Source organism: Streptomyces sp. NPDC015171, from assembly GCF_043079545.1.
Classification (GTDB): Bacteria; Actinomycetota; Actinomycetes; order Streptomycetales; family Streptomycetaceae; genus Streptomyces.
The window spans coordinates 57672-173014 of sequence record NZ_JBIBUO010000013.1 but is presented as its reverse complement, the minus strand read 5'-3'; the positions used below and the strand labels follow the sequence as shown (position 1 = coordinate 173014).

The following is a 115343-nucleotide window of genomic DNA, read 5'->3' as shown; positions in this document are numbered from 1 at the left end:
GCGTCGGCCTTGCGCAGCAGCACGTCGGTGGCCCAGCCCAGAAAAACGGTCAGGACCACGCAACCGCCGACCACGATCACGGGGCGCAGTACGGTCTCCATGCCTGGGAACGTAACCGGCTTCGGCAGGGCCTGAACCTGTGTTTCACCACACGCGGGAGTACGCGTGCGTGTCCCGGGCACGGGTACGGGCGCGGAGGAGGCGGCGGTACCGCTCGGGCGGGGCCCGGCTGGCACCATGGCCTCATGAACATCATGCTCTTTCACTCGACCTACGGGCTCAGGCCCGCGGTGCGCGCGGCCGCGGAACGGCTGCGTGCGGCCGGCCACGAGGTGTGGACGCCGGACCTCTTCGAGGGGAACACCTTCGACACCGTCGAGGAGGGCATGGAGTTCAACGAAGGGATCGGCAAGGAGGAGCTGCTCAAGCGGGCCGTGCTGGCGGCGGCGCCGTACTCCGACCGGGGGCTGGTGTACGCCGGGTTCTCCCTCGGCGCCTCCGTCGCCCAGACCCTCGCCCTCGGCGACGACAAGGCGCGCGGACTGCTGCTCCTGCACGGCACCTCGGACATCGCGCCGAACGCCCAGGCGGACGACCTGCCGGTGCAGCTGCACGTGGCCGAGCCGGACGCGTTCGAGCCGGACGACTGGCTGAGCTCCTGGTACCTCCAGATGGGCCGGGCGGGAGCCGATGTGGAGATCTACCGGTACGCCGGTGCCGGGCACCTCTACACCGACCCCGAGCTGCCGGACTACGACGAGGAGGCTGCCGAGGCCACCTGGCGGGTGGCGCTCGGCTTCCTCGACAGCTTGGACGCGTAGCCGGCCGTTACACCGGGTCGTACGTCCGCTCGATCTTCTGCGTGCCGCTGCGGGTGCGGTAGGAGCGGGACCAGCTGGAGGTCGCGCTCGGGTTCGTGCGGTCGGACACGACGTAGAAGTCCATCTGCGCGCGATCGGCGGTGATGTCCAGGACGCCATAGCCGTGGCGGTCGGTGTCCACCCAGTGGACGTGCCGGTTCGCGGCCTTGATGGCCGGGGAGGCGACCGCGGAGACCGTGCCCTCGGGCACCTTCACGATGTCGTCCAGGTTGTCGGAGGTCACCGAGGTCACCACGAACTCGGTGGCCGCCGATGCCGACAGCGGATAGGTGCCCGCGTCGACCGGCACGTCGTTGGCCCACGCCATGTGGATGTCACCGGTCAGGAAGACGGTGTTGCCGATGGCGTTGGAGCGCAGGTGGTCCAGCAGCTCCCGGCGGTCGTCGGTGTAGCCGTCCCACTGGTCGGTGTTGAGGCCGATGCCGTCCTGCGGCAGCCCCAGCAGCTTCGCGAGCGGCTTGAACAGGTCGGCGGCGAGGGAGCCGATGACGAACGGCGAGATCATCACCGAGTTGCCGACCAGCCGCCACTTGGTGTCGGAGGCCTTCAGCCCGCTCTTCAGCCAGTCGAGCTGGGCGCGGCCGGTGAGCGTGCGGTCCGGGTCGTCCACCGAACCGCTGGCCGTTGAGGCCTGCTGGGAGCGGAAGGAGCGCAGGTCCAGCAGGGACAGGTCGACGAGCTTGCCGAAGCGCAGCCGCCGGTAGGTGGTGCCGGCGATCGCGGGGCGGACCGGCATCCACTCGAAGTAGGCCTGCTTGGCGGCGGCCTGACGGGCCGACCAGGCGCCCTCGGCGCCCTCGGTGTGGTTGACCGCGCCGCCCGACCAGGCGTTGTCGGCGAACTCGTGGTCGTCCCAGATCGCGATGACCGGTGCCTTCAGGTGCAGCGCCTGGAGGTCGGGGTCGGTCTTGTACTTGGCGTGCCGGATCCGGTAGTCGGCGAGGGTGATGATCTCGTTGGCCGGTGCGTGCGGGCGCACGACCTTGCCCCGGGTGCCGTACTCGCCGGACTTGTACTCGTAGATGTAGTCGCCGAGGTGCAGCCAGGCGTCCAGGTCGGACCGGGCGGCCAGGTGGCGGTAGGAGGAGAAGTAGCCGGCCTCCCAGTTGGCGCAGGAGACCACGCCGAAGCGCAGGCCGGACACGTTCGCGTTCGCCGCCGGCGCGGTGCGGGTGCGTGCCACCGGGGAGTCGGCGCCCTGGGCCGAGAAGCGGAACCAGTAGTCCGTGGCCGGTTCCAGGCCGCGGATGTCCGCCTTCACGGTGTGGTCGGAGGCCGCGCTCGCGGTGGTGGAGCCCTTGGCGACGACGTTCGTCAGCGCCTTGTCCTTGGCGACGACCCAGCTGACCTCGGTGTCCGGGCCGACCCCGGAGCCGGGTATCGCCTCCGGGACGGGGGTCACACGGGTCCACAACAGGACGCCGTCGGGCAGCGGGTCGCCGGAGGCGACACCGTGCAGGAAGGCGGGGGTGTCCGTGGCGGCGCGGGCCGGCAGGGCGGCGGCCAGCGGGCCGGCCAGGACAGCGGTCGCCGCCGCGGCCTTGACGACCGTACGGCGGCGCGGGGAAAGGGATGCGAAGCCGCTCGGGGCCTCGGATGATCCGTATCGACTGGTCACGGACGATCAGGTTACTGATCGGTACGCGTCAAGGCGGGCGAACCCGCAAAAGTTCGCCCGCCGTTCGACGGATCGTCGGTTCAGCCCTTGAGGGCCGCCTCCAGCGCCTTGTCGAACTCGGCGACGGACATCGGGGCGTTCTTGCCGTCGGCGCCCGTCAGCGGCTTGCCGTCCATCATCAGGGTCGGGGTGCCCTGCACGCCGTCCTTGTCGAAGATCTTGGACTCCTCCAGTGCCCACCGGTCGTAGGTTCCGGCCTTCACGGCCTTCTGGAAGGCCGCGTTGCCCTTCAGGGCGGGGACCGTGTCGGCGATCTTGATCAGGTAGGCGTCGTCCTTGAACGTGTCGGTCGTCTCGACGGGGTGCCACTTCTTCTGGTACATCGCGGTCTTGTACTCGAGGAAGGCCTCGGGGCTGACGTTGAGCGCGGCACCCAGGGCGCTGAGCGCGTTCTTGGAGCCCTCACCGGTCAGGTTCTTGTCGAGGAAGGTGGCGCCGACGTACTTGATCTTGAACTTGCCGGCGTCGAGGTCCTTCTTGACCGTCGGGCCGACCGCCTGCTCGAACGTCGCGCAGACCGGGCAGCGCGGGTCCTCGTACATGACGAGGGTCTTCTTGGCGCTGCTCTTGCCGAGGATGACCGTCGTGCCGTCCTTGCCCGAGGTGTTGGCCGGCTTGACGAGCTTGTCGTCCTTCGCGGCCTCCCAGTAGGCGGGCTTGTTGTTCTGCACGACGGCGTAGCCGATACCGCCCGCCGCGGCCAGTACGGCCACGACCGACGCGGCCACGACGACCTGCCGCCTGGCCTTGTCCCGCTTGGCCTGCCGCTCGCGCTCCTCGCGCAGCCGCTCCCGGGCCGCCGTCTTCGACGACTGGCTGTTCCGCTTGCTCATAGTGGTGATCTCCATGTGGGGCGCGCACATGCCGTACGCGTCATACGTAGGGGGACTGGGTCGTGCTCAGGCGAAGGCCGGTGAGCACGGCGGTCCACGCCGTCCCAGGGAGTGCACGAGGAGCCGGTCGCGGGCGGTGGCGCGGTCCGGCGCCGGCCGGGGGGTCCGGCGGGCCGGGAGCGGCCGTACGGCGACCACGGCCACCGCCAGCAGCAGCGGCCGGAAGGTGGTGGCGCCGACCGCGCGCAGCAGCTGGGTCAGCGCCCGCTCGCCCCGGCGCAGCCAGGCCGCGGCGAGCAGGCCCACGCCGATGTGCACGGCGAGCAGCAGCCAGGCGGCGACCGGGCTGGTGTGGGCGAGCAGGGCCCCGGCGGGCTCGGGGCCGCCGGCCATCCGGGCCAGCGGGGTGCCCACCGGGCCGTCGCACAGCACATCGAGGCCGACCGTGCGCAGCGGACCCGCGACCGGGCCGCCCGTCCGGCCGTAGCAGGCGTGCTGGCCGGTGGTGAACACCGTGTCGGCGGCCAGCTCCAGCGGGATCAGCAGGGCCGCGATGCGGCCGAAGCCGCGCTCGCGGCCCGCCAGCGCGTACGCCGTGGCGAACACCCCGGCGGCGACCGCGCCCACGGTCGCCAGCGGCAGCGGGGTACGGGACAGCAGTACGTGCGACGCGGTGCTGAGCGTCACGACGAAGGCCGTGAACAGCGCCGCGCGCACGGCCCTGAGCTGGATCCCGGATATGTCCATAGCGAGAGAAGAGTCTGTCACGTACGCGAGTAAGGGACCCCTAAAGGGTGCCTGTGAATCCGCGAAGGTTACAGCCCCGGAATCCGGCCGTTGCGGAACAGGTCGACGAAGATCTGGTGGTCGGCACGCGCGCGTGCGCCGTAGCGGTGCGCGAAGTCCACCAGCAGGGGCGCGAAGCCCTCCTCGTCGGCCGCGAGTGCCGCGTCGATGGCCCGCTCGGTGGAGAACGGCACCAGGGACTCGCCCGAGGTGTCGTCCGCCGCCGCGTGCATCGTGGCGGTGGCCCGGGCCAGGTCGGCGACGACGGCCGCGATCTCCTCCGGGTCGTCGATGTCGCCCCAGGCCAGGTCCACGGCGTACGGCGAGACCTCGGCGACCAGCTGGCCCGAGCCGTCCAGCTCGGTCCAGCCGAGCCACGGGTCGGCGTGCGCCTGCAGGGCACGCTGGGAGATCACCGTGCGGTGGCCCTCGTGCTGGAAGTACCCGGCGATGGCCGGATCCGTGATGTGCCGGGAGACGGCCGGGGTCTGGGCCTGCTTGATGTAGATCACGACATCGTTCTCCAGGGCGTCGCTGTGGCCCTCCAGGAGGATGTTGTACGACGGCAGGCCCGCCGAGCCGATGCCGATGCCGCGACGGCCCACGACGTCCTTGACCCGGTACGAGTCCGGGCGGGCGAGCGAGGAGTCCGGAAGGGTCTCCAGATAGCCGTCGAAGGCCGCCAGGACCTTGTAGCGGGTGGCCGCGTCCAGCTCGATGGAGCCGCCGCCCGGGGCGAAGCGGCGCTCGAAGTCGCGGATCTCGGTCATCGAGTCCAGCAGCTCGAAGCGGGTCAGCGAGCGGGCGTCGCGCAGCGCGTCCAGCAGCGGCCCCTGCGCGGTGTCCAGCGTGAACGGCGGCACCTCGTCCCGCTTGGCGCCCGTGGCCAGGGCGCGGATGCGCTCGCGGTAGGCGACGGCGTAGATCGTCACCAGCTCGGTGATCTGCTCGTCGCTGAGCGCCTTCGCGTACCCGATGAGCGCGACGGAGGCGGCGAAGCGCTTGAGGTCCCAGGTGAAGGGGCCGACGTACGCCTCGTCGAAGTCGTTGACGTTGAAGACCAGGCGGCCGTTGGAGTCCATGTACGTGCCGAAGTTCTCGGCGTGCAGATCGCCGTGGATCCACACCCGCGAGGTGCGGTCGTCCAGGTACGGGCCGCCCCGCTTCTCCGCGTCGAGGTCGTGGTAGAAGAGGGCCGCGGTGCCCCGGTAGAACGCGAAGGCCGAGGCCGCCATCTTGCGGAATTTCACCCGGAACGCGGCCGGGTCGGCGGCCAGGAGCCGGCCGAAGGCGGTGTCGAATACGGCGAGGATCTCCTCGCCGCGCTGCTCCTCGTCGAGCTGGGGGACCGACATCGCGGGGTGCCTCCTGGTGCATTGCCTGTACGACAGCGTTTCTGCCGTCTCCAACGCACGAAGGTACGCGTGAGTGCCCGCCGCGTGTCAGTCCCGAGGCATAGACTTCGACGCTGACCCCAGAACTGTCCGTCCGCCCGTCGCCGAGTGTTTCCTCCGGAGGCCGCCCCGTGTCCAAGCCGCCCTTCACGCACCTGCACGTCCACACCCAGTACTCGCTGCTGGACGGTGCCGCGCGGCTGAAGGACATGTTCAACGCGTGCAATGAGATGGGCATGACACACATCGCCATGTCCGACCACGGCAACCTCCACGGCGCCTACGACTTCTTCCACTCCGCGAAGAAGGCCGGAATCACCCCGATCATCGGGATCGAGGCGTATGTGGCCCCCGAGTCCCGGCGCAACAAGCGCAAGATCCTCTGGGGCCAGCCGCACCAGAAGCGCGACGACATCTCCGGTTCCGGCGGTTACACCCACAAGACGATGTGGGCCGTGAACAAGACCGGCCTGCACAACATCTTCCGGCTCTCCTCCGACGCCTACGCCGAGGGCTGGCTGCAGAAGTGGCCCCGGATGGACAAGGAGACCATCTCCCAGTGGTCCGAGGGCGTCGTCGCCTCCACCGGCTGCCCCTCCGGCGAGGTGCAGACCCGGCTGCGCCTCGGCCACTTCGACGAGGCCCTGAAGGCCGCCGCCGAGTACCAGGACATCTTCGGCAAGGACAAGTACTTCCTGGAGCTGATGGACCACGGCATCGAGATCGAGCGCCGGGTCCGCGACGGCCTGCTGGACATCGGCAAGAAGCTCGGCATCCCCCCGCTGGTCACGAACGACTCGCACTACACGTACGCGCACGAGGCGGGTGCCCACGACGCCCTGCTGTGCATCCAGACCGGCAAGAACCTCTCCGATCCCGACCGCTTCAAGTTCGACGGCACCGGCTACTACCTGAAGTCCACGGACGAGATGTACGCCATCGACTCCTCGGACGCCTGGCAGGAGGGCTGCGCCAACACGCTCCTCGTCGCCGAGATGGTGGACACCACCGGCATGTTCGAGGCCAAGAACCTCATGCCGAAGTTCGACATCCCCGACGGCTACACCGAGGTGACCTGGTTCAAGGAGGAGGTCCGCCGCGGCATGGAGCGCCGCTTCCCCGGCGGCATCCCCGAGGACCGCCAGAAGCAGGCCGAGTACGAGATGGACGTCATCATCCAGATGGGGTTCCCGGGCTACTTCCTCGTGGTCGCCGACTTCATCATGTGGGCCAAGAACAACGGCATCGCGGTCGGCCCCGGCCGAGGCTCGGCGGCCGGTTCGATCGTCGCCTACGCCATGGGCATCACCGACCTCGACCCGATCCCGCACGGCCTGATCTTCGAGCGCTTCCTCAACCCCGAGCGCGTCTCCATGCCCGATGTCGACATCGACTTCGACGAGCGCCGGCGCGTCGAGGTCATCCGGTACGTGACGGACAAGTACGGCGCCGACAAGGTCGCCATGATCGGCACGTACGGCAAGATCAAGGCCAAGAACGCGATCAAGGACTCCGCGCGCGTGCTGGGCTATCCGTACGCCATGGGCGACCGGCTCACCAAGGCGATGCCGGCCGACGTCCTCGGCAAGGGCATCGACCTGAACGGCATCACCGACCCCTCGCACCCGCGCTACAGCGAGGCGGGCGAGATTCGCGGGATGTACGAGAACGAGCCGGACGTGAAGAAGGTCATCGACACCGCCAAGGGCGTCGAGGGCCTGGTCCGGCAGATGGGCGTGCACGCGGCCGGCGTGATCATGTCCAGCGAGACCATCACCGAGCACGTCCCGGTGTGGGTGCGGCACACCGACGGCGTGACCATCACGCAGTGGGACTATCCGAGCTGCGAGTCGCTCGGCCTGCTGAAGATGGACTTCCTGGGCCTGCGCAACCTCACGATCATGGACGACGCCGTCAAGATGGTGAAGTCCAACAAGGGCGTCGACATCGATCTGCTGAGCCTCCCGCTCGACGATCCGACGACCTTCGAACTGCTCCAGCGCGGCGACACCCTCGGCGTCTTCCAGTTCGACGGCGGCCCCATGCGCTCCCTGCTCCGGCTGATGAAGCCGGACAACTTCGAAGACATCTCCGCCGTGTCGGCGCTGTACCGCCCGGGCCCCATGGGCATGGACTCGCACACCAACTACGCGCTGCGCAAGAACAAGCTCCAGGAGATCACCCCGATCCACAAGGAGCTGGAGGAGCCCCTCGAAGAGGTGCTGGCCGTCACCTACGGCCTCATCGTCTACCAGGAGCAGGTGCAGAAGGCCGCCCAGATCATCGCGGGCTACTCGCTCGGCGAGGCCGACATCCTGCGCCGCGTCATGGGCAAGAAGAAGCCCGAGGAACTGGCGAAGAACTTCGTCCTCTTCCAGGAGGGCGCCCGCAAGAAGAACTTCAGCGACGAGGCCATCCAGGCCCTGTGGGACGTGCTGGTCCCGTTCGCCGGCTACGCCTTCAACAAGGCCCACTCGGCCGCGTACGGCCTGGTCTCGTACTGGACCGCCTACCTCAAGGCGAACTACCCCGCCGAGTACATGGCCGCGCTCCTGACCTCCGTCAAGGACGACAAGGACAAGTCGGCGATCTACCTCAACGAGTGCCGCCGCATGGGCATCAAGGTGCTCCCGCCGAACGTGAACGAGTCGGTGCACAACTTCGCCGCCCAGGGCGACGACGTGATCCTCTTCGGCCTCGAAGCCGTGCGCAACGTCGGCACCAACGTGGTCGAGTCGATCATCAAGAGCCGCAAGGCCAAGGGCAAGTACGCCTCCTTCCCCGACTACCTCGACAAGGTCGAGGCGGTCGCCTGCAACAAGCGCACCACGGAGTCGCTGATCAAGGCGGGGGCCTTCGACACCCTGGGGCACACCCGCAAGGGGCTCACCGCGCAGTACGAGCCGATGATCGACAACGTCGTCGCGGTCAAGCGCAAGGAGGCCGAGGGGCAGTTCGACCTCTTCGGCGGCATGGGCGAGGAGGAGAGCAGCGAGCCCGGCTTCGGACTCGACGTGCAGTTCACCGAGGACGAGTGGGAGAAGACCTATCTGCTCGCCCAGGAGCGGGAGATGCTCGGTCTGTACGTCTCCGACCACCCGCTCTTCGGCCTGGAACACGTCCTGTCCGACAAGGCCGACGCGGGCATCTCCCAGCTCACCGGCGGCGAGCACGCCGACGGCGCGGTGGTCACCATCGGCGGCATCATCTCGGGCCTGCAGCGCAAGATGACCAAGCAGGGCAACGCCTGGGCGATCGCCACGGTCGAGGACCTCGCCGGTTCCATCGAGTGCATGTTCTTCCCGGCCACCTACCAGCTGGTGTCGACCCAACTCGTCGAGGACGCCGTGGTGTTCGTCAAGGGACGCCTCGACAAGCGCGAGGACGTGCCCCGGCTCGTCGCCATGGAGCTGATGGTCCCCGACCTGTCCAACGCGGGCACCAACGCGCCGGTGGTCCTCACCATCCCCGCCACCCGGGTCACTCCGCCCATGGTCAGCCGCCTCGGCGAGATCCTCAGCCACCACAAGGGCGACAGCGAGGTCCGGATCAAGCTCCAGGGCCCGCGCAAGACCACCGTCCTGCGTCTGGACCGGCACCGGGTCAAGCCCGACCCGGCGCTCTTCGGCGACCTGAAGGTGCTGCTCGGCCCGTCCTGCCTGGCCGGCTGAGACCCGCGGCGGGAAACGGCGGAAGGGGCGCACCCGGCTCGGGTGCGCCCCTTCCTGTGCCTGGGCTTCAACTGCCCTTTAGTTGTGACCGAAGCGCTGCTGCTTCTTGCGCGCGACATCCGACGGGCTGCCCTGTATGTGCGACACCGGGGAATCATGGGACTCCGACGCCGACCGCTGCACGTGCTCCTGCGCCTGCTCGGGCCGCGCGGTGCGGTTCTGCGAGCCACCCTTGCGGTTCTTGTTCTTGGCCATGGCGATCTGCCTCCTGCGGGGGATCTGGGGGGCCAGGGTCGGGATCAGATTCACATACGCTGACATCGGGCGCATGTCGGATAATTACCGTGTGTGACAGGGCGGGTGGGCGGACGAGATCCGCAAACGCCACGCCGAAGATCGAGTTCGGGCCGTTAACCCCCGCGCGGTCGGGCAGACTCGAAGGAAGTCCGAAGCAAAGCCTCCCGGGAAGAGGGTGAGTCGCGTGGACCGCTGCATCGTCCTGGTGGACGCCGGGTATCTGCTGGGCGCCGCCGCCAGCCTCCTCGCGGGTGAGCCCTCACGGTCCCGGATCACCGTCGATCACGCCGCACTGATCCAGGCCCTGCGGGATCGTGCGGAATCCGACACCGAGCGTCCCCTGCTGCGCATCTACTGGTTCGACGGCGCCCCCGACCGGGTCCCCCAGCCGGAGCACCGGCGCTTGCGCGTGATGCCCCGGGTCACCGTCCGGCTCGGCGCCCTCACCCGCAGCGACGGACGCTGGGCCCAGAAGGGCGTGGACGCCGCCATGCACGCCGAGCTGACCGAGCTGGCCCGCAACCGCGCCTGCTCCGACGTGGTCCTGGTCACCGGCGACGGCGATCTGCTGCCCGGCATGATGGCCGCCAAGGAGCACGGCGTCGCCGTCCACCTGTGGGCCGTCCAGGCCGCCGACGGCGACTACAACCAGTCCGAGGATCTGGTCGCCGAGGCGGACGAGCGGCGTGTCCTGGACCGCGCCTGGATCACCCAGGCCGTCCGCGCCAAGGAACTGACCGGCGTCTGCGCCCCGCCGCCCGCCCCCCGCCCCGAGATCGCCGCGATCCTCTCCGCGCCGCTGCCCGAGTCCGCGCCGACCGGAACCGAGCGCCCCGCCGAACAGCCCGCGCGCCCGCAGGTCGCCGCGGCGGAGAACGGCGCCGCCGAGCGGGCCCCGGTCTCCAAGGGCGTCCCCACCCCGAAGGACCTGGCCGCCCTGCGCGCACCCGGCGCCCAGCCCGCGCAGCACCCGGCGACCGCGACCCTGCGCTGGTCCTCCGACAAGGGCTGGGTGGACCGTCCCGGCGTGGCCGCCGAGCCCCCCGAGGCGGCCTCCATGCCGACGCTCGCCCAGCTCACCACCGCCGAGCAGCGGTGGGCCGACCGGGAGGAGGACATCACCACCGTGGGCGGCGACCCGTACGAGGTGGGGCAGGTCTTCGCCCGCCGCTGGATGTCCCGGCTCGGCGACCAGAGCCATCTGCAGCGGCTGTCGCAGATGTATCCGCGCATCCCGCACCGGATCGACGGGGAGCTGCTGCGGTACGCGGCACGGTTCGGGCTGCTCGCGCACAAGGACGACCAGATCGACGAGCACGACCGTTACGCCATTCGGGCGGGGTTCTGGCGGGAGTTCGACATTCCGGCGGCGGCGGAACAGCAGGCGCCCGCCGTGGACTGAACGCCCGGGGCCGCCCCCGAAGACGAGCAAAGGTCCCCGACCCCGTAGTCTCGTTCCTTGTGATTACGCGCGCGGGACAGGCACTTCGGTACGACGAGGTCGTACGCGTGCGCGGACTCAGCAAGACCTACCCGGCCGTGAAGGGCCGGCGGGGCGCACCGGGCACCCCCGAGGTGCGGGCCACCGACGGGGTGGAGCTGGAGGTGCGGCGCGGCGAGGTCTTCGGGCTGCTCGGCCCGAACGGCGCCGGCAAGTCCACGCTGGTGCGCCAGCTCACCGGGCTGCTGCGGCCGGACACGGGCAGTGTCGAGATCCTCGGCCACGACATCGTGCGCCATCCCGAGCGGGCCGCCCGCATCCTCGCCTACCTGGGCCAGGAGTCCACGGCCCTGGACGAGCTGACCGTCTCCCTCGCCGCCGAGACCACCGGACGTCTGCGCGGTCTGGAGGTACGGCAGGCGCGGGCCGAGCGCGACGCCGTCCTGGACGAGCTGGGGCTGACCCCGATCGCCGGGCGGCCTCTGAAGAAGCTGTCCGGCGGGCAGCGGCGGCTCGCCTGCGTCGCCGCCGCCCTCGTCGGGGAACGCGGGCTGCTCGTGCTGGACGAGCCGACCACCGGCATGGACCCGGTGGCCCGGCGCGCGGTCTGGGCGGCCGTGGACCGGCGGCGGGCCGAGCGCGGTGCGACCGTCGTGCTGGTCACCCACAACGTCCTGGAGGCCGAGACGGTCCTGGACCGGGTCGCCGTGCTCGACCAGGGCCGGGTCATCGCCTGTGACACCCCCGCCGGACTGAAGGAACAGGTCTCCGGCGAGGTGCGGGTGGAGCTGGTGTGGCGGGAGCGGGCTCCGCTGGAGGTGCCCGAGGTGGCCGTCCTGCGGGAGCGCGCCGTGGAGTCCGGCCGGCGCTGGACGCTCCGGCTCGTGCCCGAGGAGGCCCGCGCCGTCGTCGCCACGGTGACCGGCGGGGCCGCCTTCGCCGCGCTCGACGACTTCACGCTCGCCACGCCCAGCCTGGAGGACGTCTACCTGGCGCTGGGCGGCGCGGCCCGGCAGGGGCTGGTGAAGGCGTGAGCGCACCGGCCGCGGAATGCGTATGGGTCTGCACGACTGCCGTAGGGAAGAGGAGCAGCTCGTCGTGAGTGTCGTACCCGCCGAGGTTCTGCCGGGCGGCGCCCGGGCCGCCCAGGAGACGACGGCGCCCGGCGCGGCCGAGCTCGGGCCGCCCGCGCGGCTGTGGCCGTCGCTGGTGGCCGTCTACCGGGCACAGCTGTCCCGGGCGCGGGTGGCGCGGATCCCGCTGCTGTTCGTGGCGACCTTCCAGTCCGTCGGCATCACCGTGATGATGCGCGGTGTCGTCGACAGCGGCCCCGAGGCCCAGTCCGTGGTGGCCGGCTCGTCCGTGCTGGTCGTCGCGTACGTGGCGCTGAACCTGCTGTCGCAGTACTTCGGGCAGCTGCGGGCCAGCGGCGGACTCGATCACTACGCCACGCTGCCGGTGCCGCCGGCGGCCGTGGTGCTGGGCGCGGCGGCGGCGTACGCCTCCTTCACCGTGCCGGGGACCCTGGTGACGGCCGTCTTCGGCTGTGCGCTGTTCGGGCTGCCGCTGACCAACCTGTGGATCCTGGTGGCCGTCATCCCGCTCGCCGGGGCCGCGCTGGCCGGGCTCGGCGCCGCCTGCGGGCTGCTCGCGCCCCGGCCGGAGCTGGCCACGCTGCTCGGGCAGCTGGGCATGTCGGCGGCGCTGCTGCTGGGCGTGCTGCCGGCCGACCGGATGCCGCAGATCATCCGGCTGGCCCGTGATCTGCTGCCCTCGACCTACGGCGTGGAGGCGTACGCGCGGACCTTCGGGGCCGACCCGGACTGGGCCGTCGTCCTCGTTGACCTGGGGGTCTGCGCGGGCGTCGGAGTGGCCTCGCTCGCGGTGGCCACCTGGGCGTACCGCCGGGCCGCCGTCCGGTGACGCGGCACACAGCACGACCTGGCACGATGTCAGGGTGACCGCACCGCTGACACCGCCACCGCCGCCGCACGACGACTCCTCGCACCAGGTCCGGCAGGCTCCGCCGCCGGCCGGGGCGTCCGAGGGGGGTGGCTATGAACAGGACGGTCCCGGTATGAGGGCGGAGATACGGTCGGCCGCCGTGATCACGGTGGCGCTGGCGCTGGGCGGGGTGCTGCTGGGGCTGCTGTGGTGGTGGCTGGCGCCGCATGTGCCGCTCGTGGGCGACGAGATCGCCAAGAGCTGGGTCGTGTACTTCAAGGACACCGAGGGCGAGCAGGCGGTCGGGGTGGACGGCACGTTCACTCTGCTGGGCCTGGCCTTCGGTCTGGTCAGCGCGGTCGTGGTGTTCCTGCTCCGGCGCCAGGGCGGGGTGCCGGTCGTGGTGGCGCTGGGCCTCGGCGGCCTGCTGGGGTCGTTGCTGGCCTGGCGGCTCGGGATGTGGCTGGGCCCCGAGTCCGACGTGCTCGCGCACGCGCGGGCCGTGGGCAAGGGGGTGACCTTCTCGGCGCCGCTGCGGCTCTCGGCGAAGGGCGCGCTGCTGGCGTGGCCGCTGGCCGGCCTGCTGGCGCACCTCGGCCTGACCGCGCTGTTCGGCCCCCGGGACCCGGAGCCGGAGTACCCGCCGTATCCGCAGGTGCAGTAGCGCTTGCTCGCCCGCCGACGCGCGCCCTGGCGCACGGCCGGCCCGCATGCACGCTTACCCGCGCGCCCCGGGGTTCCGCAGGCGTCCACCGCCTGCCGGTCACCCGCCGGCGCGCCCCGGGGTTCCGGGCGCCTCAGCACGTGCCTGCCGCCTGCCCGCGTCCGTGATTCCAGGTGCCGGTCGCGGCTGCCTGCCGCCTGCCGCGTCTGCCGGCCGAGCAGTCGCCGACTCGTTCGGCCGCCTCCGCCCGGACCGTCCTCCCGCGTCCGCAGGTGCCTTGGCACTGGCTGGCCGCCTGCTCGCGTCCGTAATTCGCAGGTGCCGGTTGCGGCTGCCGGCCGCCCGTCGCCTCGCCGGTCGACAAGTGGCCGAATGGTTCGGTCGCAGCCGCCCGGTCTTCTTCCCGCGTCTGCCGTACCCGCAGGTGCCGTAACGCTCGCCTGCCGCCTGCCGCCTGCCGCCTGCCGCCTGCCCGCGTCCGCGATTCCGCAGGTGTCGTAGCGGCTGGCCGGCCACCCGCCCGCGCCCATCGGCCGAGCAGTCGCCGACTCGTTCGGCCGCCTCCGCCCGGACCGTCCTCCCGCGTCCTTCGCATCCACAGATGCCGTAACGCGTCAGATGCCGTAACTCGTCCTGCCGCCTGCCCCGCCTGCCGGGTCCGTCGGGCGGGTGGTCGCCGGGGTGCAGCCGCGTGCGCCCAGTCGTCTGCGCGTGTCTGTCTGCCGGCCGGGCGGTCGTCGGCTCGGACGGCCGCGGCCGGCCGGGGGAGCAGGGCGGTCAGCCCCGGCCGATCGGGGCCAGTACCGCTGCCGTCAGGCGGGTCAGGTCCTGTGGGGCCAGTTCCACCTCCAGGCCCCGCCGCCCGGCCGAGACGCAGATCGTCGCGTGGGCGCCGGCCGAGTCGTCGAGGACCGTCGTGAGCTTCTTGCGCTGGCCGAGCGGGGAGATGCCGCCGCGGACGTAGCCCGTGGTGCGCTCGGCGAGGGCCGGGTCGGCCATGGCCGCCCGTTTGCCGCCCACCGCCGCCGCCAGCGCCTTCAGGTCGAGGGAACCGGCCACCGGCACCACACCCACCACCAGGGCGCCGTCCACGTCGGCCACCAGGGTCTTGAAGACGCGCTCGGGGGAGACGCCCATCGCCTGGGCGGCCTCCTCGCCGTAGGACGGGTGGGACGGATCATGGTCGTAGGAGTGGACCGTGAAGTCCACGCCCGCCGCCGTCAGGGCCACCGTGGCGGGCGTACCCCCGGCCTGCTGCTGCTTCTTCGGCTTCTTCGCCATCGGAGTGTCTCGGCCTCGGTCTTCCCGGTCTTCCTCAGTTCAGGCTCGTCGGCGCACGCGTCAGCTCGAACGCGGGCAACGACGGCAGATTACGGATGATGGCGGTCTCGGCGCGAAGGAGTTTCAGCTCGTCACGCAGGCGGGACGCGGTGTCCGGGGCCTGGAGCAGCCGCTGCTTGGTCGGCGTGTCGTGCACCATCGCAGCCGCCACCAGGTACGACACCACGCTCGGCTCGTCCGGCAGCTCGGTGCCGGCGGCCAGCGAGCGTTCGCGGGCTCCCGCGAGGCGCTTCTGGTACTGGCGGAAGGAGCGCAGGACGCCCTCGGCCAGCGCGCCGGCCTCGTCCCCGGGCTCCTCCTCCAGCTCCTCCAGCTCCGCGGTCAGGAACGGCCCCGACGCGTCCACGGACAGCAGCCGCGCCCGGGTCGTGCCGGTCGCCAGCACCTCGAACGTGCCGTCGGACCGCTCCCGGATGGTCGCCGCGTCCGCGATACAGCCCACCGCGTGGAGGGCCTTGACCGGGTCGGCGCCGAAGCCCGCGGCGGGGCCCCGGTCGGGCTGCGCCGTGGGATCCGGCATGCCGGGGGCGCTCGGCGCCACCTCGTAGCCGTCGCGGATGGCGACGACCACGAACCGGCGCGGCTCGTCCTCGGAGGTCTTGAGCAGGTCGCGCATCATGGCGCGATAGCGCTCCTCGAAGACGTTCAGCGGCAGCACGAGCCCCGGGAACAGAACCGAGTTCAGCGGAAAGAGCGGCAGACGGACGGTGGTCACGGCGCCCCAGCCTAGTGGTCCGCGGCGCGAACGTGTCCGCCGTGGCCCCCGAGCAGCTCCGGCGGCGCCTGCAGCAGCCCCGCCGGAGCGGGTCGAGCGCCCGCCGTCTCCAGGTGTTCGCGCAGCCGCAGGAAGAGGCCGAGCGGGTCGTCCGTGAACCGGTCCCAGGGGAAGGACGTGGCGTACGGGCCGATCAGCCGCAGCTGCGTGCGGGCGTCCTCCCAGCGGTCCAGGCGGATCAGGACGTACAGCAGTTTGTTGCGGGCCTGGGCGGGTCCCGGGTCGGCCGCCGGGAGGCGCGTGGACAGGGCGATCGCGCGGTCGGCCGCCGCGTCGAGCCGGGCGCGCGGCACGGCGGGGCCGCACCCGTCGGTCAGATAGCCGAAGGCCGCCCGGGCGGGCAGGGCCTGGACGAGCGAGTCGGCCGGGGCGTCCTGCGCGGCCCGGTCGGCGAAGTCGAAGCACTCGTGGTGGGAGCCGTGCCAGGAGGCGGCCAGATAGCGCAGGGCGGCCACATGGCAGCCGTAGTGGTGCGGGGCACGCCGGACGGCCGCCTCCCACAGCTCGCCGAAGTAGCGATGGCCCGCCCGTGAGCCGCGCGCGTGGTCGAGCGCGATCCGCCAGGGCACCGGGTCCCTGTCGTCGGCGCGGGCGGCGGCGGTGATCAGCGGGCTCACCTCGCGCAGCAACTCGGCGCGGGCCGGCGAGGACCAGACCCGGTCCACCGCCAGCTGGGCGGCGACCAGCAGCACCCCGGGGTCGTCGGGGGCGGCGGCGTGCCACGCCTCGTACCACTCGGGGCGCGAGCGGGCGAAGGCGGACAGGTGCCGTGCGTAGCGGTCCCGGTGCTCCCACTCGGCCGCCGCGCGGGTGGCGGCGAGCAGCCCGGCCGCGGCGGCGTACTCGCCCCGGCCGGCCGCGACCAGCGCGGGCGAGAGGCGCTCGTCGGGCGCGTCGAGCACCGCCTCGTCCGCGGCCGGTGGCCGGCCGGCCGGGCGCGCGAAGCGTTTGGTCATCCGGAGGGGGCGGATGAACGAGGGCAGCGGAGCCATGGTGTCGACCATTGAAAGTCCGCAGGTCGGGGCGGCGCCAGAGGGTGATGACAAGTCGCGGAAGGTTGTACGGCATACAGTAAAGGGACAGTAAAGTCTGAATGGTCGGGATATGTGGCGGGGGCGGGTGGCGTCAGCCCCGCCGCAGCAGGCGGGAGGCGCCCGCCGCCACCGTCGTCGCCAGGATCCAGCCGAGCAGGATCATCGCCGCCGCCAGCCACTGCCAGCCGCCGCTCAGCTGCCACTGGCCGGCCTGGCCCAGGTCGATCACCGGCAGCAGCAGGTCCAGCGTGAACAGCGCCGGGCTCCAGGCCGGATGGCCGCCGGAGTTCACCGGCGGATGGTCCGCGTGCGCGAACGCCAGCGTGCCCGCCGCCCACAGCACCGTCATCCACACCGCGGCCCGGCCCGGCCGGTAGCCGTAGGCCACCGTCAGGTCCTGCACGAACCCCCAGACCTTCGCGGCGGGCGGCAGCGTCTCGCGCCGCCGGCGCTGCTTGGCCAGCAGCACCTCGCGCGCGTCCTCGTCCTCCCCGGCGGCCCGCAGCACCGCGGCGAGGCGCTCGTACGGCTCCGGGGCGTACTCGGCGGTGGCCGCCGCGACCCAGTCCAGGCGCCGGGTCAGCGGGAAGGGGCCCTGCGGCACCAGGTTCTCGTAGGCGAACCCGCCCATGTGCAGGCTGCCCGCCTCCGGCCAGCTGCTCGCCCGGTCCACCAAGTTCACGATCCGGGCGCCGGACAGCACCACCTTGCCGCGCTGCGGCCGGTCCCCGAGGAAGCGCAGCTCCGGTGTCTGCACCCGGCGCAGCGACAGCTCCTGGTCGTCGGTGAAGGCGAACCGGGCCCGCTCCAGGTCGACGGCGTCCCCGAACCGCCCGTCGTCGAGGCGCACCCCGCCCCGGCTCTCGAACCGCTGGATGCGCGTCCCGCGCGCGGGCGTGGTGCCGCTCAGCAGCGGGCTGCCCACGCCGGCCGGGGTCAGGTACAGGGTGCGTTCGACGGTCAGCTGCGGGGCGTTCAGCGCGTAGCGCGAGTAGGGGTTGGCGAGCCGCGCGCCGCGCAGGCTGAGCGAGACGCCGACCTTGGCGCCGCGCAGGCTCAGCTCGCCGTGCGACTCCAGCATCTCCGCCTGCAGGTCCTGGCCGACGGTCATGCCGTCCGCCGCGATCGAGCGTCCGCCGCGGTCGCGGTACGCGATCGCCTGGTTGAGCAGCAGATCGGTGCCGATGTGCGCGTCCGTCAGCCGGATCCCGTTCTGGAACCGGCAGCGCGGCAGATGCAGATCGCCCTCGGTGTGCACCCGGGCCGCCTCCAGGCGCGGCACCGAGCAGTCCACCAGGCGGAGGGTCGTGAACTGGGCCTCGGGCAGCCGGACCTCCTCGTCGAAGCGGCAGCCGCTCAGCTCGACGTACGGCGTGACCTGGCCGCCCGCCAGGTCCACCCCGTCGGTGATCCGCACGCCGACCAGCTTCAGCGAGGACACCCGGCCGGCGAGCGCCGGCGGACCGTCCAGCAGCAGCCAGCAGACGATGCGGGCGCGTACGGACCGCTCGGGGCCCCAGGGATGTCCGCCGTGCGGATCGTCCACCGCGACGTCCCCGCTGCGCAGGTCGTACACGCTGCCGTTGCGGAAGGCCTGCCACATGCCCGCCTCGGTGGCGGTCAGGTCGTCCGGCAGGTCCCCGGTGCGGATGCCTGCCCCCTCGGTCACGGTTATCTCTCCCGGTTCAGTGTTTTTCAGTGGTTTTCGTACAGCCGTTCATGCCCGCTGCGTGACCCCTGGAACACCAAACGTGAAGGTGATCTTCCGGGTTCCGGCCACCCTATGTACCAGCCATTGGCCCACGTTCTGTATCAGCCATTGATACGCGCGGACGGTGCCCGACGGCGGTCTGAGAGAATTGGGACTGTGATTTCCCGAATCGATCTGCGCGGCGACGCCCTTCCCGAGGGCCCCGCCCTGCGCGACCTGCTGCCCCGAGCCGACTTCGACGTTCAGGCCGCCCTGGAGAAGGTGCGTCCGATCTGCGAGGCCGTGCATCATCGTGGCGACGCGGCGCTGATCGACTTCGCCGAGAAATTCGACGGAGTACGGCTGGAAAACGTCCGTGTCCCGGCCCAGGCGCTCACCGACGCGCTCGCCGGCCTGGACCCGGCGGTCCGCGCCGCCCTGGAGGAGTCCATCCGCCGCGCCCGGCTGGTCCACCGCGCGCAGCGCCGTACGACGCACACCACCCAGGTCGTGCCCGGCGGCTCGGTGACGGAGAAGTGGGTGCCGGTCGACCGCGTCGGTCTCTACGCGCCCGGCGGACGCTCGGTCTACCCGTCCTCCGTGATCATGAACGTGGTGCCCGCGCAGGAGGCCGGCGTCGAGTCCGTCGCGCTCGCCTCCCCGGCCCAGGCGGAGTTCGGCGGCCTGCCGCACCCGACGATCCTGGCCGCCTGCGCCCTGCTCGGCGTGGACGAGGTGTACGCGGCCGGCGGCGCCACCGCCGTCGCGATGTTCGCGTACGGCACCGAGTCCTGCCCGCCCGCGAACATGGTCACCGGCCCCGGCAACATCTGGGTCGCCGCCGCCAAGCGCTACTTCACCGGCCGGATCGGCATCGACGCCGAGGCGGGGCCGACGGAGATCGCGGTCCTCGCGGACGCCACCGCCGACCCGGTGCACGTCGCGTCGGACCTGATCAGCCAGGCCGAGCACGACCCGCTCGCCGCCGCCGTCCTGGTCACCGACTCCGTCGAGCTGGCCGACGCGGTGGAGAAGGAGCTGGCGCCGCAGGTGGCGGCCACCAAGCACATCGACGACCGGATCGTGCCCGCGCTCGGGGGCAAGCAGTCCGCGATCGTCCTCGTGGACGGCGTCGAGGAGGGCCTGAGGGTGGTCGACGCCTACGGCGCCGAGCACCTGGAGATCCAGACCGCCGACGCCGCCGCGGTGGCCGACCGGGTCAGGAACGCGGGCGCGATCTTCATCGGCCCCTGGGCCCCCGTCTCGCTCGGCGACTACGCGGCCGGGTCCAATCACGTCCTGCCCACCGGCGGCTGCGCCTGCCACTCCTCGGGCCTGTCCGTCCAGTCCTTCCTGCGCGGTATCCACATCGTGGACTACACCGAGGACGCGCTCGCCGAGGTCGCCCCTCACGTGGTGACGCTGGCGGAGGCGGAGGACCTGCCCGCGCACGGCGCGGCGATCAAGGCAAGGTTCGGCTGGAAGGTACCGACGAGCAAGTGACCGGCAACCCCGTGTCCCGCTGGGACGCGCTTCCCCTCCGCGACGAACTGCGCGGCATGTCCCCGTACGGGGCCCCGCAGCTGGACGTCCCCGTGCGGCTGAACACCAACGAGAACCCCTACCCGCTGCCCGAGCCGCTGGTCGAGCGGATCGCCGAGCGGGTGCGCGAGGCCGCCCGGAACCTGAACCGCTACCCGGACCGGGACGCGGTCCAGCTGCGCACCGAGCTGGCCGGGTACCTGACGCGGACCGGCGGCCACCCGCTCGGCATCGAGAACGTGTGGGCGGCCAACGGCTCCAATGAGGTCATCCAGCAGCTGCTGCAGACCTTCGGCGGTCCGGGCCGTACGGCACTCGGCTTCGAGCCGTCGTACTCGATGCACGCGCTCATCGCGCGCGGCACCGGCACCGGCTGGATCTCCGGGCCGCGCACCGAGGACTTCGCGATCGACCCCGCCGCCGCCGAGCGGGCCGTCGCCGAGCACCGGCCGGACGTCGTCTTCATCACCACCCCCAACAACCCCACCGGCAACGCGGTCCCGCCGGAGACGGTCGTCGCGCTGTACGAGGCGGCCCAGGCGGCCAAGCCGTCGATGGTGGTCGTGGACGAGGCGTACGTCGAGTTCAGCCACGGCGACTCGCTGCTGCCGCTGCTGGCGGGCCGCCCGCACCTGGTCGTCTCCCGGACGATGTCCAAGGCGTTCGGCGCGGCCGGCCTGCGCCTCGGCTATCTCGCCGCCGACCCGGCGGTCGTGGACGCCGTCCAGCTCGTCCGGCTGCCCTACCACCTGTCGGCGATCACCCAGGCGACCGCGCTCGCGGCCCTCGAGCACACCGACACGCTGCTGGGGTACGTCGAGCAGCTGAAGGCCGAGCGGGACCGGCTGGTCACCGAGCTGCGGGCGATCGGCTGCCAGGTCACCGAGTCCGACGCCAACTTCGTGCAGTTCGGCCGGTTCGACGACGCCCACGCGGCCTGGCAGCGGATCCTCGACCGGGGCGTCCTGGTCCGGGACAACGGCGTACCGGGGTGGCTGCGGGTGTCCGCGGGAACCCCGGAGGAGAACGACGCGTTCCTCGACGCGGTCCGGGAACTGAAGAAGGAGCTTGAGGCATGAACCGCGTAGGGCGCGTGGAGCGCACCACCAAGGAGACCTCGGTACTGGTCGAGATAGACCTCGACGGCACCGGCAGGACCGACATCGCCACCGGCGTCGGCTTCTACGACCACATGCTCGACCAGCTCGGCCGGCACGGTCTGTTCGACCTGACCGTGAAGACCGACGGCGACCTGCACATCGACTCCCACCACACCATCGAGGACACCGCCCTCGCGCTGGGCGCCGCCTTCAAGCAGGCCCTCGGCGACAAGGTGGGCATCTACCGCTTCGGCAACTGCACGGTCCCGCTGGACGAGTCCCTCGCCCAGGTCACGGTCGACCTCTCCGGCCGCCCGTACCTCGTGCACACCGAGCCCGAGAACATGGCGCCGATGATCGGCGCGTACGACACGACGATGACCCGGCACATCCTGGAGTCCTTCGTCGCCCAGGCCCAGGTCGCGCTGCACGTGCACGTGCCGTACGGGCGCAACGCGCACCACATCGTGGAGTGCCAGTTCAAGGCGCTGGCCCGGGCCCTGCGCTATGCCTGCGAGCGCGACCCGCGCGCGGCCGGCATCCTCCCGTCGACGAAGGGCGCGCTGTAACCATGACCGGTCTGTCGACCCTCCTGATCGTCGTCGGTCTCTTCCTGGTCGGCGGCATCATCTCCTTCGCCAAGCAGAAGATGCCGGCGAGCCTGATCGTGCTGCTCTCCATCGGCGCGGCCCTGTGCCTGGTGGCGGGTGTCGTACGGCTGGAGGTCTGGAATTGAGCACCGGCGGCAAGAAGGTCGTCGTCTTCGACTACGGCTTCGGCAACGTCCGCTCCGCCGAGCGCGCCCTCGCGCGCGTGGGCGCCGACGTCGAGATAACGCGCGACTTCGACAAGGCGATGAACGCCGACGGCCTGCTGGTGCCGGGTGTCGGTGCCTTCGCCGCCTGTATGCAGGGCCTGCGCGCCGCCCGCGGTGACTGGGTGGTGGACCGCAGGCTGTCCGGCGGGCGCCCGGTGATGGGCATCTGCGTCGGCATGCAGATCCTCTTCGCCCGCGGCATCGAGCACGGCGTGGAGGCCGAGGGGCTTGACGAGTGGCCCGGCACGGTCGGGCCGCTCCAGGCCGACGTCGTGCCCCACATGGGCTGGAACACCGTGGCCGCCCCGGCCGACTCGCGGCTCTTCGCCGGCCTGGACGCCGACGCCCGCTTCTACTTCGTGCACTCCTACGCGGTCCACGAGTGGACCCTGGAGACCCTCAACCCGGTGATCGAGGCCCCCAAGGTCACCTGGGCGACGCACGGCGAGCCGTTCGTGGCCGCGGTGGAGAACGGTGCCCTGTGGGCCACCCAGTTCCACCCCGAGAAGTCCGGCGACGCCGGCGCCCAGCTCCTCACCAACTGGATCGGAACCCTGTAGACCATGGCCAAGCTCGAACTCCTCCCCGCCGTCGACGTCCGCGACGGCCAGGCCGTCCGCCTCGTGCACGGCGAGTCCGGGACCGAGACCTCCTACGGCTCCCCGCTGGAGGCCGCCCTCGCCTGGCAGCGCTCCGGCGCCGAGTGGCTGCACCTGGTCGACCTGGACGCCGCCTTCGGCACCGGCGACAACCGCGCGCTGATCGCCGAGGTCGCGAAGGCCATGGACATCAAGGTGGAGCTGTCCGGCGGCATCCGCGACGACGCGTCCCTCGCCGCCGCCCTGGCGACCGGCTGCAAGCGCGTGAACCTCGGCACCGCCGCCCTGGAGACCCCGGAGTGGGTCGCCAAGGTCATCGCCGAGCACGGCGACAAGATCGCCGTCGGTCTCGACGTGCGCGGCACCACCCTGCGCGGCCGCGGCTGGACCCGCGACGGCGGCGACCTCTACGAGACGCTGGAGCGCCTCGACAAGGAGGGCTGCGCGCGCTACGTCGTCACCGACATCGCCAAGGACGGCACCTTGCAGGGCCCGAACCTGGAGCTGCTGAGGAACGTCTGCGCGGCGACGGACCGCCCGGTCGTGGCCTCCGGCGGCGTGTCGTCCCTGGACGACCTGCGCGCCATCGCGGACCTGGTACCCCTCGGTGTCGAGGGCGCCATCGTCGGGAAGGCGCTGTACGCGAAGGCGTTCACCCTGGAAGAAGCCTTGGAGGCGGTGGCCGAGTGAGTGACGTACGACGTGTGTCGACCGGCGCTCCCTGGGAGGAGCAGTTCGGCTACTCCCGCGCGGTGGAGCTGCCGAACGGCCTGGTGCTGATCTCGGGCTGCACGTCCATCGTGGACGGGCAGATCTCCGGGGGCGGCCCGTACGAGCAGGCGGTCAACTCCTTCAACGTGGCGCTGGCCGCGCTGGAGCAGCTGGGGCTCGGCCGCGACGATGTCGTGCGCACGCGCATGTACCTCACGCATGCCCGCGACGTCGAGGAGGTCGGCCGCGCCCACAAGGCGCTGTTCGACACCGTCCGGCCCGCCTCATCGATGATCATCGTCTCCGGTTTCGTGGACCCCAGCCTGGTCGTCGAGGTCGAGGTGGAGGCGTTCCGAGGGGTGTCCGCATGACACTGGCCGTACGGGTCATCCCCTGCCTTGACGTGGACAACGGCCGCGTCGTCAAGGGCGTCAACTTCCAGAACCTGCGCGACGCGGGCGACCCCGTCGAGATGGCCAAGGTGTACGACACCGAGGGCGCCGACGAGCTGACGTTCCTGGACATCACCGCGTCCTCGGGCAACCGGGAGACGACCTACGACGTGGTGCGCCGCACCGCCGAGCAGGTGTTCATCCCGCTGACGGTGGGCGGCGGCGTCCGCACGGCCGACGACGTGGACAGACTGCTGCGGGCCGGCGCCGACAAGGTGGGCGTCAACACGGCGGCGATCGCCCGCCCCGAGCTCATCCGCGAGATCGCCGAGCGCTTCGGGCGCCAGGTGCTGGTGCTGTCGGTGGACGCCCGGCGCACTCCCGGCGGCACCTTCGAGGTGACCACCCACGGCGGCCGGCGCGGCACCGGCATCGACGCGGTGGAGTGGGCGCACCGGGCGGCCGACCTCGGCGCCGGCGAGATCCTGCTGAACTCGATGGACGCGGACGGCACGAAGGACGGCTACGACCTGGAGATGATCGCGGCGGTCCGCAAGCACGTGACCGTCCCGGTGATCGCCTCCGGTGGCGCCGGCAAGCTGGCCGACTTCGCGCCGGCCGTCGCGGCGGGCGCGGACGCGGTGCTGGCCGCGTCGGTGTTCCACTTCGGCGACCTGCGCATCGGCGAGGTCAAGGAGACGCTGCGGGGCGCGGGGCACCCGGTGCGGTGACGCCGCGCCTGCCTCCGGCAGATGCGAAAGAGAAGTTGCGCAAAATGTGTTGTGCAACTTTTCTTTTGTACCTAGTGTTGTGCCCATGACGGATGAAGGAAGCCGCTCCATCACGGACGTGGGCACGCTCAAGGCGCTCGCCCATCCGCTGCGGATGAAGCTGTACCGGGCCCTGTGCGTGGCGGACAAGGCGACGGCCTCGCACCTGGCCGACCAGGTGGACGAGGCCGTCTCCCTGGTCAGCTACCACCTGCGCAAGCTCGCCGGGCACGGGCTGATCGAGGAGGCCGACCCGCAGAGCGCGGACGGGCGCGAGCGCTGGTGGCAGCCCTCGTCCCAGGGCGTGAGCATCCGGGACAAGGACTTCCGGGACGCCCCCGACAAGGCGGCGGCCCATCTGGCGGCGACCCGCCTCTTCCACGAGCAGCGCGCCGACCTGTACCGCCGCTACCTCGACGAGCGCTCCACCTGGAGCCCCGAGTGGAACGCCGCCGCACCCGACACCGAGTCCCTGCTCCGCCTCACCGCGGGGGAGCTGGACGCCCTCAGGCAGGAGCTGCTCGCCCTGGTCAGGAAGTACGACGAGCTGGGCCGGGCCGCCGCCGACGGCGACACCGAAGGGCGCGAGCACGTCGCGCTGCACGTGTACGGCTTCCCGTTCCGCGCCTGAGAGGACCCGCTTCCGTGACCGCCACGCTCATACCGCCGGCGACCGCCCGCGCCCACCGCGACTCCAACGTCCTGCGCTGGCTCGCCGCGTACACCTCTTCGATGCTCGGCGACGGCGTCTACTACCTCGCCCTGTCCTGGGCCGCCGTCCAGGCCGGGACCCCGGCCCAGGCCGGTGTCGTGATGTCCGTCAGCGCGCTGCCGCGCGCCGTGCTGATGCTCGGCGGGGGAGTGATCGCCGACCGGCTGGGGCCCAGGAGAGTCGTCATCGGCAGCGACGCCGTGCGGTGCGCGGCCGTCCTCGCCGTGGCCGCCCTGCTCTTCCTCACCAGCCCCGGCCTGTGGCCGCTGGCCCTGCTGGCGTTCGTCTTCGGCACGGTCGACGCGGTCTTCCTGCCGGCCGTCGGCGCCCTCCCGGCCCGGCTCACCGACAAGAGCCAGCTCGCCCGGGTCCAGGGCATGCGCGGGCTCGCCATCCGCTTCTCGAGCGTGGTCGGCGCACCGCTCGGCGGGCTCGGCGTGGCCGTCGGCGGCGCGTCCGCGGCCTTCGCCCTCGCCGGGCTGCTCATCGCCGTCTCCCTGCCGCTGCTGATCTCCGTGCGGATGCGCGACCTGCCCGAGGACGGGGCGCCGACGCCCGGCGCCCCGCGGACCACCGCCCTGAACGACCTCAGGGCCGGCCTGCGCTACATCCGCCGCCACCGCGTCCTCGCCCCCCTGATGCTCGCCATCGCCCTCGGCGACCTGGGCTTCGTCGGCCCCCTGAACGTGGGTCTCGCCCTGCTCGCCGACCACCGCGGCTGGGGTGCCTCCGGCATGGGCTGGGTGCTCGCCGGGTTCGGCACCGGCGCCGGAGCCGCCTCGCTGCTGCTGGCCGTCCGGGGCCGGCTGCCCCGCGCCGGCCTGGTCATCGGCTGCGCGTGCGCCACCGGTGCCGTGGCCGTCGGCGCCCTCGGCTTCGTCGCGACCCTTCCGGCCGCCGTCGGCACCGCCGTGCTCGTCGGCCTGCTCACCGGGCTCAGCGGCGCGTTGTGCGGCGCACTGCTGCAGACCCAGGCCGACCCCGCCTACCTCGGCCGGGTCACCTCAGTCTCCGGGCTGGTCAGCCTCGGCCTCACCCCGCTGAGCATGCCGTTCGCCGCCGCCGCGATCGGCGCCTGGGGCCTCGGCCCGGTCTACGCCGTCAGCGCGACCGTCTGCGGCCTCGGCGGGCTCGTCGCCCTGCTGGTGCCGGGCCTGCGCCGCGCGGAGCTGCCCGGCTGACGCCGTCTCACCCGCCCGGCTGCACCAGCTGCACCAGATTGCCCACCGTGTCGTCGAACACCGCCGCCAGCACCGGGCCCTGCCGCTGCGGAGGGTGCGTGAACCGGACCCCCAGCCCGTCCAGCCGTTCGTACTCGGCCCGGATGTCGTCCACGGAGAAGACGATGCACGGCAGCCCCGCCTCGTACAGCGCCCGGCGGTAGGGCTCTGAGATCGGGCCCCGGCCCGGCTCCAGCAGCAACTGGAGGTCCGGCTGGCCCCCCTCGGGCGCCCCGACCGTCACGAAGGACGTGCCGTCGCCGAGGTCCCGGTGGATCCGGGTCTCGAAGCCGAGGACGTGCGTGTAGAAGGCGTGCGCCGTCGCCACGTCGTCCACGTACACGCCGGTCATCGCGACCTTGATCACGGGCGGCCTCTCCGGGGCGCCGGGCGGTCTCAGATGCCCAGCTGCTTGGACTCGTTGAGTTTCGCGATCGCGTCCGCGTCCCCGTCGACGGCCACCTTGGCCGCGTTCTGCCGGCCGAACGCGAACATCAGCAGCTCCGACGGCTCACCGGTCACCGTGACCACCGGGGCGCCCCGGTGCGCCACCGCCGTCTGGCCGTCCGGGCGGCGCAGCACCAGACCCGTCGGCACGCCCCGGCCCATCAGCCGCGCGGTGCGTTCGAGGCGGGACCAGAGCGCGTCCTGGAAGACCGGGTCCAGCTCGCGCGGGCTCCAGTCCGGCTGGGCACGGCGCACGTCCTCCGTGTGGACGTAGAACTCGACGGTGTTGGCCGCCTCGTCGATCTGCTTGAGCTGGAAGGGTGAGAAGCGCGGCGGGCCGGTACGGATGAGCTGGATCAGCTCCTCGTACGGCTTCGCCGTGTACTCGGCCATCACCCGTTCGAGACGGGGGGCGAGCTGCTTGATCAGCGCGCCGCCCGCCGCGTCCGGACGGCGCTCGCGCACGATCACGTGCGCGGCCATGTCCCGGGTCCGCCAGCCCTCGCAGAGGGTCTCGGCCTCCGGGCCGACGGTTTCCAAGAGGTCAGCGAGCAGAAGCCGTTCACGCTTGGCGAAGGTCGACATGCTGTCAGCCTACGACCACGTAAACGGTCCGCCCACCCGTCCCCCCGCCACCACCCCCCGGCCGGCCGCTTCCCGAGGCACCGGCCACTGTCCGGACGCCGTCCCGCCCTGCTGGTGCCACGCGGCACAATGGCTGCCATGACCAGTACGCCCCCAAGCCCCCGGCCCAGCGGCCTCGACCCGCAGATCGCAGCGCGCCTCAAGCGCAGCGCCGACGGGCTCGTCCCCGCCATCGCCCAGCAGTACGACACCGGCGAGGTGCTCATGCTCGGCTGGATGGACGACGAGGCGCTGCACCGGACGCTCACCACCGGCCGCTGCACCTACTGGTCGCGCAGCCGCAGCGAGTACTGGGTCAAGGGCGACACCTCCGGCCACTTCCAGTGGGTGAAGTCGGTGGCGCTGGACTGCGACGCCGACACGCTGCTGGTCAAGGTCGACCAGGTGGGCGCGGCCTGCCACACCGGCGCACGCACCTGTTTCGACGAGGACGTCCTGATCGAGGACGCGGATTCCGCCGCCGCGGCGTCCGATCAGTAAGGTCAGCGGCCATGGACCTAGAGACCTTCCGCAAGCTCGCCACCGACCGCCGGGTCATCCCCGTCACGCGCAAGCTCCTCGCCGACGGCGACACCCCGGTCGCGCTCTACCGCAAGCTGGCCGCCGAGCGCCCCGGCACCTTCCTGCTGGAGTCCGCGGAGAACGGCCGGTCCTGGTCCCGGTACTCCTTCGTCGGGGTGCGCAGCGCCGCCACGCTCACCGCGCGGGACGGCCGGGCCCACTGGCTCGGCACCCCGCCCGTCGGCGTCCCCACCGACGGCGACCCCCTCGCGGCCCTGCGCGCCACCCTCCAGGCCCTGCACACCCCGCACCAGGAGGGCATGCCGCCCTTCACCGGCGGCATGGTCGGCTACCTGGGCTACGACATCGTCCGCCGCCTGGAGAAGATCGGCCCCGGCGAGCACGACGACCTGAAGCTGCCCGAGCTGACCATGCTCCTCACCAGCGATCTCGCGGTGATGGACCATTGGGAGGGCTCGGTCCTGCTGATCGCCAACGCGATCAACCACAACGACCTGGACACGGGCGTCGACGAGGCCTACACGGACGCCGTGGCCCGCCTCGACGCCATGGAGGCGGACCTCTCCCGCCCGGTCGCCCAGCCCCCGGCCCACCTGCCGCCCTCCGAACTGCCCGCGTACACCGCGCTGTGGGGCGGCCCCGACTTCCAGCGGGCCGTCGAGGACGTCAAGGAGCGCATCCGCGCGGGCGAGGCCTTCCAGGTCGTGCCCTCCCAGCGCTTCGAGACCCCGTGCACGGCCAGCGCCCTGGACGTCTACCGGGTGCTGCGGGCCACCAACCCCTCGCCGTACATGTACCTGTTCCGCTTCGACGGCTTCGACGTCGTCGGCTCCTCACCGGAAGCACTGGTGAAGGTCGAGGACGGGCGCGCGATGGTCCACCCCATCGCCGGCACCCGGCACCGCGGCGCCACCCCGCAGGAGGACCAGGCCCTCGCCGAGGAGCTGCTCGCCGACCCCAAGGAGCGCGCCGAGCACCTGATGCTGGTCGACCTCGGCCGCAACGACCTCGGCCGGGTCTGCCGGCCCGGCTCGGTCGAGGTGGTCGACTTCATGTCCGTCGAGCGCTACTCGCACGTGATGCACATCGTCTCCACCGTCACCGGCACGGTGGCCCCGGGCCGCACCGCCTTCGACGTGCTGACCGCCTGCTTCCCGGCCGGCACCCTGTCCGGCGCCCCCAAGCCGCGCGCGATGCAGATCATCGACGAACTGGAGCCCTCCCGGCGCGGTCTGTACGGCGGCTGCGTCGGCTACCTGGACTTCGCCGGCGACTCCGACACCGCGATCGCCATCCGCACGGCCCTGCTCCGCGACGGCACGGCCTACGTCCAGGCGGGCGCCGGCATCGTCGCCGACTCCGACCCGGTCGCCGAGGACCAGGAGTGCCGCAACAAGGCGGCGGCGGTGCTGCGGGCGGTGCACACGGCGAACCGCCTGGCGCAATAGGGCGCTTCTCACGCCCCTCCGGGGAACCCCGGGTGCCGGTTCGCCCGGGGTTCAGGCGATAGTGGAGTACGTGACAGCTGTACCTCACCCCCGTTCCGAAGCCGCCGCACCCGCCCGGTCCGGCCGGCGGAGCCTCGCCGTGGCCCTCCTGTTCGGTGCGCTCGGCGCGGCCGTGGCGCTGCTCGCGACCCGCCAGCGCTGGGCGGAGGGCACCGCGACGGTGGCCGGCGGCGCGTTCCCGCTGACCGCCAAGGGCAGCGACGTCACGGGCGTGCCCGCGGCCCTCGCCATAGTGGGCCTCGCCGCGCTCGTCGCCGTCTTCGCCGTCCGCAGGGCCGGCCGCTTCGCCGTCTCCGGGCTGCTCGCGCTCTCCGGCGCCGGCATCGCCGTCGCGGCCCTCACGGCCGCCTCCGACAGCTCGGTCCTGGACGACCAGGCCGCGAAGGCGAGCGGCGACACCTCCGCCACGGTCGACGCGCTGAGCCACACCGGCTGGCCCTACGTGGCGGCCGCCGGCGGCCTGCTGATCCTGCTCGCGGGGCTGCTCGCCCTGCGCTACGGCAGCCTGTGGCCCGCGATGTCCGGGCGCTACGAGCGCGGCACCGCCCGCCCGCGGCGCACGGCCCGGCCGGCCGACCCCGAGCGCCCCGAGGAGATCTGGAAGGCCCTGGACCGGGGCGAGGATCCCACCGGCGCCTGATGTGGTGAATCAGACGCCACCCCCGCGTCCGGCACGCGTGCGCGTACGGGACAATGGAGGGCGAGCATCCGGCTCGGACAGCGACGGCCCGGCCCGGAACCGTACGGACACGTACGACGCCTACTACGAGACGTACCCAGCAACGAGGAGCAAGTCATGGCGGGCAGCAGCCACGGTCACACCCCGGCCGCGTGGACCGGTGTCATCATCGCCTTCATCGGTTTCTGCGTCTCGGGCGCCTTCATGGTGATGGCCCAGCCGGTCGGCTTCTGGGCCGGCATGGTGATCGTGGTCCTCGGCGGCGTGGTCGGCATGATCATGCGCGCCATGGGCCTCGGCCAGCCGAAGCAGGCGCGCACCCCGCAGCACGTCGTGCCCGCCGCGACCCGCGAGCCGGTCGGCGCCGAGGGCTGAGCGACCAGGCTTCCCGCGAGGGGCGGTCCGGCACCCGGTGAGGGTGGCGGGCCGCCCCTCGCCCGTCCGGGGCCGCGTCCCGACTCCCCGTCCGGCCCCGCCGCCCGCGCGCGGGCCGCACCGCCGGGGCAGAATGCCCGCGTGAACGCCGACAGCCGTACGGTCCCGCCCCCGGCCCCGTGGAGCGCCCCGGGCCAGGTCCCGCCGCCCGCGTCCGTCCCGCGGCGCCTGGCCGCCCCCGCGGGCGTGCTCACCGCCGCCGCCGGTGCCTTCGCGTACGTCGCGGCCGTCGACCCGAACGAACCCGGCCACTACCCCGTCTGCCCCCTGTACCGGTTCACGGGCCTGTACTGCCCGGGCTGCGGCGGACTGCGCGGCGTGCACGCCCTCGTCCACGGCGACCTCCTCGCCGCCCTGCGCGACAACGCGCCGGGCGTGGCGGCCTGCCTGGGCTTCGCCGTGCTGTGGACCGTCTGGGTGGTGCGCGCGGCGCGCGGACGGCCGCTGCGGATCGCTCCCGGGCCGGCGCCGCTGTGGACGGCCGGGGTTCTGCTGCTGGTGTTCACCATCGTCCGGAACCTGCCGTTCGGTGGCTGGCTCCACCCTTGATCGAACAGCGAATGCCCAGGTAGGGAGAGCGGGCGTCCACAGGATGCGAAGCCTCGGCCCTCCTGCGGATACCATCGCATTGACCACGGGTTTTCAGAACCTGAAGGAACGACCGTCTGGAAGGGGGCCGCTCGGGTGAGTGTGCTCGACGAGATCATCGACGGAGTCCGTGCCGACCTGGCGGAACGGCAGGCACGCGTCAGCCTCGACGAGCTCAAGGAGCGCGCGGCCAAGGCACCCGCCGCCAAGGACGGGGTGGCCGCGCTCAAGGGCGACGGCGTCAAGGTGATCTGCGAGGTCAAGCGCTCCAGCCCCTCCAAGGGCGCGCTGGCGGCGATCGCCGACCCGGCCGGGCTGGCCGCGGACTACGAGGCGGGCGGCGCGGCCGTCATCTCCGTCCTCACCGAACAGCGCCGCTTCGGCGGCTCCCTCGCCGACCTGGAGGCCGTCCGCGCGCGCGTGGACATCCCGGTGCTGCGCAAGGACTTCATCGTCACCTCGTACCAGCTGTGGGAGGCCCGTGCGTACGGCGCCGACCTCGCGCTGCTGATCGTGGCCGCCCTGGACCAGCCGGCCCTGGAGTCGCTGATCGAGCGGGCGGTGTCCATCGGACTCACCCCGCTCGTCGAGGTGCACGACGAGGACGAGGTCGACCGGGCGGTGGACGCGGGCGCCAAGATCATCGGCGTCAACGCGCGCAACCTGAAGACGCTGGAGGTCGACCGCAACACCTTCGAGCGGGTCGCCCCGGAGATCCCGGACCACCTCGTCAAGGTCGCCGAGTCCGGCGTGCGCGGGCCGCACGACCTGATCGCCTACGCCAACGCCGGCGCCGACGCGGTGCTGGTCGGCGAGTCCCTGGTGACCGGCCGCGACCCGAAGGCGGCGGTGGCCGACCTGGTGGCGGCGGGCGAGCACCCGGCACTGCGCCACGGCCGGGGCTGAACCAGCGGCTAGGCTTGACACCGATGACTCTCACCATGACGACCGTGGACCGGTACGCCGGCCTGGCGCGCGGCTGCCGCCCGAGGGGCTGCCGCGCCCCCGCGAGGCGTGTCCACGGCCGCCGGGTGCGGTACGTCATCGGCGACGAACCCGGGCAAGTGAACGGCATGCGATGGCAGCGCGCCCCTCAGGGGGCGCGGGGCTCCGTCTGATGCGCGGCCACCACCGCGCGGGCGACCGGCCGCGGACGGCCTGAGAGCCGCGGACAAGCCCTGCCCCCACGGCGACTGTTCCAGCACAGCACACTCACCGTGAGGTTCCCGCATGCCCAGCGAATTCTTCTTCCCTGACCCCCAGGGTCAAGTCCCCACCCCCGAAGGCTACTTCGGTGCCTTCGGCGGCAAGTTCATTCCCGAGGCCCTCGTCGCCGCCGTGGACGAGGTCGCCGTCGAGTACGACAAGGCCAAGCACGACCCCGAGTTCGCCCGCGAGCTCGACGACCTGCTGGTCAACTACACCGGCCGGCCCAGCGCCCTGACCGAGGTGCCCCGGTTCGCCGAACACGCCGGCGGCGCCCGGGTGTTCCTCAAGCGCGAGGACCTCAACCACACCGGCTCGCACAAGATCAACAACGTGCTCGGCCAGGCCCTGCTCACCAAGCGGATGGGCAAGACCCGGGTCATCGCCGAGACCGGCGCCGGCCAGCACGGCGTCGCGACGGCCACCGCGTGCGCGCTGTTCGGCCTCGACTGCACCATCTACATGGGCGAGATCGACACCGAGCGCCAGGCCCTGAACGTGGCCCGGATGCGCATGCTCGGCGCCGAGGTCGTCGCCGTGAAGTCCGGCAGCCGCACCCTCAAGGACGCCATCAACGAGGCGTTCCGGGACTGGGTCGCCAACGTCGACCGCACCCACTACCTGTTCGGCACGGTCGCGGGACCGCACCCCTTCCCGGCGATGGTCCGCGACTTCCACCGGGTGATCGGTGTCGAGGCCCGCCGCCAGCTGCTGGAGCGCGCCGGCCGCCTCCCCGACGCGGCCGTCGCCTGCGTCGGCGGCGGCTCCAACGCCATCGGCCTCTTCCACGCCTTCATCCCCGACGAGGGCGTCCGCCTGATCGGCTGCGAGCCCGCCGGGCACGGCATCGAGACCGGCGAGCACGCGGCCACCCTCACCGCGGGCGAGCCCGGCATCCTGCACGGCTCCCGGTCCTACGTCCTCCAGGACGAGGAGGGCCAGATCACCGAGCCGTACTCGATCTCGGCCGGCCTCGACTACCCCGGCATCGGCCCGGAGCACTCCTACCTGAAGGACTCCGGCCGCGGCGAGTACCGCGCGGTCACCGACGACGCCGCCATGCAGGCCCTGCGCCTGCTGTCCCGCACCGAGGGCATCATCCCGGCCATCGAGAGCGCCCACGCGCTGGCCGGCGCCCTGGAGGTCGGCAAGGAGCTGGGCAGGGACGGCCTGATCGTCGTCAACCTGTCCGGCCGCGGCGACAAGGACATGGACACCGCCGCCCGTTACTTCGGCCTCTACGACACCGACGCCGCGGTGGCCGCCAACGAAGCCGACACCGCCGAGATCGAGGGGGACGCCAAGTGAGCGGGAACGTCCAGCTGCTGACCGACACCCTCGCGGGCGCCAAGGCGGAGGGCCGCGCCGCGCTCATCGCCTACCTCCCGGCCGGCTTCCCGACCGTGGACGGCGGCATCGAGGCGATCGAGGCCGTCTTCGACGGCGGCGCCGATGTCGTCGAGGTCGGCCTGCCGCACAGCGACCCGGTGCTCGACGGCCCGGTCATCCAGACCGCCGACGACATCGCCCTGCGCGGCGGTGTGAAGATCGCGGACGTCATGCGCACGGTCCGCGAGGCATACCGGGCCACCGGCAAGCCGGTGCTCGTCATGACGTACTGGAACCCCATCGACCGCTACGGCGTGGAGCGCTTCACCGCCGAGCTGGCCGAGGCGGGCGGCGCCGGCTGCATCCTGCCCGACCTGCCGGTGCAGGAGTCGGCGCTGTGGCGGGAGCACGCCGAGAAGCACGGACTCGGCACGATCTTCGTCGTGGCGCCGAGCAGCAAGGACGAGCGGCTCGCCGAGATCACCGCGGCGGGCAGCGGCTTCGTCTACGCGGCCTCCCTGATGGGCGTCACCGGCACCCGTGAGTCCGTCGGCGCGCAGGCCCAGGACCTGGTCCAGCGCACCCGCGGCACCGGCACCGGCCTGCCCGTCTGCGTCGGCCTCGGCGTCTCCAACGCGACCCAGGCCGCCGAGGTGGCCGGCTTCGCGGACGGCGTCATCGTCGGCTCGGCCTTCGTCAAGCGGATGCTGGACGCGCCGGACCACGCCTCCGGCATCGCGGCGGTCCGCGAGCTGGCCGGCCTGCTGGCGAAGGGCGTCCGCGGAGCGCGGTAACCGTCTGCGATGTCCTGTATCGGGTGATTCGGTCACTCGAACGGGTGGACCTGGGACCGGGGAGGCGCGCTGCGCCTCCCCGGTTCGTTCTGGGGGTGTGAGCGACAAGAACCGTGACGGAAAGCGCACCGCCCGGGAGCGGCTGGCGGTCGAGCGTGAGAAGCAGAAGGCCGCTGACAAGCGACGGCGCACGCTGATCGTGGGCGCGAGCGTCGTCTGCGTCCTGGGCCTCGCGGCGGTGATCGGCGTGGTCGCCGCGAACGCCGGCAAGGACAAGGGCAGCAGCGCAGGCCCCGCCGTGGCGCCCTCGGGCGCGCAGGGCAAGGACAGCCTCGCGATCCCGGTCGGCAAGGACGGCGCCAAGTCCACGCTCACCGTCTGGGAGGACTTCCGCTGCCCGGCCTGCAAGGCCTTCGAGACGGCGTACCGGCCGACGCTGCACGAACTGGCCGACGCGGGCAAGCTCAGAGTCGAGTACCACCTGGTCCGGCTGATCGACGGCAACCTCGGCGGCACCGGCTCGCTGCACTCCGCGAACGCGGCGGCCTGCGCCCAGGACGCCGGCAAGTTCCGCGACTACCACGACGTGCTGTTCGCGAACCAGCCCGAGGAGTCCGACGACGCCTTCGCCGACAACGCCAAGCTGATCCAGCTGGCCGGCAAGGTGAAGGGCCTGGACACCCCCGCGTTCCGCAAGTGCGTCGAGGACGGCACCCACAACACCTGGGTGGACAAGTCCAACCAGGCCTTCCGGGCCGGCGGCTTCAGCGGTACGCCCACGGTGCTGCTCGGCGGCAAGAACATCTACCAGGACCAGTCGATGACCCCGGCCAAGCTCAAGCAGATGGTGGAGGCGGCCGCCCGCGGGTGAGCGATTCCCACGCCCCCGTTATGGACCCGTAGCCGGGCTGCTTGCCGTCCCCGCGGCCCGGCACGGTAGCGTCGGACCTGCCATGAACCTTGCCTACATCCCCAGCCCGTCGCACGGGGTGCTGTATCTCGGCCCCATCCCGCTGCGCGGCTACGCCTTCTGCATCATCATCGGAGTCTTCGTCGCCGTCTGGTACGGCAACAAGCGCTGGATCGCCCGTGGCGGGCAGTCCGGCACGGTCGCCGACATCGCCGTCTGGGCCGTGCCCTTCGGCCTGGTCGGCGGCCGGCTCTATCACGTGATCACGGACTACGAGCTGTACTTCAGCGAGGGCCGTGACTGGGTGGACGCCTTCAAGGTGTGGGAGGGCGGCCTGGGCATCTGGGGCGCGATCGCGCTCGGCGCGCTCGGCGCGTGGATCGGCGCCCGCCGCCGGGGCGTCCCGATGCCGGCGTACGCCGACGCCGTCGCCCCCGGCATCGCGTTCGCGCAGGCCATCGGCCGCTGGGGCAACTGGTTCAACCAGGAGCTGTACGGCCGCGAGACCCATGTCCCCTGGGCGCTGCACATCACCTCCTCCGAGGGCGGCCGGGTGCCGGGCTACTACCACCCGACCTTCCTCTACGAGTCCCTGTGGTGCGTGGGCGTGGGCTTCCTGGTGATCTGGGCGGACCGCCGCTTCAAGCTGGGCCACGGCCGGGCGTTCGCCCTGTACGTCGCCGCGTACTGCGTGGGCCGGGGCTGGATCGAGTACATGCGGGTGGACGACGCCCACCACATCCTGGGCCTGCGCCTCAACGACTGGACGGCGCTGCTCGTCTTCCTGCTCGCGGTGGTGTACATCGTGGTGTCGTCGAAGAAGCGGCCGGGCCGGGAGGCCGTGGTCGAACCCGCGGCGGTCGCCTCCGGCGCGGACGCCGTCGCCGAGGGCGTAACCGAGGCCCAGGGCAAGACGGAGGACGCAGCGGACAAGGACAAGGCCGAGGACAAGGCCGAGGGCAGGACCGAGGTCTCCATGGAGAAGACCGACGTCGCCGAGGAGAAGGCCGAGGGCTCCGAAGGGGCCGCGAAGGACGAGGCGGAGTCGGCGAAGAAGAGCTGACCGCCGGTCGTACGACACCGAGGGCGCCCGGATCTTCCGGGCGCCCTCGGTCTGTCCGGGCGGGCGGCCGGCGGGGTCAGGGCCCGGGTGTCAGGGAGAGGGTGCGCCGGGCCATCGCCACCACGGCCGCGTCGATGAAGCGGCCGTCGGGGAGGGCCTGGGCGCCCTGCTCGGCGGCCGCCGCCTCGGTGATCGCCTCGGCGTGTTCGATCTCCGCCGGGGTGGGCAGATAGGCCCGCTCGATCACCGGGAGCTGCCGGGGGTGGATCGCGGCGCGGCCCAGGAAGCCGAGGGCGCGGCCGTGGGCGCAGGACGCGGCGAGGCCGTCCAGATCGCGGATGTCGGGGTGGACCGACTGCGGCGGTGGGGCGAGGCCCGCCGCGCGGGCGGCGACGATCACCCGGGAGCGCGGCCAGTCGAGGCCCGAGTCGGCCCGTACCCCCAGGTCGGCCCGGAGGTCAGCCTCGCCGATGGCGATGCCGCGCAGAGCGGGGTGGGCGGTGGCGATGAGGTAGGCGTGCTCGATGCCGAGGGCCGACTCCAGCAGCGCGTACAGGGGCACCGGTGTGGCCACGGCGACCTGCCGTACCTGCTCCGGAGCCGTCACCTTCGGCAGCCGCAGCCCGGCCAGGCCCGGCAGGCCGGCCAGCGCGGCGAGGTCGGCGGCGACCCAGGGACTGTCCGGGGCGTTGACGCGGACATGGACCGGGACCGCGACCGGCTGGTGCGGCTGCGGCTGCGGCTGCGGTTGCCGTTGCGGTTGCGGTTGCGGCTCGGCGAGGAGTTCCGCGGTGGCCGCGCGGGCGTACTCCTTGCGGTCGGGGGCGACCGCGTCCTCCAGGTCGACCACCACCACGTCGGCGCCCGCCGCCAGCGCCTTGGCCACGACGTGCGGGCGGTCGCCGGGGACGTAGAGCCAGGTGAGCGGAGGGCGGATCACAGGGCGCCCTCCGCGCGCAGGGCCGCGATGTCGGCCGGGGCGAGACCCAGTTCGGCGAGGACGGCGTCCGTGTCGGCTCCGTGCGGGCGGCCGGCCCAGCGGATCGCGCCGGGCGTGGCGGAGAGGCGGAACAGGACGTTCTGCATGCGCAGCGGGCCCAGCTCCGGGTCGGCCACGGTGGTGACCGTGTCCAGGGCCTGGTACTGCGGGTCCGCCAGGACGTCCCGGACGTCCTGGACGGGGGCCGCGGCGGCCTGCGCCTTCTCGAAGGCCGCGAGCACCTCGGTGCGGGTGCGGGCGGCGATCCAGGAACCGACGGCCTCGTCCAGCACATCGGCGTGGGCGGCCCGGTCCGCGCCCGTGGCGAACCACGGTTCCTCGATCAGCTCGGGGCGGCCCACCAGCCGCAGCACCCGTTCGGCGACCGACTGCGCGGAGGTGGAGACGGCGACCCAGGAGCCGTCGGCGGTGCGGTAGGTGTTGCGCGGTGCGTTGTTCGCCGAGCGGTTCCCGGTGCGTTCCTGGACATGGCCGAGCTGGTCGTACCAGGTGGGGTGCGGGCCGAGGACGGACAGGATCGGTTCGATGATCGCCATGTCGACGACCTGGCCCGTGCCGGTGCGCTCGCGCCCGGCCAGCGCCGTCAGCACGGCGTACGCGGTCGCCAGGCCCGCGACCGAGTCGGCGAGGCCGAAGGGCGGCAGGGTCGGGGGTGCGCCCGGTTCACCGGTGACCGCGGCGAAGCCGCTCATCGCCTCGGCGAGGGTGCCGAAGCCGGGGCGGTGCGCGTACGGCCCGAACTGGCCGAAGGCGGTGACCCGGGTGAGGATCAGCCGGGGGTTGGCCGCCGACAGCTCGGGCCAGCCCAGGTCCCACTTCTCCAGGGTGCCGGGCCGGAAGTTCTCGATCACCACGTCGGCGGTGGCGGCGAGCCGCAGCAGGACGGCACGGCCGCCGCGGGTGGACAGATCGAGGGTGAGGGTCCGTTTGTTGCGGCCGAGCACCTTCCACCACAGGCCGACGCCGTGCTTGGCCGGGCCGTGGCCGCGGGCGGGGTCGGGCCGCCGGGGATGCTCGACCTTGACGACCTCCGCGCCGAAGTCGCCGAGCAGCGTGGCGGCCATCGGTCCGGCGAACAGGGTGGCCAGGTCAAGCACCCGCAGGCCGTCCAGGGCCGGGGGCGTCCGCGTCGTCGTACTCATGCGGTGAACTGGGCGTCGATCTCCGGGCGGTACGGCATCGACGCCGACGCCCCGGCCCGCTGGACGGAGATCGCCGCCGCGGCGGCGGCCCAGGACAGGGCCTCCCGCACCGGCTTCTCCTCGGCGAGCGCCACGGCGAGCGTGCCGGCGAAGGTGTCGCCCGCTCCCGTGGAGTCCACGGCCGTCACCCGGGGGGCGGGGACCACGAGCGGTTCGGCGTTCCGGGTGAGGTACAGGCAGCCTGTCGCGCCCAGGGTGACGACGACCTCCGGCACCAGGTCCAGCAGGGCCGTCGCGGCCTCGCGGGGGTCGGTGCGGCCGGTCAGGGTGACCGCCTCGTACTCGTTCGGCACCAGCAGGTCGGTGACGGCGAGGAGTTCGGGCGGCAGCGGCTGGGCCGGGGCCGGGGTGAGGACGGTCCGGACGCCGTGCCGGCGGGCCGCCTCGGCGCCCGCGACGACCGCCGCCAGCGGGATCTCCAGTTGCAGCAGCAGGGCGTCCGCGGTCGCGATCACCCCCTCGTCGCCGGGGGAGAGGTGGTCGACGGTGCCGTTGGCGCCGGGGATCACGACGATCGCGTTGCCGCCCTCGTCGTCCACCACGATGTGCGCGGTGCCGGAGGGGCCCTCGACCGTGCGCAGGAAGTCGGTGTCGACGCCGGAGTGTTCGAGGGTGTCGCGCAGCCGCAGGCCGAAGGCGTCGTTGCCGACCGCGCCGATCATCGAGACGGTGGCGCCGGCGCGGGCCGCGGCGATGGCCTGGTTGGAGCCCTTGCCGCCGGGGATGGTGTGGAACTCCCGGCCCGTCACGGTCTCCCCGCGCTGCGGGGCCTTGGCGACATAGGCGACGAGGTCCATGTTGGTGCTGCCGAGGACGGCGATATGGGTCATGAGCGGGTCGCCTCCAGGTGGGTGAGGTGGGCCAGGGTGTCGAAGCCGGTGCCGTCGAAGTCGGCGACGGTGGTGGCGAGCCGGTTCTTCAGCGGGGCCCGCCAGCGGTCGGGGAGCGCCGCGGGGGTGCCGGCGAGCAGGCCGGCGATGCTGCCCGCGGTCGCGCCGTTGGAGTCGGTGTCCCAGCCGCCCGACACCGCGCGGCGGATGGAGCCGGTGAAGTCGCCGTCGGCGTGGGTGAGGGCCGCGGCGATCAGGGCGGTGTTGGGGAGGGCGTGGACCCAGTGGTGGGCGGGGCCGTGGACGGCGTGCAGTTCGTCCACGACGTCGTCGAAGTCCGGGGTGACGGTGGCCAGGTGGATGGCGTGGTCGATCGCCTTCGCGAGCCGGGAGCGGGCCGGGACCACCGCGCGGCCGGTGCGCAGACAGGCGTGGACGTCGCACCCTCCGGCGGCGGCGGCGATGGCGGCGGCGGTGAACATCGCCGCGTAGACGCCGTTGCCGGTGTGCGTGAGGACCGCGTCGCGGTGTGCCTGGCCGGCTGCGGCGGCCGGGTCGCCGGGGTTGGTCCAGCCGTGCGCGTCGGCGCGGATCAGGGCGCCGATCCACTCGCGGAACGGGTTGCGGTGCCGGGCCGTGTGCGGGGGTTCGATGCCGGCCAGGAGGTTGCGGTAGGCCAGGCGCTCGGCGGTGAAGGTTCGGCCGGGCGGCAGCTCGTCGAGCCAGAGCCGGGCCACGTCGTCGGTGGTGAAGTCCCGGCCGTGGCGCCGGAGCAGCAGGAGGTTGAGGAGCGGGTAGTTCAGGTCGTCGTCCTCGGGCATGCCGTCGATGTTCTCGGCGAGGGAGGTGGCAGCCGAGCGGCGGTTCCAGGGGTGTGCGTCGAGCAGCTCCCGCGGGACGCCCTTCGCGGTGAAGTAGCCGGCCAGGGGCCAGTTGCCGGCGGCCCGTGCCAACGCGCGGATGCCGTCGAGCGGGAGTTTCTCCACGGGCTTGCCGAGGAGGCAGCCGATGGCCCGGCCGAGCCAGGCGGCCTCCAGGGCGGCTTCCCCTGCCGCTCCCGGGGCGGCCTTCCCGGCGGCTCCCGGGGCGAGGGGGGCGGCGGTCCGCGCTTTGGGCCAGCCGGGGCAGGCCGCCTTGATCGCGGCCAGGTCCGTGGGTTCGTCGTCCGCCAGTCTGCTGGGCAGATCGGCGAGTTCGTCCAGCAGGTCCTCGGCGAGCAGCCGCAGATAACGGGAGACCCGGTGCCCGGACGCGCCCGCGCGCTCCGGGGCGTCCGGGCCGCCCGCCGCCCGCCAGCGCGCCTCGACCGCCGACGGCTCGCGCCCGTCCAGACGGGCCTGGCGCAGCTCGTGGCCCAGCAGATCCTCCGGCTGGACCCAGGTCAGTCGGAGCACGGCCGGCCTCCGAGCGCGGAGAAGGCCTGCTCATGGGCCCGCCGGCGGCGGACGTCCCGCTCGAAGACCTCACAGGTGACCTCGGTGAGGGTACGGGCCGGCGCCCACAGGTCCAGGCGGCTGGCGTCCGCCACCGTCTTCGCCCACTCATCGGGCACGGGCGAGCCGAGCGCGCCCGCGAGGGCACCGGCCATCGTGGCGATCGAGTCGCAGTCCCGGCCGTAGTTGACCGAGCCGAGCACGGCGTGCCGGTAGTCGCCGCCGGAGACGACCAGCATGCCCAGGGCGACGGGGAGTTCCTCGATGGAGTGCAGCCGGGAGGGGCGGCGGGCGGCGAGCGAGGGGGCGCGGTAGTCCGGTCCGACGGTGTCGTACGGGGCCACCGCCGTGCGCAGCGGACCGAGCGCCGACTCGAAGTCCCGGTGCCGGGCGGCGACTTCGCAGACCTGCTCGATCGCCGTGCGGGTGCCGTCCTTCGCCAGGTCCAGGCAGGCGGCCACCACCGTGTCCGGGGTCGCGTCGGGTGCGGTGGCGGCGGCGACCGCGGCGGCGAAGACCCCGGCGGCCTCCCGGCCGTACGACGACTGGTGCGCGCCGGCGATGTCCAGCGCCTCGGCGTAGGCGGCGGCCGGGTGGGCCGCGTTGACCAGGCCGACCGGGGCCATGTACATCGCGGCCCCGCAGTTGACGATGTTGCCCACGCCCGCTTCCCGGGGATCGGCATGACCGTAGGCCAGCCGGGCCACCAGCCACTTCTCGGCGAGGAAGAGGCGGTGCAGCGGCAGCGCCTCGGCCTCCAGCTCCGGGATCCAGCGCGGGGTGGTCATCAGGTCCGGGACCAGGTGGTCGGTGATCGCGTACGCGTCCAGGTGGTCGCGGACCCGGTCGTAGACCCGGATCAGCGCGTGGGTCATCAGGGTGTCGTCGGTGACGTGTCCGTCGCCCTTGTGGTACGGGGCGATGGGGCGTGCCGTCCGCCAGGCGTCGCCGTGCCAGGGGCCGACGATGCCGTGGACGCGACCGCCGTGGCGCTCGGCGATCTGGTCGGGGGAGTAGCCCTCGACCGGGCCGCCGAGGGCGTCGCCGACGGCCGCTCCGACCAGGGCGCTGGTGATGCGGTCGGCGAGGCCGCGCGGACCTGGCGCGCGGCTTTCTTCTCCTTTGGGCGTCATGCCCCGAATCATCCTCCTGGCCGGGCCGGTTGTGCGGCTTCCAGGAGTCCGGCGAGTTCCACCAGGTCGGTACCGGTGAGGCGGGGCAGGGTGCAGCCGGGCAGGATGCGGCAGGCGTCCCGCCAGGTCCGCGGGACGGCGGCGCCGCCGCCGAGGGCGCCGGTGAGCGCGCCCGCCAGCGCCGGGGCGGAGTCGGCGACCCGGGACAGGCAGGCGGCGGCGGGTACGGCCTCGGCGATCCGGCCCCGGGCGGCGGTGGCCAGGGCGAGGGCGACGGGGACGGTCTCGGCGGCGGCGATGCCGTAGCTGTAGACGTGGTCGACGATCTGGTGTTCCAGCAGGGGGACCAGGGCGAAGGCGGACTCGCTGTCCTCGGCCAGGGCGAGCGCGTGGCGGGTGTTGCGGCCGATCTCCGTGTCGGCGGGGAGTTCGGCCAGCGCGGCGGTGACACAGGTGTCCGTGTCCGCGTCGGCGAGGGCGAGCGAGAGGGCCGCCGCCATCGCCCGCGCGCCGTGCACGCCGTCGCCGTCCTGGGTGTAGCGGGCGTCGAACTCGGCGAGCGAGGCGGCCTGCAGCGGGTCGCCGGGGTGGGCCACGGCGAGGACGCAGGCGCGCACGCAGGCCGCGTCGTCGAAGTAGTGCGGGTTGTCGTGGCCGGTGGCCGGCGGGCGCAGCCCTGCGGCGAGGTTGCCGAGGCCGGCGCGGACGGAGATCCGGGCGCGCAGCGGCAGTACGGCGGACTCGATCTCCGGGGCGCGGTCGGCGGCGGCGGCGACCTCGGAGGCCACGGCGGTCCAGGTGAGGTCGATGGCGGCGCGCATCCGGCGGGCCCGGCTGAGGTCGCCGAGGACGTCGTCGTCGCCGGCCCGCAGCACCGCCTCGGCGGCGAACACCGCCCACTCGGCGTCGTCGGAGGGGCCGAGGCGGAGGGGTTCGGGGGGCTGGTTGAGGGCGATCGGCACCGGCAGGGTGGTGGTGGCGTTCTGCTCGGCGAAGGTGTCCAGCTCCCGGGTCAGCCGGCGGGTCCACTCGGGCATCCGCACGGCCCGGTGCCGGGCGGCGGGCCAGCCGGCGGCGTCCCCGGCGGCGAGGCCGAGCAGCAGCCCCTCGATACGGCGGGCCGTCATGACCGGCCCGCGCGGTCCGCGTCCGCGGTCCTGCCGTGCCCCTCGTCGTCGCCGTCCGGCGTCATGCGGTGCGCCTCGCCGTACGCGTCCCCTGTCATGGCCTCCCCGCCCTCCCTGTCCGCGTGCCCTGTCATGGCCTGCCCTCACCGTCCGCTTGCCCGGCATTCCCGGCCCCCACCAAGGGGCTGCGCCCCTCGCCCCCGGGACCCTCCGCCGGCTGGATGGTGGCCGGCTGGGGCGGGAGAGGGTCGGCCGGCTGTGGGAGGGGCGGCTGCGGTGGGAGGGGTTCGGTCGGCTGCGCGAGGGCCGGTTGGGGTGGGAGGGGTTCGGTCGGTTGTGTGAGGGCCGGCAGGGGCGGGAGGGGTTCGGTCGGTTGTGGGAGGGGCGGTGGGGGTGTTTCGGCCGGCCCGGGGAGGGCGGGCGGGGCTGTTCCGGTCGGCCGCGCGAGGACGGCCCGGGGCGGGGGCGCCCCGTCCACCAGCAGGTCCGCCACCTCCAGCACGTGGTGGCCGGCCATCGACGGCAGACAGCGGCCGCGCGCCGGGCCGATGGCCTCCGCCCAGGCCGGGGGGATCGCCGCGAGGCCCTGGGTGGCGCCCGACAGGGCGCCCGCCACCGCCGCCGTGGTGTCCGCGTCGCGGCCCATGTTGACGGCCGTCAGGACCGCCTCCCGGAAGTCGCCGTCCGCCGCCGCGTACGCCCCGAACGCGAGGGCCACCGCCTCGGGGGCCAGGTCGGTCCAGGGATAGCCGCCGATGACGACCGCGGAGCGGACCGCGCGCTCCCCCCGATGGGCCACCGCCACCGCCCGCCGCAGGGAACGCGCCGTCCAGGAGTCGTCCGGGACGACCGCGAGGGCCGCGGCGATCACCACCGGAACCGTGGCCCCGGTCATCGCCGCCGCCACACCCGCCGCGACCGCCTGGCCGCCGTAGATCCCCTCGCCCTCGTGGCTCACCGAGCCGTCGATCGCCACCAGCCGGGCCGCTTCGGCGGGGCGCCCGGCGGCGAAGACGCCGAAGGGGGCCGCCCGCATCGCCAGACCGTCGCTCCAGGCGTGGCGGTGCTGGGCGGAGATGGGCGCGGCGAGGCCGCGGCGCAGGTTCTCCAGCGTTCCGCGCTCGCTGAAGCCCGCGCCGCGGAAGGGGCCCTCGGCCCGGTCGGCGATCCACTCGTGCCAGGCCGCCTCCACGTCCGCCGGAGTGAGCGCCGAGCCGTGCCGGGCCAGCAGCAGACCGGAGAAGATCGCGTACTCGGTGTCGTCCGTGCCGCAGGGCCGCTCGGCCACGTACCCGGTGATCCGCCCCCAGCGGGCACGGATCTCGGAGGGCTTGAGGTTCTCCGCCGGGGCCCCGAGCGCGTCGCCGACCGCCAGGCCGAGCAGCGCCCCACGGGCCCGCTCACGGAGTCCGGCGGCGTCCCCGGGTACCGGGACCGGGGGAGTGCAGGCGATCGATGCCATGGACGGCCTCCTTCGGCGGGGTCGCACGGGACCCTTTGCGGATGTGTCCCACGGGAGGGGGCCGGGCGAGCCTGGGGCGGGCCTCTGTCACCCGCTCGGCATCTGAGCCATCTATCGCACATCTGAGCGCTTGGCGGGGAAATCGCAGGTTAGCCCAGCCTTTCCTTGCTGGCGCACGGGAAGTAGGGGGCATAGGTTTGGCGTTGTAAAAAAGTAGAACTTGTCCAAAGTTAGCTTTGGCTTAGCTTACTGGGGGTCCGCATGGCCATCATCGAAACCGAGGCCGCGCTGCACGTGGCGCACCGCGACAACCACACGCACCGCGATGTCAACGGCGGCTGGCTGCGCCCCGCCGTCTTCGGCGCGATGGACGGCCTGGTCTCCAACCTCGCCCTGATGACGGGCGTGGCCGGCGGAGCCGTGAGCCAGCAGACCATCATCATCACCGGTCTCGCGGGGCTCGCCGCCGGCGCCTTCTCCATGGCGGCCGGCGAGTACACCTCCGTCGCCTCCCAGCGCGAACTCGTCGAGGCCGAACTCGATGTCGAGCGCCGCGAGCTGCGCAAGCACCCGCAGGACGAGGAGGACGAGCTGGCCGCGCTGTACGTGGCGCGCGGGGTCGAGCCGGAGCTGGCCCGGCAGGTCGCCCGGCAGCTGTCGAAGGACCCCGAGCAGGCCCTGGAGATACACGCCAGGGAAGAGCTGGGCATCGACCCCGGCGATCTGCCGTCGCCGCTGGTCGCGGCCGTGTCGTCGTTCGGCTCGTTCGCTCTCGGCGCCCTGCTGCCCCTGCTGCCGTACCTGCTCGGTGCCACCGTGCTCTGGCCCGCCGTCCTGCTCGCTCTCGTCGGGCTCTTCGCGTGCGGGGCCGTCGTGGCCAAGGTGACGGCGCGCAGCTGGTGGTTCAGCGGTCTGCGGCAGCTCGCGCTCGGCGGTGCGGCGGCCGGTGTGACGTACGCCCTGGGCAGCCTGTTCGGAACGGCCGTAGGATAGTGGTATCGGTATCTATACGATGGGCCGCATAAATACCCGTTACTCGCTGGTTTCGAGTCCTTAATCAACGGGCATGAGCCGTAAGCGCTGTGGGCAATGACGCCTGCCGCACACCCCCGGGGTGGGCGATGACGCTCCCCTCAAGCACATTTTCGGGCCACCGGGCGCGATCCGACCGATCTCGTCCGACACGGTCCCCCCATAACGCGTTGGCCGCCACTGCGTGGCACCCCGCCGTACCCCGGCGCCGCCGCCGTCACCCCACGGCGACCGCCGCGGATCCACGGCACTCGTCGCGTTCGCGCGGCACCTCCGCCGCGACCGCGGCGTCCGCATGCTGGAATGGTGTATCCACTTCCCGAGAACCACTCCATCATGTAACCTGCACGAAATTTTGATCTCACGCAGAGGGCCAACGTCGTCCCTCGGCACCTGCCACATGCCACATGACGACGACGGGAGAGCCGATGCGTACGCCGCGCCAGCCGTCCCAGCATTCCGCGAATGGCCAGAACTGGTCTTTCATGGATGCTCGCCCTGCTGCGCAGGGTATGTACGACCCCCGCAACGAACACGACGCGTGCGGCGTCGGTTTCGTCGCCACTCTCACCGGCGAGGCGTCCCACACCCTGGTCGAGCAGGCACTCACCGTGCTGCGCAACCTGGAGCACCGCGGCGCCACCGGCTCCGAGCCGGACTCCGGCGACGGTGCGGGCCTTCTCTCCCAGGTGCCGGACGCCTTCTTCCGCGAGGTGGCCGAATTCGACCTCCCCGCGGCCGGCTCGTACGCCGTGGGCATCGCCTTCCTGCCGGAGGAGGGGACCGAGGACGCCGTCTCACGTATCGAGACGATCGCCGCCGAAGAGGGCCTGACGGTCCTCGGCTGGCGCGAGGTGCCGGTCGCCCCCGAGCTGCTCGGCGCCACCGCCCGCTCCACCATGCCGGCCTTCCGGCAGATCTTCGTGTCCGACGGGGCGGCCGAGGGCATCGTCCTGGACCGCAAGGCGTTCGTGCTGCGCAAGCGCGCCGAGCGCGAGGCCGGGGTCTACTTCCCCTCGCTGTCCGCCCGGACGATCGTCTACAAGGGCATGCTGACCACCGGCCAGCTGGAGCCCTTCTTCCCGGACCTGTCCGACCGCCGCTTCGCCTCGGCGATCGCCCTCGTGCACTCGCGCTTCTCCACGAACACCTTCCCGTCGTGGCCGCTCGCGCACCCGTACCGCTTCGTCGCGCACAACGGCGAGATCAACACCGTCCAGGGCAACCGCAACTGGATGCGCGCCCGCGAGTCCCAGCTGTCGTCCGAGCTGTTCGGTGCCGGGAGCCTGGAGCGCGTCTTCCCGGTGTGCACGCCGGACGCCTCCGACTCCGCCTCCTTCGACGAGGTCCTGGAGCTGCTCCACCTCGGCGGCCGTTCGCTGCCGCACTCCGTGCTGATGATGATCCCGGAGGCGTGGGAGAACCACGACTCCATGGACGCGGCCCGCCGCGCCTTCTACGGCTACCACTCCACGATGATGGAGCCCTGGGACGGCCCCGCCTGCGTCTGTTTCACCGACGGCACCCAGGTCGGCGCCGTACTCGACCGCAACGGTCTGCGCCCGGGCCGCTACTGGGTCACCGACGACGGCCTCGTCGTCCTCGGCTCCGAGGTCGGCGTCCTCGACATCGACCCGGCCAAGGTCGTCCGCAAGGGCCGCCTCCAGCCCGGCAAGATGTTCCTCGTCGACACCGTCGAGCACCGCATCATCGAGGACGACGAGATCAAGGCGAACCTCGTCGCCGAGCAGCCGTACGCCGAGTGGCTGGAGGCCGGCGAGATCGAGCTGGGCGACCTGCCCGAGCGCGAGCACATCGTCCACACCCACGCCTCGGTCACCCGCCGCCAGCAGACCTTCGGCTACACCGAGGAGGAGCTGCGCGTCATCCTCGCGCCGATGGCCCGCACCGGCGCCGAGCCGATCGGCTCCATGGGCACGGACTCGCCGATCGCGGCCCTCTCCGAGCGCCCCCGCCTGCTCTTCGACTACTTCACCCAGCTCTTCGCGCAGGTCACCAACCCGCCGCTGGACGCGATCCGCGAGGAACTGGTCACCTCGCTGCGCAGCGCGCTCGGCCCGCAGGGCAACCTGCTCGACCCGACCGCCGCCTCCTGCCGGTCCGTCCTGCTGCCCTTCCCGGTCATCGACAACGACGAGCTGGCCAAGCTCATCCACATCAACGCCGACGGCGACATGCCCGGCTTCAAGGCCGCGACCCTGTCGGGCCTGTACCGGGTCTCCGGCGGGGGTGACGCCCTCGCCGCCCGCATCCAGGAGATCTGCGCCGAGGCCGACGCCGCCATCGACAACGGCGCCCGGCTGATCGTCCTCTCCGACCGGCACTCCGACGCCGAGCACGCGCCGATCCCGTCGCTGCTGCTCACCGCGGCCGTTCACCACCACCTCATCCGCACCAAGCAGCGCACCCACGTGGGCCTGCTGGTCGAGGCCGGCGACGTCCGCGAGGTCCACCACGTCGCCCTGCTCATCGGCTACGGCGCCGCCGCGGTCAACCCGTACCTGGCGATGGAGTCCGTCGAGGACCTGGTCCGCGCGGGCACCTTCCTGTCGGACATCGAGGCCGAGCAGGCCATCCGCAACCTCATCTACGCCCTCGGCAAGGGTGTCCTGAAGGTCATGTCCAAGATGGGCATCTCCACCGTGGCCTCCTACCGCGGGGCCCAGGTCTTCGAGGCCGTCGGCCTGGACGACGCCTTCGTGGAGAAGTACTTCAACGGCACGGCCACCAAGATCGGCGGCGTCGGCATCGACGTCATCGCCGGCGAGGTCGCCGCCCGCCACGCCAAGGCCTACCCGGCCTCCGGCATCGCCCCGGCGCACCGCGCGCTGGACATCGGCGGCGAGTACCAGTGGCGCCGCGAGGGCGAGCCGCACCTGTTCGACCCGGAGACGGTCTTCCGCCTCCAGCACTCCACGCGCACCGGCCGCTACGACACCTTCAAGAAGTACACGGACCGGGTGAACGAGCAGTCCGAGCGCCTGATGACGCTGCGCGGCCTGTTCGGCTTCAACTCCGGCCGGCAGCCGATCCCCGTCGACGAGGTCGAGCCGGTCAGCGAGATCGTCAAGCGCTTCTCCACGGGCGCGATGTCGTACGGCTCCATCTCCAAGGAGGCGCACGAGACCCTCGCCATCGCCATGAACCAGCTGGGCGGCAAGTCCAACACCGGTGAGGGCGGCGAGGACCCGGACCGGCTGTACGACCCCGCGCGGCGCAGCGCCATCAAGCAGGTCGCCTCCGGCCGCTTCGGCGTCACCTCCGAGTACCTGGTCAACGCGGACGACATCCAGATCAAGATGGCCCAGGGCGCCAAGCCCGGCGAGGGCGGCCAGCTGCCCGGCCACAAGGTCTACCCGTGGGTCGCCAAGACCCGGCACTCGACGCCGGGCGTCGGCCTGATCTCCCCGCCGCCGCACCACGACATCTACTCCATCGAGGACCTGGCGCAGCTGATCCACGACCTGAAGAACGCGAACCCGCAGGCGCGGATTCACGTGAAGCTGGTGTCGGAGGTCGGCGTCGGCACGGTCGCCGCGGGTGTCTCCAAGGCGCACGCGGACGTCGTCCTGATCTCCGGCCACGACGGCGGTACGGGCGCCTCCCCGCTGACCTCGCTGAAGCACGCGGGCGGCCCCTGGGAGCTTGGCCTCGCCGAGACCCAGCAGACGCTGCTGCTCAACGGCCTGCGCGACCGGATCGTCGTCCAGACGGACGGCCAGCTGAAGACCGGCCGCGACGTGGTCATCGCCGCCCTGCTGGGCGCCGAGGAGTTCGGTTTCGCGACCGCGCCGCTCGTCGTCTCCGGCTGCGTGATGATGCGCGTCTGCCACCTGGACACCTGCCCGGTCGGCATCGCCACCCAGAACCCCACCCTGCGCGACCGCTTCGCCGGCAAGGCCGAGTACGTCGTGAACTTCTTCCAGTTCATCGCCGAGGAGGTCCGCGAGCTGCTGGCGGAGCTGGGCTTCCGCTCCATCGAGGAGGCCGTCGGCCACGCCGAGGTGCTGGACGTCGAGCGCGCGGTGGACCACTGGAAGGCACAGGGCCTGGACCTGGCGCCGCTGTTCCACGTCCCGTCGCTGCCCGACGGCGCCGTCCGCCACCGGATCGTCGCCCAGGACCACGGCCTGGAGAAGGCGCTGGACAACGAGCTGATCAAGCTCGCCACCGACGCCCTGGCCGCCTCCGACGCCACCGAGGCCCAGCCGGTGCGCGCCCAGGTCGCCATCCGCAACATCAACCGCACGGTCGGCACCATGCTCGGCCACGAGGTGACGAAGAAGTTCGGCGGCGCGGGTCTGCCCGACGACACCATCGACATCACCTTCACCGGCTCGGCCGGCCAGTCCTTCGGCGCGTTCCTGCCGCGCGGTGTCACCCTGCGCCTCGAGGGCGACGCCAACGACTACGTCGGCAAGGGCCTCTCCGGCGGCCGGATCGCCGTCCGCCCGGACCGGGCCGCCGACCACCTCGCCGAGTACTCCACCATCGCGGGCAACACCATCGCCTACGGCGCCACCGGCGGCGAGCTGTTCCTGCGCGGCCGTACCGGTGAGCGGTTCTGCGTGCGCAACTCCGGCGCGCTGGTCGTCTCCGAGGGCGTGGGAGACCACGGCTGCGAGTACATGACCGGCGGACACGCGGTCGTCCTCGGCCCGACCGGCCGCAACTTCGCGGCGGGCATGTCCGGCGGCATCGCCTACGTCATCGACCTCGACCCGGACAACGTCAACGCCGGCAACGCCGGTGCGGTCGAGGCGCTGGACGACACGGACAAGCAGTGGCTGCACGACGTGGTGCGCCGCCACGCCGAGGAGACCGGCTCGACCGTCGCCGAGAAGCTGCTCGCCGACTGGGACACCGCAGTGGCCCGGTTCAGCAAGATCATCCCCAGCACGTACAAGGCAGTGCTCGCCGCCAAGGACGCCGCCGAGCGAGCCGGTCTCTCCGAGACCGAGATCACCGAGAAGATGATGGAGGCGGCGATCAATGGCTGACCCGAAGGGCTTCCTGAACCACGGCCGCGAGGTCGCCCAGACCCGTCCCGTCGGTGAGCGCCTCAAGGACTGGAACGAGGTCTACGTCCCCGGTTCCCTGCTGCCGATCATCAGCAAGCAGGCCAGCCGCTGCATGGACTGCGGCATCCCCTTCTGCCACAACGGCTGCCCGCTGGGGAACCTGATCCCCGAGTGGAACGACTACGCCTACCGCGAGGACTGGGCCGCCGCCCAGGAGCGCCTGCACGCGACCAACAACTTCCCGGAGTTCACCGGTCGCCTCTGCCCGGCCCCCTGTGAGTCGGCGTGTGTCCTCGGCATCAACCAGCCGCCGGTCACCATCAAGAACGTCGAGGTCTCGATCATCGACAAGGCGTGGGAGACCGGGGACGTCGCCCCGCAGATCCCGGAGCGCCTGTCCGGCAAGACGGTCGCGGTCATCGGGTCGGGCCCGGCGGGTCTCGCCGCCGCCCAGCAGCTGACCCGGGCAGGACACACGGTCGCCGTCTACGAGCGCGCGGACCGCGTCGGAGGACTCCTCCGGTACGGCATCCCCGAGTTCAAGATGGAGAAGCGGCACATCAACCGCCGTATCGAGCAGATGCGCGCGGAGGGCACCCGCTTCCGTACCGGAGTCGAGGTCGGCCGTGACATCAACGCCCGCGACCTGAAGAAGCGGTACGACGCGATCGTGATCGCCGCCGGCGCCACCACCGCGCGGGACCTTCCGGTGCCGGGCCGTGAGCTCGCGGGCATCTACCAGGCGATGGAGTACCTGCCCCTGGCGAACAAGGTGCAGGAGGGCGACTACGTCACCACGCCGATCTCGGCCGAGGGCAAGCACGTCGTCGTGATCGGCGGCGGTGACACCGGCGCGGACTGCGTGGGCACCGCCCACCGGCAGGGCGCGGCCTCGGTCACCCAGCTGGAGATCATGCCCCGCCCGAACGACGAGCGGCACCCCACGAACCAGCCCTGGCCGACCTTCCCGATCCTCTACAAGGTCACCTCGGCCCACGAGGAGGGCGGCGAGCGGATCTACTCCGCCTCGACCAGCCACTTCGAGGGCGACGAGGACGGCAACGTCCAGTGGCTGCACCTGGCCGAAGTGGAGTTCGTCGACGGCAAGTTGACCTCCAAGCCGGGCACCGAGCGCAAGATCCCGGCCCAGCTGGTCACCCTCGCCATGGGCTTCACCGGCACCGACCGGGAGAACGGCCTGGTGGAGCAGTTCGGCCTGGACCTCGACGAACGGGGTAACATCGCCCGCGACGCCGACTTCCAGACCAACGTGCCGGGTGTGTTCGTCGCCGGTGACGCCGGCCGCGGCCAGTCCCTCATCGTCTGGGCGATCGCGGAGGGCCGCTCGGCCGCCCGCGGAGTCGACCGCCACCTGACCGGGGCCAGCGAACTGCCGGCCCCGATCCGCCCGACGGACCGCGCCCTGGCGGTCTGACGCGCACACCAGGACCCTCAGGTCCCCCTGAACGTCCCGTACAACGGCGTACGGAACACTGACGGCGCCTGCCCGCCTGTCCCCGACCGGACGACTGGGCAGGCGTCGTTTCCCTTTCCGCGGACGCGGCCCGTCCCGGGGCCTGTCCCGCGGGGCGCGGCCTGTCCCGCGGGGCGCGGCCTGTCCTGGGGGGCGCGGCCTGTCCTGGGGGGCCTGTCCCGCGGGGCGCGGCTTAGAGCCCCTCCGCGAGCACCAAGTCCCGGCACTCCTCGGGGGTGCCCCACGCCGAGCGCAGTACCCGGGCCTTGGTCAGCCACAGGGACAGGTCGTACTCCGCGGTGTATCCGATCGCGCCGTGCAGATGCAGTGCCGTGCGGGCCGTGCGGTACGCCGCCTCGCACGCCGTGAGCTTGGCCGCCGCGACCTGCGCCGGACCGAGGGACGCCGCGGCGCCGAAGAGCAGCGGGCGGGCGAACTCCAGGGCGGTCTTCGCGTCGGCCAGGCGGTGCTTGACCGCCTGGAAGGAACCGATGGCGGCCCCGAACTGGGTGCGTCTGCGCACATGGGCCACGGTCCGGTCGAGCAGCGCCAGGCCCAGGCCCAGGGCCTGGGCGGCGGTGGCCAGCCGGATCCACAGCAGCGCCCGCTCGTACGGCGCGGCAGGGGTGAGCAGCTCGCCGGCGGGCGCCGGCCTGGTCAGTCTCCGGGCGGGGTCCAGGGAGCGGTGCACCGGGCCGGGGGCCGGCGCGGACAGATACAGGCCGTCCGGGGCCGCGGTCAGGCACAGCGCCGCCGCGTCGCCGTCGACGGCGTATCCGCCGGGCGCCGCCACCGTCGCCAGGTCCGTCCCGGCCGCGAGGGCGGGCAGGAAGCGCTCGGCCAGCGGGGGCTCACCGAGCAGGACGGCCGCCCCGACCGTCTCCGCGAGCGGACCGGGCACCGCGTGCCGCCCCAGCTCCGTGAAGGCCACCGCCAGTTCCACCGGACGCGGCCCGAGGCCGCCGTACTCCTCGGGCACCGCGAGAGCGAACACCCCGGCCCCGGCGATCCGCGACCACAGCGCGCGCCCGCGCGCGTGGTCGCCGCGGCTCCAGTCCCGGATCACCGCCGGGGTGTCCGCGGCGGTCAGCATCGCGTGCAGCGAGCCGGCGAAGGCGCGCTGCTCGGCGTCGAGGAGGAAGCGCATCAGCGGCGTCCCTTCGGCAGGCCGAGCAGCCGCTCGGCGACGATGTCCCGCTGGATCTCGTTCGTGCCGGCGTAGATGGGCCCGGCGAGGGAGAAGACGTATCCCTCGGCCCAGGCGCCGTCCGCCCGTTCGCCGTCCGCTCCGAGCAGATCGAGCGCCGTCTCGTGCAGGTCGAGGTCCAGCTCGGACCAGAACAGCTTGTTCATGCTGGACTCGGGTCCGAGCGCGGCGCCGTCCAGCACCCGGGCGGCGGCGGAGTAGGCGAACAGCTGGTAGGCGCGCGCGGCGATCAGCGCGTCGGCCACCCGGGCGCGGGCGTGCGCGGGCGAGCCCTGGGCCCGCCACAGCTCCCGCAGCCGCGCGGCCGCGGCGAGGAAGCGGCCCGGGGAGCGCAGGGTGAGGCCGCGTTCGTCGCCCGTCGCTGACATCGCGATCCGCCAGCCCTGGCCCGGCTCGCCGATCACGTCCTCGTCCGGGACGAACACGTCGTCGAGGAACAGCTCGGCGAAGGCCGGTTTGCCGTCCAGGCGGCCGATCGGGCGGACGGTGACACCGGGGGCGCGCAGGTCGAACATCAGGTAGGTGAGGCCCAGGTGCGGCCTGGGCGTGCCGGGATCGCTGCGGAACAGGCCGAAGGCCCGGTCCGCGAAGGCCGCCCGTGACGACCAGGTCTTCTGCCCGCTGAGGAGCCAGCCGCCGTCCGTGCGGACCGCCCGGGAGGTGAGCGAGGCGAGGTCCGAGCCCGCCTCCGGCTCGGACCAGGCCTGCGCCCAGACCACCTCGCCGGTGGCCATCGGCGGCAGCACCCGCGCGCGCTGCTCGTCCGTGCCGAACGCGAAGAGCGTCGGCGCGAGCAGGCTGACGCCGTTCTGGCTGACCCGGCCCGGTGCGCCCGCCGCCCAGTACTCCTCCTCGAACACCAGCCAGCGCAGCAGCCCGCAGTCCCGCCCGCCGTAACGCTCCGGCCAGGACACCACCGACCAGCGGTCCACGGCCAGTTCGGCCTCCCACGCGCGGTGCGCCGCGAAGCCCTCCGCCGTCTCCAGGGACGGCAGCGGGGTGCGCGGGACGTGCCGCGCGAGCCAGGCCCGCGCCGCCGCACGGAACTCCTCGTCGGCCGGGGAGTGGTTCAGGTCCACGATCGCCGCCGCCTTCCTTCCGCCGCCTTCCCTAACAAGTGTTTGGTAGGTTAGCGTGGCCCTATGACAGGCGTCGAGAGCCCGGCCTGCATCCCCGGGCACGGACTGCTGCAGGGGCGCACCGCCGTCATCACCGCGGCGGCCGGCACCGGCATCGGCGGGGCCACCGCGCGCCGCTTCCTGGAGGAGGGCGCGCGCGTCCTGATCAGCGACGCCCACGCGCGCCGGCTGAAGGAGCACGAGGCTCAACTGGGCCGGGAGTTCCCCGGCGCGGTCACCGCCGTACCGTGCGACGTCACAGACGAGGCCCAGGTGCAGGCCCTGTTCGACGCGGCCCGCGCCGCGCACGGGCGGCTGGACATCGTCGTCAACAACGCCGGGCTCGGCGGCACCTCGGACCTCGTCGACATGACGGACGACCAGTGGTCCCGCGTCCTGGACGTCACCCTGAACGGCACCTTCCGCTGCACCAGGGCCGCCCTGCGCGCCCTGCGCGGGACCGGCGGCGGAGTGATCGTGAACAACGCCTCCGTCATCGGCTGGCGCGCACAGGCCGGGCAGGCCCACTACGCCGCCGCCAAGGCCGGTGTGATGGCGCTGACCCGGTGCGCGGCGATCGAGGCCGCGGCCTACGGCGTGCGGGTCAACGCGGTCGCCCCCAGCCTCGCCCTGCACCCCCACCTGGAGAAGGTCACCTCCGCCGGGCTGCTCGCCGAGCTGACCGGACGTGAGGCCTTCGGGCGCTCCGCCGAGCCCTGGGAGGTGGCCAACGTGATCGTCTTCCTCGCCTCCGGCTACTCCTCCTACATGACCGGCGAGGTCGTCGCCGTCAGCAGCCAGCACCCCTGACGGCGGAGCAGACCACAATGGGTGCGTGCCGACCAAGAAGAAGCCCCAGGTGACCGCGGCCGCGGCCCGGCGCGGAGAACTCCTCGACACCGCTGCCGAGGTCTTCGCCGAGTACGGCTACAACGCCACCACCGTCCGCAGGATCGCCGACCACGCCGGGATGCTCGCGGGCAGTCTCTACTACCACTTCGACTCCAAGGAGTCGATGCTCGAGGAGATCCTGCGGACCTTCCTCGACGAGCTGTGGGACGGCTACGACACCGTCCTCGCCGCCGGACTCGGCCCTCGCGAGACGCTCCGGGCGCTGGTCACCGAGTCCTTCCGGGAGATCGACCGGCACCGCGCGGCGGTCGCGATCTACCAGAAGGAGAGCAAACAGCTCGTCGCCCAGGACCGGTTCGCCTTCCTCGCCGAGTCCCAGCGCCGGTTCGAGAAGGCCTGGCTCAGCACGCTGGAACGCGGCGTCGCCGAGCGGGCCTTCCGCGCGGACCTGGACGTCCGGCTCACCTACCGGTTCGTCCGCGACACGGTGTGGGTCGCCGCCTCCTGGTACCGGCCCGGCGGCCGGCACAGCCCGGAGGAGATCGCCCGCCAGTACCTGTCGATGGTGCTGGACGGGATCGCCGTACGCGAATAGCCCTGTCCTGTGAGGGAGTTGCCATGGCCGAGGCCTACATCGTCGAAGCGGTCCGCACGCCTGTCGGGCGGCGCGGGGGAGGGCTCAGCGCGGTCCATCCGGCCGACCTGGGCGCCGGGGTGCTGAAAGCCCTGGTGGAGCGCTCCGGGATCGACCCGGCCGCCGTGGAGGACGTGGTCTTCGGCTGCCTGGACACCGTGGGGCCGCAGGCCGGGGACATCGCCCGTACCTGCTGGCTGGCCGCCGGCCTCCCCGAGGAGGTGCCCGGCGTGACCGTCGACCGGCAGTGCGGCTCCTCCCAGCAGGCCGTGCACTTCGCCGCGCAGGCCGTGCTCTCCGGCACCCAGGACCTGGTGGTCGCGGGCGGGGTGCAGAACATGTCCCAGGTCCCCATCGCCTTCGCCTCCCGGCAGGCCGCCGTCCCGCTCGGCCTGACCGACGGCCCCTTCCTCGGCAGCGCCGGCTGGCGTGCCCGTTACGGCGACCAGCCCGTCAACCAGTTCACCGGCGCCGAGATGATCGCCGCCCAGTGGGGCATCAGCCGCGCGGAGCAGGAGGAGTTCGCCCTGCGCTCGCACCGGCGCGCGATCTGGGCGATCGACACCGGCCGCTTCGGCCGCGAGACCGTGCCCTACGGCGAGGTCTCCGTGGACGAGGGCCCGCGCCGGGACACCTCCCCGGAGAAGATGGCCGCGCTCCGGCCCGTCCTCGACGGCGGCACCATCACCGCGGCCTGCTCCTCCCAGGTCTCCGACGGGGCCGCGGCCCTGCTGATCGCCTCCGAGCGGGCGGTCCGGGACCACGGTCTGCGCCCGCGCGCCCGCGTCCACCATCTCTCCGCGCGCGGCGAGGACCCCATCCGCATGCTCTCCGCCCCCATCCCGGCCACCGCGCACGCCCTGAAGAAGACCGGCCTGACCATCGACGCCATCGACCTCGTGGAGATCAACGAGGCGTTCGCGCCGGTCGTCCTCGCCTGGCTGAAGGAGACGGGCGCCGACCCCGGCAAGGTCAACGTCAACGGCGGCGCGATCGCCCTCGGCCACCCCCTCGGCGCGACCGGCGCCCGGCTGATGACGACCCTGCTGCACGAACTGGAGCGCACCGGCGGCCGGTACGGCCTCCAGACCATGTGCGAGGGCGGCGGCCAGGCCAATGTGACGATCATCGAACGGCTGTGACCGTGGGGGTCGGGGGCGGCCCGTCGAACGGCTGTGACCGTGGCGGTCCGGGGCGGCCCGTCGAACGGCTGTGATCGTGGCGGTCGGGGGCAGCGGAGAATGGCTGGGGTCGTGGCGGTCCGAGCGGCTCGTCGAACGGCTGTGACCGTGGCGGTCCGGGGCGGCCCGTCCAACGGCTGTGACCATGGCGGTCCGGGTCATGGAGCAGTCGTGGCCGTGGCGCCCCGGTCCGGGGCGGGGGACGGCTGTGCCGTGGCGGGTCCGGGCCCTGGGCAGCTGCGGCCGTGGCGGTCCGAGGCGGCCCGTCCAACGGCTGTGACCGTGGCGGTCCGGGTCAGCGAACGGCTGTGCGCGACGCCAGGCCGGTCAGCACCTCCTCCGCCTCCCGCATGATCCGCTCCACCAGCTCGGCGCAGGAGGGCAGGTCGTCGATCACCCCGGCGACCTGCCCGGCCGCCATCACCCCCAGATCCGTCCGCCCGTCCACCATCGCCGATCTGAGGAGCATCGGCGTGTTGGCGGCGAGCAGCACCTGACTCCAGGACAACTGCTTGCCGTGCCGGAGGGCGAGGCCGTCGCGGACCAGCTGCCGCCAGGTGAGCCCCGACAGGCGCCGGAAGCCGGCCGCCCGCCGTACCGCGTGCGCGAACGCGCGCGCCCGGCCCGACCGCTCCAGCGCCGCCACCAGATCCGTGCGCAGCATCCGGTGCGGCAGGCCGTCCACCGCCCGGGTCACCGTGACGTCCCGGACCGTCGCCGCCAGATACCGTGCCTTCACCGCGTCCGGCACCGTCGAGTCGGAGGTGAGCAGGAACCGGGTGCCCATCGCCACCCCGGCCGCCCCGTACGCCAGCGCGGCCACCAGGCCCCGGCCGTCGAAGAAGCCGCCCGCGGCCACGACCGGTATCCGCACCGCGTCCACCACCTGCGGCAGCAGCACACTCGTCGCCACCTCCCCGGTGTGCCCGCCGCCCTCACCGCCCTGCACGAGCACCGCGTCCGCGCCCCAGGCCGCCACCTTCTCGGCGTGCCGCCGGGCACCGACGGACGGGATCACCACCACCCCCGCCGCCTTCAGTTCGGCGATCAGCTCGGCGGAGGGGGCCAGGGCGAAGGAGGCCACCCGGACCCGCTCCTCCAGCAGGATCCGCACCCGGTCGGCCGCATCGCCCGCGTCGGCCCGCAGGTTCACCCCGAACGGCGCGTCGGTACGGGACCGCACCTCCCGTATCGCGTCCCGCAGCCGGTCGGGCGTCATCGTCGCGGAGGCCAGGATGCCGAGGGCCCCGGCGTTCGCCGCCGCCGAGACCAGGCGCGGCCCGGCCACCCACCCCATCCCGGTCTGCACGATCGGATGCCGGACCCCGACCAGCCGGGTGAACGCCGTCTCCATCAGCTCCCCGTCCCTTCCGGCACCTCACGCGCGCGCACCCCGTCCGGGTCCAGCACCTCACGGATCAGCCGCAGCTCGGCGGCGGCGGGCTCCCGGGTGCACGGCACCTCGTCCGGCACCACCAGCGGGAAGCCCGTCGCCTCCCGGACCTGTTCCGCGCTCACCCCCGGATGCACCGAGACCAGCCGCATGGAGCGGTCCGGTGTGGCGAAGTCGAGGACGCCGAGGTCCGAGACGACCCGGGCGACGTGGTGGAAGCGGGCCGTGCCGCCCAGGGCCGCCGCCCGGTCGTACCCCACCCCGCACACCATGTCCACCCGCTCCACGAACACCCGCCGGGAGTGTCTGGGGACCCAGTAACTCGTCGGGTTGTTCAGTGTGTTGAGCGGCGCTCCGCGCACCCCGAGCAGCTGCCGGCGCGGCTGCGCCCAGTCGCCGACGCAGGAGATGTTCTGGTTGCCGTACCGGTCGAGCTGGCTCGCGCCCATCATCACGTGCCGCCGGCCGCCCGCCACCAGCTCCAGATGCTGCCGGTAGGGCAGCCAGCCCTCCGGGGTGCCGTCCGGGCGGACCAGCAGGGCCTCGCCGTCGGTCAGCAGCAGATCCGGTGCGAAGGTGAGCCGGGCCAGCCGCGCGCCCAGCGAGGGGATCAGGCCCATCGGGCTCGCCAGGACCTCCCCGGCGCAGCGCCAAGCCTCGGCGCAGGCGATCACGCAGTACTCGGCGCGGGTGACCCTCATCGCTCCTGCTCCTTCCGCCACTCCCGGACCGCCGCCCGGTACCCGGCCTCGTCCCCGCCGAGGAAGCGCTCGGCGAACCGGGTCCAGGGTGTGGTCGCGTAGTGCCGCTGGAACTCCTCGTCCCTGCCGTACTCCGGTGCGCAGGAGGTGAAGTGCGCGCCGTTCGGCGCCTCCACCACGCCGGTCACCGCGAGCCGCTTGAGCAGCAGCGACTGCGGTGCGGCCGACTTGGCCAACTCCGCCGTGTCCACGATCTGTTCGCAGGAGACGTAGGCCGCGTCCGCCGCCTCGCAGAACAGGTCGTCGAAGTAGGGGTCGGGGCCCAGGCACTGGCCGTTGCCCAGTCGGTCGGCGCGGTTGACGTGCACCAGCGCCGCGTCCAGCCGCAGCGCCGGCATGGCCACGAACGTCTCCCCGTCCGCGTACGGCGAGGTCACCGTGCGCAGTTCCGGGTTGACCCGCATGACGTCCGAGCCGATGCCCGCCCGCACCGGCAGGAAGGGCAGGCGCTGCGCCGCCGCGCGCAGCCCGCACTGGAACATCCCCTCGTCGACCTCCGTCAGCGCGAGGCCGCCCCGCTCGCGCGCCGCCCGGTAATGGGGTTCCAGCGGGATGGAGTCCAGGGTGACGAAGGCGGTGACGAGTCTGCGGATCCGGCCCGCGGCGGCCAGCATGCCGACATCCGGGCCGCCGTACGAGACGACCGTCAGATCGCCGACGCCGGACCGCAGCAGCGCCCGGACCAGGGCCATCGGCTTGCGGCGGGAGCCCCAGCCGCCGATGCCGAGGGTCATCCCGCTGGACAGCCGGGAGACCACCTCGTCGGCGGTCATCGTCTTGTCGCCCATCTACACCCCCTCCTTCCCGAACGTGTCGCGGACCCGGTCGGCCAGGCCGCTCAGATTGGCCTCGAAGGTGAAGCCCTGCTCGAAGCGGTAGCTGCGGCGCACGTCGACCGGGTCGATGCCGTTGATGGCGGCCTTGGCCATGCGCAGCAGCCGGCCGTCCTTGGCGGCGATCTCGCGGGCCAGCTCCCGTGCCGCCTCCGCCAGTCGGGCGCGCGGCACCACCCGCCAGACCGAGCCGTGCCGGTGCAGCTCGGCGGCGCTCGCCGTGCGCCCGGTGTAGTACAGCGCGCGCATCAGGTGCTGCGGGACCAGCCGGGCCAGATGGGTCGCGGCGCCCAGCGCGCCCCGGTCGAGCTCGGGCAGCCCGAAGGTCGCGTCCTCGCTCGCCACCACCGCGTCCGCGGTGCCCGCCAGGCCGATCCCGCCGCCCAGGCAGAAGCCCTGCACCGCGGCGACGACCGGTGTCTCGCACTCGTAGACCGCGGCGAAGGCCTCGGCGCAGCCGTGATTGGCGCCGATCAGGGCCTCCTGCCCGGCCGCCTGTATCTCCTTGATGTCCACGCCCGCGTTGAACCCGCGCCCCTCGGCGGCCAGGACCACGCACCGGGTCTCCGGGTCCCGTCCGGCCGCGCGCACGGCGTCGGCCAGGGCGAACCAGCCGCTCACCGGCAGCGCGTTGACCGGCGGGTAGTCGACGGTGACTACGGAAATCCCCTTTTCCGGGGACGAACGGGAGACACCCATGGGCGCATCAGCTACCTTTCCACCAAACATTTGTTAGGTGCGAGGCTTCGAAGCTAGCAGTCGGCGCAGACGAGCGGGAGGGCCTGTGGACAACTCACTCGGCGGCAGCACCGTCGTGGTCACCGGAGGCACCCGAGGGGTGGGCGCGGGCATCGCACGGGCCTTCGCCGAGGCCGGCGCCCGGGTCCTGACCTGCGCCCGCAGACCCCCCGAACAGCCGCTCCACGGCGTCGAGTTCACCCCGGTCGACCTGCGCGACCCAGCCGCCGTCCGAGCCTTCTTCGCCGGGCTGCCCCGGCTGGACGTACTCGTCAACAACGCCGGCGGCACCCCCTACCGGCACCTCGCCGACGCCGATGCCGAACGGCACGCCAAGGTCATCGAGCTGAACCTGATCACCCCGCTGACCGCGTCCCTCGCCGCCCACGAACACCTCAGGCGCAGCAGGGGCTCGATCGTGATGGTCGGCAGCGTCAGCGGGGGCCGCCCCTCGCCCGGCTCGGCCGCCTACGGCGCGGCCAAGGCGGGGCTGGCGAACCTGGCCGCCTCCATGGCCGTGGAATGGGCCCCCGAGGTCCGTGTCAACACGCTCGTCGTCGGCATGGTCCGGACCGAGCTGTCCCACCTGCACTACGGCGGTCCCGACGGCGTCGACGCCGTCTCCCGCACCGTCCCGCTGGCCCGGCTGGCCCTTCCCGCGGACGTCGGCGCCGCCGCCGTCTTCCTCGCCTCCGACGCCGCCGCCTACATCAGCGGGGCGAGCCTGCACGTGCACGGCGGCGGGGAACGGCCCGCGTTCCTCGCGGCGGCCACCGCCGGATCCACCGTCCCTCACGCCCCGACCCCCGGCAAGGAGAGCTGAGATGAGCGGAATCTGCGCGGACCGGGTCGTCGTCGTCACCGGAGCGGGCCGCGGGCTCGGCCGCGCGCACGCCCTCGCCTTCGCCGCCGAGGGCGCCCGGGTGGTCGTCAACGACCTGGGCGTCGGCCTCGACGGGGCGCCGGGTGGCCCCAGCCCGGCGGACGCCGTCGTGGCGGAGATCCGTGCCGCGGGCGGCGAGGCGGTCGCACACGGCGGTGACATCGCCACCACCGACGGCGCGGCCTCCCTCGTACGGACCGCCATCGAGACGTACGGGCGCCTCGACACCCTGGTGAGCAACGCCGGCTTCCTGCGCGACCGCATGCTGGTCAACCTGGACGAGGACGACTGGGACGCCGTGATCCGCGTCCACCTCAAGGGCCACTTCCTGCCGTTGCGGCACGCCGCCGCGCACTGGCGGGCCGAGTCCAAGGCCGGGCGCACCCCGGTGGCCCGCGTCGTGCACACCAGCAGCGGAGCCGGTCTGCTCGGCTCGGTGGGGCAGGGCAACTACAGCGCCGCCAAGGCCGGGATCGTCGGGCTCACGCTCGTCGCCGCGGCGGAGCTGGAGCGCTACGGCGTCCAGGTCAACGCCGTGGCACCGGCCGCCCGCACCCGGATGACGGAGCGCGCCTTCGCCACGGCCATGGCGGCGCCGCGGGACGGGTTCGACGCCATGGCACCGGAGAACGTCTCCCCGCTCGTGGTCTGGCTCGGCTCGGCCGGGAGCGCGGGCGTGACCGGCCGGGTCTTCGAGGCGGAGGGCGGCCGGATCACCGTCATGGAGGGCTGGCGGCCCGGCCCCACGGCGGACGGGGCAGCGCGCTGGACACCGGCCGGCGCGGGGGAGGCGGCCCGGAAACTGCTCGCCGCGGCGGAGCCGCCGGGACGGGTCTACGGGGCGTGAGGCACGGCGGACGCGGCGGCGGGCACGGGTGCGGACGGACCTACGTGTCGCACTCCAGGACGGTCCGGCACAACCCGCACCGCGCCCGTACCCGCCCCCGTACCGGCACCCTGACGCGCTGGTGGCAGGTCGGGCAGGGAAAGGTGACCCGGAGCTGGCCCGCGGGGTCGGAGGCGAAGGCGTAGGGGGCCGTGGGCGGTGCGCCGGAGGCGTGCCTGCGGTCATGGGCGTAGCGGCGGCGGCCCGCCCAGCCGGCCCCGGTCAGCGGCGGCTGCTGCCCGTCCCGGCGAGCCCTGTCCATCCCCTTGGCGTAGGCGGTGTACGCCTGCGGACTGGTGAACCACACGGACGGGTCCTCATGGAACAGCAGGGCCCGCTTGGCCAGGACGTACCCGAACTCCTCCGGGGTGAGGTAGCCGAGCTTCTGCGACGAGACCGCGTCCTCCCGGTAGGCGTCCAGCAGCAGCCAGCCCGCGCCCAGGTAGGTCGTCGCCGTGTCCGTGAGGATCTCGTTCTCCGCCGTGCTGGGGAACTCCAGGCCGAGCCGGTGCAGATAGACGTGCGCCACCTCGTGCGCCAGCGCCGCCCCGATGTCCCGGCGATGGGTGCGGAACCGGTCGTTCAGCTCGACGAAGTACTCGGGACCCGCCGTCAGTTCGACGTCGGCGGCGTGGGTCATCTCCCGGAAGCCGACGATCAGCCGCGCGTCCGGCAGCCGGAAGTGCCGCACGATCTCCCGGGCCACGCGCTGCGCGCCCAGGTGCAGGTCGTCGGTGTCGCAGAAGGCGACGTCGGCGGGGGCCAGGCTCGCCGAGAACGACTCGATGGTGTCGCGGGACAGCCGCCGGTACAGCGCGGTGACGGCGGCCCGCACCGTCTCCAGGTGCGGGAAGCCGTGCTCGACCGGTCCGCCGTTCGCCACCTCGGCACCCCCAAAGACGCCGGAACTCCTCTCCACTGTAGGCGGGCAGGGGCCGCGGCGGGGGCGGGCGGGGCGGACGGTCACACGGGGGACAGGCGGGGTGCCGGAGCGCCCGGTTCCGTCCCCTCCAGCTCCAGCAGCCACACCTCGTTCTCGCCCTCCCGCAGTACGGGACCGGGCACGTACAGCGACCGCTGGGGGCCCACCGACCAGTAGCGGCCCAGGGCGAACCCGTTGATCCAGGCGAAGCCGCGCGTCCGGCCGGGCAGCTCCAGACGGGCGTCACCGGCCCCGCGGACCGTGACCGTGCCCCGGTACAGCCCCGGCGCCCCCTCCTCGGGCAGCGCGCCGAACGGCACCGCGGCCACCCCGCCGGCGAACGCGTCCAGATCAAGGGCACGCGCGCGTACCCCGTGCAGATACTGCCGCTCGTGCAGGATGCCGCCGGTGACGCCCTTCGCCTCGCCGAGCCGCGGCCCGTAGTTCACCCGCCCCAGGGACTCCACCCACAGCTCCACGCGCGCGGGGCCCGCGACGGGCTCCTTCAGCCGGGGCTGCTCCTCGGTGAGCACCCCGGCCCGCTCGCCGTCGACGTACACCACCGCGAGGTCCCGCAGCCCGCGTACGGTCAGCGGGTACGGCGGGCGCGGGCCGGGGACCTCCACCGTGTAGCGCACCAGGCCCCGGGTGACGCCCAGTTCCTCGAAGGAGGGCGGCACCGGTGAGACGGTCTCCGCGCCGCCCAGCGCCTCCAGCACGGCGGCCTGCGACGCCCAGCCCGTGAGCGCGGCCTCGGCCGGGGCGGCCAGCGTCGCGGGCAGCGGCGGCAGGCCGGGCAGCGGGCCTTGCCGGTACGCGGACAGCACCTCGCGGAAGCGCCAGAACTTCTCCGTGGGGCGGCCGTACTCGTCCACCGGCGCGTCGTAGTCGTACGAGGTCACGTCCGGCTCCAGCGGGCCCTCGTGCAGCGCGCCGCCCCGGTTCGCGCCCGCCCAGCCGCCGAAAGCGGTGCCGCCGTGCGCCATGTAGAGGTTCACCGACGCCCCGCACTCCAGGATCTCCCGCAGTGCCTCGGCGGTTTCGGCCGGATCCCGTACGACGTGCTCGCCCGCCCAGTGGTCGAACCAGCCGCACCAGAACTCCATGCACATCAGCGGGCCCCCGGGGCGGTGGCGGCGCAGCGCCTCGAAGGCCCCGCGCGCGTGGGAGCCGAAGTTCACCGTGGCGAGCACCCCGGGCAGCGAGCCCCCGGTCAGCATGTGGTCCTCGGGGCCGTCCGAGGTGAACAGCGGGACCGTGACGCCCTCGGCGCGCAGCACGGCGGCCAGCTCCCGCAGGTAGCCGGTGTCGCTGCCGTAGCTGCCGTACTCGTTCTCCACCTGGACCATGAGCACGGGGCCGCCGCGGTCGGCCTGGTGCGGCACGATCTCCCGCAGCAGCTCGCGGAACCAGTTCCGGACGTGGGTCATATAGCGCTCGTCGCGGGTACGCGTGCGCGTGCCCGTCTCGCCGGTCAGCCACGCCGGCAGCCCGCCGTTCTCCCATTCGGCGCAGATGTAGGGACCGGGCCGCACGATCGCCCACAGGCCCGCCGCGCGGACCGCGTCGAGGAACCGGCCGACCGCCCGAACGTCCCGGGAGGCCCCCGGCCGCGGCTGGTGCAGGTTCCACGGGACGTACGTCTCCACGCAGTTCAGGCCCATCGCCCGCAGCATGGCCAGCCGGTGCCCCCACTGGGCCTCGTGCACCCGGAAGTAGTGCAGCGCCCCGGACAGCAGCCGTACCGGGCGGCCGTCCAGCAGGAAGCCGGATTCCCCCACCGTGAACTCGCTCATGCGGGCCAGCCTCACCCCCTTCCGGCGGCCGGCGCCATGGACGAAGATCGGCGCTGCTTGGACAAAAGTCCGCGGGCCCGGCCGGCCGGCCCCGCGGACGCCGCCCCGGGGCGGTCCACCGGCCCGGACCGCCGTCCGGGCAGTCCGCCGACGCCGGGAGGAGCGCCGATGTACCAGACCTGGATGCGGTTCTTCAGCCCCGGCCCCGCCCACCGCCGCCTCGGCCTGGTCTGCCTCGGTGTCGGCCTGCAGTACGGCGCCCTGCCCACGGTCGGCCCGCGCACCCTGGACCACCATGTGGCCGTGGTGATCAGCGCGGGCCGCGGCTGGTACCGGGGCGCCGACGGCCGCCGCACGACGATCACCGCGCCCGCGCTGCTGTGGCTCACCCCCGGCGTGCCCCACCACTACGCGCCCGACCCGGACACCGGCTGGGACGAGGGCTTCGTGGACTTCGCCGGACCCGCCGCTGCGGCCTACGGCGAACTCGGCTACATCGAGCCCGACCGGCCCGTCGTCCCGCTCTCCGACGCCTCCGCACCCCGCGCGGTCATCGCCCGCGTCGCCCGTGCCGCCCGCCCCGGCAACCCCCTGCTGGAGGTGGAGACCGGCGCCGCCGTCCACGAACTCCTCGTCGCCCTGCGCCGCGCCCGCGCCGACCTCGCCCCCGACGGCGACCAGGTGCTCGCGGCCCTGGCCCGGGACGCCTGCACACCGATGAGCGTCGCCGACCACGCCGCCCGGCACCGGATGACCACCGCCGAACTGCGCGGCGCGGTCCGCCGGGCCGCCGGGTGCAGCCCGAAGGACTATCTGCTCGGCATCCGCCTGGGCCGCGCCAAGGAACTCCTCGCCACCACGGAGCTGCCCGTCGCGGCCGTCGCCCGGCGCGTCGGCTACGACGACCCCGCCTACTTCTCCCGGCTGTTCACCCGGCGCGTGGGCCTGGCCCCCGTACGGTTCCGCGCCCAGCAGGGCCGCACCGTCCCCGGCGGCTTCAGCGACCGCGTGCCCCGACCCCGGCGATCCGCCGGTGATCCAGTCCGCGGACACCCCGTAGGGGCCGGGCCGCCCAGCGCATAGGGTTGACCCTTATGACCACCAGCAACACCGGCACAGGTGCCGTGGACCCCGAGGTCCGCACGGAACTGGAGCGGCTGCGCGACAGCATCGACAACATCGACGCGGCCGTCGTCCACATGCTCGCCGAGCGGTTCAAGGCCACCCAGCAGGTGGGCCGGCTCAAGGCGCTGCACCAGCTGCCGCCCGCCGACCCGGCCCGCGAGTCCCGCCAGATCGAACGGCTGCGCAGCCTCGCCGAGAGCGCCAAGCTCGACCCCGCGTTCGCCGAGAAGTTCCTGAACTTCATCATCGCCGAGGTGATCAGGCACCACGAGCGGATCGCCGAGGACACCCACGGCGCGCAGCCGGCGCACGAGGGCTGACGCGGCGGACCGGCCGGGGAAACGGCGGCGGACCCCAGGGGCACCGGCCAGGGACGCGCACGGGGGACAAAAGCCGTGTACCGGCCCGCCCCTGTGCGCTGTCGGTCCCATCAGGCAGCATGGCGTGCATGTCCGTTCTCACGCGCGACGAAGCGCAGCTCCGAGCAGAGTTCCTCGACGTCCACCGGTACACGGTCGAGCTCGACCTGACGACCGGTGACGAGACCTTCGCCTCCCGTACCGCGATCCGGTTCACCGCCCGGTCGGCCGGGGACACGTTCGTCGAGCTGAAGCCCGCCGAGCTGCTCAGCGTCACGCTCGACGGACAGCCGCTCGACCCGGAGTCGCTCAGCGGGGACCGGCTGCCGCTGAAGGACCTCACCCCGGGCGAGCACGAGCTGCGCGTCGAGGCGCTCATGCGCTACTCCCGCACCGGCGAGGGCATGCACCGCTTCACCGACCCGAGCGACGGCGAGACGTACGTCTACTCGCAGATGTTCATGGACGACGTCCAGGGCATCTTCGCCGCCTTCGACCAGCCCGACCTGAAGGCCGTCTTCGACGTCTCGGTCAAGGCGCCCGAGGGCTGGACCGTCCTCGCCAACGGCATCACCGAGCACCGCGGCGACGGCGTCTGGCGGGCCGCGCCCACCCCGCCGATCTCCACCTACCTGGTCGCCGTCGCCGGCGGCCCCTGGCACTCGGTGCGCACCGAGCACCGCGGACTGCCCTTCGGCGTGCACTGCCGCCGCTCGCTCGCGCCCCACCTCGACGCCGAGGCCGACGAGATCCTCGACGTCACGCGCGCGTGCTTCGACCGGTACCACGAGAAGTTCGAGGAGCCGTACCCCTTCGACTCCTACGACCAGGCGTTCGTCCCCGAGTTCAACGCGGGCGCCATGGAGAACCCGGGCCTGGTCACCTTCCGTGACGAGTTCGTCTACCGCTCCGCCGTCACCGACACCGAGCGGCAGACCCGCGCCATGGTCATCGCGCACGAGATGGCCCACATGTGGTTCGGCGACCTCGTCACCCTCAAGTGGTGGGACGACATCTGGCTGAACGAGTCCTTCGCCGAGTACATGGGCTACCAGACCACCGCCGAGGCCACCCGGTTCACCGCCCCCTGGACCGAGTTCGGCGTCACCCGCAAGGCATGGGGCTACGACGCCGACCAGCGGCCCACCACCCACCCGGTCGCGCCCGAGAACGTCCACGACACGGCCTCGGCCCAGCTCAACTTCGACGGCATCTCCTACGCCAAGGGCGCCTCCGCGCTGCGCCAGCTGGCCGTCTGGCTCGGCGAGAAGGACTTCCTCGCCGGCATCAACACCCACTTCAAGCGGCACCGGTTCGGCAACGCCACGCTCGCCGACTTCATCGACTCCCTCGCCTCGGCCACCGAGCGCGATGTGCACGCCTGGGCCGACAGCTGGCTGCGCACCACCGGCGTCGACACGCTCACCCCGGCGATCACCGGCGCCGGCGGCACCTGCGCGCTGACCACCGACCACGCGGGCAGCCGCCCGCACCGCCTCAGCGTCGGCCTGTACGACCACGACGTCGCCGACGAAGGCCGCCGGCTGGTGCTGCGCGAGCGCGTCACCCTGGACGTGCCGCAGACCGCACCGCAGCCCGTCGGCAAGCGCCCCGCCCTGGTGCTCCTCAACGACGGCGACCTCACCTACGCCAAGATCCGCTTCGACGCCGCGTCCTTCGAGACGGTCCGCACCAGCCTGTCAGGGCTGCCCGACCCGCTCACCCGCGCGGTCGTCTGGAACGCCCTCCGGGACGCCGTACGCGACGGCGAACTCCCGCCCGCCGCCTATCTGGAGACGGCCCGCGCCCACCTGCCGTACGAGACCGACCTGGCCGTCGCCCAGGGCGTCCTCACCTTCGCCGCCGACCAGCTCGCCGACCAGTACCTCGCGCCGGAGGACCGCCCGGCCGCTCTGGCCACCCTCACCTCCCTCTGCCGCGACCTGCTGCGGCGCACCGAGGACGGCGACAACCCCGGCCTGCGGCTGATCGCCGTACGGCACCTGATCAGCGTGGCCGCCCACCCGGAGACCATCGCCGCCTGGCTCGCCGACGGCACGGTGCCCGGCGGCCCGGAACTCGACCCCGAGCTGCGCTGGCGCATCCTCGCCCGGCTCGCCGTGCTCGGCGCCACCGACGAGGCCGCGATCGCCGCCGAGCTGGCCCGCGACCCGAGCGCCACCGGCCAGGAGGGCGCCGCCCTCTGCCGTGCCGCCCTGCCCGACCCGGAGGCCAAGCGCGCGGCCTGGGAGGCGATGTTCGCGGGCGACGAGCTGTCCAACTACCTCTTCCTGGCCACCGCGCGGGGCTTCTGGCAGGCCGAGCAGGCCGACCTGGTGCGGGAGTACGTGCCGCGCTTCTACCCGGACGCGGTCGCCCTCGCCGGCCGCCGCGGCCCCGCCCTCGCCATCGCCGCCGGCCGCTGGTGCTTCCCGGCCCACGCGGTCGACGCCGAGAACCTGCGGCTCGGTGAGGAGTGCCTGCGCGACGCCGACCTCACCCCGGCCCTGCGCCGCACCCTCGCCGACCGCCTGGACGACGTGTCCCGCGCCCTGAAGGCGCGCGAGGGCCGGCGCGGGGACGGCGAGCAGCGGGGGGAGTAGGGCGGACGACGTAGGGCGCGGCTGGTCCCTGCCGACGATGCGGCAAACCGGCCGCCGCTCCTAGGCTCGGGCGGTCAGGTGATCGACCGCACCAACGGAGGCAGCACCGTGATCGTAGTGACCGGAGCGACCGGCAACGTCGGCCGTGCCCTTGTCGACCGTCTCCTCGCCGCGGGCACGCCCGTCCGGGCGCTGACCCGCGACCCCGAGCGGGCCGCGCTGCCCGGGCGGGCCGAGGTGGTCCGGTTCCGGCCGGAGGACCCCGCGGCGCTGTTCGCCGGGGCGACGAAGCTCTTCCTGTACGCGCAGGCCGGCACCGCCCCGCTGCTCGAAGCGGCCCGCGCGCACGGGGTGCGGCACGTCGTCCTGCTCTCCAGCGGCATCGTCGCGGAGGGCGCCGACGAGACCCACCCCATCCACGTCATGCACGCCACCGTGGAGCGGCAGATCCGCGACAGCGGGCTCGCCTGGACGTTTCTGCGCCCCAACGCCTTCGCCACCAACGCCTTCCAGTGGGCGCCGCAGATCCGCGCCGGCGACACCGTGCGGGGCGTCTTCGCGGACGGGCTCACCGCGCCCATCCACGAGGACGACATCGCGGCCGTGGCCGAGCGCGTCCTGCTCGACGACGGGCACGAGGGTGCCGCGTACCGGCTGACCGGCCCCGCGGCGATCAGCAACGCCGACCAGGTCGCGGCGCTCGGCGAGGCGCTCGGCAGGAAGCTGGCGTTCGTCGAGGTCGACCCGGCCGAGGCGGGCCCGGAGCTGTTCCCGCACGTGCCGCCGCCCATGCTGGAACGGCTCCTGCAGACCTTCGCGGAGACCGTGGGCGTGCCCCCGGAGATCACCGGCACGGTGGAGCGGCTCACCGGCACCCCGGCGCGCACCTTCGCCCAGTGGGCCCAGGACCACACCGCCGCCTTCCGGGCCTAGCCGACAACGCGGGGCGCCCCGGCAACCGGGGCGTCCCTGCCGGGGCGTACGAGCCCCCACCGCCACCCCCGCCCCACCCCGGCCGTCAGCCCCGCAGACACCGGCACCCCACCCCACCTCACCTCACCCCACTCCCGCCCCAACAGCCCCACCCGGTACGGCAGTACACACTTTCGGGTTTCGTTCGTCGGGCTTTCGGGACACAGGGCGCTCTTCCGGTACAAGCTGGAACTCCACCCACAAGCCGGATGCCGCGGGCGTGACGCGTCGGCGTTCCCCGGGGCCGGAGGAGAGCCCATGAGCGGAGGTGAGGCCATGAGCATGCCGCCGCTCGCCTCGGGCCCCGAAGGCCCCGACGCCATGCGCCCCCTCCTCGGCACCGTGCTCGACGCCCTCGCGGCCGGCTCCGTCGAGCGCGGCGGCCCGCTCCCCGTCGGGGGCCCGGAAGCCGTGGCCGCGCGGGTCGCCGGCGCCCTCGGCGACGTCCTGCCGGACACCGGCGACCCGGACGCCCTGCGCACCCTCGTGCGCGCCCTCGCCGCGGGCGCGGCGGACCCCGCCGACCCGCTCTGCGCGGCCCATCTGCACTGCCCGCCGCTCGCCGTGGCCACCGCCGCCGACCTCGCGGCGAGCGTCCTCAACCCCTCCCTGGACTCCTGGGACCAGGCCCCCTCCGCCTCCGCCCTGGAGACCGCCGTCACCCGCGCCCTCGCCCGCACGGCCGGTCTCGCCGACGCCCTCGTCACCACCGGCGGCACCGAGTCCAACCAGCTCGCCCTGCTGCTCGCCCGCGAGGCGCACGGCGGCAGCGTGCGCCTCGTGTGCTCGGCCGGCGCCCACCACTCGCTGCCGCGCGCCGCCTGGCTGCTCGGCCTGCCCGACCCGGTCGTGATCCCGGCACCGCACGGCGCCCTGGACCCGGCCGCCCTCGACGAGGCCCTCACCGACCTGCCCCGACCGCTGCTGGTCGCCGCCACCGCCGGCACCACCGACGCCGGCCTCATCGACCCGCTGCCCGAGATCGCCCGCCTCTGCGCCGCCCACGGAGCCCGCCTGCACATCGACGCGGCCTACGGCGGCGGCCTCCTCTTCAGCGACCGGCACCGCGACCTGCTCGCCGGACTCGAAGCCGCCCAGACCGTCACCCTCGATCTGCACAAGCTCGGCTGGCAGCCGGTCGCCGCCGGCCTCCTCGCCGTCGCCCGCCCCCACGAACTCGCCGTGCTCCACCAGCGCGCCGACTACCTGAACGCCGACGACGACACCGACGCCGGACTCCCCGACCTGCTCGGCCGCTCCCTGCGCACCACGCGCCGCGCCGACGTCCTGAAGATCGCCGTCACCCTGCGGACGCTGGGCCGCCGCGGGCTCGGCGCCCTGGTCGACCAGGTCTGCGCCCGGGCCGGCGAGTTCGCCGCACTGGTCGGCGAGCACCCCGGCTTCGAGCTGTACGACCGGCCCGCCATCAGCACCGTCCTGTTCCGGCCCGCCGGGGCCGACGACGCCGCCGTGGCCGCCGTGCGCCGCCGGCTGCTGCGCGAGGGCCGGGCCGTCCTCGGCCGCGCCCGGCTCGACGGACGGCTGTGGCTCAAGGTCACCGTCCTCAACCCCCGGACCCGCCCGGACGACCTGGCGCACCTGCTCAAACTCGTCGAAGGAAGCACCCCCGGATGACCACCCACCCCTCACGGCACGAGCCCGCCGCCCCGCGCGACCTGGTCGGCATCGGGATCGGCCCCTGCAACCTCTCCCTGGCCGCCCTCGCCCAGCCGCTCGCCGAACTCGACGCCGTCTTCTACGAACAGCGCCCCGGCTTCGACTGGCACCCCGGGCTGCTCATCGAGGGCGCCGCCATCCAAGTGCCCTTCCTCGCCGACCTGGTGACCCTCGCCGACCCCACCAGCCCCTGGAGCTTCCTCAACTACCTCAGGACGTGCGAGCGGCTCTTCCCCTTCTACTTCGCCGAGCGCTTCCACATCCAGCGCGCCGAGTACGACGCCTACTGCCGCTGGGTCGCCCGCCAGCTGCCCGGGCTGCACTTCCGCCACCAGGTCGACGCCGTCCGCTGGAACCCCGAGCGGGACGCGTTCGAGGTCGACTTCACCCAGCTCGACGCCGAGGGCGAGGCCGAGGCCCTGGGCCGTACGTACACCCGCAACATCGCCCTCGGCATCGGCACCGTCCCGTACGTGCCCGACCCGCTCAAGCCCCTGGTGGACACCCCCGGCGTGCCCGTCGTGCACGCCGCCGACTACCTCGACCACCGCGACACCGTCCTCGCCGCCGGGCACGTCACCGTCGTCGGCTCCGGCCAGTCCGGCGCCGAGGTCTTCCTCGACCTGCTCCGGCACCGCCCGGCCGGCCGGGAGAAGCTGCACTGGATCGGCCGCAGCGAGGCGTTCGCGCCGATGGAGTACTCCAAGCTGGGCCTTGAGCACTTCACGCCCGACTACACCCGCTACTTCCACGCCCTGCCCGAGCCGGTCCGCGACCGCCTGGTCGCCGCTCAGTGGCAGCTGCACAAGGGCATCGACTCCGGCACCCTCGCCGCGATCCACGACGAGCTGTACCGGCGCACCCTGCACGGCGGCTGGCCCGAGGCTGTCCTCACCCCCGGGGTCCGCGTCCGCACCGCGGGCCGGATCGCCACCACCAAGATCGAGCTGCATCTGGAGCACGTCCAGCAGGGCAGCCGCTCCCGGCTCACCACCGACGCCGTCGTCCTCGCCACCGGCTACCGGGAACGCCCGCTCGACCGCATCCTCGCCGGCCTCGATCCCTACATGCGCCGCGACAGCAGCGAACGCCCCCGCATCGACGAGGAGTTCCGGCTCGTCCTCGACCCCTCGGTCACCGGGGCGGTCCACGTCCAGAACGCCGAGCAGCACACCCACGGCGTCGGTGCCCCCGACCTGGGCCTCGCGGCGTGGCGCAGCGCCACCATCCTCAACTCGCTGACCGGGAAGGAGCCGTATCCGCAGGCGGCCCGCACGGCCTTCACCTCCTTCGGCCTCGACGAGACGACGCCCCGGGTGCCGCACGCCGCCCGGCCGAAGCGGCTCACCCCGCTCGTCGAGGGACGGTGAGCCGCCGCACCGGAGGGCGTTCCGGCGGCGCGGCCGGCCGGCACGGCCGCGGCGCCGGCGAGGAGACCCCGCCGGCGCCGTGGACGAGACCGTGCCGGACTAGAACACCGGCGTGCCGTTCCGGGTGAGCCGCCAGTCCACGGACGCGAAGTCCTTCGGGTCCAGCACGCCCTTCGCGGTCGCCCACTCCGCGATCCGGGTGCGGATCTCCGTCGACTCCGACCACAGCTCCTTGGCCGTGGCGACATGCGGGAAGGCGCCGCCGCCGTTGGCCCGGTAGTTGTTGACGGCGAGCACGAACTGCTGGGCGTCGTCCAGCGCGGCACCCTTGAAGGTGAGGTTCTTGATCCGCGACCCGGCGGGCTGGGCGATGTCGATGTCGTAGGCCAGGCCCGAGACGTAGTCGTAGTTGTAGTCCGGCCGGTTGTTCGCGTTGGTCAGCTTGTCCACGTCGACCGCCGCGTCGGGGGCCGTCTGGACGTAGTACTCCGCCGAGTACTCCAGGTAGGCGCGCATCTGAGCGCCCGTCAGCAACTTGGCGACCAGCGTGTTGTCGTACACGTACAGGCCCGACAGGTCCCGGATGGTGACATCGCCGGCCGGGATCGCGGAGGTCCGGGAGAACGGCGAGGCCTGGGCGATCACCGGCAGCGAGGCGTACTCGGTGCCCGCGAGCGCGGCCTTGACCACGTCCTCCTGGACCTTGGTGATCAGGTCGATGATCGGGGCGTCCTTGTAGCGGGCTTCGACGGTGGTCAGGGTCTCGGTCGCCCGGCCCACGACCTGGTTGACGTACGCGACGACCTTCTTGTGCTCGTCCTTCAGCAGCCGGGTGATCCGCGGGTCGTCGGCGACGGTGTTGGAGTTGCGCAGGGAGGCGGAGACCGACTCGACCTCCCAACAGCCCTTGGCGAACACCAGCTCGATGTCGAACAGGGTGAGCCGCTCGGCATAGCACAGCGGCTCGGAGAGCACGACGGTCCGGCCCGTCTTCTCGTTGACGACCTTCAGCTCCGGGATCTCCACGTGCGCGTGGCCGACCAGGATCGCGTCGATGCCCGGCACCTGCCTGGCGACATTGGCGGCCGCGTTCTCCACGTACGGCACCTGGTCGCCGTACGACGAGGTGCCCGAGGCACCCGAGTGCGCCGAGACGACGACCACGTCCGCGCCCATCGACCGCAGCTTCGGCACCCACTTGGCGGCCTGCTCCTCCAGACCGGGGAACGCCAGCTTGCCCTGGACGTAGGCCTTGTCCCAGATCGCGATGCCCGGGTTGGTCAGGCCGAGGACGGCGACCTTGACCGGCCTGCCGCCCGGCACATGGAACGTCTTCATGAAGTACGGCGGGAAGGCCGGCCGCAGCGTCTTCGCGTCCACGGCGTTGGCGCCGAGCAGCGGGAAGTCGAGCTGGTCCTCGAACGTACGCAGGGTCTCGATGCCGTAGTTGAACTCGTGGTTGCCGAGGGCCGCCGCGTCGTACCCGATCGCGTTCATCGCCTGCGCCATCGGGTGCACCGGGCCGCCCTTGGCGGTGATCGGGTCGACCTTGGCGTAGTAGTAGGCCAGCGGGGTGCCCTGGATGGTGTCACCGGCGTCCAGCAGCAGGGTGTTGCGGCGGCCCTTCTCCTCGCACACCTGGTTCACCAGCGTCGAGATGCGCGCGAGGCCCATCGCGTTGCCCGCCGTGTCGGTGTACTCCGCGTCCTTGAAGTAGTCCCAGTTGAAGACATGGCCGTGCAGATCGGTGGTGCCCATGACGGTCAGGGAGTACCGCTTCCCATGGTGCCCCGGCCGGTGGCCCTCCGCCGCCTCGGCGGCGGGAGCCGCCGCCGCACCGGCGACCGCCACCCCCGCTCCGGTGGCGGCGGACTTCTTCAGGAACTTCCGGCGGTTCAGCGGCATGCCCAGGTCTCCTCGGCGAACGGGTCGACAACGCGCGTAGATTCTGACCCGAGCATGACGTGTCGCAACAGGTCCAGGAGGTTGCGATCTGGTGTCCTGTTCCTCCCCGAACTACTGCTCCCGAAGCGGAAGTCGCGCGGCGGGGCGGGCCGGGCGGCCCTGGTGCGGCCCTGCCGGGACGCCGCGGCACCCTCAGGGAATTCGCTCATAAGAGCGAGCAGCCGCACAATTCAACACTTGTCAATATCCCTTCGCCCAATGTCTGTTGAGTAGTCACACGGGGCCAATTCTCTACCCATGGGTAGGGCCTAGGCTCGCCTCATGCGCCGAGCAAAGATCGTCTGTACATTGGGGCCCGCCACCGACTCGTACGACCAGATCAAGGCACTGGTCGAGGCCGGAATGGACGTCGCCCGGTTCAACCTCAGCCACGGCACTCACGCCGAGCACGAGGAGCGTTGTCAGCGCGTGCGAAAGGCGGCCGACGAAACCGGCCGCAGTGTCGGAATCCTCGCCGACCTTCAAGGTCCGAAGATCCGCCTCGGCCGTTTTGCGGAAGGCCCGGTACTCCTTGAACGCGGCGACACCTTCACCATCACCGTGGAGGACGGCGTCGAGGGCGACCGGCACCGGTGCGGCACCACTTACGCCGGTCTCGCCGCCGACGTCACTCCCGGTGAGCGCGTCCTCGTCGACGACGGCAAGGTCTGCCTGGAGGTCACCGCCGTCGACGGCCCCCGCGTCCGTACCCGGGTGGTCGAGGGCGGTGTCATCTCCGACCACAAGGGCCTGAACCTCCCCGGGGTCGCCGTCTCCGTGCCCGCCCTCTCCGAGAAGGACGAGGACGATCTGCGCTGGGCGCTGCGCGCCGGCTGCGACGTGATCGCCCTCTCCTTCGTGCGCAGCGGCGAGGACGCGGCGGACGTGCACCGGATCATGGCCGAGGAGGGCCGCCGCCTCCCGGTGATCGCCAAGATCGAGAAGCCGCAGGCGGTGGAGAACCTCGACGGCATCGTGGCCGCCTTCGACGGCCTGATGGTGGCGCGCGGCGACCTGGGCGTCGAGATGCCGCTCGAACAGGTGCCGATCGTGCAGAAGCGCGCCGTCAAGCTGGCCAGGCGCAACGCCAAACCGGTGATCGTGGCCACCCAGATGCTCGACTCGATGATCGAGAACTCCCGGCCCACCCGCGCCGAGGCCTCCGACGTCGCCAACGCCGTCCTGGACGGCACGGACGCGGTGATGCTCTCCGGCGAGACCAGCGTCGGCAAGTACCCGGTCGAGACCGTGCGCACCATGGCGAAGATCGTCGCCGCCGCGGAGGAGGACATGCTGGCCAAGGGCCTGCCGCCGCTGACCGAGCAGAGCAAGCCGCGCACCCAGGGCGGCGCGGTCGCCCGGGCCGCCGCCGAGATGGGCGACTTCCTGGGCGCGAAGTTCCTGGTGGCGTTCACCCAGTCCGGAGACACCGCCCGCAGGCTCTCCCGCTACCGCTCGCCGATCCCGCTGCTCGCCTTCACGCCGGAGCAGGCCACCCGCTCCCAGCTCAGCCTCACCTGGGGCGCGGAGACCTTCCTCGGTCCGCACGTGGACTCCACCGACGCCATGGTCGACCAGGTGGACGAACTGCTGCTGAAGTACGGTCGCTGCGCGAAGGGCGATGTCGTGGTGATCACGGCGGGCTCCCCGCCCGGTGTCTCCGGCTCGACCAACATGGTCCGGGTCCACCACATCGGCGAGGACGACAGTCCCAGGTGAACGACAGCCCCAGGTGAACGACGGCGCCGGGTGAACGACGAAGGGCCCCTCAGCTGGAGGGGCCCTGCTAAATGCTGACCTTGGAATCCAAGGAAAAGTGCCCCGGGTCGGACTCGAACCGACACTGTACGGGTTTTGAATCCGTTGCCTGCTGCCAATTGGGCTACCGGGGCTCGCAGAATCCAAGGTTTCCCCCGACCCTCCGCGCGTCCACCATACCGTAGCTAGGTAGGCTCTTGTCAGCAGTACCCTGCCCTGAACGAGGAGCCCCTGTGACCGCCGAGTCGCCCCAGCCCGTAGACGCGCCCGACGACGACAAGTCGCACGTGCCTCCGCTGACGACCCGTGTCGTCATCGCCGAGGACGAGGCCCTGATCCGGCTCGACCTGAAGGAGATGCTGGAGGAGGAGGGCTACTCCGTCGTCGGCGAGGCCGGGGACGGGGAGCAGGCCGTCGAGCTGGCCCGCGAGCACAAGCCGGACCTGGTCATCCTGGACGTGAAGATGCCCAAGCTGGACGGCATCTCCGCGGCCGAGAAGATCGCCGAGGAGTCCATCGCGCCGGTCCTGATGCTCACCGCCTTCTCGCAGCGCGACCTGGTCGAGCGGGCCCGGGACGCCGGCGCCATGGCCTACCTGGTCAAGCCGTTCAGCAAGAGCGATGTCGTCCCGGCGATCGAGATGGCCGTCTCCCGCTTCACCGAGCTGAAGCAGCTGGAGCAGGAGGTCGCCGACCTCAGCCAGCGGCTGGAGACCCGCAAGCTGGTCGACCGCGCGAAGTCCATCCTGCAGACGGAGTACGGCCTGACCGAGCCGGCCGCCTTCCGCTGGATCCAGAAGACCTCCATGGACCGCCGCATGTCGATGCAGCAGGTCGCCGAGGCCGTCATCGCGGACAACGCGGAGAAGAAGGGCGCGAAGAAGGGCTGAGCCCGCCCGCCCCGCGCACACCGTACGCACTGTGCGTACGACGAGGCCCGCGCCCCGGAGAAGGGGGCGCGGGCCTCGTCGTGGTCCCCGGTCAGTCCTCGCCGAGGTAGGCCTTGCGGACCGACTCGTCGTGCAGCAGGTCCTGGCCGGTGCCGGACAGGACGACGGAGCCGACCTCCATCACATGACCCTGGTCGGCGAGGGAGAGCGCCGCCTGGGCGTTCTGCTCGACCAGCAGGATCGTGGTGCCCTGGGCCTTCAGCTCGGCGATCGTCGCCATGATCTTCTGCATCATGATCGGCGACAGGCCCATCGAGGGCTCGTCCAGCATCAGCAGCTTCGGCTGGGACATCAGCGCCCTGCCCATCGCCAGCATCTGCTGCTCACCGCCCGAGAGGGTGCCGGCGGCCTGCTTGCGCCGCTCCCCGAGGATGGGGAAGAGGTCGTAGGCGCGCTGGATGTCCCGCTCGATGCCCGGCTTGTCGTTGCGCAGGAAGGCGCCGAGGCGCAGGTTGTCCTCGATGCTCATGCGCGGGAAGATGTGCCGCCCCTCGGGGGAGTGGGCGAGGCCCAGCGCGACCACCTGGTGCGGCGGGACCTTCTTCAGCGATCTGCCGTTGAACTTGATCTGCCCGCCGACCGGCTTCAGCAGCCCGGACAGCGTGCGCAGGGTGGTGGTCTTGCCGGCGCCGTTGGTGCCGATGAGGGTGACCACCTGACCGGCCTCGACCTTGAACGAGATGCCCTTGACGGCCTCGATCTTGCCGTAGGCGACCCGCAGGTCCTCTACTTCGAGCAGTGCGGTCATCGGTCGTTCTCCTTGCCGGGCGCGGCATCCGTCGGGGTCTCGGCCTGCGCCTCGGCCTGTGCCTCGGCGGCCTCCACCTCGGCCACCTCCTCGGCGCCGGGCGCGTTCTCGAAGGGCTCGCCGAGATAGGCCGCGACCACGCGCTCGTCGCCCTGGACGGTCGCGCTGTCGCCCTCGATCAGCTTCTCGCCCTGCACGAGGACGGCCACGCGGTCGCACAGGTTGAAGATGAAGCGCATGTCGTGCTCGATGACGAGGACGGCGATGCCCATGTCCCGGATGGCGAAGACCAGTTCCTCGGTGGCCCGGGTCTCCTGCGGGTTCATGCCGGCCGTCGGCTCGTCGAGCAGCAGCAGTCCGGGCTCGCTGGCCAGGGCACGCGCGATCTCCAGCTTGCGCTGCTCGCCGTAGGGCAGGTTGCGGGCGAGGTGCTCGGACTTGTGGTCGAGGCCCACGAACCGCAGCAGCTCCATGGCCCGGTCCCGGGAGGTCTTCTCGGCCCGGTGGAAGCCGGGACCGCGCAGCACGGCGGACCAGAAGCCCTCCTTGGTGCGGGTGTGCCGGCCGACCAGCACGTTCTCCAGAACGGTCATGTTGGCGAACAGCCGGATGTTCTGGAAGGTGCGCGCGATACCGGCCGCGGTGACCTTGAACGACTTGGGCGGCAGGACGTTGCCCTTGTACCGGACCTCGCCCTCGGTGGGCACGTACAGCCCGGTCAGGCAGTTGAAGAAGGTCGTCTTGCCGGCGCCGTTGGGGCCGATCAAGCCGACGATCTCGCCGGCGTTCACGGTGAGGTCGACCCCGCGTACGGCGGTCAGGCCGCCGAAGCGCATGGTCACACCGCGGGCGTCGAGGACGGTCTCGCCGGGCGCCGGAGCGTCGGCGGCGGTGTCCTTCGTGGTGGTGTCGGTGGTCATGGTGGTCAGGCCCCCGCCTTCGTCAGGAGGGTGGGTGCTTCCGCCTCTTCGTGGAATTCGAGCTGGCGGCGCCGGTTCGGGATGAGGCCCTCGGGGCGGAAGCGCATCAGCAGGATCAGCGCGATACCGAAGGCGAAGAGCTGGTAGTTGCCCAGGAACTGGAGCTTGTTCGGGATCAGGAAGAGCAGGGACGCGCCGATCAGCGGACCGCTGATGGTGCCCATGCCGCCGAGTACGACCGCGGCGAGCAGGAAGGCCGAGTTGGGCGGGATGGGGCCGGCGAACAGGTACTGCTCGGGCGTCACCGTGTAGGTGACGTGGGCCTGGACCGTGCCCGCGAGACCGGCGAGCGAGGCGCCGACGGCGAAGGCGATGAGCTTGACCCGGAACCCGTTGATGCCCATGGCGAGCGCCGCGGTCTCGTCCTCGCGGATGGCCACCCAGGCACGCCCGATGCGGGAGTTGCCGCTGCGGCGGAAGACCAGCACCACGACCGCGGTGATGATCAGCATCAGGAAGAAGTAGTTGGCGAACCGGCCGATGGTGAAGCCGCCCATGTCGTGCTGGGCACCGAAGTCGAAGCCGAGGACGTCGAGGTTCGGGATCGAGGAGATGCCGTTGGAGCCGTTGGTGATGTCGGGCCCGGAGGTGCCGTCGAGGTTGTTCGCCGTGATGCGGAAGATCTCACCGAAGCCGAGGGTGACGATGGCGAGGTAGTCGCCGCGCAGCCGGAGCGTCGGGGCGCCGATCAGGACGCCGAAGACCAGCGAGGCGGCGGCACCGACCAGGACCGCGGCCCAGAACGGGAAGTGCACGTGGAACGGCGAGCTGGGGGAGCCGGAGACCAGGGCCGCCGCGTAGGCGCCGACGCCGAGGAAGGCGACGTAACCGAGGTCGAGCAGGCCCGCGAGGCCGACGACGATGTTCAGGCCGAGGGCGACGGTGGCGAAGATCAGGATGTAGACGCCGAGGGTCGCGTACTGGTCGTTGGTCTGGGTGAAGGGGAACAGCGCCGCCGCGGCGAAGGCGCCGCAGGTGGTGATGTTCTGGTGCCGGGAGGTGATCTGCGAGGCGTGGGCGATCAGTCCGGCCTTGTTGAGCGCCGCGAAACCGAAGCCCGCGGTGATCAGGAAGCCGATGAACTGCTCGTCGTACTCGGTGCCGATGCCGTAGGTGAAGACGACCAGGCCGAGCGCGAGGACCGCGACGATGATCAGGATCTCGGCGTACGACGGCAGCGTGCGCACGGGCCGGGGCGAACCGGCGGCGAAGACGGCCTTGGTCGTCTCCCACTTGTACGCCGCGTCCTGCTTGAACTTGTCCCAGCCGGTGTCGTCGGGGTCGGCCGGGTCGGGCTCGGGCCGCCGGAAGGGCAGGGCGAGCGCACCGGCCAGCGCGGCGAGGCTGCCGACGGCGACCAGATAGCCGCCCACTTCGAGGTTGACGACCCCGCCGAGGTCGGCGCTGATCGCGATGACCGTGTACCAGCTGGTGGCGAAGGTGGCCAGGGTGGCGAACTTCAGGGCCGCGTCGGGGCCGGCGGGCACCAGCCAGCCGAGACCCCGGACGCCGTAGGAGGCCAGCGCGAACACGGTGGCGAGGAGCGCGCCGATGAGGACGAGGACCTGCAGCCCGCCGGGGTAGCCGTAGACGGTGAGGTCACCGGGGAACTCGTCGGTCCACGTCCAGGCGAGGAAGGTGGAGACGATGGTGAGCGCGCTGCCGCCGAGGGCGAGGGCGCGGGCGGCCTTCTCGGGGAGCGGGAGCAGGCCGGACAGGGCGTCCTGGTTGCGGGCGCCGGGGGTCCCGGCTGCGGTGGTCTCTGTGGTCATCGGTCTCACGCCCTGTCCGCGACGCGCTCGCCGAGCAGACCCTGTGGCCTGAACAGCAGTACGAGGATGAGGAGTACGAAGGCCCAGACATCGGCCCAGGACTGGCTGCCGAACTTGTCCATGCCCGGGATGTCGGAGATGTAAGCGGTGGCCAGGGTCTCGGCCACACCGAGGACCACGCCGCCGATCATGGCGCCGTAGATGTTGCCGATGCCGCCGAGGACGGCCGCGGTGAACGCCTTCAGACCGAGGATGAAGCCCATGCGGAAGTTGATCTCGCCGTACTTCAGGCCGTAGGCGACGGCCCCGACCGCGGCGAACGCGGCGCCGAGCGCGAACGCGATCACGATGATGCGGTCGGTGTTGACGCCCATCAGCTTGGCGGTGTCCGGGTCCTGCGCGGTGGCCTGCATACCGCGGCCGGTACGGGTCTTCATCACGAAGTAGGCGAGGATCGCCATGCTGAGCGGGGCCGCGGAGACCAGGAATATGTCACCGGTCTGGATGGTGACGCTGCCGATCTCGAAGGGGCCGCCGGAGATCTGCGGGAAGGTACGCGCGGACTTGGCCTCCGGGTACCAGGCCCACACCGCCTGCTGCAGCGCGAGGGAGAGGCCGATGGCGGTGATCAGGGGCGCGAGCCGGGGTGCGGTACGCAGGGGCCGGTAGGCGAACCGTTCCGCCCCGACGGCGATGGCGACCGCGACGACGATCGCGCCGATGATCATCAGTGGCAGCGCGATCCACATGGTGGTGCCGCCGGGAAGCCAGAGCCAGACGGTGAGAGCGCCGAACGCGCCCGTCATGAAGATCTCGCCGTGGGCGAAGTTGATGAGCTGGACAATGCCGTAGACCATTGTGTAGCCGATGGCGACCAGCCCGTACATGGATCCTAGTAGCAGGCCGTTGACCAGCTGCTGCGGCAGTTCGTTCACCGCATGTCCTCCGAGCGTTCGGAAAGTGCGAGGGATGTGGCCGGATGCGAGTGCGCGCGGGGCGCCAGTGGAACAGCGCCCCGCGCGGCTCTTGAGTGGGTCAGGCGTGGATCAGCCGGTGTAGGTACCGGACTTGACGGGAACCCAGGCACCGTTCTTCACGGCGTACACGGTGAGCTGCTTGTTGGTCGCGTCACCGAACTCGTCGAAGGAGACCTTGCCGGTCACACCGTCGAAGGACACGCCCTGCATGGCCTCGGTGATCTTCGCGCGGGCGTCGGAGGGGAGCTTGCCGCCGTTGGCGTCGACGACCTTCTTCACGGCCTCGATGACCGCCCAGGCGGAGTCGTAGGCGTAGCCGCCGTAGGCCGAGTACTCGTCCTTGTAGCCCGCGGCCTTGTAGTCGGCGACGAACTGCTTGGCGGAGGGGAGGTCCTCGACCGGGGCGCCGACCGAGGTGGCGAGGTCGCCCGTGGCCTCGGCGCCGGCCAGGTTCATGAAGGTGTCGTCCTTGATGCCGTCGCCGCCGACGAGCGGGATCTTGGCGCCGGAGGCCTTGATCTGCTTGCTGAGCGGGCCGGCCTGCGGGTACTCGCCGCCGTAGTAGACGACCTCGGCACCCGAGTTCTTCACCTTGGTGGCGACCGCGGAGAAGTCCTTGGCGTCGGGGTTGATGTGCTCGGTGCCGACCACCTTGCCGCCGAGCTTCTTGAACTCCTCGGTGAAGGTCGCGGCGAGGCCGGATCCGTAGGTCTTCTTGTCGTCGATGACGAAGACCTTCTTCTTCTTGGCCGTGTTGTAGACGTACTGGGCGGCGAACGGACCCTGGATGGCGTCCGTGGTCGCGGTGCGGAAGTACGACTTGTAGCCGCGGACCTTCTTGTTCTGCCAGTCCGGGCCCTGGGTGAGGCCCGGGCCGGTGTTGGCCGGCGAGACCTGGACCAGTTTGGCGTCGTCGAAGACCTTCTGCATCGACTCCGCGACCGAGGAGTTCAGCGGGCCGACGACACCGAGGACCTCCTGCTCCGAGACGAACTTGGAGGCGTTCTGCTGGCCGGCGGACGGCTGGGCCTGGTCGTCGAGGGACTCGACCTTGAACGTGACGCCCTTGACGAGCTTCTGCTTGTTGGCGTTGCGGACGGCGAGGTCCGCCGAGTTCTTGATACCGAGGCCCATGGCGGACAGGTCGCCGGTCAGCGGAGCGTCGACACCGATGACGACGGTGCTGCCGCCGCCACCACTGCCGGAGTCCGAGCCCTTGTCGCCGCTGTCGCGCGAACCGCAGGCGGTGAGGGTGAGCGCTCCCGCCGCCAGCGCGGCGGTGATGGCGATAAGCGAACGTTGACGCACGATCAGTCCTTTCCCCAGGCACAACCGCCCCCCCATGGAAGCGATCGAGTCGCGCGCCGCGCTGAAAGGAGAATCCGGAGGCGCGGTGACTGGCCGTGACTCTAAGCGTGTGTGGGGAACGTGGAGGAGTGTCTGACCGAGGCTGTGACTCTCTTGTTATGACACGACGTAATGCAGAGCGGTGTCCGGTGGGCAGGAAGGCGGAATTCAGGTGGATTCGCGCTGTCCACATTCTGAGAATCCGCAGGATCTGCCATGATCATTCCAGGTGTCTCGACTGTTTTGGTAATGACTGGGACCTGTTGCTGCAGGCGACTTCCAGGGCGTGTGAGAGGTCCTGTGCATAGCGCCGGCCGAGGATGAAGCTCTGCGTCTGTATTGCGCGCACATTACGCAGAGTTACGTCCAGGAAAGGGAGGCTGGCGTTCCTGGGGGCTTTTCCGCATTTCGTCACGTGCATCGTTATCGTGATCTTGCGGGCCGAACCAGACTTTGTCTTGAACGGAACTTGCGGTTCCGTGGCCAGTGAGAGCCCCGCGTACGGCTGGGTCACCTGGGTCACGGTGACCGGTGGACCCGATGTCACGCTCAGTAGGACGGTGAAGCCGAAGCTGCGCGGCGGGGCGCTCGCCGGGGCGGCCCGGCTGTCGAGGTAGGTCATGTCCGCCACTTGGACGGGCAACGGCGTCTGCGCGCGCGGGCGTTCGGCGCGCGGTGGCGGTTGCGGCGGCCTGGTCGCGTAGAGAATGCCGCCGCCTCCCAGGAGGACGGCGGCGGCGAGCAGGGCGAGGGCGGCTCGCCGGTGGCGGGCGTACCGGGCGGCCAGGGCGGCGCGCGCTCCAGCGGCCGGCCGCGGGCCCTCCGGGTGCCGGCCGTCCCGTGCCCAGGTGCCCTCGCCGGGCTCCGGCGGGCCGACGCCGCTCATGTCCAGGGGCCTTCGCTCGGGGTTCCGTGGCGATAGCGGTCGACGCAGGCGCCGCGTATCCGACGCTTCATCAACCCATCTGCGGCAACGGCTCCTTGACGCCGTCTGACGACCCGTCCGGCGTCCACGGCGTCCCGCAGGATCTGGTACTGGCCGTGGGACAGGCCCATCGACTGGTAGTCCCCGTAGGTGCCGCCGTCGAGCGCCTCGCGGGCCCAGTGGACGACGAGCAGGGTGCACAGGTCGGCTTCGGAGGCGGGGGTGGTGGCGGTGGCGGTGGAAGCGGGTGTGCGGTGCGGGGCAGGGGGAGCGGGGGCGGAGGCCGGAGAGCGTGCGGAGCCGCCGCAGGCCGCCGCGCACAACAGGACCGGCACCGCGAGCCCGAGTGCCAGGAATCCGGCCCCCGGCCGGGGGCCTTGGCGCCGTCCCACGGGGTGAGGCTGTCCCATGAGGGTGAAGCTAAAGGGAGGCGCGGCGCGGGGCAACGCTCCGGCGCGGCCGGATCGGGCGCTCCCCGCGCGCGGGACGGGCCCGGCGCGCGGACACCGCCCCCGGACGTGCTCAGCCCGCGGCGGGCCCCGCCGACACCGCGTCGCCGGGGCGCGCGTCGCGCAGCAGGCAGGTCAGCCGGGCACTGCAGACCCGGTGGCCCTCCTCGTCGGTGATCACGATCTCGTACGTCGCCGTCGACCGGCCCCGGTGCACCGGCGTGGCCACGCCCGTCACCAGGCCCGAGCGGACCCCGCGGTGATGCGTGCAGTTCAGGTCCACACCGACCGCGACCTTGGAGATGCCGCCGTGCATCATGGCGCCGACCGAGCCCAGGGTCTCCGCCAGCACCGCGGAGGCGCCGCCGTGCAGCAGCCCGTACGGCTGGGTGTTGCCCTCCACCGGCATGGTCCCGACGACCTTGTCGGCCGCGGCCTCCAGGATCTGCACACCCATGCGCGTGCCCAGATGCCCGGCCGAGAACAGGGCGGGCAGGTCCACGCCGAGCGCCGCGTACTCGTCGATGACCTCCTGCGGGAACTTCACTCGCTGCTGCTCGCCCATGGGCCCGGCTCCGTTCGTCGTCACCTGTCTGGTCGCTGAGCAAACGCTCAGTCGGTCGCCGATTGTTCCAGACGGTCCGCGGCACGCCCTTCGAGGCGTACGACGACGGACTTGCTGGCCGGGGTGTTGCTGGTGTCGGCGGTGGCGTCCAGCGGCACCAGCACGTTCGTCTCGGGGTAGTACGCCGCCGCACAGCCCCGCGCCGTCGGATACAGCACGACCCGGAAGCCGGGCGCCCGCCGCTCCACGCCGTCCTGCCACTCGCTCACCAGGTCGACGTACGCACCCTCGGCGACCTGGAGGGCCCGGGCGTCCTCGGGGTGCACCAGCACCACCCGGCGCCCGGCCTTGATGCCCCGGTAGCGGTCGTCGAGGCCGTAGATCGTGGTGTTGTACTGGTCGTGCGAGCGCAGGGTCTGCAGCAGCAGCCGGCCCTCCGGCAGCGCCGGGTACTCCACCGGCGCCGCCGTGAAGTTCGCCTTGCCCGTGGCGGTCGGGAAGCGGCGCTCGTCACGCGGGGCGTGCGGCAGCGTGAACCCGCCGGGCCGGGCCACACGCGTGTTGAAGTCCTCGAAACCGGGGATCACGCGCGCGATGCGGTCCCGGACGGCCGCGTAGTCCTTCGCGAACTCCTCCCACGGCACGACGCTGCGCTCGCCCAGCACCCGGCGCGCGAGCCCGCAGATGATGGCCGGCTCGGACCTGAGCTGCGGGCTCGCGGGCCGCAGCCGCCCGCGCGAGGCGTGCACCATGCCCATGGAGTCCTCCACGGTCACGAACTGCTCGCCGCTGTCCTGCAGATCACGCTCGGTCCGGCCCAGGGTCGGCAGGATCAGCGCACGCGCGCCCGTGACCACGTGCGAGCGGTTCAGTTTGGTCGACACATGCACGGTCAGCCGCGCGCGGCGCATCGCTGCCTCGGTGACCTCCGTGTCGGGCGAGGCGGAGACGAAGTTGCCGCCCATGGCGAAGAAGACCTTCGCCTCGCCGTCGCGCAGCGCACGGATGGCCCGGACGACATCGAAACCGTGCTCGCGCGGCGGCGCGAACCCGAACTCCTTCTCCAGGGCGTCGAGGAAGGCCGGAGCGGGCCGCTCGAAGATGCCCATGGTGCGGTCGCCCTGCACGTTGCTGTGCCCGCGCACCGGGCACACGCCCGCACCCGGGCGGCCGATGTTGCCGCGCAGCAGCAGGAAGTTGACCACCTCGCGGATGGTCGGGACGGCGTGCTTGTGCTGGGTGAGGCCCATGGCCCAGCAGACGATCGTCCGCTTCGAGGCGAGGACCATGCCCAGGGCCTCCTCGATCTCCTCGCGGGTGAGCCCGGTCGCGGCCAGCGTCTGCGCCCAGTCGGCGCCGCGCGCGGCCTCGGCGAACTCCTCGAAGCCGTGCGTGTGCTCGCGCACGAACTCCTCGTCGACCGCGCCCTCGGTCTCCAGCACGAGCTTGTTGAGGAGCCGGAACAGGGCCTGGTCGCCGCCGATGCGGATCTGCAGGAACAGATCGGTCAGCGCGGCGCCCTTGAGCATGCCCTGCGGGGTCTGCGGGTTCTTGAAGCGCTCCAGGCCCGCCTCGGGCAGCGGGTTGACGCTGATGATCCGCGCGCCGTTCGCCTTGGCCCGCTCCAGGGCGGAGAGCATCCGCGGATGGTTCGTGCCCGGGTTCTGCCCGGCGACGACGATCAGGTCGGCCTGGTACAGGTCCTCCAGCAGGACGCTGCCCTTGCCGATCCCGATGGTCTCGCTGAGCGCCGAGCCGGACGACTCGTGGCACATGTTCGAGCAGTCCGGCAGGTTGTTCGTGCCCAGTTCGCGCGCGAAGAGCTGGTACAGGAACGCGGCCTCGTTGCTGGTGCGGCCCGAGGTGTAGAAGACGGCCTCGTCCGGGGAGCCGAGGGCGGCGATCTCCTCGGCGACGATCCCGAAGGCGCGCTCCCAGGAGACCGGCTCGTAGTGCGTGCCGCCCTCGGGGAGGTACATGGGGTGGGTGAGCCGGCCCTGCTGGCCCAGCCAGTAGCCGCTGCGGCCGGACAGGTCGGCGACGGGGTGCGCGGCGAAGAACTCGGGCGTGACCCGGCGCAGGGTGGCCTCCTCGGCCACGGCCTTGGCGCCGTTCTCGCAGAACTCCGCCGCGTGCCGGTGGTCCGGCTCCGGCCAGGCACAGCCCGGGCAGTCGAAGCCGTTCTTCTGGTTCACGCGCAGCAGCGTCAGCGCGGTGCGCTTCACACCCATCTGCTGCTGGGCGATGCGCAGCGTGTGCCCGATGGCCGGCAGCCCCGCCGCCGCGTGCTTCGGCTCCGCGACCTGCGGCGCGTCCTGCACCGGATCACCCTTGGGCGGCTTCGTCGCCATCGCACGCTCCCCTTCGACCACGTGTGAGAAGTACGACGCCGATACTCCCACGCCGCACTGACACGGCCGCCGCCGCTTCCGGCGGCCCGCGATCGCTGTGGCGGGGGTCACATCCGTCGACGGTGTGCGGCCCGCGCTGTCAGTGCGGCGTGGCAGGATCGGGGACGTGGCAGAGACAGCATCGAAGCAGACCGACAAGACCCCCGCCGGCACCCGTCCCCGGCTGATGCTCATGGACGGGCACTCGCTGGCCTACCGTGCGTTCTTCGCGCTGCCCGCGGAGAACTTCACGACCGCGACCGGCCAGCCGACGAACGCGATCTACGGCTTCGCGTCGATGCTGGCCAACACCCTGCGTGACGAGGCGCCCACGCACTTCGCGGTGGCGTTCGACGTCTCCCGCAAGACCTGGCGCTCCGAGCGCTTCACCGAGTACAAGGCGAACCGCTCCAAGAGCCCTGACGAGTTCAAGGGCCAGGTCGAGCTGATCGGCGAGCTGCTCGACGCGATGCACGCACCGCGCTTCGCGGTGGACGGCTTCGAGGCGGACGACGTCATCGCCACCCTCGCCACCCAGGCCGAGGCCGCGGGCTTCGAGGTGCTGATCGTCACCGGCGACCGCGACTCCTTCCAGCTGATCACCGAGAACGTCACGGTGCTGTATCCGACGAAGGGCGTCTCGGAGCTGACCCGGTTCACTCCGGAGAAGGTGTTCGAGAAGTACGGCTTGACCCCGGCCCAGTACCCGGACTTCGCGGCCCTGCGCGGCGACCCGTCCGACAACCTCCCCGGCATCCCCGGCGTCGGCGAGAAGACGGCGGCGAAGTGGATCAACCAGTTCGGCTCCTTCGCCGAGCTGGTCGAGCGGGTCGACGAGGTCAAGGGCAAGGCGGGCCAGAACCTCCGCGACCACCTGGAGTCGGTCAAGCTCAACCGCGTCCTCACCGAGCTGGAGCGCGCGGTCGAGCTGTCGAGGACGGTCGCCGACCTGGAGCGGATCCCGTACGACCGCAAGTCCGTCGCGATGGTCCTGGACACCCTGGAGATCCGCAACCCGTCCCTGCGCGAGCGTCTCTTCGCCGTCGACCCGGGCACGGAGGAGGCCGAGGGCGCACCGGCCCCCGCCGAGGGCGTCGAGATCGACGGCACGATCCTGCGCTCCGGCGAGCTGATCCCCTGGCTCGCCGAGCACGGCACCGGGACCCTGGGCGTCGCCACCGTCGACACCTGGGCGCTCGGCGCCGGCTCGGTCGCCGAGGTCGCCCTCGCGGCGGACGGGGGAGCGGCGGCCTGGTTCGACCCGTCCGAGCTGGACGAGGCCGACGAGAACGCGTTCGGGGCCTGGCTCGCCGACGCGGAACGTCCCAAGGTCTTCCACAACGCCAAGGGCGCCATGCGCGTCTTCGCCGAGCACGGCTGGAGCGTCGAGGGCGTCGCGATGGACACCGCGCTCGCCGCCTACCTGGTCAAGCCCGGCCGTCGCTCCTTCGACCTGGACGCGCTGTCCCTCGAGTACCTGCACCGCGAGCTGGCCCCCGCCGCCGCTGCCGACGGCCAGCTGGCCTTCGGCGCGGACGACGGCGCCGAGGCCGAGTCCCTGATGGTCAAGGCCCGCGCGGTCCTGGACCTGGGCGAGGCCTTCGAGGACCGCCTCCAGGAGGTCGGCGCCGCCGACCTGCTGCGCGACATGGAGCTGCCTACCTCGGCGCTGCTCGCCCGCATGGAGCGGCACGGCATCGCGGCCGACCGGGCGCACCTCGAAGCGATGGAGCAGATGTTCGCCGGTGCCGTGCAGCAGGCCGTGAAGGAGGCGCACGCGGCGGCCGGCCACGAGTTCAACCTGGGCTCGCCCAAGCAGCTCCAGGAGGTTCTCTTCGGCGAGCTGGCCCTGCCCAAGACGAAGAAGACCAAGACCGGCTACACCACCGACGCCGACGCGCTGGCCTGGCTCGCCACCCAGACCGACAACGAGCTGCCGGTGATCATGCTCCGCCACCGCGAGCAGGCGAAGCTCCGGGTCACCGTCGAGGGTCTGATCAAGACCGTCGCGGGCGACGGCCGTATCCACACCACCTTCAACCAGACGGTGGCCGCGACCGGCCGGCTGTCCTCCACGGACCCCAACCTCCAGAACATCCCGGTCCGCACCGACGAGGGCCGGGCGATCCGCCGGGGCTTCGTGGTCGGCGAGGGCTTCGAGTCGCTGATGACGGCGGACTACAGCCAGATCGAACTGCGCGTGATGGCCCACCTGTCCGAGGACGCGGGCCTGATCCAGGCGTTCACCTCGGGCGAGGACCTGCACACGACGGCCGCCTCCCAGGTGTTCGGCGTCGAGCCCGGCGCGGTGGACGCGGAGATGCGCCGCAAGATCAAGGCGATGTCGTACGGCCTCGCCTACGGGCTGTCCGCGTTCGGCCTCTCCCAGCAGCTGAACATCGAGGCGGGCGAGGCCCGTGCCCTGATGGACGCGTACTTCGAGCGCTTCGGCGGGGTCCGGGACTATCTGCGCCGCGCCGTCGACGAGGCGCGCGCCACGGGCTACACGGCGACCCTTTTCGGCCGCCGCCGGTACCTGCCGGACCTCAACAGCGACAACCGCCAGCGCCGGGAGGCCGCCGAGCGGATGGCCCTCAACGCGCCCATCCAGGGCACGGCTGCGGACATCGTGAAGATCGCCATGCTCAAGGTGGACGGCGCGCTGCGGGCGGCGGAGCTCAAGTCCCGCATGCTCCTGCAGGTCCACGACGAAATCGTCCTGGAGATCGCCCCCGGCGAGCGGGCGGCGGCGGAGGAGCTCGTCCGCCGCGAAATGGCCGGCGCGGTCCACCTGCGGGCCCCGCTGGACGTCTCGGTGGGCGTGGGCCCGGACTGGGAGTCGGCGGCCCACTAGCGTCCGGCGCGGGGGCGCTGCCGCAACGAGAGCGCCCGGCAGGGCGCCGCCCTCCGGGCAACGCCCCCTCTTCCGGCCCGCCACCGCCCCTCCGCGCCCGGACCGACGGTTCCAGTCACCTCGGGCGACGAGTCTCCGTCCGCCTCGGGCCACGGGGCTCCATCCGCCTCGGGCGACGGGCCCCCGTCCGCCTCGGGCCACGGGGCTCCGTCTGGTGGCGGGCCCCCGAGGCGCCGCCCCTCGTCCCGGCAGGTCCGCCCGCCCTCACCTGCACCGGAGACCGGGCCGCCCCGGGATCGACCACCGCAGCGTGCCCCCAAGGTGCCACCCCCGGGATCGACCACCGCAGCGTGCCCCCAAGGTGCCACCCCCGGCGTCGACCACCGCAGCGTGCCCCCAAGGTGCCACCCCCGGCGTCGACCACCGCAGCGCGACCCCAAGGCGCCGCCCCCGGCGTCCCACCACGTTCGCCCGCTCCCCGCACCGGACAGCGGCCCGGACCGTTCGGCCGACGCCCGGAGGGCCGTCACTCTCGTGGCCCCCGCCAAAACGCCCCGCACCCCCCGCAGCCGCAACACTGCGGGCATGGGTATACGCATGCTTCACCGCCGGACGCCCGAGGCGCTCACCGGTGTCTGGGCGCCCACCGCCTCGACGCAGGCAGTGCCCGCCGCGCCGGTCCCGGCCCTCGCGGCCGACGCAAGCACCGCCCGCATCCCGGCCGACCCGGCCACGACCGTCCGCCGAGCCGTCAAGGACCTGCGGCGCAGGCTCGCGGGCCGCCCGGCCGCCCGGCCCGACTGGCGCCAGTGGACCGACCTGGCCCGTGGCTACCTGGCCCTGACCCTCGCCCTGATCCCGAGAACGCGCCCCCGGCAGACCCTCACGGTCTTCGTCGCGTCCCTCACCGAGCGGCCCGGCGCCCCCGGCCCGCACCGACCGCCTCGGCGGGATCCCCAGGGCCCCCAGGACCCTCAGGACCCCCAGACTCCCCAGGACGAGCCGCCGGACGCCAGGCCCTGACCCCGACGGCGTACGACAACAGCCCCAGCAGCAGGCCCGCGCCCACGCCGAAGCACAGGGTGGGCACCAGTTCCCACAGGCCGGCGGCCGCGTCCCGCCGCTCCCACCACCGCGCCGTCCGCTGCGCAGCCCCGGCCAGCGCACAGCCGCCGAGCACCGCCAGCGCCCACCACCGGTCCCGCGCGGACAGCACCGGCACCCCCGCGGGTGCCCCGTCCGGCGCCCGCCGCAGCGCTCGTACGACGAACACCGCGATCAGCGCGGCACCCGCGGCGGACGACCCGTACTGCAACCAGGTGAACAGCGGTATCCCCGCCGGGCGGTCCCGCCCGATGGCCGGAATCAGCCGCGTACCCCACCGGTCGTGATGCGTGAACGCGTCCCAGACCACATGGGTGAGCGCGCCGAGCACGGCCGAGCCGTACCACCACCCCACCGAAGCGGCTCGCACGCGCGCGCGTGGCGCACCGCAGCGCAGCAGGGCGGCGGGCCGGCGCTGCCGGGCCCGCGGCAGCAGCGCGAGCAACGGCTCCCGGACCAGCAGCCACAGCCCCGCAAGGGCCCAGGCGATGAGCACATCGACCGTGACGACCCCGGTGAACGCGTGCGTGACCGTGCCGAACTCCATGCCGCCGGGCAGGACACCGGCCGTGTAGTAGGGCATGTCGGGCGCGAAGGAACCGGCGACCAGCACCGTGGGAACCAGCCGGCCCCGGCCGCTGCCGTCCCTGCGGACCGCGGGCAGCACGGCGGCCGCGTGGCTGAGTGTGAACGGCAACAGAACCCCCGGAACGTTCGCCGGTCCCGGCTCCGGCACGGCTGATCAGGCCCGTCCAGTATGCGCGACCGCCCTGTGCGGCCCGCGCGGCAACGACAGTTGGCCAACCGGTGAAATCCGGGCGCGAACGGGTGCCCGCTCACAGCAAGTTGTCGTAGGGTCACCTGCGTCACCATGCCGTGCGCACGGTCGTACACACGTCGCACGGATGGAAAGACGGCACAGGGGCAACCAGAGCACCGGCTCGACCGTCACACCAGAGCGAGGCAGGCAGACGGAGACGGACGCGCGGGCGTCCACGGGAGGGTTCACTCAATGGCGGCGCATATCGGCAGGCGGCTGCGCAAGGGGGCGGCGACCACCGCCGTGGCCGCGGCGGCGGTCGCGGCTCTCTCCGCGTCCCAGGCTCCGGGAGCGACCGGCGACGACCAGGGCAGACAGGCGACGGCCGGCTCCGCGGCCCCCGCACCGGGCGGATCCGCCGACGGCAACGCCACGGGCAACTCGCCGTACTACACGGATCTGCCGCCGCTGAACAGCCCCGCGCCCAGCCCCTCGCCGAGCGTCGGCACCCCCGTCTCCCGGGGCGGCGGCGAGGCCGGCGTCCCCGCGACGGTCCTCGACGCCTACAAGAAGGCCGAGGCCGCACTGGGCTCCGCCAAGCCCGGCTGCAACCTCCCCTGGCAACTGCTCGCCGCCATCGGCAACGTCGAGTCGGGGCAGGCCCGCGGCGGACAGGTGGACGCCAACGGCACCACCCTGCACCCGATCCTGGGTCCGCAGCTCGACGGCAACGGCTTCGCGCTCATCCCGGACACCGACAACGGCGCGTACGACGGCAACAGCACCTACGACCAGGCCGTCGGCCCCATGCAGTTCATCCCGTCCACCTGGGCCTGGGCCGGCCGGGACGGCAACGGGGACGGCGCGAAGGACCCCAACAACATCTACGACGCCGCGCTCGCCGCGGGCCACTACCTGTGCCGCAACGACTGGGACATGGGCACCCAGGACGGGCTGCACCGCGCGATCCTCAGCTACAACAACTCGCAGGACTACCTCAACCTGGTCCTGAACTGGATGGAGTACTACCGCAAGGGCACCCACTCCGTCCCCGACGGCTCCGGCGACGTGCCCGAGCACCGCAGCGACACCGGCTCCGGCCCCACCACGCACCCGAGCCCGCCGCGGACCACGCCGCCCCAGAAGCCCGGCAAGCCCGGCAAGCCCGGCAAGCCCGACAGGCCCGACAAGCCCGGCGGCGGCAACGAGACGCCCCACCCCAAGCCGCCGAAGCCCCCGAAGCCGCCCAAGCCGCCGGTCCCGCCGACGCCCCCGACCCAGACCGACCTGGTGGACCACCTGGAGGACGCGGGCACCCAGAAGCTCACGGCCAGGGCCGGCGACGCCTTCACCGAGCGCATCGCCACCCGCGCGGAGACCAAGTCCGGCAAGTCCGTCGCCAAGGTGCGGGTCCGGTTCAGCATCACCGGCGACACCGACGCCGCCTTCGCCGGCGGCGAGACCGTGGCCACGGTCGCCACCGACGCCAAGGGAGTCGCGCTCGCCCCCGAGCTCCAGGCCGGCGAGAAGGCCGGTGACTTCAAGGTCACCGCGGCCGTCGTGGGCCGCACGGTCAAGGGCGTCGACTACACGGCCACCGTCACCGCACGCACCGCCGACGCCCTGGCCCGTGTCGGCGACGCCCCGCTGACCTGCACCCCCGGCGGCGAGTTCGCCGACCAGGTCCAGGTGAAGGCGACGTACAAGGGCGCCGCCGCCGACCAGGTCGCGGCCACCGCCACCCTGGTCAAGTCCGCCACCGACGCCACGGAGAACGACAAGGGCCCCTCCTTCAAGGACGCCGACGGCAAGCCCGTACGGACCCTCACCGACCTCAAGACGGACGCCAAGGGCCTGCTCACTCTGCCGAAGCTGTACGCGGACGACACCACGGGCACCTTCCTGCTGCGTATCACCACCACCGGCGGCGCGACGCTCACGGTGGAGCTGAAGGTCGAGGCCGCCGCCACCCCGTCGGAGAGCCCCTCCGGGAGCCCGTCCGCCTCCTCCTGAGGCCCCGGCCCGGACCTCGCGACAGGGCGCCCCTCCCGCTCCGGCGGGAAGGGCGCCCTCGTTCGTGCGTGCACCGCTGTTCTCATCTCGCCCGCCCGTTGCTACGGTGCCCGGACCTGACGACCCATCAGGATTCGGTCAGGACACCGACCGTCCGCCGGGAGGCCCCGCATGCGCGCTCTGTTCGCCGCCGCGACCGGTCTCGTCCTCGCGCTCGCCCTGGTCCTCACGATCAGCGCGCTGGGCACGCCGTCGGGCCGGACGTCCCCCAAGCCGCTGCTGACGACGGTGCCCTCGCACCCGTAGCCGCGCCCGTCCGGAAGGGAGGCCGGAATGCGCCGCAAGGCAAGCCTGTTCCTGCTCGCCTGCGCCGTGTTCTGCGCGGCGCTGTCCCCGCTGCTGCGCTGGTACGCCTTCCCGCGCCTGGCCCGGATCCCCGCGAACCAGTACCAGGACATGGTCCTGGAGGCCAAGGACGCCACCCTCCTCGACTACGGGACCATGCGCGCCAAGAAGGTCCCCGAGGTCACCATCGTGCAGACCCTCAAGGGCGACGCGGACGCCGCGAAGAGGATCGAGAAGACGGCCGGCCGGCCGGTCGTGGTCTGGGACAGCCTGTCCTACGTACAGGGCCCCGACGGCAAGATGGTCTCCAAGGTGCCCGAACGGTACATCTTCGACGCCCACAGCCAGGATCCCGTGCACGCCACCGGCGAGATGGTCGACGGCGACCCGGTCGAACGCGAGGGCATCGAGTTCAAGTGGCCCTTCCTGACCCAGAAACGGGACTACGAGTACTTCGACGCGCAGACCCGCACCACCAGCCCCATCCACTACAAGGGCACCCGGACCTTCCGCGGCCTGACCGTCTACTACTTCGAGCAGACCATCCCGTGGACCAAGGTCCCCATGCCGAAGACGATGCCCGTCCAGGGCATCACACCGGAGACGGTCGCCAGGACCGGAACGACCCGCTGGTACTCCACGGTCCGCAAGTTCTGGGTCGAACCCGTCACCGGGGCGCCCGTCTACGGCGAGGAGATCCACCAGGAGGAACTGCGCGGCGGCACCCTGCTCGGCGGACGCGCCAAGGTCACCGCCTTCGCCGGGCACGTGAAGATGCGCGAGGACTACATCGAGCACACCGTCGCCCTGGTCAAGAAGAACCGCACCCTCGTCCTGGCACTCACCTCGTACGTCCCCTGGGGCTCCCTCACCCTCGGCCTGCTGCTCCTCGCCCTCTCCCTCTGGCTGGAGGCCCGCACCCGCCGCCCCGGACGCCCCTTGCCCGCATCGACGGAGGAACCGGAGGCGGTCAGCGCCTGAGGCGGGCGTTGGTGTGCCGCGTGGGCTCGGCGGTCGCCGGGTCCTCGGGCCACGGATGCTTGGGATACCGGCCGCGCAGCTCCGCCCGGACGGCCCGGTAGCCGTCCCTCCAGAAGGAGGCGAGGTCGGCCGTGACCGCGGCGGGCCGCCCGGCGGGGGAGAGCAGATGCACGAGCAGCGGCACGCCCGCGACGGCCGGTGTCTCCCGCAGCCCGAACATCTCCTGCAGCTTGACGGCGAGGACCGGCCGCTCGGGGTCCCGGTAGTCGATCCGGATCCTGGACCCGCTCGGCACGGTGATCCGCTGCGGCGCCAGCTCCTCCAGCCGGACCGCCTCCCCGCTCGCCCAGGGCAGCAGCCGCGCCAGCGCCTGCCCGGCGTCGATCCGGGCGAGATCGGCCCGCCGCCGGGCCCTGCCCAGCTCCGGCTCCAGCCACTCGTCCACGCGCGCGTGGAGCGCCGCGTCCGACACGTCGGGCCAGGGCTCCCCGAGGTGCGCGCGCAGGAACGCCAGCCGCTGCCGCAGCGTCTCCGCGTCGGGCGACCAGCGCAGCAGCCCCGGACCGTCCTGCCGCAGCCCGTCGAGGAGGGCACCGCGGACGAGGGCCGGATCGGGGTTCTTCAGCGGCCGTACGGCGAGCTCGACCGCCCCCAGCCGTTCGACATGCCGGGCCACGACCTCCCCGTCGGCCCAGTGCACCTCGTCCCGCTCCGCCAGCAGTGCCCCGGCCGCGGTGAGCGCCACGTCCTCCGGCACGGCGGCCCCGAGCCGCACGCGCGCGTGTCCCTTCCCGCCGGGCCGGTCGGCGACGGCGACGACGATCCAGGGCGCCCCGCGCAGCGCCGACCCCTCGGGCAGCTCGGCCCGGGTCCCGGAGAGCATGAGGTAGGACCCGCCGTCGAGTCTGGCGACCCGCTCGGGGAAGGCGAGGGCGGCCACGAGACCGGTGAGCCTGTCGTCATCGGCGCCCGGGCCGGCCTGGACGTCCACTCGTCGGCGGTCATGGCCGGGCGGGCCGGAAAGCTCCGTCGAGACGGTCCGCAGCCGTCGCACTTCCACGGCCCACCGCCCCGCGTACGCGTCACCCCCGCGCCGGGCACGCCGCAACGCACCGGCGAGATCGTCCCCGTAGTCGCGCGGCACCTCTTCGGACAGCAGAGCGACCACCGGGGCACCCGCACCGGACGTGTCCAGCAAGGCCCGCCCCAGCCGGGGGTGCACCCCCAGCCGCCCGAGCCGCACACCGGCGTCCGTGACCCGCCCGGCCGGGTCCACCGCTCCCACCGCCGTCAGCGCGGAGCGCGCCGCCGCCATCGCCCCGGCCGGCGGCGGATCGAGCAGTGCGAGACCCGAGGCGTCCGGATCGCCCCAGCAGGCCGCCTGAAGGGCGAACGCGGTCAGATCGGCCACCTTGATCTCCGGCGCCGGGAAAGCCGGCAGCCGGCCGTTCTCGGCCTCCGCCCAGCACCGGTACACCGCGCCCGGCGCCTCACGCCCGGCCCGCCCCGCCCGCTGCCGCCCGGCCGCCCGCGACGCCCGTACGGTCGTCAGCCCGCTCAGCCCGCGCGCGTGATCCACCCGCGGCTCCCGCGCGAGACCGGAGTCGACCACCACCCGCACCCCGGGCACGGTCAGCGAGGACTCCGCCACGGCCGTCGCCAGCACCACCCGGCGCCGCTCCCCGGCCGTCAGCACCGCTTCCTGCACCGCGGCAGCCGCCCGCCCGTGCACCTGGAGCACATCGACATCGCCCAGCTCCCCCAGCAGACCCGCCACGCGCGCGATCTCGCCGACACCGGGCAGGAAGCACAGCACGTCCCCGTCCCGCTCGGCCAGCGCCCGCCGCACCACGGACGCCACATGGGCCAGCAGTGCCGGATCCACCCGCATCCCGTGCGGCGGCCGCACCGGACGCGCCGGCGGGGCCCACACCGCCTCCACCGGGTGCGCCACACCCGCCGCCTCGACCACCGGCGCACCGCCGAGGAGCCGCGCCCACCCCTCGGCGTCCGTGGTCGCCGATGCCGCCACCAGCCGCAGCTCGGGCCGCAGCGCCTGCCGGACGTCCCACAGGAACGCGGCCACCGTGTCGGCGTCCAGATGCCGCTCGTGGACCTCGTCGAGCACGACGGCGTCCACACCGGACAGCTCCTGGTCGCGCTGGAGCCGCTGGAGCAGCACACCGGTCGTCACGACCTCCACGCGCGTGTGCGGGCCCACGACCCGCTCGCCGCGCACCGTGAAGCCGACGCTCCGGCCGGGCTGCTCGCCCAGCAGCCACGCCATGCGCCGGGCCGCCGCCCGCGCCGCGATCCGCCGCGGCTCCGCCACCACGACGCGCCGTGCGGGGCCGCCCCCGACCAGCCCCGCTAGCACGAGCGGCACCAGCGTCGTCTTGCCGGTGCCGGGCGGCGCCACGAGGACGGCCGCGCCGTCACCCTCAAGGGCGTCGGACAGTGCGGGCAGCGCGGAGCGCACGGGCAGCGCGTCCAGGGCGTCGTAACGGATCACGCCCCCAGTGTCGTACGACGGCCGCCGGCCCCCACGCGCGCGTGGGGGCCGGCAGGGTCCGGACCCGCGTCTTCTCTGTCTTTCAGTCTTCTACGCGCGGTCTTCAAGCTCTTCTACGCGCGCGCAGGCGCGCGTAGGGAATGAGGGAATGCAGGACCGGGGCGGCGGGATTCAGTCCCTCCCGCAGACGAAGATCGCCGTGCCGGGGAGCAGGTTCCCGCGCAGCGGCGACCAGCCGCCCCACTCCGAGGTGTTCCAGGCCGGCCACTCCGGCTCCACCAGGTCCACCAGGCGGAAACCGGACGCCGCGATGTCACGCACCCGGTCGCCGATGGTCCGGTGGTGCTCCACGTAGACCGCGCGGCCCCGCTCGTCCTGCTCCACATAGGGCGTGCGGTCGAAGTAGGAGGCGGACACCGTGAGGCCCTCGGGGCCCGGCTCGTCCGGGAACGCCCAGCGGATCGGATGCGTCACCGAGAACACGAACCGGCCGCCCGGCCGCAGCACCCGGCGCACCTCGCGCAGCACCAGCCGCGGGTCGGCAATGAACGGCAGCGCCCCGTACGCGGAGCACGCCAGGTCGAAGGAGCCGTCGGCGAAGGGCAGCGCACCGGCGTCGGCACAGACCAGCGGGAACGATCCGCCGATCCGCAGCGCGTGCTGCAGCTGGCGGTGCGAGAGGTCGAGGGCCACCGGGCGCGCGCCCTGGGCGGCCAGCCAGCGCGCGCACTGCGCCGCGCCCGCGCCGATCTCCAGGACGTCCCTGCCCTTCAGGTCCTCCGGCGGCCCGAGCAGCTCGGCCTCCACCTCGTCCAGGCCCTCCGGGCCCCAGACGAAGCGGTCGTCGCCGAGGAACGTGCCGTGATCGGTCTGGTACTCGTCCGCGTTGCGGTCCCACCAGCCGCGGTTCGCCCGCGCGCTCTCCGTGACGTCCGCGTCACGCCGGGTGGCCTCGGGCTCGTGTTCCGCCGACCCTTCCGGGTCGTACGCTTCCGGCTCTTGGATGATCGGCTCCCTCGTCGTACTCTTCCGTCCAACCCGACGGGGGTCCGAACAGAGGGATCCCCTGGGTCTGCGTGGCCTGTTGGAGTGAATCTTCTGCCGGTTATGCGGCGATCCGCCCCGGGTGGGCGCCTTCGCGCATTGACCCTGTCCGGCTGCCCCCGTATGCTACAAGTTGCGCTGCGGGCCTGCGCACCTCAGACGTAGCAGGCTGCGCTCGCATCTGTTGTATGTCCCCTCGGTTGTCGAGGCGTCATCACCAGTTCCTGGTGAGGCGCTTCCTTGGCTGTCCGGCTTCTTCAGAGCGAAACGGGCTCCCGGCGTAAGCAGTACCTACGACTTCAATGTCCGTACCGGAGCCCTTTCCCACATGACGAGCAGCACCGAGACCACCGCCACCACCCCGCAGGTAGCGGTCAACGACATCGGTAACGAGGAAGCCTTCCTCGCCGCGATCGACGAGACGATCAAGTACTTCAACGACGGCGACATCGTCGACGGCGTCATCGTGAAGGTCGACCGGGACGAGGTCCTGCTCGACATCGGTTACAAGACCGAAGGCGTTATCCCGAGCCGTGAGCTCTCGATCAAGCACGACGTCGACCCCAACGAGGTCGTCGCCGTCGGTGACGAGATCGAAGCCCTTGTTCTCCAGAAGGAGGACAAGGAAGGCCGCCTGATCCTCTCGAAGAAGCGCGCCCAGTACGAGCGTGCCTGGGGCACCATCGAGAAGATCAAGGAAGAGGACGGGATCGTCACCGGTACCGTCATCGAGGTCGTCAAGGGTGGTCTCATCCTCGACATCGGCCTCCGCGGCTTCCTCCCGGCCTCCCTGGTCGAGATGCGCCGTGTTCGCGACCTCCAGCCCTACGTGGGCAAGGAGCTCGAGGCCAAGATCATCGAGCTGGACAAGAACCGCAACAACGTGGTCCTGTCCCGCCGTGCCTGGCTGGAGCAGACCCAGTCCGAGGTCCGCCAGACGTTCCTCACGACCCTCCAGAAGGGTCAGGTCCGTTCCGGTGTGGTCTCCTCGATCGTCAACTTCGGTGCCTTCGTGGACCTGGGTGGCGTCGACGGTCTGGTCCACGTCTCCGAGCTTTCCTGGAAGCACATCGACCACCCGTCCGAGGTTGTCGAGGTCGGCCAGGAAGTCACCGTCGAGGTCCTCGACGTCGACATGGACCGCGAGCGCGTCTCCCTGTCGCTGAAGGCGACCCAGGAAGACCCGTGGCAGCAGTTCGCCCGCACCCACCAGATCGGCCAGGTCGTGCCCGGTAAGGTCACGAAGCTGGTTCCGTTCGGTGCGTTCGTCCGCGTGGACGAGGGCATCGAGGGTCTGGTCCACATCTCCGAGCTGGCCGAGCGCCACGTGGAGATCCCGGAGCAGGTCGTCCAGGTCAACGACGAGATCTTCGTCAAGGTCATCGACATCGACCTCGAGCGCCGCCGCATCAGCCTCTCGCTGAAGCAGGCCAACGAGTCCTTCGGTGCCGACCCGGCCTCGGTCGAGTTCGACCCGACCCTGTACGGCATGGCCGCGTCCTACGACGACCAGGGCAACTACATTTACCCCGAGGGCTTCGACCCCGAGACCAACGACTGGCTCGAGGGCTACGAGAAGCAGCGCGAGGAGTGGGAGCGCCAGTACGCCGAGGCGCAGACCCGCTTCGAGCAGCACCAGCAGCAGGTCATCAAGAGCCGCGAGGCCGACGCTGCCGCTGCTGCCGAGGGTGGCGAGGCTGCCGCTCCGGCCGCTTCGGGTGGCGGCGGTTCGTACTCCTCCGAGGGTGCGGACACCTCCGGTGCCCTGGCTTCGGACGAGGCGCTTGCCGCGCTCCGCGAGAAGCTGGCCGGCGGCCAGAGCTGAACGCCTGCCGCTGAGGCATAGCCGATAGCAGGCTGAGGGGCCGCACCTTTCGAGGTGCGGCCCCTCAGACGTGTGCGGGGGTGCCGGTCGTCCTGCTCAAGGGACGCCCGTCCCCGGCCCGCCAGGTGGTCCCTGGCCCGTCAGGTGATCCTCGGCCCGTCGGATGATCGCCCCGTCCCCGGTCAGGAAGTCACCGGTCAGGAAGTCACCGGGATGTTCGTCAGGCCCTTGCCGCCCGACACCGTGTTGCTGCTGTAGACCGTCGTCTTGCAGCCGGAGATGCTGTTGGTGACGTTGATCGCCAGCTGGGTCGCGCCGGTCGCGCCCGCCAGCGCCGACTTGTTGCCCTTGAACACCGTGCCGCAGCCCCAGCCGGACTGCTGGGTGTGGGTCTGGTAGCCGTCGTTGGTGGTGCTCTTGCCGGTGTTGTCCTGGACGAGGACGCCGTTGCCCTTCACATCGACCCAGGAGTCGTCGTAGTTGGCGCCGGTCAGGCCGCCGCCGTCGAAGGTGTTGCCGATGATCCGCGCGCCGGTCGTGCCCTCCTTGATGTCGACGTTCTCGCCGCCGACGCCCGGGCCGATCGTGTTGTCGAGTATCTGGACACGGTCGCTCTTGTCGGACAGCGTGTTCGCGGTCCCCACATAGACGCCCTCGCCCATGCCGCGGCCGTCGTGCCCGGTGTCGTAGATCTTCGAGTTCTTGATCACGCCGTCGGTGCTGGAGTTGCGGAAGTGCACGCCCTCCATGTCCAGGTCGTGCACGGTGACGCCGTCGACCACGACCCCCTTGGCCGTGTCGATCATGATGCCCTTCTGGCCGCCGGTCACGGTCACACCGCTGACCGTCCAGTAGGAGGCGCCGTTCAGGTGGAGCCCGTAACCGCCGCCGGCCGTCAGTACGGCCTTGACGGAGCCGGTGAGCGTGATGCGGGCGGACGCCGTGGCCGGCGTGGTCGTCTTGAAGTTGCCGGTGTAGGTGCCGTCCGCCAGGTGGATCGTGTCGCCCGGCTCGGCGGCGCCGAGGGCGGTCTTCAGCTGGGCCGCGGTCGTCACCTCGATGGTGGTGGCGGCCGAGGCCGGGCCGGTGGCGGTCAGGAGCAGGCCGCCGGCGGCGAGGGGCATGGCGAACAGGGGCACGAGCGATGTGCGGATGCGCATGGATGCTCTCCTGTCGTACGGACTGCCGTACGGACTGTCGTACGGACGTCTGATCACGGTGCAGACCTTTTCTCATACATGAACAATGAACGTCAGTATGAACACCGATGCTCGTGAAGGTACGGACCAGCTGACGGGGCGTCAAGGAGTCCCGCACGAGATCGCAGATCAGCGGCGTGTCGCGGGAATTCCCCTGTCCGAGGGCGCGTTGTCGATGAGGAACACGAGGAGGGGCGGTCACAGTGCTTGATCCGCAGGGTTTGTACGCATGGGAGCCGAAGGGCCTCGCCGTTGTCGATATGGCGCTCGCCCAGGAGTCGGCCGGCCTTGTCATGCTCTACCACTTCGACGGATACATCGACGCGGGCGAGACGGGCGACCAGATCGTCGACCGGCTGCTCGACTCACTGCCCCACCAGGTCGTGGCCAGATTCGACCATGACCGGCTCGTGGACTACCGGGCCCGCCGGCCCCTGCTGACCTTCAAGCGGGACCGCTGGACCGAGTACGACGTCCCGGCCATCGAGGTCCATCTCGTCCAGGACGCCACCGGTGCCCCGTTCCTCCTGCTGTCCGGCCCCGAACCGGACGTGGAGTGGGAGCGGTTCGCGGCGGCGGTGCGGCAGATCGTGGAACGGCTCGGCGTGCGCCTGTCCGTGAACTTCCACGGCATCCCGATGGGCGTCCCGCACACCCGCCCGGTGGGCCTGACCCCGCACGGCAACCGCACCGACCTCGTCCCCGGTCACCGCAGCCCCTTCGACGAGGCGCAGGTGCCCGGCAGCGCGGAGGCGCTGGTCGAGTACCGCCTCATGGAGGCGGGGCACGACATCCTGGGCGTCGCCGCGCACGTCCCGCACTACATCGCACGTTCCGCGTACCCCGACGCGGCCCTGACCGTCCTGGAGGCCATCACGGCCGCCACCGGCCTGGTGCTGCCCGGTGTGGCGCACGCGCTGCGCACGGACGCGCACCGCACCCAGACCGAGATCGACCGGCAGATCCAGGAGGGCGACGAGGAGCTGACCGCACTCGTCCAGGGCCTCGAGCACCAGTACGACGCGGCGGCGGGCGCCGAGACCCGGGGCAACATGCTGGCCGAGCCCGTGGAGATCCCGTCGGCCGACGAGATCGGGCTGGAGTTCGAGCGCTTCCTGGCGGAGCGCGAGGGCGAGGGCTAGCCCCGGCACCGGGCCGGCCGGAGCCGGCAGAGGGCTGTCCACAGGCGGTCAGGGGGAGGGCCTAAGCTTCCGCTCATGCTGACAGTGGGCCTGACCGGCGGGATCGGAGCCGGCAAGAGCGAGGTGTCCCGGCTGCTCGTGGAGCACGGGGCCGTGCTGATCGACGCGGACCGCATCGCGCGCGAGGTGGTGGCCCCCGGCACCGCGGGCCTCGCGGCGGTGGTCGACGCCTTCGGAACGGACATCCTCGCCGCGGACGGCAGCCTGGACCGGCCCCGGCTCGGCTCGATCGTCTTCGCCGACCCCGACAAGCTCGCCGTCCTCAACTCGATCGTGCATCCCCTGGTGGGCGCCCGCTCCCGCGAGTTGGAGAGCGCCGCCGCCGAGGACGCCGTGGTGGTCCATGACGTGCCCCTGCTGACGGAGAACGCTCTCGCACCCCTCTACGACGTCGTGGTCGTCGTGGACGCGAGCCCCGAGACCCAGCTCGACCGGCTGGTAGGGCGGCGCGGGATGAGCGAGGAGGACGCACGCGCGCGGATGGCCGCGCAGGCGACCCGCGAGCAGCGCCGGGAGATCGCGGACATCCTGATCGACAACGACGTACCCCTGGACGCGCTGAGGCAGCGCGTCGCCGAGGTGTGGGACGACCTGGTGCACCGGGCGCGGCAGAGCCGGCCGGGCGCGGAATAGCCGTCCGTCCGGGGGCGTTGAAGCCGTGCAGCAAGGGAAGGACTCAGCTGTGCCCGAGACCAGCGGTTCCACCGGACGTACCCCGGAGACGCACGTCATCGACTTCCGTGCCGCCGAGCACCTGCTCAACGCGCGGGACCCGCGGGGCGCGGTGAAGCTGCTCGACGGAGTCATCGCCGCGCACCCCGAGAACACCGCCGCCCGGCTGCTGCGTGCGCGTGCCTTCTTCGCGGCCGCGCAACTGCGGCCCGCGGAGCTGGAGTTCACCATCGTGCTGGAGCGTGAGCCGGACAACGCGTTCGCGCACTTCGCCCTGGCCCGCACCTATGAACGCCAGGGCCGTCCCGACCAGGCCATGCGCCATTTCCGGCTGGCGGCGGCGCTCGACCCCAACCCGGAGTATCTGAAGTCGGCCCGCTTCGACGACTGAGCGGGGGCCTCTGCGCCGGCGGCGGCCAGGGCGGCGCGGCGCCGGCTGAGGCCGGGGCCGGGGCGAGGGTGGGCGAGCCGGGCGGTGGATGCGCGCGGCGCAGGTCACGGATGACGGTGCCTCGGCGGCCAGGGATACGACCGTCCCGGATACGACCGTCCCGGATAGGGCGGTCCCGGATGCGGCGTCCTTGGATACGGCGGTCCCGGATGCGGAGGCCCAGGATACGGAGGTCCGCTCTCCGGTGGCCGGTACGGCGGTATGTCCCGGCCCGGCTGGTAGTGCGGGCCCTGGTGGATGTGCCGGAGGATCACGGCCATGTCGACGGTGGCCAGCAGCCACAGCACCCCGCAGGCCGCCGCCCAGCCGGGCCGGCCGACCAGCGCGAACACCGCCGTACCGAAGATCGCCCAGACCAGGCCCCACACGCTCAGCCACAACCGCGCCCGCAGTGCACTGCGCGCGGTCGCCGGCTCACTGCCCGTACGCATCGGATCACCACTCCTGCTGGCAACGTACTCTCGGGGACGACGTGCATCAACACTCGATGGGACGGCGAGCGGCACCGCCCGGCGGGCCGACGCGGACGCGTGTCCAGGGGCGCTCGACCAGGCGCGCGCGGTGATCCCGTCCGTCGAGGCCGGAAGGGGGACCGCCCGTGCTGCCCGACGCCGACGACCTGCCCGAACTGCTCCTCGACCTGGCCGTGCCGCATGAGGACATCAACGAACTCGTCGCACGGTCACGCAGACTGACCGGGGACGCGGACGCACGAGGACTCCTGACGGAGTGCGTCGAGGAGCTGCTCCGCGAGCCGGCGGACATCGGCCGCACGCCCGCGCTCGACGACCTGTTCGCCTCGGCGCCGGCCGACCTGGCCGACCTCTTCCCGGTGTACGTGTTCGTCGCCGCGCTTCCGCGCACCCGGGCGTACCACCGGGCGCGCGGCATCCCGGACGAGATCTCCCGGCGCACCCTGGCCGACCTCGGCCGGCACATCACGGGGCACCGCAGACGGTACGGCAGAGCCGGGGTGCAGGCGCCGCGCTGGCTGGTCCGGCACTTCCGCGGTGAGCTGTACCAGCTGGGACGGCTCCAGTTCGAACGGGCACGGCTCGGGCGGCACACGGCGTCGATGATGACGGCGGCCGGACTGGACGCGGCACCCTCGGCGCCCTGCCTGAACCTGCACATCGCCGACTTCCGCGGACCGCTGACCCCGTCCGCCTGCGACAACTCCCTGGCGCTGGCACGTGAGTTCTTCGCCCGGCACTTCCCCGAGGAGCGCCCTGCGCAGGCGCTCTGCCACTCCTGGTTGCTGGACCCGCAGTTGAGGCGCTATCTGCCCGCCGGGTCCAACATCGTCCGCTTCCAGGAACGCTTCCGGATCGCCCGCGCGGACGGCGAGCCGGCCGACACCGTGCCCGTGCAGTTCGTCTTCGGAGACCCGGATCTGCCGGTGGCCGGACTACCCCGGCGCACCTCCGTGGAGCGGGCCGTCGGAGACCATCTGCGGGCGGGCGGTCACTGGTACATCGGCCACGGATGGTTCCCGTTCCCCGCTGAATGACTCGAACGAGTGAACTGGGGGAGGACGGGAACGGGCGTGCGGGAGCGGGGCGTTGTCCGGGCATGAGGATCGAGATGCGTGAGGGGTACGAGGGCACGGGGCCGGGCGCGATCACCCCGGACGGCTGTGCGGTCGAGCTGTACACCCGGCTGCCGGTGGGCGACGAGCCGGACATCATCGCCGAGGCGGTGCCGGCCGGGGCACACATCCTGGAGCTGGGCAGCGGGGTGGGCCGGATGACCCATCCGCTGCTGGAACGCGGCTTCACGGTCACGGCGGTGGACGAGTCCGCCGCCATGCTGGCCCGGGTCCGCGGGGCGCGCACGATATGCGCCGCCATCGAGGACCTCGACCTGGGCGAGAAGTTCGACGTGGTGATGCTCGCGTCGTTCCTGGTGCACACCGGCGACGAGGAGGTGCGCGCGGGCATGCTGCGGACCTGCGCCCGGCATGTGGCGGAGGGCGGTTGCGTGCTCATCCAGCGGGAGGGCGCCGACTACCACACCAACGTGCCCAGAGAGCGGGTCGACCCGAGCGGCTTCACCGTGCGGATCGCCTCGGTGGAGCCGGCCGGCAACGGTGTGAACTCGGTGCGCGCCGAGTACGACTTCCCGGACGCTGCCTGGACCCAGACGTTCCTGGCCAGGCCCTTGACGAAGGAGGAGTTCGAGTCGGCGCTGACGGAGGCGGGCCTTGAGGTGGACGCGTATCTGACACCGGACGGGATGTGGGTGCGGGCAGTGGCGGCGGCGTGACACCGGCAGAGGCCGGGGCCGACGCGACGCCGCACAGACGGGTGACCCTCAACCCTCCATAAAGCTCCATAAAGGACATAAAGGGGTGGCTCCCGCGCGACGCAGGGCGTAGCGGGGCGCCGGCTCACCGCCCGCGCGGGCGGCCGCCCTGTCCGTCGGAGCGGCCGTGTCCCCCCGAGCCGCCGGATTCATCGCGTCCGCCCGGCCCGCCGGAGCCATCGCGTCCGCCCGAGCCCCCGCGTCCGCCACGCCCACCAGAGCCGGTGGTTCCGCCGGGGCCGCCCAGGCCCCCCAGGTCGGCCAGGCCGGCGAAGCCTCTGGGGGCGCCCTGGGTGAGGCCGCGGAGGCGGTCCAGTTCGCGGCGCTCCCGCTTGGTGGGCCGACCGGTGCCGCGGTCGCGGACGCCGACGGGGCCGACGGCCTCACGAGGCGGAGGCGGAGGGGAATTGTCGATGTAGCAGAGGGCGGCCACGGGCGCTCCGACCCGCTTGCGGATCAGATGCTTGACGATCACGATCCGCTCGCGGCCGTCGTGCCGAAGCCGTACCTCGTCGCCTACGCGCACGGAGTAGACGGGCTTCACCCGTGTGCCGTTCACATGTACGTGTCCGCCCCGGCAGGCGGTGGCACCCAGGGAGCGGGACTTGATCAGACGGACGGCCCAGATCCAGCTGTCGATACGGACCCGCTCGCCGGCGGCGGGCCCGGCGGCGGCCATCACGGCGATGGTCTTGGGGTCGAGCGGCGGATCGGCGGGGGCGGGGGTGGAAGCCGTTCCGTCCGGGACGCCGGTTCCGGCGCCGGATTCCTCGCTGGTCCCACGGTCCACGTTCTCGTCCGCATCCTCGGAAGCCATGCCACGACCTTAACGCCCAGGGCCCGCCGAGCCGGAAGCGTTTTATGGCGCCGGGGGGCGGGGGTGGGGCCGGTCGTAGGGGCCGGGGGACTGCGGGCACGGGGGACTGCGGGGGGACCGGGGGACTGCGGGCGCGGGGTGCTGGGGCTGCGGGCGCTGGGGGCTGCCCGGCGGCGGACGGCACGGGCATACGGTGGCGGTATGGACGACAGCAGTGCGCCCGAACGGCTTGATCGGCTCAATGGGCTAGACCGGCTCGGTCGGCTCGACCTGCGCGTCGCAGAGTGCCGGGCCTGTCCCCGTCTTGTCGCCTGGCGTGAGGAGGTGGCCCGTACGAAGCGGGCCGCGTTCGCCGACTGGACGTACTGGGGGCGGCCGGTGCCCGGCTTCGGCCCGGCCGACGCGCGGCTGGTGGTCATCGGGCTGGCCCCGGCCGCGCACGGCGGCAACCGCACGGGCCGTATGTTCACCGGCGACCGCTCAGGAGACGTGCTGTACCAGGCGCTCTACGACGTGGGGCTCGCCTCGCAGCCCACTTCCGTCAGCGCGGACGACGGTCTGGAGCTGTACGGCGTGCGGATCACGGCACCCGTCCACTGCGCTCCGCCCGACAACAAGCCGACTCCGGCGGAACGGGACACCTGCCGGTCCTGGCTGGTCGAGGAGCTGACCCTGCTCCGGCCGAGGCTGAAGGCCGCCGTCGTGCTCGGCGCCTTCGGCTGGCAGGCCGCGCTGCCGGCGTTCGCGGAGGCCGGCTGGACCGTGCCCCGCCCCCGCCCGGCCTTCGCCCACGGCACCAGGGTCACGCTGGACGGACCTGACGGGCTGGCCGGGGCAGGTGGGTCAGCCAGGGCGGAGGGGGCGGCCGGGCCGGATGGGGTGGAGGGGGCGGCTGGCCCGGATGGGTCGGACGGGGTGGACCTCTTCGGCTGCTTCCACGTCAGCCAGCGCAACACCTTCACCGGGCGCCTCACCCCCGGGATGCTGCGCGAGGTGCTGCGTACGGCGGCGGAGGCGGCCGGGCTGCCGTGACGCGTCGGCATCGAGCCGGCATCACACCGGTCAGTCCGCTTCGGCGTCCTCGCCGAACAGGTGCCGTACCGTCGAGCGGTAGCCGGCACGGACGCGGCCGAGGGCGCGTGCGCGTGCGCGGCGGGGTCGCCGGAGGCGATGGACTCGTACAGTTCGCGGTGCTCGCCGAGGCGACAGGGCTCCGGGGCTCGGGCCCCGAGCCCCGGAGCCCGGGCCTTTGGCTTCTTGCCGAGGCGACGGGGCCCCGGGCTGGGCCCTGGCTCCTCGCCGAGTCCGTCAGTGTTCGCCGGCTGTCCGCTCCGGCACCGCCGCCGTGGCCGTGATCTCCACCAGCTGGCCGGTGTAGCCGAGGCAGGCGACGCCGAGCAGTGTGGAGGAGTGCGGCCCTGTGCTCAGGCCCGAGGACTCCACGACCTCCCATACCGCGGACAGCGTCCCGGGCTCGTCGGCGACCACGTACACCTCGGTCGCCAGCACATGTTCCAAGTCGCTGCCGATGGCCCGCAGTTGCTCGCGCAGATTGGCGATGACCTGCTCGGCCTGGCGTACCGGATCCCCCGGTCCCACCAGCTCGCCGTCGGCGCTCAGCGGCACCGACCCGGCGAGGAACGCGATCTTCGTGCCGGCCTCGACGACGGAGGCATGGGAGTAGGTGGGCGGAGGGAAGAGAGCGGGGACGGTGACGCGCTGGATCATGGAAGCGGCTCCTGCGGGGTCGGCGGACAGCCCTCGTACGCCTGGCGACAACGCTCTGGTGCACCGGGCGGAGGGCGGCGAACGGCTTTCCGATGATCCGGCCTCACCGGCCCCGACCGCATCCGAATTTCCCGTGCGGACCACGGTGCGGCTGCGTCAGGCTGAGGGCATGCCCGACCTTTCCGACGCAGAGTTCCTCGCCGCCACCGCCGACCGGCTGGCCGCCCTCCCCGCCGTCCGGGCCGTGGCCCTCGGCGGTTCCCGGGCCACGGACACCCACCGCCCGGACAGCGACTGGGACCTGGCCGTCTACTACCGCGGTCCCTTCGAACCGGACGACCTGCGGGCCCTCGGCTGGCCGGGCGAGGTCTCCGACATCGGCGGCTGGGGCGGCGGCGTCTTCAACGGAGGCGCCTGGCTGACCGTCGATGGACGCCGGGTCGATGTGCACTACCGGGACCTGGACGTCGTCGCGCACGAGCTGGCCGAGGCGGAGGCGGGCCGCTTCCGGGTGGAGCCGCTCCTGTTCCACCTGGCCGGGATCCCCAGCTACCTGGTCGTCGCCGAACTGGCACTCAACCGCGTACTGCGGGGCGAACTCCCGCGCCCGGCCGGGTATCCGCCGCTGCTGCGCCGCACCGCCTCCGGCCGCTGGTCCGGCACCGCCCGCGCCACCCTCTCCTACGCCGAGGCCAACCATGCCCCGCAGGGCCGCCTCACGGAGACCGCCGGTGCCCTCGCCACCGCCGCCGCCCAGGCCGCGCACGCCGTACTCGCCGCCCGCGGGGAGTGGGTGACGAACGAGAAGCGGCTGCTGGAGCGGGCCGGGCTGCGCGGGATCGACGCCGTCCTGGGTGCGCTGCGGGCCGAGCCCGGCGCCCTCGCCGCCGCCGTGGCCGAAGCCGGGGACATCATCGACAGGGCGTTGCGTTCGTAGCGGCGCGTCGGCGTCGGCGTTGCGTTCTGCGGTATGAGATCAGTATTGCGTTCGTAGGTGTGATACCCCCATTGGGATTGTTTCGCAGGGGTGATGTGGTGCTTGCGTTCATAAAGAAGGGTGATGACCCGGTCAAGTTTCACCTCACCGAAACATAAACGTCCGATTCGTTCACGGAACACGATCTACCGTGGAGCCACACCTCCACCGTCCACCGTCGTCCGAAGGCCCACCCCCGCCCTCGTATGCAACAGGAGCCCCGTGTCCCGGCCCGCCGTACCCCTCTGGCTCGCCCATGCCTTCCGTGCCCAGCGCGGCCCCGTGCCCTGGAGCGCGGTCTGCCGGGGCGCGCTGGCCGCCGGGCCGCTGCTGCTCGCCGCCGTGCTCGCCGGGCGGCCGGCCCTCGGGGTGCTCGCCGCGATCGGCGCGATGCTCGCCGGTATCAACGACCGCCCCGGCAGCCGGCGGGCCTCCGTGCACCGGCTCGGGGCGCCCGCGCTGGCCGGTGCGCTGGGGCTGCTCATGGGCACGTACGCCGGACAGGGGCTGGCCGCCGTACCGCTGACCCTGGCGCTCACCGCGCTGGGGCTGGTCGCCGGCGGGATCAGCGCGGTCGGGCCCGTCGCCTCCGCCGCCGGCACCCAGCTGCTCGTCGCCGCGGCGATCGGCGCCGGTATGCCGGCGGCCGAGAGCGGCTGGCAGCGGGCCCTGGCCTTCCTGGCCGGCACCGGCTGGCTGCTGATGCTGCGGCTCGCCCTGCCCACCCCGGGTTCGCTGGCCGGGGACTTCCGGTTCGACGGGGAGCGGGCAGCGGTCGCCGATGTGTACGACGCGATCGCCGCGCTCGTCGACGCGGTGGGCGGAACGAGCGCCACGGCCCGGCGGGCCGCGCTCACCGCCGCGCTCGACCATGCCCAGGACGCCCTCGCCGGACCCCGGCTACGGCCCTACACCGGCTCCGCCGCCGAACGCCGGCTGCACGCGCGGTTCGCCGCGGCCCTGCCCCTCGCCGAGGCCGCGACCGCCCTGTACTGGGCGGCCGAGCCCGTGCCGGCGCGGGCCGCCGCGGGGCTCCGGCGGCTCGCCGCCGCCGTCCGGGACGACACCGGCACCGGACCACTGCCCGCGCCGCACCGCTCCGCACCCGCCCTGCGCGCCCTGGACGATGCCCTGCTGCGCGCCGCCGAGGCCTTCGACCGGGGCGAGGGCACCCAGCGCGGACTGCTCGGCCGGCGCCGCGGTGTCCGGCGGGCGCTGCGGGCCGCCATCGACGCCGGCGGACGCGAGTACGGGCTGCGCGTGGCCCTCTGCTTCGGCGCCAGTGCCGCCATCGCCCAGGCCCTGCACCACAGCCGCTGGTACGGGCAGCACGCGCACTGGTACTGGCTGCCCGCGACCGCCGTCTTCCTCGTCAAGCCCGACCTCGGTCCGCTCGCCTCGCGGGTGCTGTGCCGGGCCGCCGGTACCGTGCTCGGCGCCCTGGTGTTCGCCGGGTTCGCCGCGCTGCTGCCCCGCCCGGCCGGGCTGATCGCACTGGTGGCGGTGTGCGGCGCCGCCATACCGGTCGCCGCCCGGCACTTCGCGGCGCTCACCGCCGTCGTCACCGTCCTCGTCCTGGCCCTGGTCATGGTCGGCGGCGAGCCGCAGGCCTCGGTCAGCCGGATCGGCGAGACCCTGCTGGCCTGCGCGCTGGTGCTGGTCGTCGGCCATCTGCCGATGCCGGGGGAGCGGGGCGGCGGGGTACGGTCCCGGCTCACGGCGGCCGGCAGCGCCGCGCACGTCTACCTCCTGCACGTCCTCGGCGAGTCCGGCGACCGCGCCGAGCGGTGGGCGCTGCGCCGGGAGGCCTACCGCACCCTCGCCGAGGCCCGCACCGCCATCGCGCTCGCCGCCGCCGAACTGCCCGCCCTCGCCCGGCACACCGAGGGCACGGACGCCGTCGCCGAGGTGCTGGAACGACTTGTCGACACCACCACGGCCTGCGCGGTGCACCTCGACGACACCGGCCGCCTCACCCCCCGGCACGTCCGCCAGCTGCGGGACGCGGTGCGGGAGCTGGAGCGGCGGGGAGTGCGGGTACCGCTGCCGGCTGCCGCGTAGGTCCGGCGGGTAGTCCGCCGGGTAGGTGCGTCGCGTAGTCGTATGCGTGCTTTCGGCCGCTCGGTCGCTCGGTCGCGCGGTCGGCTCGTGCCGGCCGGATGCGGGTTCGGCCCGCATCGCGGTACGAGAGGGCCGTACGTTGGGCTCATGAGTGCCGCCGGGCCCGTGAGCGCCGTCCCTCCCGTCCCTCCCGCCCGTCCGGCCGATCTGGTCATCACCGGCTGCACGGTCCTGATCCACGAGGAGCAGGGGGAGGGGGAGCAGGGGGAGCAGGGGCAGTACGGCGAGCAGGGGGAGCGTGGGGGCGCCGGGGGGATCGGATTTCGCCAGGACGCCGCGATCATCGTCCGCGACCGGGTGATCGACGCGGTCACCACGGCCGCCGCCGCGTACGACGTGCCGGCCGTGACGCGGATCGAGGCGCACGGACAGGTCGCGCTGCCCGGACTGATCAACTGCCACACGCACGCACCGATGGTGGCCCTGCGCGGACTCGCCGAGGATCTGCCGATCGAGGAGTGGTTCAACGACGTCGTCTGGCCCGTCGAGACCAACCTCACCGCGCGGGACGTGGAGTTGGGGGCGCGGCTTGCCTGCGCCGAGATGATCCGGGGCGGCGTGACCTGCTTCGCCGACCACTACTTCCACATGGACACGGTCGCCGCCGTCGTCGCCGAGTGCGGGCTGCGCGCCCATCTCGGCGCCGCCTACTTCTCCGGCCAGGGGCCTCAAGGACGTCAGGCGTCAGCGGAGTTCGCACTCCGGCAGCGCGGCGCCGCCGACGGCCGCATCACCACCGCCCTCGCCCCGCACGCCCCCTACACCGTCACCGACGCCGACCTCACCGCCACCGCCGAACTCGCCCGCGAACACGGCCTGCCCGTCCACATCCACGCCGCCGAGAACCGGGACCAGACCGAGACCAGCCTCGCCCGGCACGGTCTCACCCCGATCGAGGTGCTGGACCGCACCGGGCTCCTCGACACCGACCTGCTCATCGCCCACGGCACCGGCATCCTGGAGCGGGACCTGCCGTTGCTGGCGCGCACGGGCGGCCGTACGGCGGTGGCCACCGCGCCCCGCGGCTACCTGAGGTTCGCCTGGCCGACGACCACCCCGGTACGGGCCCTGCGCGAGGCCGGGGTCCCTGTCGGCCTCGCCACGGACGGCGCCGCCTCCAACAACTCCCTCGACGTGTGGGAGGCGATGACCCTGACCTCCCTGATCCAGAAGTCCGCCGAGGGCGACCCGCGCTGGCTGACCTCACGCCAGGCCCTGCACCACGCCACGGTGCAGAGCGCCCGCGCGGTCGGGCTCGGTGACCGGGTGGGCACGCTCGCGCCCGGCCGGCGTGCCGACATCATCCTGGTCGACCTCACCGGCCCGCACACCCAGCCGGTCCACGACCTCGCGGCCACCCTGGTGCACAGCGCCCGCGCCGCCGACGTCCGCACCACGATCGTCGACGGCCGCGTGCTGATGCGGGACCGCGAACACCTCACCCTCGATGTGCGGGAGACCGTAAGGCAGTTGACGGACCGGCTCCCCGCACTGACCGCTCGCGACCACGGGCGGCGCGTCCAGGAGTACGACACCTGAACCGGCAGGGCGCTGCGCGTTCCAGCCGACCCGGCCGGACCTCCGGTTCGATCTGGCATCCCGGGTGGATCCGGCGTCCTCGGTGGCTCCAGCGGTCTCGGTGGGCCCCTCAGGTCCCACGGGCCCCTCAGGCCCCAGGGGCCCGACAGTCCCCACGGGCCCGCCAGTCCCCACGGACCCGACAGGCCCGATACGACCCGCTGAGACTGGCTGGAAATTTCTCCCTATCCGGCGATGAGTTCCGCGTCCACCGGCGGTCACCATTCCGAACCGACCGTCGGACAGGAGGGCCCATGTCGCTTCCGGAGATCGTCTCGCGCGAGCAGTGGTGCGCGGCGCGCGAGGAGTTGCTGCGCAAGGAGGAGGCGGTCAGACGAGCGCGCGAGGTCCTGGGCGCCGAGCGGAGGCGGCTGCCCATGGTCGAGGTCGACCCGGAGTACGTCTTTGAGGGCGGCGACGGCAAGGCCACCCTGCTCGACCTCTTCGAGGGCAGGGCCCAGCTCGTCGTCCACCACTTCATGTTCGCGCCCGAGTGGGAGACCGGCTGCCCGTGCTGCGCCGCCTTCCTCGACCAGGTCGGCCACCTCGCCCACCTGCGCGCCCGGAACACCGCCTTCGCAGCCGTCTC

The 115343-nt window shown here is 72.6% G+C and carries 101 protein-coding genes, 1 tRNA gene and 3 pseudogenes (2 of these 105 cut by a window edge); 59 read left to right on the top strand and 46 right to left on the bottom strand.

Annotated features, from left to right (window positions below; translation table 11 throughout):
* Window positions 1-101, bottom strand: partial view of a mechanosensitive ion channel family protein gene (locus ACF073_RS30665; RefSeq protein WP_392074664.1) — the 5' end (the start) only. The gene continues 1006 nt to the left of window position 1, outside the view; 101 of the gene's 1107 nt are visible here — the first part of the coding sequence; it begins with the start codon at window positions 99-101; its stop codon lies off the left edge, out of view.
* 144 nt (window positions 102-245) lie between these two features.
* On the opposite strand from ACF073_RS30665, the gene ACF073_RS30660 reads away from it, so the two are divergent.
* Window positions 246-821, top strand: coding sequence for a dienelactone hydrolase family protein (locus ACF073_RS30660; protein WP_392074663.1), 576 nt, complete (start codon window positions 246-248; stop codon window positions 819-821).
* A 7-nt stretch (window positions 822-828) separates the two neighbouring features.
* Here the strand turns inward: ACF073_RS30660 and ACF073_RS30655 are convergent, their stop codons facing one another.
* The 4 genes from ACF073_RS30655 to ACF073_RS30640 form a co-directional block, all read right to left on the bottom strand.
* Complete coding sequence (locus ACF073_RS30655; RefSeq protein WP_392074662.1) at window positions 829-2499, bottom strand: alkaline phosphatase D family protein; 1671 nt, start codon at window positions 2497-2499, stop codon at window positions 829-831.
* Window positions 2500-2579: 80 nt separating this feature from the next.
* Window positions 2580-3392: a thioredoxin domain-containing protein gene (locus tag ACF073_RS30650; protein WP_392074661.1), complete on the bottom strand. Its 813-nt coding sequence runs from the start codon at window positions 3390-3392 to the stop codon at window positions 2580-2582.
* Window positions 3393-3458: 66 nt separating this feature from the next.
* On the bottom strand, window positions 3459-4139 hold the full coding sequence (locus tag ACF073_RS30645) for a hypothetical protein (RefSeq protein WP_392074660.1): 681 nt from the start codon (window positions 4137-4139) through the stop codon (window positions 3459-3461).
* A gap of 68 nt (window positions 4140-4207) precedes the next feature.
* Window positions 4208-5533, bottom strand: coding sequence for a DUF2252 domain-containing protein (locus ACF073_RS30640; RefSeq protein WP_392074659.1), 1326 nt, complete (start codon window positions 5531-5533; stop codon window positions 4208-4210).
* A gap of 170 nt (window positions 5534-5703) precedes the next feature.
* On the opposite strand from ACF073_RS30640, the gene dnaE reads away from it, so the two are divergent.
* Window positions 5704-9243 carry a DNA polymerase III subunit alpha gene (gene dnaE / locus ACF073_RS30635; protein WP_392074658.1) on the top strand — a complete coding sequence of 1180 codons (3540 nt, stop codon included), beginning with the start codon at window positions 5704-5706 and terminating at the stop codon, window positions 9241-9243.
* Window positions 9244-9321: 78 nt separating this feature from the next.
* Here dnaE and ACF073_RS30630 read toward each other — a convergent pair whose 3' ends face one another.
* Window positions 9322-9498 (bottom strand): hypothetical protein, encoded by a 177-nt coding sequence (locus ACF073_RS30630; RefSeq protein ID WP_392074657.1) that lies wholly within the window; start codon window positions 9496-9498, stop codon window positions 9322-9324.
* A gap of 226 nt (window positions 9499-9724) precedes the next feature.
* Here ACF073_RS30630 and ACF073_RS30625 point away from each other — a divergent pair, with 226 nt between their 5' ends.
* The 4 genes from ACF073_RS30625 (at window position 9725) to ACF073_RS30610 (ending at window position 13589) form a co-directional block, all read left to right on the top strand.
* Entirely contained in the window at window positions 9725-10942 is a 1218-nt protein-coding gene (locus tag ACF073_RS30625) for an NYN domain-containing protein (RefSeq protein ID WP_392074656.1), read from the top strand.
* A gap of 59 nt (window positions 10943-11001) precedes the next feature.
* Window positions 11002-12015 (top strand): ABC transporter ATP-binding protein, encoded by a 1014-nt coding sequence (locus tag ACF073_RS30620; RefSeq protein WP_392074655.1) that lies wholly within the window; start codon window positions 11002-11004, stop codon window positions 12013-12015.
* 64 nt (window positions 12016-12079) lie between these two features.
* Window positions 12080-12904, top strand: a complete 825-nt coding sequence (locus ACF073_RS30615) for an ABC transporter permease (protein ID WP_392074654.1) — start codon at window positions 12080-12082, stop codon at window positions 12902-12904.
* Window positions 12905-12938: 34 nt separating this feature from the next.
* Entirely contained in the window at window positions 12939-13589 is a 651-nt protein-coding gene (locus ACF073_RS30610) for an AAA family ATPase (RefSeq protein WP_392074653.1), read from the top strand.
* Between the two features lie 777 nt (window positions 13590-14366).
* Here the strand turns inward: ACF073_RS30610 and ybaK are convergent.
* The 4 genes from ybaK to ACF073_RS30590 all read right to left on the bottom strand — a co-directional run bounded on the left by ybaK (window position 14367) and on the right by ACF073_RS30590 (window position 18408).
* A complete protein-coding gene (gene ybaK / locus ACF073_RS30605; RefSeq protein ID WP_392074652.1) occupies window positions 14367-14870 on the bottom strand; it encodes a Cys-tRNA(Pro) deacylase in 504 nt (167 codons plus the stop codon).
* A 34-nt stretch (window positions 14871-14904) separates the two neighbouring features.
* A complete protein-coding gene (locus ACF073_RS30600) occupies window positions 14905-15645 on the bottom strand; it encodes an LON peptidase substrate-binding domain-containing protein (protein ID WP_392074651.1) in 741 nt (246 codons plus the stop codon).
* A gap of 11 nt (window positions 15646-15656) precedes the next feature.
* On the bottom strand, window positions 15657-16709 hold the full coding sequence (locus tag ACF073_RS30595; protein WP_392074650.1) for a hypothetical protein: 1053 nt from the start codon (window positions 16707-16709) through the stop codon (window positions 15657-15659).
* Between the two features lie 121 nt (window positions 16710-16830).
* Entirely contained in the window at window positions 16831-18408 is a 1578-nt protein-coding gene (locus ACF073_RS30590) for an oxidoreductase (RefSeq protein ID WP_392074649.1), read from the bottom strand.
* A gap of 198 nt (window positions 18409-18606) precedes the next feature.
* On the opposite strand from ACF073_RS30590, the gene hisD reads away from it, so the two are divergent.
* From hisD to ACF073_RS30540, 10 genes are all read left to right on the top strand, one after another.
* Window positions 18607-19932, top strand: coding sequence for a histidinol dehydrogenase (gene hisD / locus ACF073_RS30585; RefSeq protein ID WP_392074648.1), 1326 nt, complete (start codon window positions 18607-18609; stop codon window positions 19930-19932).
* Window positions 19929-21050, top strand: a complete 1122-nt coding sequence (locus ACF073_RS30580; RefSeq protein WP_392074647.1) for a histidinol-phosphate transaminase — start codon at window positions 19929-19931, stop codon at window positions 21048-21050. Before hisD ends, ACF073_RS30580 begins: the two co-directional genes overlap by 4 nt.
* The gene (gene hisB, locus ACF073_RS30575; RefSeq protein WP_392074646.1) at window positions 21047-21640 is read left to right on the top strand and encodes an imidazoleglycerol-phosphate dehydratase HisB; all 594 of its coding nucleotides are present in this window, start codon (window positions 21047-21049) and stop codon (window positions 21638-21640) included. The genes ACF073_RS30580 and hisB overlap by 4 nt, the downstream gene beginning before the upstream one ends.
* A 2-nt stretch (window positions 21641-21642) precedes the next feature.
* Window positions 21643-21807 carry a hypothetical protein gene (locus ACF073_RS30570; RefSeq protein WP_392074645.1) on the top strand — a complete coding sequence of 55 codons (165 nt, stop codon included), beginning with the start codon at window positions 21643-21645 and terminating at the stop codon, window positions 21805-21807.
* Window positions 21804-22448, top strand: coding sequence for an imidazole glycerol phosphate synthase subunit HisH (hisH, locus tag ACF073_RS30565; RefSeq protein WP_392074644.1), 645 nt, complete (start codon window positions 21804-21806; stop codon window positions 22446-22448). Before ACF073_RS30570 ends, hisH begins: the two co-directional genes overlap by 4 nt.
* A 3-nt stretch (window positions 22449-22451) precedes the next feature.
* Complete coding sequence (priA, locus tag ACF073_RS30560; protein WP_392074643.1) at window positions 22452-23177, top strand: bifunctional 1-(5-phosphoribosyl)-5-((5-phosphoribosylamino)methylideneamino)imidazole-4-carboxamide isomerase/phosphoribosylanthranilate isomerase PriA; 726 nt, start codon at window positions 22452-22454, stop codon at window positions 23175-23177.
* Complete coding sequence (locus tag ACF073_RS30555; protein ID WP_392074642.1) at window positions 23174-23569, top strand: RidA family protein; 396 nt, start codon at window positions 23174-23176, stop codon at window positions 23567-23569. The genes priA and ACF073_RS30555 overlap by 4 nt, the downstream gene beginning before the upstream one ends.
* The gene (hisF, locus tag ACF073_RS30550; protein WP_392074641.1) at window positions 23566-24321 is read left to right on the top strand and encodes an imidazole glycerol phosphate synthase subunit HisF; all 756 of its coding nucleotides are present in this window, start codon (window positions 23566-23568) and stop codon (window positions 24319-24321) included. The genes ACF073_RS30555 and hisF overlap by 4 nt, the downstream gene beginning before the upstream one ends.
* Window positions 24322-24406: 85 nt before the next feature.
* Window positions 24407-24991: a helix-turn-helix domain-containing protein gene (locus ACF073_RS30545; protein ID WP_392074640.1), complete on the top strand. Its 585-nt coding sequence runs from the start codon at window positions 24407-24409 to the stop codon at window positions 24989-24991.
* 14 nt (window positions 24992-25005) lie between these two features.
* Window positions 25006-26253: an MFS transporter gene (locus tag ACF073_RS30540; protein WP_392074639.1), complete on the top strand. Its 1248-nt coding sequence runs from the start codon at window positions 25006-25008 to the stop codon at window positions 26251-26253.
* A 7-nt stretch (window positions 26254-26260) separates the two neighbouring features.
* On the opposite strand, the gene ACF073_RS30535 is transcribed toward ACF073_RS30540, so the two are convergent.
* Entirely contained in the window at window positions 26261-26659 is a 399-nt protein-coding gene (locus ACF073_RS30535) for a VOC family protein (protein ID WP_392074638.1), read from the bottom strand.
* Between the two features lie 29 nt (window positions 26660-26688).
* A complete protein-coding gene (locus tag ACF073_RS30530; protein WP_392074637.1) occupies window positions 26689-27324 on the bottom strand; it encodes a TIGR03085 family metal-binding protein in 636 nt (211 codons plus the stop codon).
* 138 nt (window positions 27325-27462) lie between these two features.
* Between ACF073_RS30530 and hisI the strand changes: the two genes are divergently transcribed.
* From hisI to lgt, 11 genes are all read left to right on the top strand, one after another.
* Window positions 27463-27864, top strand: coding sequence for a phosphoribosyl-AMP cyclohydrolase (hisI, locus tag ACF073_RS30525; RefSeq protein WP_392074636.1), 402 nt, complete (start codon window positions 27463-27465; stop codon window positions 27862-27864).
* A gap of 11 nt (window positions 27865-27875) precedes the next feature.
* Window positions 27876-29354: an anthranilate synthase component I gene (locus ACF073_RS30520; RefSeq protein WP_392074635.1), complete on the top strand. Its 1479-nt coding sequence runs from the start codon at window positions 27876-27878 to the stop codon at window positions 29352-29354.
* Window positions 29355-29415: 61 nt separating this feature from the next.
* Entirely contained in the window at window positions 29416-30054 is a 639-nt protein-coding gene (locus ACF073_RS30515) for a TIGR02234 family membrane protein (RefSeq protein ID WP_392074634.1), read from the top strand.
* Between the two features lie 156 nt (window positions 30055-30210).
* A complete protein-coding gene (locus tag ACF073_RS30510) occupies window positions 30211-30468 on the top strand; it encodes an HGxxPAAW family protein (RefSeq protein ID WP_392074633.1) in 258 nt (85 codons plus the stop codon).
* Between the two features lie 141 nt (window positions 30469-30609).
* Window positions 30610-31077, top strand: coding sequence for a DUF2752 domain-containing protein (locus ACF073_RS30505; protein WP_392074632.1), 468 nt, complete (start codon window positions 30610-30612; stop codon window positions 31075-31077).
* Window positions 31078-31212: 135 nt separating this feature from the next.
* Window positions 31213-32022: an indole-3-glycerol phosphate synthase TrpC gene (gene trpC / locus ACF073_RS30500; RefSeq protein WP_392074631.1), complete on the top strand. Its 810-nt coding sequence runs from the start codon at window positions 31213-31215 to the stop codon at window positions 32020-32022.
* Between the two features lie 23 nt (window positions 32023-32045).
* Complete coding sequence (trpM, locus tag ACF073_RS30495) at window positions 32046-32234, top strand: tryptophan biosynthesis modulator TrpM (protein WP_392074630.1); 189 nt, start codon at window positions 32046-32048, stop codon at window positions 32232-32234.
* A 112-nt stretch (window positions 32235-32346) separates the two neighbouring features.
* Window positions 32347-33630, top strand: coding sequence for a tryptophan synthase subunit beta (gene trpB, locus ACF073_RS30490; RefSeq protein WP_392074629.1), 1284 nt, complete (start codon window positions 32347-32349; stop codon window positions 33628-33630).
* The gene (gene trpA, locus ACF073_RS30485) at window positions 33627-34445 is read left to right on the top strand and encodes a tryptophan synthase subunit alpha (RefSeq protein WP_392074628.1); all 819 of its coding nucleotides are present in this window, start codon (window positions 33627-33629) and stop codon (window positions 34443-34445) included. Before trpB ends, trpA begins: the two co-directional genes overlap by 4 nt.
* Window positions 34446-34542: 97 nt before the next feature.
* On the top strand, window positions 34543-35316 hold the full coding sequence (locus ACF073_RS30480; RefSeq protein ID WP_392074627.1) for a DsbA family protein: 774 nt from the start codon (window positions 34543-34545) through the stop codon (window positions 35314-35316).
* A gap of 82 nt (window positions 35317-35398) precedes the next feature.
* Window positions 35399-36418: a prolipoprotein diacylglyceryl transferase gene (gene lgt, locus ACF073_RS30475; RefSeq protein WP_392074626.1), complete on the top strand. Its 1020-nt coding sequence runs from the start codon at window positions 35399-35401 to the stop codon at window positions 36416-36418.
* 76 nt (window positions 36419-36494) lie between these two features.
* Here lgt and ACF073_RS30470 read toward each other — a convergent pair whose 3' ends face one another.
* The 7 genes from ACF073_RS30470 to ACF073_RS30440 all read right to left on the bottom strand — a co-directional run bounded on the left by ACF073_RS30470 (window position 36495) and on the right by ACF073_RS30440 (window position 44605).
* Window positions 36495-37358 carry an HpcH/HpaI aldolase/citrate lyase family protein gene (locus tag ACF073_RS30470; RefSeq protein ID WP_392074625.1) on the bottom strand — a complete coding sequence of 288 codons (864 nt, stop codon included), beginning with the start codon at window positions 37356-37358 and terminating at the stop codon, window positions 36495-36497.
* Entirely contained in the window at window positions 37355-38560 is a 1206-nt protein-coding gene (locus ACF073_RS30465) for a CaiB/BaiF CoA transferase family protein (protein ID WP_392074624.1), read from the bottom strand. The genes ACF073_RS30470 and ACF073_RS30465 overlap by 4 nt, the downstream gene beginning before the upstream one ends.
* Window positions 38557-39450: a ribokinase gene (rbsK, locus tag ACF073_RS30460; RefSeq protein WP_392074623.1), complete on the bottom strand. Its 894-nt coding sequence runs from the start codon at window positions 39448-39450 to the stop codon at window positions 38557-38559. Before rbsK ends, ACF073_RS30465 begins: the two co-directional genes overlap by 4 nt.
* Window positions 39447-40844, bottom strand: coding sequence for an ADP-ribosylglycohydrolase family protein (locus ACF073_RS30455; protein ID WP_392074622.1), 1398 nt, complete (start codon window positions 40842-40844; stop codon window positions 39447-39449). Before ACF073_RS30455 ends, rbsK begins: the two co-directional genes overlap by 4 nt.
* Window positions 40832-42016, bottom strand: a complete 1185-nt coding sequence (locus ACF073_RS30450; protein ID WP_392074621.1) for an ADP-ribosylglycohydrolase family protein — start codon at window positions 42014-42016, stop codon at window positions 40832-40834. Before ACF073_RS30450 ends, ACF073_RS30455 begins: the two co-directional genes overlap by 13 nt.
* Window positions 42017-42024: 8 nt before the next feature.
* Window positions 42025-43143 (bottom strand): ADP-ribosylglycohydrolase family protein, encoded by a 1119-nt coding sequence (locus ACF073_RS30445; RefSeq protein ID WP_392074620.1) that lies wholly within the window; start codon window positions 43141-43143, stop codon window positions 42025-42027.
* Window positions 43144-43273: 130 nt separating this feature from the next.
* Window positions 43274-44605 (bottom strand): ADP-ribosylglycohydrolase family protein, encoded by a 1332-nt coding sequence (locus tag ACF073_RS30440; RefSeq protein WP_392074619.1) that lies wholly within the window; start codon window positions 44603-44605, stop codon window positions 43274-43276.
* A gap of 261 nt (window positions 44606-44866) precedes the next feature.
* Here ACF073_RS30440 and ACF073_RS30435 point away from each other — a divergent pair, with 261 nt between their 5' ends.
* From ACF073_RS30435 to ACF073_RS30425, 3 genes are all read left to right on the top strand, one after another.
* Window positions 44867-45598, top strand: coding sequence for a VIT1/CCC1 transporter family protein (locus ACF073_RS30435; RefSeq protein WP_392074618.1), 732 nt, complete (start codon window positions 44867-44869; stop codon window positions 45596-45598).
* 467 nt (window positions 45599-46065) lie between these two features.
* Window positions 46066-50658, top strand: coding sequence for a glutamate synthase large subunit (gltB, locus tag ACF073_RS30430; RefSeq protein WP_392074617.1), 4593 nt, complete (start codon window positions 46066-46068; stop codon window positions 50656-50658).
* Entirely contained in the window at window positions 50651-52114 is a 1464-nt protein-coding gene (locus tag ACF073_RS30425; RefSeq protein WP_392074616.1) for a glutamate synthase subunit beta, read from the top strand. The genes gltB and ACF073_RS30425 overlap by 8 nt, the downstream gene beginning before the upstream one ends.
* Window positions 52115-52346: 232 nt before the next feature.
* On the opposite strand, the gene ACF073_RS30420 is transcribed toward ACF073_RS30425, so the two are convergent.
* Both ACF073_RS30420 and ACF073_RS30415 read right to left on the bottom strand, forming a co-directional pair.
* Window positions 52347-53300: an acyl-CoA dehydrogenase family protein gene (locus ACF073_RS30420; RefSeq protein WP_392074615.1), complete on the bottom strand. Its 954-nt coding sequence runs from the start codon at window positions 53298-53300 to the stop codon at window positions 52347-52349.
* A complete protein-coding gene (locus ACF073_RS30415; protein WP_392074614.1) occupies window positions 53300-54439 on the bottom strand; it encodes an acyl-CoA dehydrogenase family protein in 1140 nt (379 codons plus the stop codon). Before ACF073_RS30415 ends, ACF073_RS30420 begins: the two co-directional genes overlap by 1 nt.
* Before the next feature lie 63 nt (window positions 54440-54502).
* Between ACF073_RS30415 and ACF073_RS30410 the strand changes: the two genes are divergently transcribed.
* Genes ACF073_RS30410 through ACF073_RS30400 form a run of 3 tightly spaced genes read left to right on the top strand, consistent with a single transcriptional unit; the run spans window position 54503 to window position 57106 of the window.
* Window positions 54503-55288 carry an SDR family oxidoreductase gene (locus ACF073_RS30410; protein WP_392074613.1) on the top strand — a complete coding sequence of 262 codons (786 nt, stop codon included), beginning with the start codon at window positions 54503-54505 and terminating at the stop codon, window positions 55286-55288.
* A gap of 25 nt (window positions 55289-55313) precedes the next feature.
* On the top strand, window positions 55314-55925 hold the full coding sequence (locus ACF073_RS30405) for a TetR/AcrR family transcriptional regulator (RefSeq protein WP_392074612.1): 612 nt from the start codon (window positions 55314-55316) through the stop codon (window positions 55923-55925).
* A gap of 23 nt (window positions 55926-55948) precedes the next feature.
* Window positions 55949-57106 carry an acetyl-CoA C-acetyltransferase gene (locus ACF073_RS30400; RefSeq protein WP_392074611.1) on the top strand — a complete coding sequence of 386 codons (1158 nt, stop codon included), beginning with the start codon at window positions 55949-55951 and terminating at the stop codon, window positions 57104-57106.
* A 334-nt stretch (window positions 57107-57440) separates the two neighbouring features.
* Here ACF073_RS30400 and ACF073_RS30395 read toward each other — a convergent pair whose 3' ends face one another.
* Genes ACF073_RS30395 through ACF073_RS30380 form a run of 4 tightly spaced genes read right to left on the bottom strand, consistent with a single transcriptional unit; the run spans window position 57441 to window position 60831 of the window.
* The gene (locus ACF073_RS30395) at window positions 57441-58499 is read right to left on the bottom strand and encodes an NAD(P)H-dependent flavin oxidoreductase (RefSeq protein ID WP_392074610.1); all 1059 of its coding nucleotides are present in this window, start codon (window positions 58497-58499) and stop codon (window positions 57441-57443) included.
* A complete protein-coding gene (locus ACF073_RS30390) occupies window positions 58499-59239 on the bottom strand; it encodes a CoA-transferase subunit beta (RefSeq protein WP_392074609.1) in 741 nt (246 codons plus the stop codon). Before ACF073_RS30390 ends, ACF073_RS30395 begins: the two co-directional genes overlap by 1 nt.
* Window positions 59236-60087, bottom strand: coding sequence for a CoA transferase subunit A (locus ACF073_RS30385; RefSeq protein ID WP_392074608.1), 852 nt, complete (start codon window positions 60085-60087; stop codon window positions 59236-59238). Before ACF073_RS30385 ends, ACF073_RS30390 begins: the two co-directional genes overlap by 4 nt.
* Window positions 60088-60831: an enoyl-CoA hydratase family protein gene (locus ACF073_RS30380; protein ID WP_392074607.1), complete on the bottom strand. Its 744-nt coding sequence runs from the start codon at window positions 60829-60831 to the stop codon at window positions 60088-60090. It lies immediately after the preceding gene.
* Window positions 60832-60916: 85 nt separating this feature from the next.
* On the opposite strand from ACF073_RS30380, the gene ACF073_RS30375 reads away from it, so the two are divergent.
* The gene (locus ACF073_RS30375; protein ID WP_392074606.1) at window positions 60917-61693 is read left to right on the top strand and encodes an SDR family oxidoreductase; all 777 of its coding nucleotides are present in this window, start codon (window positions 60917-60919) and stop codon (window positions 61691-61693) included.
* A 1-nt stretch (window position 61694) separates the two neighbouring features.
* Window positions 61695-62600: an SDR family oxidoreductase gene (locus tag ACF073_RS30370; protein WP_392074605.1), complete on the top strand. Its 906-nt coding sequence runs from the start codon at window positions 61695-61697 to the stop codon at window positions 62598-62600.
* Window positions 62601-62640: 40 nt separating this feature from the next.
* Here the strand turns inward: ACF073_RS30370 and ACF073_RS30365 are convergent, their stop codons facing one another.
* Window positions 62641-63522, bottom strand: coding sequence for a hypothetical protein (locus tag ACF073_RS30365; protein WP_392074604.1), 882 nt, complete (start codon window positions 63520-63522; stop codon window positions 62641-62643).
* An 80-nt stretch (window positions 63523-63602) separates the two neighbouring features.
* Window positions 63603-65357, bottom strand: a complete 1755-nt coding sequence (locus ACF073_RS30360) for a beta-galactosidase family protein (protein WP_392074603.1) — start codon at window positions 65355-65357, stop codon at window positions 63603-63605.
* Window positions 65358-65525: 168 nt separating this feature from the next.
* Between ACF073_RS30360 and ACF073_RS30355 the strand changes: the two are divergent.
* The 6 genes and pseudogenes from ACF073_RS30355 to ACF073_RS30330 all read left to right on the top strand — a co-directional run bounded on the left by ACF073_RS30355 (window position 65526) and on the right by ACF073_RS30330 (window position 73463).
* Window positions 65526-66417 (top strand): annotated as a pseudogene (locus ACF073_RS30355) (helix-turn-helix domain-containing protein).
* Window positions 66418-66451: 34 nt separating this feature from the next.
* Window positions 66452-66802, top strand: coding sequence for a chorismate mutase (locus ACF073_RS30350; RefSeq protein ID WP_392074602.1), 351 nt, complete (start codon window positions 66452-66454; stop codon window positions 66800-66802).
* A gap of 128 nt (window positions 66803-66930) precedes the next feature.
* Window positions 66931-69444, top strand: coding sequence for an aminopeptidase N (gene pepN / locus ACF073_RS30345; protein WP_392074601.1), 2514 nt, complete (start codon window positions 66931-66933; stop codon window positions 69442-69444).
* Between the two features lie 108 nt (window positions 69445-69552).
* The gene (locus tag ACF073_RS30340; protein WP_392074600.1) at window positions 69553-70377 is read left to right on the top strand and encodes an NAD(P)H-binding protein; all 825 of its coding nucleotides are present in this window, start codon (window positions 69553-69555) and stop codon (window positions 70375-70377) included.
* 315 nt (window positions 70378-70692) lie between these two features.
* A complete protein-coding gene (locus tag ACF073_RS30335; protein ID WP_392074757.1) occupies window positions 70693-72051 on the top strand; it encodes a pyridoxal phosphate-dependent decarboxylase family protein in 1359 nt (452 codons plus the stop codon).
* Window positions 72048-73463, top strand: a complete 1416-nt coding sequence (locus tag ACF073_RS30330; RefSeq protein ID WP_392074599.1) for a lysine N(6)-hydroxylase/L-ornithine N(5)-oxygenase family protein — start codon at window positions 72048-72050, stop codon at window positions 73461-73463. Before ACF073_RS30335 ends, ACF073_RS30330 begins: the two co-directional genes overlap by 4 nt.
* Before the next feature lie 99 nt (window positions 73464-73562).
* Here ACF073_RS30330 and ACF073_RS30325 read toward each other — a convergent pair whose 3' ends face one another.
* Complete coding sequence (locus tag ACF073_RS30325; RefSeq protein ID WP_392074598.1) at window positions 73563-75368, bottom strand: bifunctional metallophosphatase/5'-nucleotidase; 1806 nt, start codon at window positions 75366-75368, stop codon at window positions 73563-73565.
* A 321-nt stretch (window positions 75369-75689) separates the two neighbouring features.
* Between ACF073_RS30325 and pyk the strand changes: the two genes are divergently transcribed.
* Window positions 75690-77126, top strand: a complete 1437-nt coding sequence (pyk, locus tag ACF073_RS30320) for a pyruvate kinase (RefSeq protein ID WP_392074597.1) — start codon at window positions 75690-75692, stop codon at window positions 77124-77126.
* A 98-nt stretch (window positions 77127-77224) separates the two neighbouring features.
* Here the strand turns inward: pyk and ACF073_RS30315 are convergent.
* Window positions 77225-77299: transfer RNA gene (locus ACF073_RS30315), tRNA-Leu, on the bottom strand.
* Window positions 77300-77398: 99 nt separating this feature from the next.
* Here ACF073_RS30315 and ACF073_RS30310 point away from each other — a divergent pair.
* On the top strand, window positions 77399-78055 hold the full coding sequence (locus ACF073_RS30310; RefSeq protein ID WP_392074596.1) for an ANTAR domain-containing response regulator: 657 nt from the start codon (window positions 77399-77401) through the stop codon (window positions 78053-78055).
* Window positions 78056-78146: 91 nt separating this feature from the next.
* Here the strand turns inward: ACF073_RS30310 and ACF073_RS30305 are convergent, their stop codons facing one another.
* The 9 genes from ACF073_RS30305 to ACF073_RS30265 all read right to left on the bottom strand — a co-directional run bounded on the left by ACF073_RS30305 (window position 78147) and on the right by ACF073_RS30265 (window position 88229).
* Complete coding sequence (locus tag ACF073_RS30305) at window positions 78147-78863, bottom strand: ABC transporter ATP-binding protein (RefSeq protein WP_392074595.1); 717 nt, start codon at window positions 78861-78863, stop codon at window positions 78147-78149.
* Complete coding sequence (locus ACF073_RS30300) at window positions 78860-79783, bottom strand: ABC transporter ATP-binding protein (RefSeq protein WP_392074594.1); 924 nt, start codon at window positions 79781-79783, stop codon at window positions 78860-78862. Before ACF073_RS30300 ends, ACF073_RS30305 begins: the two co-directional genes overlap by 4 nt.
* 5 nt (window positions 79784-79788) lie before the next feature.
* Window positions 79789-81615: a branched-chain amino acid ABC transporter permease gene (locus ACF073_RS30295; protein WP_392074593.1), complete on the bottom strand. Its 1827-nt coding sequence runs from the start codon at window positions 81613-81615 to the stop codon at window positions 79789-79791.
* 5 nt (window positions 81616-81620) lie between these two features.
* Complete coding sequence (locus ACF073_RS30290; RefSeq protein WP_392074592.1) at window positions 81621-82550, bottom strand: branched-chain amino acid ABC transporter permease; 930 nt, start codon at window positions 82548-82550, stop codon at window positions 81621-81623.
* A 111-nt stretch (window positions 82551-82661) separates the two neighbouring features.
* Entirely contained in the window at window positions 82662-83900 is a 1239-nt protein-coding gene (locus ACF073_RS30285; RefSeq protein ID WP_392074591.1) for a branched-chain amino acid ABC transporter substrate-binding protein, read from the bottom strand.
* Between the two features lie 259 nt (window positions 83901-84159).
* Complete coding sequence (locus tag ACF073_RS30280) at window positions 84160-84825, bottom strand: Tat pathway signal sequence domain protein (RefSeq protein ID WP_392074590.1); 666 nt, start codon at window positions 84823-84825, stop codon at window positions 84160-84162.
* On the bottom strand, window positions 84822-85274 hold the full coding sequence (locus tag ACF073_RS30275) for a hypothetical protein (protein WP_392074589.1): 453 nt from the start codon (window positions 85272-85274) through the stop codon (window positions 84822-84824). The genes ACF073_RS30280 and ACF073_RS30275 overlap by 4 nt, the downstream gene beginning before the upstream one ends.
* 112 nt (window positions 85275-85386) lie before the next feature.
* Window positions 85387-85878 (bottom strand): PaaI family thioesterase, encoded by a 492-nt coding sequence (locus ACF073_RS30270; protein WP_392074588.1) that lies wholly within the window; start codon window positions 85876-85878, stop codon window positions 85387-85389.
* Between the two features lie 47 nt (window positions 85879-85925).
* Window positions 85926-88229 (bottom strand): FdhF/YdeP family oxidoreductase, encoded by a 2304-nt coding sequence (locus ACF073_RS30265; RefSeq protein WP_392074587.1) that lies wholly within the window; start codon window positions 88227-88229, stop codon window positions 85926-85928.
* 166 nt (window positions 88230-88395) lie between these two features.
* On the opposite strand from ACF073_RS30265, the gene polA reads away from it, so the two are divergent.
* Window positions 88396-91122, top strand: a complete 2727-nt coding sequence (gene polA, locus ACF073_RS30260) for a DNA polymerase I (protein ID WP_392074586.1) — start codon at window positions 88396-88398, stop codon at window positions 91120-91122.
* Window positions 91123-91707: 585 nt separating this feature from the next.
* Window positions 91708-92145, top strand: a complete 438-nt coding sequence (locus ACF073_RS30255) for a hypothetical protein (protein ID WP_392074585.1) — start codon at window positions 91708-91710, stop codon at window positions 92143-92145.
* Here ACF073_RS30255 and ACF073_RS30250 read toward each other — a convergent pair.
* Window positions 92027-92923 carry a DUF4184 family protein gene (locus ACF073_RS30250; RefSeq protein WP_392074584.1) on the bottom strand — a complete coding sequence of 299 codons (897 nt, stop codon included), beginning with the start codon at window positions 92921-92923 and terminating at the stop codon, window positions 92027-92029. The genes ACF073_RS30255 and ACF073_RS30250 overlap by 119 nt on opposite strands.
* A 315-nt stretch (window positions 92924-93238) precedes the next feature.
* Here ACF073_RS30250 and ACF073_RS30245 point away from each other — a divergent pair, with 315 nt between their 5' ends.
* The 3 genes from ACF073_RS30245 to ACF073_RS30235 all read left to right on the top strand — a co-directional run bounded on the left by ACF073_RS30245 (window position 93239) and on the right by ACF073_RS30235 (window position 96325).
* Window positions 93239-94999 carry a lytic transglycosylase domain-containing protein gene (locus ACF073_RS30245; protein WP_392074583.1) on the top strand — a complete coding sequence of 587 codons (1761 nt, stop codon included), beginning with the start codon at window positions 93239-93241 and terminating at the stop codon, window positions 94997-94999.
* Between the two features lie 171 nt (window positions 95000-95170).
* A complete protein-coding gene (locus ACF073_RS30240) occupies window positions 95171-95305 on the top strand; it encodes an SPW_0924 family protein (protein ID WP_392074582.1) in 135 nt (44 codons plus the stop codon).
* Window positions 95306-95332: 27 nt separating this feature from the next.
* Complete coding sequence (locus ACF073_RS30235) at window positions 95333-96325, top strand: DUF3068 domain-containing protein (RefSeq protein ID WP_392074581.1); 993 nt, start codon at window positions 95333-95335, stop codon at window positions 96323-96325.
* Here ACF073_RS30235 and hrpB read toward each other — a convergent pair.
* Together hrpB and ACF073_RS30225 are read right to left on the bottom strand one after the other, a co-directional pair.
* A complete protein-coding gene (gene hrpB / locus ACF073_RS30230) occupies window positions 96315-98837 on the bottom strand; it encodes an ATP-dependent helicase HrpB (protein WP_392074580.1) in 2523 nt (840 codons plus the stop codon). The genes ACF073_RS30235 and hrpB overlap by 11 nt on opposite strands.
* Before the next feature lie 171 nt (window positions 98838-99008).
* Window positions 99009-99845 carry a class I SAM-dependent methyltransferase gene (locus tag ACF073_RS30225; protein ID WP_392074756.1) on the bottom strand — a complete coding sequence of 279 codons (837 nt, stop codon included), beginning with the start codon at window positions 99843-99845 and terminating at the stop codon, window positions 99009-99011.
* Between the two features lie 364 nt (window positions 99846-100209).
* Between ACF073_RS30225 and rpsA the strand changes: the two genes are divergently transcribed.
* Window positions 100210-101706 (top strand): 30S ribosomal protein S1, encoded by a 1497-nt coding sequence (gene rpsA / locus ACF073_RS30220; RefSeq protein ID WP_392074579.1) that lies wholly within the window; start codon window positions 100210-100212, stop codon window positions 101704-101706.
* A gap of 197 nt (window positions 101707-101903) precedes the next feature.
* Here rpsA and ACF073_RS30215 read toward each other — a convergent pair whose 3' ends face one another.
* Entirely contained in the window at window positions 101904-102866 is a 963-nt protein-coding gene (locus ACF073_RS30215) for a nitrous oxide reductase family maturation protein NosD (protein ID WP_392074578.1), read from the bottom strand.
* Window positions 102867-103108: 242 nt separating this feature from the next.
* Between ACF073_RS30215 and ACF073_RS30210 the strand changes: the two genes are divergently transcribed.
* The 3 genes from ACF073_RS30210 to ACF073_RS30200 all read left to right on the top strand — a co-directional run bounded on the left by ACF073_RS30210 (window position 103109) and on the right by ACF073_RS30200 (window position 105170).
* Window positions 103109-104047 (top strand): PAC2 family protein, encoded by a 939-nt coding sequence (locus ACF073_RS30210; protein ID WP_392074577.1) that lies wholly within the window; start codon window positions 103109-103111, stop codon window positions 104045-104047.
* Between the two features lie 75 nt (window positions 104048-104122).
* Complete coding sequence (gene coaE, locus ACF073_RS30205) at window positions 104123-104740, top strand: dephospho-CoA kinase (protein WP_392074576.1); 618 nt, start codon at window positions 104123-104125, stop codon at window positions 104738-104740.
* A gap of 49 nt (window positions 104741-104789) precedes the next feature.
* Window positions 104790-105170, top strand: coding sequence for a tetratricopeptide repeat protein (locus tag ACF073_RS30200; RefSeq protein WP_392074575.1), 381 nt, complete (start codon window positions 104790-104792; stop codon window positions 105168-105170).
* A gap of 230 nt (window positions 105171-105400) precedes the next feature.
* Here the strand turns inward: ACF073_RS30200 and ACF073_RS30195 are convergent.
* Window positions 105401-105661: pseudogene (locus ACF073_RS30195) on the bottom strand (DUF6343 family protein); the annotation flags it as partial.
* 167 nt (window positions 105662-105828) lie between these two features.
* Between ACF073_RS30195 and ACF073_RS30190 the strand changes: the two are divergent.
* Both ACF073_RS30190 and ACF073_RS30185 read left to right on the top strand, forming a co-directional pair.
* Window positions 105829-106740: an acyltransferase domain-containing protein gene (locus ACF073_RS30190; protein ID WP_392074574.1), complete on the top strand. Its 912-nt coding sequence runs from the start codon at window positions 105829-105831 to the stop codon at window positions 106738-106740.
* A gap of 74 nt (window positions 106741-106814) precedes the next feature.
* Complete coding sequence (locus ACF073_RS30185) at window positions 106815-107495, top strand: class I SAM-dependent methyltransferase (protein WP_392074755.1); 681 nt, start codon at window positions 106815-106817, stop codon at window positions 107493-107495.
* A gap of 124 nt (window positions 107496-107619) precedes the next feature.
* Here the strand turns inward: ACF073_RS30185 and ACF073_RS30180 are convergent, their stop codons facing one another.
* Complete coding sequence (locus tag ACF073_RS30180) at window positions 107620-108351, bottom strand: RNA-binding S4 domain-containing protein (protein WP_392074573.1); 732 nt, start codon at window positions 108349-108351, stop codon at window positions 107620-107622.
* Between the two features lie 201 nt (window positions 108352-108552).
* Here ACF073_RS30180 and ACF073_RS30175 point away from each other — a divergent pair, with 201 nt between their 5' ends.
* The gene (locus ACF073_RS30175; protein WP_392074572.1) at window positions 108553-109383 is read left to right on the top strand and encodes a uracil-DNA glycosylase; all 831 of its coding nucleotides are present in this window, start codon (window positions 108553-108555) and stop codon (window positions 109381-109383) included.
* 30 nt (window positions 109384-109413) lie between these two features.
* On the opposite strand, the pseudogene ACF073_RS30170 reads toward ACF073_RS30175, so the two are convergent.
* Both ACF073_RS30170 and ACF073_RS30165 read right to left on the bottom strand, forming a co-directional pair.
* Window positions 109414-109562, bottom strand: a pseudogene (locus tag ACF073_RS30170) (GntR family transcriptional regulator); the annotation flags it as partial.
* 97 nt (window positions 109563-109659) lie between these two features.
* The gene (locus tag ACF073_RS30165) at window positions 109660-110079 is read right to left on the bottom strand and encodes a RidA family protein (RefSeq protein WP_392074571.1); all 420 of its coding nucleotides are present in this window, start codon (window positions 110077-110079) and stop codon (window positions 109660-109662) included.
* 169 nt (window positions 110080-110248) lie between these two features.
* Between ACF073_RS30165 and ACF073_RS30160 the strand changes: the two genes are divergently transcribed.
* From ACF073_RS30160 to ACF073_RS30145, 4 genes are all read left to right on the top strand, one after another.
* Window positions 110249-111016 (top strand): nucleotidyltransferase domain-containing protein, encoded by a 768-nt coding sequence (locus tag ACF073_RS30160; RefSeq protein WP_392074570.1) that lies wholly within the window; start codon window positions 110249-110251, stop codon window positions 111014-111016.
* Window positions 111017-111277: 261 nt separating this feature from the next.
* Complete coding sequence (locus tag ACF073_RS30155) at window positions 111278-113116, top strand: FUSC family protein (protein WP_392074569.1); 1839 nt, start codon at window positions 111278-111280, stop codon at window positions 113114-113116.
* A gap of 147 nt (window positions 113117-113263) precedes the next feature.
* Complete coding sequence (locus ACF073_RS30150; protein ID WP_392074568.1) at window positions 113264-114715, top strand: amidohydrolase; 1452 nt, start codon at window positions 113264-113266, stop codon at window positions 114713-114715.
* A gap of 293 nt (window positions 114716-115008) precedes the next feature.
* A protein-coding gene (locus ACF073_RS30145; RefSeq protein ID WP_392074567.1) for a DUF899 domain-containing protein crosses the window boundary here: on the top strand, window positions 115009-115343 show its 5' portion. 310 nt of this gene lie beyond the right edge of the window; only the first 335 of its 645 coding nucleotides appear in the window; it begins with the start codon at window positions 115009-115011; its stop codon lies beyond the right edge, outside the window.

Bases quoted from the DNA above. Each gene is read 5' to 3' on its own strand.
- ACF073_RS30660 (WP_392074663.1), top strand. From the start codon at position 246: ATGAACATCATGCTCTTTCACTCGACCTACGGGCTCAGGCCCGCGGTG.
- ACF073_RS30650 (WP_392074661.1), bottom strand. From the start codon at position 3,392: ATGAGCAAGCGGAACAGCCAGTCGTCGAAGACGGCGGCCCGGGAGCGG.
- ACF073_RS30645 (WP_392074660.1), bottom strand. From the start codon at position 4,139: ATGGACATATCCGGGATCCAGCTCAGGGCCGTGCGCGCGGCGCTGTTC.
- ACF073_RS30640 (WP_392074659.1), bottom strand. From the start codon at position 5,533: ATGTCGGTCCCCCAGCTCGACGAGGAGCAGCGCGGCGAGGAGATCCTC.
- ACF073_RS30630 (WP_392074657.1), bottom strand. From the start codon at position 9,498: ATGGCCAAGAACAAGAACCGCAAGGGTGGCTCGCAGAACCGCACCGCG.
- ybaK (WP_392074652.1), bottom strand. From the start codon at position 14,870: ATGGCGAAGAAGCCGAAGAAGCAGCAGCAGGCCGGGGGTACGCCCGCC.
- ACF073_RS30595 (WP_392074650.1), bottom strand. From the start codon at position 16,709: ATGGTCGACACCATGGCTCCGCTGCCCTCGTTCATCCGCCCCCTCCGG.
- hisB (WP_392074646.1), top strand. From the start codon at position 21,047: ATGAACCGCGTAGGGCGCGTGGAGCGCACCACCAAGGAGACCTCGGTA.
- ACF073_RS30570 (WP_392074645.1), top strand. From the start codon at position 21,643: ATGACCGGTCTGTCGACCCTCCTGATCGTCGTCGGTCTCTTCCTGGTC.
- priA (WP_392074643.1), top strand. From the start codon at position 22,452: ATGGCCAAGCTCGAACTCCTCCCCGCCGTCGACGTCCGCGACGGCCAG.
- hisF (WP_392074641.1), top strand. From the start codon at position 23,566: ATGACACTGGCCGTACGGGTCATCCCCTGCCTTGACGTGGACAACGGC.
- ACF073_RS30545 (WP_392074640.1), top strand. From the start codon at position 24,407: ATGACGGATGAAGGAAGCCGCTCCATCACGGACGTGGGCACGCTCAAG.
- ACF073_RS30530 (WP_392074637.1), bottom strand. From the start codon at position 27,324: ATGTCGACCTTCGCCAAGCGTGAACGGCTTCTGCTCGCTGACCTCTTG.
- hisI (WP_392074636.1), top strand. From the start codon at position 27,463: ATGACCAGTACGCCCCCAAGCCCCCGGCCCAGCGGCCTCGACCCGCAG.
- ACF073_RS30520 (WP_392074635.1), top strand. From the start codon at position 27,876: ATGGACCTAGAGACCTTCCGCAAGCTCGCCACCGACCGCCGGGTCATC.
- ACF073_RS30510 (WP_392074633.1), top strand. From the start codon at position 30,211: ATGGCGGGCAGCAGCCACGGTCACACCCCGGCCGCGTGGACCGGTGTC.
- trpM (WP_392074630.1), top strand. From the start codon at position 32,046: ATGACTCTCACCATGACGACCGTGGACCGGTACGCCGGCCTGGCGCGC.
- trpB (WP_392074629.1), top strand. From the start codon at position 32,347: ATGCCCAGCGAATTCTTCTTCCCTGACCCCCAGGGTCAAGTCCCCACC.
- lgt (WP_392074626.1), top strand. From the start codon at position 35,399: ATGAACCTTGCCTACATCCCCAGCCCGTCGCACGGGGTGCTGTATCTC.
- ACF073_RS30465 (WP_392074624.1), bottom strand. From the start codon at position 38,560: ATGAGTACGACGACGCGGACGCCCCCGGCCCTGGACGGCCTGCGGGTG.
- rbsK (WP_392074623.1), bottom strand. From the start codon at position 39,450: ATGACCCATATCGCCGTCCTCGGCAGCACCAACATGGACCTCGTCGCC.
- ACF073_RS30450 (WP_392074621.1), bottom strand. From the start codon at position 42,016: ATGACGCCCAAAGGAGAAGAAAGCCGCGCGCCAGGTCCGCGCGGCCTC.
- ACF073_RS30445 (WP_392074620.1), bottom strand. From the start codon at position 43,143: ATGACGGCCCGCCGTATCGAGGGGCTGCTGCTCGGCCTCGCCGCCGGG.
- ACF073_RS30440 (WP_392074619.1), bottom strand. From the start codon at position 44,605: ATGGCATCGATCGCCTGCACTCCCCCGGTCCCGGTACCCGGGGACGCC.
- ACF073_RS30435 (WP_392074618.1), top strand. From the start codon at position 44,867: ATGGCCATCATCGAAACCGAGGCCGCGCTGCACGTGGCGCACCGCGAC.
- gltB (WP_392074617.1), top strand. From the start codon at position 46,066: ATGCGTACGCCGCGCCAGCCGTCCCAGCATTCCGCGAATGGCCAGAAC.
- ACF073_RS30425 (WP_392074616.1), top strand. From the start codon at position 50,651: ATGGCTGACCCGAAGGGCTTCCTGAACCACGGCCGCGAGGTCGCCCAG.
- ACF073_RS30420 (WP_392074615.1), bottom strand. From the start codon at position 53,300: ATGCGCTTCCTCCTCGACGCCGAGCAGCGCGCCTTCGCCGGCTCGCTG.
- ACF073_RS30410 (WP_392074613.1), top strand. From the start codon at position 54,503: ATGACAGGCGTCGAGAGCCCGGCCTGCATCCCCGGGCACGGACTGCTG.
- ACF073_RS30400 (WP_392074611.1), top strand. From the start codon at position 55,949: ATGGCCGAGGCCTACATCGTCGAAGCGGTCCGCACGCCTGTCGGGCGG.
- ACF073_RS30395 (WP_392074610.1), bottom strand. From the start codon at position 58,499: ATGGAGACGGCGTTCACCCGGCTGGTCGGGGTCCGGCATCCGATCGTG.
- ACF073_RS30390 (WP_392074609.1), bottom strand. From the start codon at position 59,239: ATGAGGGTCACCCGCGCCGAGTACTGCGTGATCGCCTGCGCCGAGGCT.
- ACF073_RS30385 (WP_392074608.1), bottom strand. From the start codon at position 60,087: ATGGGCGACAAGACGATGACCGCCGACGAGGTGGTCTCCCGGCTGTCC.
- ACF073_RS30380 (WP_392074607.1), bottom strand. From the start codon at position 60,831: ATGGGTGTCTCCCGTTCGTCCCCGGAAAAGGGGATTTCCGTAGTCACC.
- ACF073_RS30370 (WP_392074605.1), top strand. From the start codon at position 61,695: ATGAGCGGAATCTGCGCGGACCGGGTCGTCGTCGTCACCGGAGCGGGC.
- ACF073_RS30360 (WP_392074603.1), bottom strand. From the start codon at position 65,357: ATGAGCGAGTTCACGGTGGGGGAATCCGGCTTCCTGCTGGACGGCCGC.
- ACF073_RS30350 (WP_392074602.1), top strand. From the start codon at position 66,452: ATGACCACCAGCAACACCGGCACAGGTGCCGTGGACCCCGAGGTCCGC.
- pepN (WP_392074601.1), top strand. From the start codon at position 66,931: ATGTCCGTTCTCACGCGCGACGAAGCGCAGCTCCGAGCAGAGTTCCTC.
- ACF073_RS30335 (WP_392074757.1), top strand. From the start codon at position 70,693: ATGAGCATGCCGCCGCTCGCCTCGGGCCCCGAAGGCCCCGACGCCATG.
- ACF073_RS30330 (WP_392074599.1), top strand. From the start codon at position 72,048: ATGACCACCCACCCCTCACGGCACGAGCCCGCCGCCCCGCGCGACCTG.
- ACF073_RS30325 (WP_392074598.1), bottom strand. From the start codon at position 75,368: ATGCCGCTGAACCGCCGGAAGTTCCTGAAGAAGTCCGCCGCCACCGGA.
- pyk (WP_392074597.1), top strand. From the start codon at position 75,690: ATGCGCCGAGCAAAGATCGTCTGTACATTGGGGCCCGCCACCGACTCG.
- ACF073_RS30305 (WP_392074595.1), bottom strand. From the start codon at position 78,863: ATGACCGCACTGCTCGAAGTAGAGGACCTGCGGGTCGCCTACGGCAAG.
- ACF073_RS30300 (WP_392074594.1), bottom strand. From the start codon at position 79,783: ATGACCACCGACACCACCACGAAGGACACCGCCGCCGACGCTCCGGCG.
- ACF073_RS30295 (WP_392074593.1), bottom strand. From the start codon at position 81,615: ATGACCACAGAGACCACCGCAGCCGGGACCCCCGGCGCCCGCAACCAG.
- ACF073_RS30280 (WP_392074590.1), bottom strand. From the start codon at position 84,825: ATGAGCGGCGTCGGCCCGCCGGAGCCCGGCGAGGGCACCTGGGCACGG.
- ACF073_RS30275 (WP_392074589.1), bottom strand. From the start codon at position 85,274: ATGGGACAGCCTCACCCCGTGGGACGGCGCCAAGGCCCCCGGCCGGGG.
- ACF073_RS30270 (WP_392074588.1), bottom strand. From the start codon at position 85,878: ATGGGCGAGCAGCAGCGAGTGAAGTTCCCGCAGGAGGTCATCGACGAG.
- ACF073_RS30265 (WP_392074587.1), bottom strand. From the start codon at position 88,229: ATGGCGACGAAGCCGCCCAAGGGTGATCCGGTGCAGGACGCGCCGCAG.
- ACF073_RS30255 (WP_392074585.1), top strand. From the start codon at position 91,708: ATGGGTATACGCATGCTTCACCGCCGGACGCCCGAGGCGCTCACCGGT.
- ACF073_RS30245 (WP_392074583.1), top strand. From the start codon at position 93,239: ATGGCGGCGCATATCGGCAGGCGGCTGCGCAAGGGGGCGGCGACCACC.
- ACF073_RS30240 (WP_392074582.1), top strand. From the start codon at position 95,171: ATGCGCGCTCTGTTCGCCGCCGCGACCGGTCTCGTCCTCGCGCTCGCC.
- ACF073_RS30235 (WP_392074581.1), top strand. From the start codon at position 95,333: ATGCGCCGCAAGGCAAGCCTGTTCCTGCTCGCCTGCGCCGTGTTCTGC.
- rpsA (WP_392074579.1), top strand. From the start codon at position 100,210: ATGACGAGCAGCACCGAGACCACCGCCACCACCCCGCAGGTAGCGGTC.
- ACF073_RS30215 (WP_392074578.1), bottom strand. From the start codon at position 102,866: ATGCGCATCCGCACATCGCTCGTGCCCCTGTTCGCCATGCCCCTCGCC.
- coaE (WP_392074576.1), top strand. From the start codon at position 104,123: ATGCTGACAGTGGGCCTGACCGGCGGGATCGGAGCCGGCAAGAGCGAG.
- ACF073_RS30185 (WP_392074755.1), top strand. From the start codon at position 106,815: ATGCGTGAGGGGTACGAGGGCACGGGGCCGGGCGCGATCACCCCGGAC.
- ACF073_RS30180 (WP_392074573.1), bottom strand. From the start codon at position 108,351: ATGGCTTCCGAGGATGCGGACGAGAACGTGGACCGTGGGACCAGCGAG.
- ACF073_RS30175 (WP_392074572.1), top strand. From the start codon at position 108,553: ATGGACGACAGCAGTGCGCCCGAACGGCTTGATCGGCTCAATGGGCTA.
- ACF073_RS30165 (WP_392074571.1), bottom strand. From the start codon at position 110,079: ATGATCCAGCGCGTCACCGTCCCCGCTCTCTTCCCTCCGCCCACCTAC.
- ACF073_RS30160 (WP_392074570.1), top strand. From the start codon at position 110,249: ATGCCCGACCTTTCCGACGCAGAGTTCCTCGCCGCCACCGCCGACCGG.
- ACF073_RS30150 (WP_392074568.1), top strand. From the start codon at position 113,264: ATGAGTGCCGCCGGGCCCGTGAGCGCCGTCCCTCCCGTCCCTCCCGCC.